Source organism: Lebetimonas natsushimae, assembly GCF_002335445.1.
Taxonomy (GTDB): Bacteria; Campylobacterota; Campylobacteria; order Campylobacterales; family Nautiliaceae; genus Lebetimonas; species Lebetimonas natsushimae.
Genome location: NZ_BDME01000002.1, coordinates 1 through 115343, shown reverse-complemented (window position 1 = coordinate 115343; position 115343 = coordinate 1). Strand labels below are relative to the sequence as shown.

110 protein-coding genes and 1 tRNA gene (1 of these 111 running past the window's edge) are annotated in these 115343 nt (G+C 29.3%); 48 read left to right on the top strand and 63 right to left on the bottom strand.

The genetic code is table 11. From position 1 onward, the window contains the following. The 4 genes from LNAT_RS05045 to LNAT_RS05030 form a co-directional block, all read right to left on the bottom strand. Window positions 1-137: the start of an NADH-quinone oxidoreductase subunit D-related protein gene (locus LNAT_RS05045; protein WP_096258981.1), read on the bottom strand. 1513 nt of this gene lie to the left of the window's left edge; only the first 137 of its 1650 coding nucleotides appear in the window; its start codon is at window positions 135-137; the stop codon falls past the left edge of the window. A gap of 9 nt (window positions 138-146) precedes the next feature. Next, window positions 147-620: an NADH-quinone oxidoreductase subunit B gene (locus LNAT_RS05040; protein ID WP_024789428.1), complete on the bottom strand. Its 474-nt coding sequence runs from the start codon at window positions 618-620 to the stop codon at window positions 147-149. Then, on the bottom strand, window positions 604-942 hold the full coding sequence (locus LNAT_RS05035; RefSeq protein ID WP_096258980.1) for an NADH-quinone oxidoreductase subunit A: 339 nt from the start codon (window positions 940-942) through the stop codon (window positions 604-606). Before LNAT_RS05035 ends, LNAT_RS05040 begins: the two co-directional genes overlap by 17 nt. A 147-nt stretch (window positions 943-1089) precedes the next feature. Then, complete coding sequence (locus LNAT_RS05030; protein WP_096258978.1) at window positions 1090-2802, bottom strand: ATP-binding protein; 1713 nt, start codon at window positions 2800-2802, stop codon at window positions 1090-1092. Window positions 2803-2850: 48 nt separating this feature from the next. Between LNAT_RS05030 and LNAT_RS05025 the strand changes: the two genes are divergently transcribed. Next, complete coding sequence (locus LNAT_RS05025) at window positions 2851-3507, top strand: 16S rRNA (uracil(1498)-N(3))-methyltransferase (protein WP_096258976.1); 657 nt, start codon at window positions 2851-2853, stop codon at window positions 3505-3507. 33 nt (window positions 3508-3540) lie between these two features. On the opposite strand, the gene rdgB is transcribed toward LNAT_RS05025, so the two are convergent. The 7 genes from rdgB to typA all read right to left on the bottom strand — a co-directional run bounded on the left by rdgB (window position 3541) and on the right by typA (window position 15080). Further along, a complete protein-coding gene (gene rdgB, locus LNAT_RS05020; protein ID WP_096258974.1) occupies window positions 3541-4125 on the bottom strand; it encodes an RdgB/HAM1 family non-canonical purine NTP pyrophosphatase in 585 nt (194 codons plus the stop codon). 8 nt (window positions 4126-4133) lie between these two features. Next, entirely contained in the window at window positions 4134-5117 is a 984-nt protein-coding gene (locus LNAT_RS05015) for a L,D-transpeptidase family protein (protein ID WP_096258973.1), read from the bottom strand. Window positions 5118-5149: 32 nt separating this feature from the next. Next, complete coding sequence (locus LNAT_RS05010) at window positions 5150-7114, bottom strand: EAL domain-containing protein (RefSeq protein ID WP_096258971.1); 1965 nt, start codon at window positions 7112-7114, stop codon at window positions 5150-5152. 76 nt (window positions 7115-7190) lie between these two features. After that, the gene (locus LNAT_RS05005; protein WP_096258970.1) at window positions 7191-10673 is read right to left on the bottom strand and encodes an efflux RND transporter permease subunit; all 3483 of its coding nucleotides are present in this window, start codon (window positions 10671-10673) and stop codon (window positions 7191-7193) included. An 8-nt stretch (window positions 10674-10681) separates the two neighbouring features. After that, window positions 10682-11722 carry an efflux RND transporter periplasmic adaptor subunit gene (locus LNAT_RS05000; RefSeq protein ID WP_096258968.1) on the bottom strand — a complete coding sequence of 347 codons (1041 nt, stop codon included), beginning with the start codon at window positions 11720-11722 and terminating at the stop codon, window positions 10682-10684. 22 nt (window positions 11723-11744) lie between these two features. Then, complete coding sequence (locus LNAT_RS04995) at window positions 11745-13133, bottom strand: TolC family protein (RefSeq protein ID WP_096258967.1); 1389 nt, start codon at window positions 13131-13133, stop codon at window positions 11745-11747. A gap of 141 nt (window positions 13134-13274) precedes the next feature. Next, window positions 13275-15080 (bottom strand): translational GTPase TypA, encoded by a 1806-nt coding sequence (gene typA / locus LNAT_RS04990; protein WP_096258965.1) that lies wholly within the window; start codon window positions 15078-15080, stop codon window positions 13275-13277. A 111-nt stretch (window positions 15081-15191) separates the two neighbouring features. Between typA and fliK the strand changes: the two genes are divergently transcribed. Genes fliK through LNAT_RS04965 form a run of 5 tightly spaced genes read left to right on the top strand, consistent with a single transcriptional unit; the run spans window position 15192 to window position 23728 of the window. Beyond that, a complete protein-coding gene (gene fliK, locus LNAT_RS04985; protein WP_096258963.1) occupies window positions 15192-16604 on the top strand; it encodes a flagellar hook-length control protein FliK in 1413 nt (470 codons plus the stop codon). 39 nt (window positions 16605-16643) lie between these two features. After that, entirely contained in the window at window positions 16644-17318 is a 675-nt protein-coding gene (locus LNAT_RS04980) for a flagellar hook capping FlgD N-terminal domain-containing protein (protein WP_096258961.1), read from the top strand. A gap of 17 nt (window positions 17319-17335) precedes the next feature. Beyond that, complete coding sequence (locus LNAT_RS04975; protein WP_096258959.1) at window positions 17336-19249, top strand: flagellar hook-basal body complex protein; 1914 nt, start codon at window positions 17336-17338, stop codon at window positions 19247-19249. Window positions 19250-19296: 47 nt separating this feature from the next. Then, a complete protein-coding gene (locus LNAT_RS04970; protein WP_096258957.1) occupies window positions 19297-21903 on the top strand; it encodes a flagellar hook-basal body complex protein in 2607 nt (868 codons plus the stop codon). A 40-nt stretch (window positions 21904-21943) separates the two neighbouring features. After that, the gene (locus LNAT_RS04965) at window positions 21944-23728 is read left to right on the top strand and encodes a motility associated factor glycosyltransferase family protein (protein ID WP_096258955.1); all 1785 of its coding nucleotides are present in this window, start codon (window positions 21944-21946) and stop codon (window positions 23726-23728) included. Here the strand turns inward: LNAT_RS04965 and LNAT_RS04960 are convergent. The 12 genes from LNAT_RS04960 to LNAT_RS04905 all read right to left on the bottom strand — a co-directional run bounded on the left by LNAT_RS04960 (window position 23708) and on the right by LNAT_RS04905 (window position 33170). Next, complete coding sequence (locus LNAT_RS04960) at window positions 23708-25327, bottom strand: helix-hairpin-helix domain-containing protein (protein ID WP_096258953.1); 1620 nt, start codon at window positions 25325-25327, stop codon at window positions 23708-23710. The two genes, LNAT_RS04965 and LNAT_RS04960, sit on opposite strands and share 21 nt — an antisense overlap. Next, window positions 25320-25610 carry a DUF167 domain-containing protein gene (locus LNAT_RS04955; protein WP_096258951.1) on the bottom strand — a complete coding sequence of 97 codons (291 nt, stop codon included), beginning with the start codon at window positions 25608-25610 and terminating at the stop codon, window positions 25320-25322. Before LNAT_RS04955 ends, LNAT_RS04960 begins: the two co-directional genes overlap by 8 nt. A 16-nt stretch (window positions 25611-25626) precedes the next feature. Then, entirely contained in the window at window positions 25627-26772 is a 1146-nt protein-coding gene (gene waaA, locus LNAT_RS04950; protein WP_096258949.1) for a lipid IV(A) 3-deoxy-D-manno-octulosonic acid transferase, read from the bottom strand. Between the two features lie 10 nt (window positions 26773-26782). Beyond that, window positions 26783-27505, bottom strand: coding sequence for a zinc ribbon domain-containing protein (locus tag LNAT_RS04945; RefSeq protein WP_096258947.1), 723 nt, complete (start codon window positions 27503-27505; stop codon window positions 26783-26785). A 26-nt stretch (window positions 27506-27531) separates the two neighbouring features. Continuing rightward, window positions 27532-28248, bottom strand: coding sequence for a Nif3-like dinuclear metal center hexameric protein (locus LNAT_RS04940; RefSeq protein ID WP_096258945.1), 717 nt, complete (start codon window positions 28246-28248; stop codon window positions 27532-27534). Further along, window positions 28245-29093: a glycine--tRNA ligase subunit alpha gene (gene glyQ / locus LNAT_RS04935; RefSeq protein WP_096258943.1), complete on the bottom strand. Its 849-nt coding sequence runs from the start codon at window positions 29091-29093 to the stop codon at window positions 28245-28247. Before glyQ ends, LNAT_RS04940 begins: the two co-directional genes overlap by 4 nt. Beyond that, entirely contained in the window at window positions 29090-29953 is an 864-nt protein-coding gene (locus LNAT_RS04930; RefSeq protein ID WP_096258941.1) for a damage-control phosphatase ARMT1 family protein, read from the bottom strand. Before LNAT_RS04930 ends, glyQ begins: the two co-directional genes overlap by 4 nt. Further along, complete coding sequence (locus tag LNAT_RS04925; RefSeq protein ID WP_096258939.1) at window positions 29950-30189, bottom strand: glutaredoxin family protein; 240 nt, start codon at window positions 30187-30189, stop codon at window positions 29950-29952. The genes LNAT_RS04930 and LNAT_RS04925 overlap by 4 nt, the downstream gene beginning before the upstream one ends. 101 nt (window positions 30190-30290) lie before the next feature. Then, a complete protein-coding gene (locus tag LNAT_RS04920) occupies window positions 30291-30743 on the bottom strand; it encodes a DUF3972 domain-containing protein (RefSeq protein ID WP_096258937.1) in 453 nt (150 codons plus the stop codon). Beyond that, on the bottom strand, window positions 30743-31240 hold the full coding sequence (gene purE / locus LNAT_RS04915; protein ID WP_096258935.1) for a 5-(carboxyamino)imidazole ribonucleotide mutase: 498 nt from the start codon (window positions 31238-31240) through the stop codon (window positions 30743-30745). The genes LNAT_RS04920 and purE overlap by 1 nt, the downstream gene beginning before the upstream one ends. Then, window positions 31237-32493: a peptidase U32 family protein gene (locus LNAT_RS04910; RefSeq protein WP_096259773.1), complete on the bottom strand. Its 1257-nt coding sequence runs from the start codon at window positions 32491-32493 to the stop codon at window positions 31237-31239. The genes purE and LNAT_RS04910 overlap by 4 nt, the downstream gene beginning before the upstream one ends. 2 nt (window positions 32494-32495) lie before the next feature. Beyond that, window positions 32496-33170 (bottom strand): hypothetical protein, encoded by a 675-nt coding sequence (locus tag LNAT_RS04905; RefSeq protein WP_096258933.1) that lies wholly within the window; start codon window positions 33168-33170, stop codon window positions 32496-32498. A gap of 54 nt (window positions 33171-33224) precedes the next feature. On the opposite strand from LNAT_RS04905, the gene LNAT_RS04900 reads away from it, so the two are divergent. From LNAT_RS04900 to flgK, 7 genes are all read left to right on the top strand, one after another. Next, window positions 33225-34004 (top strand): histidinol-phosphatase HisJ family protein, encoded by a 780-nt coding sequence (locus tag LNAT_RS04900; protein ID WP_096258931.1) that lies wholly within the window; start codon window positions 33225-33227, stop codon window positions 34002-34004. Between the two features lie 42 nt (window positions 34005-34046). Beyond that, the gene (locus LNAT_RS04895; protein ID WP_096258929.1) at window positions 34047-35288 is read left to right on the top strand and encodes an MFS transporter; all 1242 of its coding nucleotides are present in this window, start codon (window positions 34047-34049) and stop codon (window positions 35286-35288) included. 141 nt (window positions 35289-35429) lie between these two features. Beyond that, window positions 35430-36425 carry a flagellar basal body P-ring protein FlgI gene (locus tag LNAT_RS04890; protein WP_096258928.1) on the top strand — a complete coding sequence of 332 codons (996 nt, stop codon included), beginning with the start codon at window positions 35430-35432 and terminating at the stop codon, window positions 36423-36425. 11 nt (window positions 36426-36436) lie between these two features. Beyond that, window positions 36437-36709, top strand: a complete 273-nt coding sequence (locus LNAT_RS04885) for a rod-binding protein (protein ID WP_096258927.1) — start codon at window positions 36437-36439, stop codon at window positions 36707-36709. A gap of 56 nt (window positions 36710-36765) precedes the next feature. Continuing rightward, window positions 36766-36954: a flagellar biosynthesis anti-sigma factor FlgM gene (locus LNAT_RS04880; RefSeq protein WP_096258925.1), complete on the top strand. Its 189-nt coding sequence runs from the start codon at window positions 36766-36768 to the stop codon at window positions 36952-36954. A gap of 31 nt (window positions 36955-36985) precedes the next feature. Then, window positions 36986-37396, top strand: a complete 411-nt coding sequence (locus tag LNAT_RS04875) for a hypothetical protein (protein WP_096258923.1) — start codon at window positions 36986-36988, stop codon at window positions 37394-37396. Window position 37397: 1 nt separating this feature from the next. Then, on the top strand, window positions 37398-39596 hold the full coding sequence (flgK, locus tag LNAT_RS04870; RefSeq protein WP_096258922.1) for a flagellar hook-associated protein FlgK: 2199 nt from the start codon (window positions 37398-37400) through the stop codon (window positions 39594-39596). Here flgK and LNAT_RS04865 read toward each other — a convergent pair. Next, complete coding sequence (locus tag LNAT_RS04865) at window positions 39589-40236, bottom strand: hypothetical protein (RefSeq protein ID WP_096258920.1); 648 nt, start codon at window positions 40234-40236, stop codon at window positions 39589-39591. The genes flgK and LNAT_RS04865 overlap by 8 nt on opposite strands. A gap of 43 nt (window positions 40237-40279) precedes the next feature. Here LNAT_RS04865 and LNAT_RS04860 point away from each other — a divergent pair, with 43 nt between their 5' ends. The 5 genes from LNAT_RS04860 (at window position 40280) to LNAT_RS08745 (ending at window position 43332) form a co-directional block, all read left to right on the top strand. Beyond that, window positions 40280-41011, top strand: a complete 732-nt coding sequence (locus LNAT_RS04860; RefSeq protein ID WP_238594001.1) for a TIGR02757 family protein — start codon at window positions 40280-40282, stop codon at window positions 41009-41011. 66 nt (window positions 41012-41077) lie between these two features. Further along, window positions 41078-41764, top strand: coding sequence for a F0F1 ATP synthase subunit A (locus LNAT_RS04855; RefSeq protein ID WP_096258918.1), 687 nt, complete (start codon window positions 41078-41080; stop codon window positions 41762-41764). Window positions 41765-41774: 10 nt separating this feature from the next. After that, window positions 41775-42308, top strand: coding sequence for a thiamine phosphate synthase (locus tag LNAT_RS04850; RefSeq protein ID WP_096258917.1), 534 nt, complete (start codon window positions 41775-41777; stop codon window positions 42306-42308). Further along, window positions 42298-43041: a hypothetical protein gene (locus tag LNAT_RS04845; protein ID WP_096258915.1), complete on the top strand. Its 744-nt coding sequence runs from the start codon at window positions 42298-42300 to the stop codon at window positions 43039-43041. The genes LNAT_RS04850 and LNAT_RS04845 overlap by 11 nt, the downstream gene beginning before the upstream one ends. Before the next feature lie 138 nt (window positions 43042-43179). After that, the gene (locus LNAT_RS08745) at window positions 43180-43332 is read left to right on the top strand and encodes a hypothetical protein (protein WP_172413504.1); all 153 of its coding nucleotides are present in this window, start codon (window positions 43180-43182) and stop codon (window positions 43330-43332) included. Between the two features lie 9 nt (window positions 43333-43341). Here LNAT_RS08745 and LNAT_RS04840 read toward each other — a convergent pair whose 3' ends face one another. Further along, window positions 43342-44169 (bottom strand): prephenate dehydrogenase, encoded by an 828-nt coding sequence (locus LNAT_RS04840; protein ID WP_096258914.1) that lies wholly within the window; start codon window positions 44167-44169, stop codon window positions 43342-43344. Window positions 44170-44238: 69 nt separating this feature from the next. On the opposite strand from LNAT_RS04840, the gene bamA reads away from it, so the two are divergent. Beyond that, window positions 44239-46422: an outer membrane protein assembly factor BamA gene (bamA, locus tag LNAT_RS04835; RefSeq protein WP_096258912.1), complete on the top strand. Its 2184-nt coding sequence runs from the start codon at window positions 44239-44241 to the stop codon at window positions 46420-46422. On the opposite strand, the gene flhB is transcribed toward bamA, so the two are convergent. Beyond that, window positions 46414-47463, bottom strand: coding sequence for a flagellar biosynthesis protein FlhB (gene flhB / locus LNAT_RS04830; protein ID WP_096258911.1), 1050 nt, complete (start codon window positions 47461-47463; stop codon window positions 46414-46416). The genes bamA and flhB overlap by 9 nt on opposite strands. 40 nt (window positions 47464-47503) lie before the next feature. Here flhB and bioD point away from each other — a divergent pair, with 40 nt between their 5' ends. Together bioD and LNAT_RS04820 are read left to right on the top strand one after the other, a co-directional pair. Next, window positions 47504-48121 (top strand): dethiobiotin synthase, encoded by a 618-nt coding sequence (gene bioD, locus LNAT_RS04825; protein ID WP_096258909.1) that lies wholly within the window; start codon window positions 47504-47506, stop codon window positions 48119-48121. Further along, window positions 48122-48535 (top strand): PaaI family thioesterase, encoded by a 414-nt coding sequence (locus tag LNAT_RS04820; RefSeq protein WP_238594000.1) that lies wholly within the window; start codon window positions 48122-48124, stop codon window positions 48533-48535. It begins immediately after the preceding gene. Here the strand turns inward: LNAT_RS04820 and LNAT_RS04815 are convergent, their stop codons facing one another. From LNAT_RS04815 to LNAT_RS04795, 5 genes are read right to left on the bottom strand one after another with little or no spacing between them, the layout of a single operon-like run. Then, window positions 48536-49930 carry a DEAD/DEAH box helicase gene (locus LNAT_RS04815; RefSeq protein WP_096258907.1) on the bottom strand — a complete coding sequence of 465 codons (1395 nt, stop codon included), beginning with the start codon at window positions 49928-49930 and terminating at the stop codon, window positions 48536-48538. It lies immediately after the preceding gene. Between the two features lie 18 nt (window positions 49931-49948). Beyond that, window positions 49949-50500, bottom strand: a complete 552-nt coding sequence (locus tag LNAT_RS04810) for a DUF2393 family protein (protein WP_096258905.1) — start codon at window positions 50498-50500, stop codon at window positions 49949-49951. Further along, the gene (gene hisIE, locus LNAT_RS04805) at window positions 50497-51162 is read right to left on the bottom strand and encodes a bifunctional phosphoribosyl-AMP cyclohydrolase/phosphoribosyl-ATP diphosphatase HisIE (protein WP_096258903.1); all 666 of its coding nucleotides are present in this window, start codon (window positions 51160-51162) and stop codon (window positions 50497-50499) included. Before hisIE ends, LNAT_RS04810 begins: the two co-directional genes overlap by 4 nt. Beyond that, on the bottom strand, window positions 51149-52219 hold the full coding sequence (locus tag LNAT_RS04800) for a prohibitin family protein (RefSeq protein ID WP_096258901.1): 1071 nt from the start codon (window positions 52217-52219) through the stop codon (window positions 51149-51151). Before LNAT_RS04800 ends, hisIE begins: the two co-directional genes overlap by 14 nt. 2 nt (window positions 52220-52221) lie before the next feature. Continuing rightward, window positions 52222-53142, bottom strand: a complete 921-nt coding sequence (locus LNAT_RS04795) for a branched-chain amino acid transaminase (RefSeq protein ID WP_096258900.1) — start codon at window positions 53140-53142, stop codon at window positions 52222-52224. Between the two features lie 65 nt (window positions 53143-53207). Between LNAT_RS04795 and LNAT_RS04790 the strand changes: the two genes are divergently transcribed. Then, the gene (locus LNAT_RS04790) at window positions 53208-54683 is read left to right on the top strand and encodes an aldehyde dehydrogenase family protein (RefSeq protein ID WP_096258898.1); all 1476 of its coding nucleotides are present in this window, start codon (window positions 53208-53210) and stop codon (window positions 54681-54683) included. A gap of 217 nt (window positions 54684-54900) precedes the next feature. On the opposite strand, the gene LNAT_RS04785 is transcribed toward LNAT_RS04790, so the two are convergent. The 6 genes from LNAT_RS04785 to recO form a co-directional block, all read right to left on the bottom strand. Further along, the gene (locus LNAT_RS04785) at window positions 54901-55575 is read right to left on the bottom strand and encodes a hypothetical protein (protein ID WP_096258897.1); all 675 of its coding nucleotides are present in this window, start codon (window positions 55573-55575) and stop codon (window positions 54901-54903) included. A 4-nt stretch (window positions 55576-55579) separates the two neighbouring features. Further along, window positions 55580-56311: a hypothetical protein gene (locus tag LNAT_RS04780; RefSeq protein WP_096258895.1), complete on the bottom strand. Its 732-nt coding sequence runs from the start codon at window positions 56309-56311 to the stop codon at window positions 55580-55582. A 168-nt stretch (window positions 56312-56479) separates the two neighbouring features. After that, entirely contained in the window at window positions 56480-56752 is a 273-nt protein-coding gene (locus LNAT_RS04775; RefSeq protein ID WP_096258894.1) for a hypothetical protein, read from the bottom strand. Further along, complete coding sequence (locus LNAT_RS04770; RefSeq protein WP_096258893.1) at window positions 56724-57887, bottom strand: NAD(P)/FAD-dependent oxidoreductase; 1164 nt, start codon at window positions 57885-57887, stop codon at window positions 56724-56726. Before LNAT_RS04770 ends, LNAT_RS04775 begins: the two co-directional genes overlap by 29 nt. A 46-nt stretch (window positions 57888-57933) precedes the next feature. Further along, window positions 57934-60165, bottom strand: a complete 2232-nt coding sequence (locus LNAT_RS04765; protein WP_096258891.1) for an AAA family ATPase — start codon at window positions 60163-60165, stop codon at window positions 57934-57936. 58 nt (window positions 60166-60223) lie between these two features. Next, window positions 60224-60841, bottom strand: coding sequence for a recombination protein RecO (gene recO, locus LNAT_RS04760; RefSeq protein WP_096258889.1), 618 nt, complete (start codon window positions 60839-60841; stop codon window positions 60224-60226). An 84-nt stretch (window positions 60842-60925) separates the two neighbouring features. Between recO and gltB the strand changes: the two genes are divergently transcribed. Beyond that, entirely contained in the window at window positions 60926-65299 is a 4374-nt protein-coding gene (gltB, locus tag LNAT_RS04755) for a glutamate synthase large subunit (RefSeq protein WP_096258888.1), read from the top strand. A gap of 8 nt (window positions 65300-65307) precedes the next feature. Here the strand turns inward: gltB and LNAT_RS04750 are convergent, their stop codons facing one another. Together LNAT_RS04750 and LNAT_RS04745 are read right to left on the bottom strand one after the other, a co-directional pair. Continuing rightward, complete coding sequence (locus tag LNAT_RS04750) at window positions 65308-66264, bottom strand: SPL family radical SAM protein (RefSeq protein WP_096258886.1); 957 nt, start codon at window positions 66262-66264, stop codon at window positions 65308-65310. Continuing rightward, window positions 66245-66796 (bottom strand): hypothetical protein, encoded by a 552-nt coding sequence (locus LNAT_RS04745; protein ID WP_096258884.1) that lies wholly within the window; start codon window positions 66794-66796, stop codon window positions 66245-66247. Before LNAT_RS04745 ends, LNAT_RS04750 begins: the two co-directional genes overlap by 20 nt. Before the next feature lie 262 nt (window positions 66797-67058). Between LNAT_RS04745 and LNAT_RS04740 the strand changes: the two genes are divergently transcribed. Genes LNAT_RS04740 through LNAT_RS04715 form a run of 6 tightly spaced genes read left to right on the top strand, consistent with a single transcriptional unit; the run spans window position 67059 to window position 71380 of the window. After that, window positions 67059-67328, top strand: coding sequence for a NifU family protein (locus tag LNAT_RS04740; RefSeq protein ID WP_096258882.1), 270 nt, complete (start codon window positions 67059-67061; stop codon window positions 67326-67328). A 16-nt stretch (window positions 67329-67344) separates the two neighbouring features. Then, the gene (locus LNAT_RS04735) at window positions 67345-67800 is read left to right on the top strand and encodes a hypothetical protein (protein ID WP_096258880.1); all 456 of its coding nucleotides are present in this window, start codon (window positions 67345-67347) and stop codon (window positions 67798-67800) included. Then, window positions 67801-68784 (top strand): FAD-dependent monooxygenase, encoded by a 984-nt coding sequence (locus LNAT_RS04730; protein ID WP_096258879.1) that lies wholly within the window; start codon window positions 67801-67803, stop codon window positions 68782-68784. Between the two features lies 1 nt (window position 68785). Beyond that, window positions 68786-69715, top strand: coding sequence for a glycosyltransferase family 2 protein (locus tag LNAT_RS04725; RefSeq protein ID WP_096258877.1), 930 nt, complete (start codon window positions 68786-68788; stop codon window positions 69713-69715). 5 nt (window positions 69716-69720) lie between these two features. After that, entirely contained in the window at window positions 69721-70569 is an 849-nt protein-coding gene (locus LNAT_RS04720; protein ID WP_096258876.1) for a lysylphosphatidylglycerol synthase transmembrane domain-containing protein, read from the top strand. Next, a complete protein-coding gene (locus tag LNAT_RS04715) occupies window positions 70562-71380 on the top strand; it encodes a PLP-dependent cysteine synthase family protein (RefSeq protein WP_096258874.1) in 819 nt (272 codons plus the stop codon). The genes LNAT_RS04720 and LNAT_RS04715 overlap by 8 nt, the downstream gene beginning before the upstream one ends. On the opposite strand, the gene LNAT_RS09015 is transcribed toward LNAT_RS04715, so the two are convergent. From LNAT_RS09015 to LNAT_RS04695, 4 genes are all read right to left on the bottom strand, one after another. Beyond that, window positions 71370-71678 carry a phage holin family protein gene (locus tag LNAT_RS09015; RefSeq protein ID WP_096258873.1) on the bottom strand — a complete coding sequence of 103 codons (309 nt, stop codon included), beginning with the start codon at window positions 71676-71678 and terminating at the stop codon, window positions 71370-71372. The genes LNAT_RS04715 and LNAT_RS09015 overlap by 11 nt on opposite strands. Beyond that, entirely contained in the window at window positions 71675-71929 is a 255-nt protein-coding gene (locus LNAT_RS04705; protein WP_096258871.1) for a hypothetical protein, read from the bottom strand. The genes LNAT_RS09015 and LNAT_RS04705 overlap by 4 nt, the downstream gene beginning before the upstream one ends. Before the next feature lie 408 nt (window positions 71930-72337). Then, entirely contained in the window at window positions 72338-73486 is a 1149-nt protein-coding gene (locus LNAT_RS04700) for a murein transglycosylase domain-containing protein (protein ID WP_096258869.1), read from the bottom strand. A 176-nt stretch (window positions 73487-73662) separates the two neighbouring features. Further along, window positions 73663-73738, bottom strand: a tRNA-Asn gene (locus LNAT_RS04695). Window positions 73739-73859: 121 nt separating this feature from the next. On the opposite strand from LNAT_RS04695, the gene LNAT_RS04690 reads away from it, so the two are divergent. Next, window positions 73860-74516 carry a molybdate ABC transporter substrate-binding protein gene (locus LNAT_RS04690; protein WP_096258868.1) on the top strand — a complete coding sequence of 219 codons (657 nt, stop codon included), beginning with the start codon at window positions 73860-73862 and terminating at the stop codon, window positions 74514-74516. Continuing rightward, window positions 74507-75172, top strand: coding sequence for a molybdate ABC transporter permease subunit (locus LNAT_RS04685; RefSeq protein WP_096258866.1), 666 nt, complete (start codon window positions 74507-74509; stop codon window positions 75170-75172). Before LNAT_RS04690 ends, LNAT_RS04685 begins: the two co-directional genes overlap by 10 nt. Here the strand turns inward: LNAT_RS04685 and argJ are convergent. From argJ to LNAT_RS04645, 8 genes are all read right to left on the bottom strand, one after another. After that, window positions 75169-76344, bottom strand: coding sequence for a bifunctional glutamate N-acetyltransferase/amino-acid acetyltransferase ArgJ (argJ, locus tag LNAT_RS04680; RefSeq protein WP_096258865.1), 1176 nt, complete (start codon window positions 76342-76344; stop codon window positions 75169-75171). The two genes, LNAT_RS04685 and argJ, sit on opposite strands and share 4 nt — an antisense overlap. A gap of 10 nt (window positions 76345-76354) precedes the next feature. After that, window positions 76355-77482, bottom strand: coding sequence for an NAD-binding protein (locus LNAT_RS04675; protein ID WP_096258863.1), 1128 nt, complete (start codon window positions 77480-77482; stop codon window positions 76355-76357). Window positions 77483-77507: 25 nt separating this feature from the next. After that, complete coding sequence (gene rpmB, locus LNAT_RS04670; protein WP_096258861.1) at window positions 77508-77693, bottom strand: 50S ribosomal protein L28; 186 nt, start codon at window positions 77691-77693, stop codon at window positions 77508-77510. A gap of 85 nt (window positions 77694-77778) precedes the next feature. Continuing rightward, complete coding sequence (locus tag LNAT_RS04665) at window positions 77779-78942, bottom strand: tetrahydrodipicolinate N-succinyltransferase N-terminal domain-containing protein (RefSeq protein ID WP_096258860.1); 1164 nt, start codon at window positions 78940-78942, stop codon at window positions 77779-77781. A gap of 32 nt (window positions 78943-78974) precedes the next feature. Further along, window positions 78975-80579 carry a cation:proton antiporter gene (locus LNAT_RS04660; protein ID WP_096258858.1) on the bottom strand — a complete coding sequence of 535 codons (1605 nt, stop codon included), beginning with the start codon at window positions 80577-80579 and terminating at the stop codon, window positions 78975-78977. Then, a complete protein-coding gene (locus LNAT_RS04655) occupies window positions 80572-80958 on the bottom strand; it encodes a secondary thiamine-phosphate synthase enzyme YjbQ (protein ID WP_096258857.1) in 387 nt (128 codons plus the stop codon). The genes LNAT_RS04660 and LNAT_RS04655 overlap by 8 nt, the downstream gene beginning before the upstream one ends. After that, window positions 80945-81706, bottom strand: a complete 762-nt coding sequence (locus LNAT_RS04650) for a pseudouridine synthase (protein WP_096258855.1) — start codon at window positions 81704-81706, stop codon at window positions 80945-80947. The genes LNAT_RS04655 and LNAT_RS04650 overlap by 14 nt, the downstream gene beginning before the upstream one ends. A gap of 36 nt (window positions 81707-81742) precedes the next feature. Beyond that, window positions 81743-82687, bottom strand: a complete 945-nt coding sequence (locus LNAT_RS04645; protein WP_096258854.1) for a KpsF/GutQ family sugar-phosphate isomerase — start codon at window positions 82685-82687, stop codon at window positions 81743-81745. 130 nt (window positions 82688-82817) lie between these two features. Here LNAT_RS04645 and acnB point away from each other — a divergent pair, with 130 nt between their 5' ends. Both acnB and LNAT_RS04635 read left to right on the top strand, forming a co-directional pair. Continuing rightward, window positions 82818-85415 (top strand): bifunctional aconitate hydratase 2/2-methylisocitrate dehydratase, encoded by a 2598-nt coding sequence (acnB, locus tag LNAT_RS04640; RefSeq protein WP_096258852.1) that lies wholly within the window; start codon window positions 82818-82820, stop codon window positions 85413-85415. Between the two features lie 15 nt (window positions 85416-85430). After that, on the top strand, window positions 85431-86255 hold the full coding sequence (locus tag LNAT_RS04635) for a TIGR01777 family oxidoreductase (RefSeq protein WP_096258850.1): 825 nt from the start codon (window positions 85431-85433) through the stop codon (window positions 86253-86255). Here the strand turns inward: LNAT_RS04635 and LNAT_RS04630 are convergent. From LNAT_RS04630 to LNAT_RS04615, 4 genes are read right to left on the bottom strand one after another with little or no spacing between them, the layout of a single operon-like run. Continuing rightward, window positions 86252-86608: a phosphate-starvation-inducible PsiE family protein gene (locus LNAT_RS04630; protein ID WP_096258848.1), complete on the bottom strand. Its 357-nt coding sequence runs from the start codon at window positions 86606-86608 to the stop codon at window positions 86252-86254. The two genes, LNAT_RS04635 and LNAT_RS04630, sit on opposite strands and share 4 nt — an antisense overlap. 36 nt (window positions 86609-86644) lie before the next feature. Continuing rightward, the gene (locus LNAT_RS04625; protein WP_096258847.1) at window positions 86645-87361 is read right to left on the bottom strand and encodes a DUF445 domain-containing protein; all 717 of its coding nucleotides are present in this window, start codon (window positions 87359-87361) and stop codon (window positions 86645-86647) included. After that, a complete protein-coding gene (locus LNAT_RS04620) occupies window positions 87358-87699 on the bottom strand; it encodes an arsenate reductase family protein (protein ID WP_096258845.1) in 342 nt (113 codons plus the stop codon). Before LNAT_RS04620 ends, LNAT_RS04625 begins: the two co-directional genes overlap by 4 nt. Then, window positions 87696-88058 carry a rhodanese-like domain-containing protein gene (locus LNAT_RS04615; RefSeq protein WP_096258843.1) on the bottom strand — a complete coding sequence of 121 codons (363 nt, stop codon included), beginning with the start codon at window positions 88056-88058 and terminating at the stop codon, window positions 87696-87698. The genes LNAT_RS04620 and LNAT_RS04615 overlap by 4 nt, the downstream gene beginning before the upstream one ends. A 68-nt stretch (window positions 88059-88126) precedes the next feature. Here LNAT_RS04615 and LNAT_RS04610 point away from each other — a divergent pair, with 68 nt between their 5' ends. Further along, window positions 88127-90034: a motility associated factor glycosyltransferase family protein gene (locus LNAT_RS04610; protein WP_096258841.1), complete on the top strand. Its 1908-nt coding sequence runs from the start codon at window positions 88127-88129 to the stop codon at window positions 90032-90034. Window positions 90035-90104: 70 nt separating this feature from the next. Here LNAT_RS04610 and LNAT_RS04605 read toward each other — a convergent pair whose 3' ends face one another. Next, on the bottom strand, window positions 90105-91619 hold the full coding sequence (locus LNAT_RS04605) for a flagellin A (RefSeq protein WP_096258839.1): 1515 nt from the start codon (window positions 91617-91619) through the stop codon (window positions 90105-90107). A gap of 123 nt (window positions 91620-91742) precedes the next feature. After that, window positions 91743-93254, bottom strand: a complete 1512-nt coding sequence (locus tag LNAT_RS04600; RefSeq protein WP_096258837.1) for a flagellin A — start codon at window positions 93252-93254, stop codon at window positions 91743-91745. A gap of 101 nt (window positions 93255-93355) precedes the next feature. Here LNAT_RS04600 and LNAT_RS04595 point away from each other — a divergent pair, with 101 nt between their 5' ends. The 13 genes from LNAT_RS04595 to LNAT_RS04535 are packed head-to-tail and all read left to right on the top strand — an operon-like array spanning window position 93356 to window position 108398. Continuing rightward, window positions 93356-95131, top strand: a complete 1776-nt coding sequence (locus LNAT_RS04595; RefSeq protein ID WP_096258835.1) for a hypothetical protein — start codon at window positions 93356-93358, stop codon at window positions 95129-95131. Beyond that, complete coding sequence (gene rfbA, locus LNAT_RS04590) at window positions 95128-96000, top strand: glucose-1-phosphate thymidylyltransferase RfbA (RefSeq protein WP_096258833.1); 873 nt, start codon at window positions 95128-95130, stop codon at window positions 95998-96000. The genes LNAT_RS04595 and rfbA overlap by 4 nt, the downstream gene beginning before the upstream one ends. Further along, entirely contained in the window at window positions 96000-97052 is a 1053-nt protein-coding gene (rfbB, locus tag LNAT_RS04585; RefSeq protein WP_096258831.1) for a dTDP-glucose 4,6-dehydratase, read from the top strand. The genes rfbA and rfbB overlap by 1 nt, the downstream gene beginning before the upstream one ends. Beyond that, window positions 97049-98044 (top strand): TDP-N-acetylfucosamine:lipid II N-acetylfucosaminyltransferase family protein, encoded by a 996-nt coding sequence (locus tag LNAT_RS04580; RefSeq protein WP_096258829.1) that lies wholly within the window; start codon window positions 97049-97051, stop codon window positions 98042-98044. The genes rfbB and LNAT_RS04580 overlap by 4 nt, the downstream gene beginning before the upstream one ends. Window positions 98045-98057: 13 nt before the next feature. Further along, window positions 98058-99152, top strand: coding sequence for a Gfo/Idh/MocA family protein (locus LNAT_RS04575; RefSeq protein ID WP_096258827.1), 1095 nt, complete (start codon window positions 98058-98060; stop codon window positions 99150-99152). After that, window positions 99149-101452, top strand: a complete 2304-nt coding sequence (locus LNAT_RS04570) for a glycosyltransferase (protein ID WP_172413503.1) — start codon at window positions 99149-99151, stop codon at window positions 101450-101452. Before LNAT_RS04575 ends, LNAT_RS04570 begins: the two co-directional genes overlap by 4 nt. Beyond that, window positions 101449-102627: an ATP-grasp domain-containing protein gene (locus LNAT_RS04565; protein ID WP_096258823.1), complete on the top strand. Its 1179-nt coding sequence runs from the start codon at window positions 101449-101451 to the stop codon at window positions 102625-102627. The genes LNAT_RS04570 and LNAT_RS04565 overlap by 4 nt, the downstream gene beginning before the upstream one ends. After that, a complete protein-coding gene (gene rffA / locus LNAT_RS04560) occupies window positions 102628-103767 on the top strand; it encodes a dTDP-4-amino-4,6-dideoxygalactose transaminase (RefSeq protein ID WP_096258821.1) in 1140 nt (379 codons plus the stop codon). A gap of 32 nt (window positions 103768-103799) precedes the next feature. Beyond that, complete coding sequence (locus LNAT_RS04555) at window positions 103800-104813, top strand: Gfo/Idh/MocA family protein (protein WP_096258819.1); 1014 nt, start codon at window positions 103800-103802, stop codon at window positions 104811-104813. Continuing rightward, on the top strand, window positions 104810-105868 hold the full coding sequence (locus tag LNAT_RS04550) for a DUF354 domain-containing protein (RefSeq protein ID WP_096258817.1): 1059 nt from the start codon (window positions 104810-104812) through the stop codon (window positions 105866-105868). The genes LNAT_RS04555 and LNAT_RS04550 overlap by 4 nt, the downstream gene beginning before the upstream one ends. Next, a complete protein-coding gene (locus LNAT_RS04545; protein WP_096258815.1) occupies window positions 105849-106307 on the top strand; it encodes an acyltransferase in 459 nt (152 codons plus the stop codon). Before LNAT_RS04550 ends, LNAT_RS04545 begins: the two co-directional genes overlap by 20 nt. A gap of 50 nt (window positions 106308-106357) precedes the next feature. After that, on the top strand, window positions 106358-107311 hold the full coding sequence (locus LNAT_RS04540) for a Gfo/Idh/MocA family protein (protein WP_096258813.1): 954 nt from the start codon (window positions 106358-106360) through the stop codon (window positions 107309-107311). A gap of 1 nt (window position 107312) precedes the next feature. Beyond that, the gene (locus LNAT_RS04535; RefSeq protein WP_096258812.1) at window positions 107313-108398 is read left to right on the top strand and encodes a DegT/DnrJ/EryC1/StrS family aminotransferase; all 1086 of its coding nucleotides are present in this window, start codon (window positions 107313-107315) and stop codon (window positions 108396-108398) included. Here the strand turns inward: LNAT_RS04535 and pseI are convergent. Genes pseI through pseB form a run of 6 tightly spaced genes read right to left on the bottom strand, consistent with a single transcriptional unit; the run spans window position 108395 to window position 113833 of the window. Next, window positions 108395-109417 carry a pseudaminic acid synthase gene (gene pseI, locus LNAT_RS04530; protein WP_096258810.1) on the bottom strand — a complete coding sequence of 341 codons (1023 nt, stop codon included), beginning with the start codon at window positions 109415-109417 and terminating at the stop codon, window positions 108395-108397. The genes LNAT_RS04535 and pseI overlap by 4 nt on opposite strands. Next, window positions 109414-110247, bottom strand: coding sequence for a UDP-2,4-diacetamido-2,4,6-trideoxy-beta-L-altropyranose hydrolase (locus LNAT_RS04525; protein ID WP_096258809.1), 834 nt, complete (start codon window positions 110245-110247; stop codon window positions 109414-109416). Before LNAT_RS04525 ends, pseI begins: the two co-directional genes overlap by 4 nt. Beyond that, the gene (gene pseF, locus LNAT_RS04520) at window positions 110228-110914 is read right to left on the bottom strand and encodes a pseudaminic acid cytidylyltransferase (RefSeq protein WP_096258807.1); all 687 of its coding nucleotides are present in this window, start codon (window positions 110912-110914) and stop codon (window positions 110228-110230) included. Before pseF ends, LNAT_RS04525 begins: the two co-directional genes overlap by 20 nt. Then, complete coding sequence (locus tag LNAT_RS04515; protein WP_096258805.1) at window positions 110911-111660, bottom strand: WbqC family protein; 750 nt, start codon at window positions 111658-111660, stop codon at window positions 110911-110913. Before LNAT_RS04515 ends, pseF begins: the two co-directional genes overlap by 4 nt. Beyond that, window positions 111657-112844 carry a UDP-4-amino-4,6-dideoxy-N-acetyl-beta-L-altrosamine transaminase gene (gene pseC / locus LNAT_RS04510; RefSeq protein WP_096258803.1) on the bottom strand — a complete coding sequence of 396 codons (1188 nt, stop codon included), beginning with the start codon at window positions 112842-112844 and terminating at the stop codon, window positions 111657-111659. The genes LNAT_RS04515 and pseC overlap by 4 nt, the downstream gene beginning before the upstream one ends. Next, the gene (gene pseB / locus LNAT_RS04505; RefSeq protein WP_096258801.1) at window positions 112841-113833 is read right to left on the bottom strand and encodes a UDP-N-acetylglucosamine 4,6-dehydratase (inverting); all 993 of its coding nucleotides are present in this window, start codon (window positions 113831-113833) and stop codon (window positions 112841-112843) included. Before pseB ends, pseC begins: the two co-directional genes overlap by 4 nt. A gap of 69 nt (window positions 113834-113902) precedes the next feature. On the opposite strand from pseB, the gene LNAT_RS04500 reads away from it, so the two are divergent. Further along, entirely contained in the window at window positions 113903-114895 is a 993-nt protein-coding gene (locus tag LNAT_RS04500; RefSeq protein ID WP_096258800.1) for a HupE/UreJ family protein, read from the top strand. Window positions 114896-115343: the final 448 nt, after the last annotated feature.

The window sequence follows — 115343 nt, the reverse complement described above, 5'->3', positions numbered from 1 at the left end:
ACTCCCTCATGTTTTAAATCTTTTACCACATTTAATAAATCTTCTTTATTTTTAAGTTTTGCTTTTACCCATGTTTTTTTGTAATCTTCTATATATTCTGTATCAAATTTATTTAAAATTTCTTTAATTTTCTCCATCGCCATCCCTTAAAATTTCATTTGTTTCCAAAGGCCGCCCTGGCTTGATGCGCTTGGCTCGCCTCTTTTGATTTTTTCTTTAAGCTCTTCAAGACCGGCAATAATGGCTTCAGGTTTTGGAGGACAGCCTGCCACAAATACATCAGCCGGTAAAATTTCTGTCATGTTTTTTATAACTGACGGTGAATCGTTATAAGGCCCGCCGTCAAACGCACATGCACCAATTGCAACGACATATCTAGGTTCTGGCATTTGTTCATAAGTTCTAAGAAGAGCCGGCAGAATTTTTTTACTTACAAGCCCTGTAATAAAAATAATATCAGCCTGTCTTGGAGTTGGAGTCATAATATACCCATATCTTTCCCAGTCATATCTAGGTCCCATAGAAGCTAACATTTCAAGTGAACAACAGCCACTACAAAAATGAACTATCCAGGGAGATTTACTCCTTGCATAATTAAAAAAATCAAGAACTTTTAGCATTTCTGTACTCCTTCATACTTATTGTAATAGCTGCAAACAGTAAAATTCCAAAAACCATAGCCCAGTTTAGAGCATCTTTATCATCCGCAAAAACAAATAAAGAAAAGAAAAGCCCTGCCATATCAAACACAATAAAAGATATCGCAAAAATAAAATAATTAAAATTGGCTTTACTCGGGGATTCAGAACTTGGCGGGAGCCCGCATTCAAAATGGTCGTTTTTAATATCACCCGGATTAAAAGGCGCTATTATTATCCCAAGTAAATATAAAAGCAATATACCTGCCACTAAACCGGAGGCTATTGTTAAAATAAGACCCATTTTATCTCCTTTTTTGGTTAGTATAGCAAAATTAATAGCTATTCTGTTTCTAATTTAGTAATTATAAGGAAAATTTATATTTTTGTAAAACATTTATTTAAATGTTTTTAATAATGATGTTACATCATGTAATAAATAAACATTCATTTATATATTTAAAAATCCTATTTCTTTTTCACTGTCAAATGAATTGATTTTTTCTTTTTTAATTTCTTCAATAAAATCTTCTGTTTTAAAAACCGAATTTTTCCTCATAGCAACCTTAAGGGCTGTATTTTTGATTATTACTTCAATCTGGGCACCGGTCAGTTCATAAGAAGCCAGTTTTTTAATATCAAAATTTTCCTCATAATCCGCATTTTTAGGAAGTTTTAATTTCCAAAGTTTTACCCTCTCTTTAAATTCAGGCTTTTTAAATTCTATTTTTATGTCAAACCTTCTTGAAAAAGCCTTATCTAAAGTTTCTAGCAGGTTGGTAGTGGCAATTAATATCCCGTCAAATTTTTCAATCTGTTCTAAGAATATATTTTGCATTTGATTGTGCATTTTATCAGCACTGCTAAATGAGGCGGTTGTACGGGTACTTAAAAACTGGTCTGCTTCATTTAGCAATAAAACCGGTTTTGTTTTTAATTTCTCAGCAACCATGTTATATTCATCAAAAAGTTTTCTTACATTCTTTTCACTCTCCCCCACATACATAGACAAAATTTTACTGCTATCAAGACTTAAAACCGGTTTATTAAGCTCTTTTGCCAAAGCTAAAGCTGTCACGGTTTTACCCGTTCCGGGATAGCCGTAAAAAATTATTTTGGCTTCTATGTCATTTGAAGTTTTTACTCCCCATTTTTTTAGCTTGTTTAATACTTTTTTATCAATCTGTTTTAAAAGGGTATTAAGTCTTTTTTGTGTTGTTTCATCCAATATGATATCTTTTAGGGAATATTTCGGTTCAATAAAATCAAAAAGAGTCTCTTTTACAACATGTTCGATTTTGTGTTTTTTTCTCGGATGAATTAAATCTTTTAAAATATCTTCATTTATAAAATAAATTCTGTTAAATCCGCCAAAAGCTCCTATAAGTTCATCATAATCAATAATACCTTCACTTACCAGTTTTGAATTTTCATCAAGCAGGCTTCTGTTTTTAATTCTTTCAATTTCATCGGAACTTATTAAATTTAAAAGATAATTCATTTCCCTTGCATTTTCATTCGAATTGGTATATTCTTCTTTTAAAAGAGCCAAAAATATTATTTCCTCTTTTTCGTTTAATTCATTTTCTTTTATAAAATTAAGAACCGGAAGATCAATTTTTGTTTTTTTCACTTTTTCTTTTATTGTATTTTCAATTAAAATCAGTTTGCTTTGAAGTCTTTTTATACTTGAACTTGTTTTAGAAAAAGAATTTTTTATATTTGCAAGCTGTTCGTATATTTCAATTCTTAAAAACTCGTCATGTAAAAACTCCAAATGGTCATTATAAGGTTTGTTTTCAGGAACTACAAGCTCAAGGGAACCCTGTTCGATAAGTTTTAAAAATGAAATGGAAAGTGAAATATTTGAATTGAAAAGCTCCAGATTTGTCATATCGTTTACTTTAAACTGACCGATGGAACTTATTACAATCCAACCTTCCTCTATTAAATTTTTAATCACATCAATATTTTCAAGTGCTTTGAATTTATCTTTCCCATAAACGGAAAATAAAATTTCCTTTACATTTATATCTTCTTTACCGTCTACATAATATTCCAGCATTAATCTTAAAATTTCAATTTCTTCGTCTTTTAAATTTAAAATTTTATAAACCGGGCTTTTTTTAGGGTTTTTTAAAAAGGTAATTATATTTTTTACCAAACACGCTCCTTTGTATAAATTGTTATAATTATATCAAAAAGGCGGATAATGCAGTTTTTATATATTGAAAATCCCGCAAATCAACTGATTTTAACAGGAGATGAACATAAATATCTTTTTAAGGTAAGAAGAATTAAAAAAAACGAACTCATTAAAATCAGAAATTTAAAAGATGATTATCTGTATATCTATAAAATTGATGAAATAAACAAAAAAAATGCATTTTTAACCCTTGTTGAAAAAAAACATATGCCTAATAAACCTGAAAAATTTTTTCATATTGCATGGTGTATAATAGATACTAAAAACATTGAAAAAATTTTGCCTTCATTAAATGAAATCGGAGTCGGGAAAATAACTTTTGTATACTGCGATTTTTCTCAGAGAAACTTTAAATTAAAAATCGACAGAATCAAAAAAATACTTATAAATTCATGCCAACAGTGTGGAAGAAGTGATTTAATGGAAATTGAAATATTAAATTCAAGCAAAGAATTTTTTGAAAAATATAAAAATTTCAGCGTTCTTAATTTTAACGGAAAAAAAATTGACTCAGCCGATATAACCCAGCCTGTTTTAATAGGACCGGAAGGCGGTTTCAGTGAGAGTGAAGAAGAAAAATTCACTGAAATTTATAAACTTGAAGGTTTTATTTTAAGAAGTGAAAGTGCGGCATGTGCTATAAGCGCTAAAATATTGCTTTGAAATAGTTAAAAATTAAAAATGAAAAGTGAAAAATTATTGAATTACTTTTAATATCTTTTCTATTAATTTCAATGCTTTGTAACGGTGAGAAATTTTCTGTTTTATTTTCTCATCAAGCTCGCCCAATGTTTTATCAAATCCTTTTGGTATAAACATCGGGTCATAGCCAAAACCCTTATCACCTTTTGCCTCATCAATTACATCGCCGTGCATAAACCCGTGCGCTGTAAAAACTCCGTAAGGTGAAGACACGGCAATTGCCGCTGTGTAAAACGCAGGTGTTTTTTTAATATTTCTTTTTTTTAGTTCTTCTATCAATTTATTTAAATTATCCCTGTCATTTGCCCCCTCGCCCGCAAATCTGGCGGAATAAATTCCGGGAATTCCACCAAGAAACGGCACACTTATCCCGCTGTCATCAGCCATTACAATAAATCCCGGTAACTTTTCGGCCACAGCTTTAGCTTTAATAATTGCATTTTCTTTAAAATTTTTTCCGTTTTCTTCAATTTCAAAAGAAGGAATCAAATCAGTATAAGGAATAATTTCATAACTATTTAAAATTTCTTTTATTTCTCTAACTTTTCCCTTATTTGATGATGCGAGCACTATTTTCATTTTAATCCTTATTTTTCAATAATTATTTTATATCCCTCAGGGGTTTTTTTAATAAAAAGTTCTTTGGGACCGTGATATTTATAACTTTTTGATATATAATCCTCATACATATCAATCCTGAAAATTTTTTCATTTTCTGTATTCTGATAAGGTATTATATTGATTTTTTTAAAATAAATTTCAACTTTTTGATATTTTTTATTATAAAAAACCCTTTTTTTATAATCCAAAAATTTTATCAAATTATCACCGTTATATCGTTTAAAACCTTTATCATAAAAATTCTTGTATTTTTCAAAATTATTGTGTTCCCAAGCATTTCTCCATTTATAAAGAAATGCCAATATATCTGCAATTTCCTGTTTTGTAGCTTTTAGAGGGTTGGAATCATTAATCAAAAGATATGTGTTCTGGTAATTAATAAGTTTTTTTAAATAAATTAAATCCGGATTATCCAAAACTATACAGCCTTTTGATAAATCGGGTCTTTTTTCACCATCAAGAGGTTTACCGTGAATCCAGATCCCATGTCCGTCTCTGCCCAGCAATTCATCATATAAATTGGGATAACTTGTTTCAAAAGCAAAAGGTCCATAAAAAGAATCTATATTATTTAAAACAGCATTTAATTTGTATACGCCTATAGGGGTCACCAAATCCCCCTCTTTTTCTTTATCCCCCAGTTTACCTACAATTACATTAAATGTTTTTATATGTTTGAATTTACCTTTATCCACATAATAAACCGACAAAGTCCTCTGCAGTTTATTACAAAAAAGAATATTTTTTTTATATTCAAAATAACCGAAACTAACATCTATATTTTTTAACCTGTTTAACCAAAAAGCAGGAGACTGGATAGAATTTTCCAATATTTTTTTTACACTCTCGCAGCCATTATATCTATAAACATCATATAGATCTTTAGAATACAAAGATAATGTTAAAATAAATAAAAATAACAATTTTATTTTAAATTTTACTATTTGCATTAAATAATCTCTCTCCTGTTTTTTAAGCGAAATTATATCAAAGGTTTAGGAGGAGAAAAATAATATCCCTGGGAATAATCAATACCCAATTTCTTTATATATTCAAAAATTTTTTTATTTTCAACAAATTCTGCAACAGTTACTATATTTCCTTTTTTTGCAAATTCCACCATTGTTTCTACAATCATTTGAGATTTTTTATCAGTTAAAATATTTTTTATCAAACTTCCATCAATTTTTAATCCGTCTATTTCAAATTTAAATAAATAACTGAAATTGGAATAACCGCTCCCAAAATCGTCAATAAAAATTTTTACCCCTAACTTTTTAAGTTTTGTTAAATAATTTAAAATAGAGGCATCTGAAGCTATATCTTCATTTTCCAATAATTCAATTGTAATTTTTTGGGGATTTGGAAAATCTTTAATCAAATTATAAATTTTTTCTTTTATATTTTCATCCTCAAAATCCTCTAAGGAAAGATTCAAAGAAATTTCTTCTTCTCTGTTTTTAAATATATTTAATGTTTTTTGAAAAACTATTAGTGTTAAATTTTTATATATATTTACGCTTTTTGCAACATCTAAAAAAAACTCTGGGGAATAAACTTTTCCATCTTCTCCTATCATCCTGATTAATGCCTCATATTTTACAATTTTTTGCGTTTTATTATCTATAATAGGTTGAAAATAAGGAATTATCCTGTCTTCTCTCAAAGCTTTTTCTATCATATTTAAAATTTTTTGATTTCTTTCAAAACTTTGCGCCAAATCTTTTATTTCACAAAAACAAAGACATTTTCTTTTTTTTCTTTTTGCATATTCTATAGCTATATCAGCTACTTTAAAAACATCTTTTTCTTTTCTAGAGCCAATTCCCGCCCTAAAAAATAAATTTATTTCATTGTTTTTTATAATATATGGTTGTTCTAGTTTATTAATTATTTTTTTAATATACCCGCAGTTTTTTTCACATCTATTATCATTGAGTAAAATAGCAAATTCATCAATATTTACATGATATACATCACCGTCTGCTATATTTACCAATCTTTTGGCCACTTCTTTAATAATTAAATCCCCCATCTCCTGAGAAAGATAATCATTAACTTCTCTGAACTTATTAATATTCAAAATTGCCAAAGAATTTTTATCTGTTGTTTTCATATCATCAAATAATTTCATTCTGTTTGGTAGATTTGTAATGTGATTGTAATAATATCTTTTAATCATTTCATCTCTGTAATATTTTATTGCGTTTACAGCTTTATTGATTGATTCTTTCAATTTTTCAAATTCAATAAAATCCATTTTGATTTTTAAAGTTTCATATATTCCTTTTGAAACTCTGGTATCAAAAAATTCCAATAAAATATTGATATTTTTTTTAAGCAGTTTGGCAAAATCGGAAAAAGCGTATAAAGTGGCGATTAAAGCTAAAAGAAGAAAGATTATAGCAACAATAAATGAAAAATTGAAATATATAAAAGATTTTTTTACAGGTACTTTGGTTTCAACAAATCCAATAATATCTCCTTTTTTAAATCCCACCAGTTTATTTTTCATTTTAGTTATTCCGCCGCAACTCATAAAATTTCTTCTGACTTTTCCATGACATTTCAAACAGCTTTTTTTTAATTCTATTACTTTATAATATTTAAGATAATTTAAATTAATCTTATAAGTCTCTTTTTCTTTTTTTAATTTTTTAAAAAAGCTGTCCTTGCTTAAATTTTTATTTTTTAACAAAGAATATATTTTAAAATCAATGTTGGAATTTTTTTTATACATTTTAATTATTTCATTAAAAGAGATATAATGATGCATCATTTGTGAATATTTGGTTGAAAAAGCAATATTGGTTACTATTTTGGCTTTTTCTTTTTCCTGATATATAAATAAATTTAATAAAATAACATATAAAATTACAATAATAATTGTGGCTACAAATAACGACATTATAATAATTTTAAGCATTTTAGAAGTTATTGAACCCATATTCACTCTTTTTACACAAAATTTACTTTTATTAAAAATTATAACATAAATTTATAAAAGAAAAGGAAAAAAGGAATTAAATATCTTCTAATCCGTATTTAATATGTTTTTCTTTTTTCTGTTTTGAAATCAAATATCTCCAGTAAAGAATCGGAACTACTATGACTGATAATAATGTAGAAGCAAGTACACCGAAAATCAGTGCAACTGCAAGACCCTGCCAAACCGGGTCAAGAACAATTACAAATGATGCCAAGATTATTGCTAGGGCTGTTAAAATAATCGGTCTAAATCTTGTAGCGGCAGCTTCAATCACTGCTTCATTTATACTTCTGCCCTGTCTAATTAAGTCATTGGTAAAGTCTATTAAAAGGAGCGAATTTCTAACAACAATTCCGGCTAGTGCAATAAACCCGATCATACTGGTTGCCGTAAAATATGTTTTCGAATGGAAAAATGCAAGAGTTATCCAGTTCATTATGGCATGTCCCGGAAGAACCCCGATAAATGTAAGCGGTACGGCTGCGAGAACAATTCTTGGAATTCTAAAGTTTTTATAATAAGCAACCATCAATAGATAAATTAACACAACTGCAACACCAAATGCACTTCCAAGATCTCTGAATACATCAAATGTAAGCTCCCATTCACCTCCCCAGATTAAATCATAACTTTTACCGGTTTTTAAATCAAGTGCTTTTAGGTTTAATCTCGGATTTCCGTCATAAATGATTTTATAACCAGGAATTCCTTTGTCTTTAAGCTCAAAGAAAATATCCAAAAGTGCGTAAATACTACCTCTTTTATTCATTTCACCAGTAACCATAACCATAGGTCTTAAATCTTTGCTTGTAATCATTCCGTCATAACCCACAGGCACAACTTTTACCACTTCTTTAAGCGGCACTAATCTATGGGTTGTCATTGACATTAATTTTATTTTATCAAGGCTTTCTAAATTATTTCTGTATTTTTTCTCAAATCTTACAAAAATACCGACCTGATCTTTTTCGTTTGGAATATGTGCAACACTGATTACTGCTCCTTTTAAGCCCATTCCAAGAATTTTTGCAATCTGGTCCACACTGATGCCAAGTAAAGCCGCTTTTTCTTTATCCGGAATAATTTTATATTTTACAATCTGTCTGTCTCTCATAATATCAATATCTACAACCCTGTCTGTGTGTTTATAGATATCTTCTATGTAATTGGCAAGTTTAAGTCTTCCCTTAGCATCTCCTCCGAATACCTGCATTAAAAGTGTGGCAATTACAGGCGGTCCTGGAGGGTCTTCTACAAGTTTGATATTTGCACCATCAAAACTACACTGTTTTTGGATAATAGGTCTAAGCCTGCTTACCATATCAATTGAACTTTCTTTTCTACCCTCTTCTTTAGGGAACAGGTTGACCCTTATTTCTCCGTAATTTTCTCCCTGTTTCATAGAAGAGCCTCTAAGTAATCCGTTAAAATCCACAACCCCGCTGATACCTATAAACTGTTCAAAATCTTTTATTTCTTTTTCTCTGCTTAAAATACTAGCTACACAGTTGCTAACTTTTGCAGTAGAATCTATACTTGCACCTTTTGGCAAATCGATTGTTATATTAAATGTGTTTTTATTCGCTCCCGGGAGCATTTTAAACAAAACGATTTTCCAAACCGGAAGCATAAGAGATCCCACAAATAAAAGCATAATTACACTGAAAAACACCACTCTTTTAAACCCTGAATTCAGTAACGGCTCTAAAATTGAATAAAAAATTTTATATGTTTTGGTTTTTCTTATATCAAAAGGTTCATGATGACTTTTGTGTTCTGGCAGGAATTTAACAGCAGCCCACGGTGTAAACATATAAGCAATTACAAGTGAGGCAATCATAGCAATTGGCACGTTAAACGGAATCGGTCTCATATATGGGCCCATCATTCCCGTAACAAAAAGCATTGGAATAAATGCCAGAATAATCGCAAGTGTTGCAATATTAGTTGGATTTCCTATCTCATTTGTTGCATAAACCGCTGCATATTCTCTCTCTTTATCACCAATTTCAAAATGTCTGTGTATATTTTCAATAACGATAATGGCACTGTCAACCAATAATCCAAGTGAAAGAATTAATGCAAACAGTGTAATTCTGTTAATTGTCTGACCTGCAAGCATACCTATAAACAGTGTCACAGATAAAATAAGCGGCACTGTAAACGCTACAATTAATGCTTCTCTCCATCCAAGCATTAAAATCAAAAGCACAATAATAACTCCAAGTGAAATTAACAAGTGGTCAATGAGTTCATTAACTGCATGATTTGCTTTGTGCCCGTCGTTTCTTGTAACAAATATTTTTACATCTTTTGGAAGTGTTTTTTCAAGCTCTTTTGCCTTGGCGATTACATCCCTTGCCACAAAAACAGCATTTGTTCCTCTTTTTTTACCGATAAAAATGGTAACCTGATTTAATTTTTTGCCGATTACATCTTTATCTTCATTAGCAAGTCCTGCTTCATAATAAGTTTTATGTTTATTTTGAAAATCGACTCCGTCTTCAACTTTTGCGATATCTTTAATGTAAATCGGTCTTCCCATATAGTTTGCGACTACCAAATTTTCAACATCTTTAACTGAATCAATAAATCCGTCAAATTCCACAGGGATTGAGTATTTTTTATTATCCATTGAACCTAGCGGATAATCCACATTAGCGCCTTTAAGCGCCATTGCTATCTGGCCAAGTGATAAATGATAGGCTGCAAGTTTTTGAGGGTCGATTAAAATATTAAACTGTCTTTTATGACCGCCTTTTATCCCGATAATACTCACATTTTTTACTGCTGCAAGAGGAGAAAGCAGTCTTTGGGCAATTCTGTAAAGCTGAGCATCATTATACTTTTCACTTGAAAGCGCTAAAGTTACAATTGGCACTTCGTCAATATCAATTGGTTTAACAAGAGGTGTCCATACACCTTTTGGAAGTTTATCCATATTTTGCATAACTCTGTCATAAAGTTTACTGATACTTCTTACTTTATCCTGACCGATTTTAAATCTGACAGTAACAATTCCGACACTATTCATTGCCATACCGTAAACATGTTTTACACCGGTCATGGCTTTTAGGGTTCTTTCAAGAGGGTCTACTATCACATTTTGGACTTCTTTGGAGCTAGCTCCCGGATATACCACTATTACATTGGCGGCGGGAACATCTATCTGTGGATTTTCCTCTCTTGGTGTTAAAAACACAGCAATTAACCCCATTAATATAAGAGTTAGGGCAATTACAGGAGTCAGTGGATTTTTTAAAAATGTTCTTGCCAGTTTTCCTGCAATATTTAACTCAAGTTCTTCTTCAATATGAGCTAATTCTTCTTCTTTTTTTTGAACTTCTTCTTCAAGAGAATGTATTTTTTCTTCTCTTTTTTTTGCTGCTTCTTCTAATTCCTTAATTTCATCTTCAAGAGTTTTTATTTCATTTATATCGCATGAAGAAACTTTTAATTCTTCCAATCTTTTCTTTTTTTCATCAATCTGGGCTTTAATTTCTTTTAATTTATCCATCATCGCTCCTATAATCTTTGTCCGTCAGTTAAATTTGCAGGAGGATATAAAATTACTTTTTCATCACCTTTTAAACCTTCAACAGCTATAAAATCTCCCTCTTGAGCAATTTGTTTAATAGGTACAAATTTTGCAGTTCCATTCTCATTCACAAATACACCGACAAGCCCTTCCCTGCTTGTAACAGCCGCAAACGGAACCAAAACAGCCTCTTTTTTACCTACAACAACTTTAGCTTTTGCATACATTCCGGGAAGAAGTTTGTTATCGTAATTATCCAAAGCAAATTTAACAATATATGAATGAGTAGCAGGGTCTGCGCTTGGAATTATTGTATCAACTTTTGCTTTGTAAGTTTTATTTACTGCCGGTACAAAAATCTGAACACTCATACCCAGTTTGAATTTATCAATATCAGCCTCTTTTACAAAACTTCTGGCTTTCAAAGAATTCAAATCACTTAGTATTAAAACAGGATACCCTGGAAGAGCCATTTCCCCGACATTTTTCATTTTTCTTGTAACAACTGCATCAATAGGGGATTTAACCTTGGCATATTTAATCTGGTTTCTTGCCATATCAAGCCCGGCTTTTGCTCTTTTTAGCATTCCTTTAGCCATATCAACCTGTTTTTTTCTGATATCCATATTTAGTTTCATTTTTTCAAAATCTCTTTTACTGACAGCACCCTCGGCATATAAATTCTTAAATCTTTCATAATCTTTTTTTGCATCGGCATAAGCCATCTCAGCCATCAATACCCCGCTCTGGGCCTGTAAAACAGCACCTCTCGCCTGGTTAAGCATAGAATAAATATCATTTGGGTCAACCACAAATAAAAGTTCACCTTTTTTTACTCTCTCACCTTCTTCTACATTTATCTGCTTAACATATCCCATGACCCTGCTTGCAAGCATTACCTGTTTTTTAGCGTAAATATCCGCTACATATTCCTTTTTTAAAGGAATTTCTTCTTTTTTAACATTAGCATATTCAAAAGCAAAAACACTTAATGCCAATGTTGAAATAAATGCTATTTTCTTAATCATTTAAACTCCTTTGTTTCACTTTTCATTTTTGCTTTACAAAATCACCTATACTTGCTTTCAGTTCAGCCGCAGCAACCGCTTCGTCATATTTTGCTTTAATAAGCTCTGCTCTTGCTTTTCTTGCATCAGCCTCTTTCATTAAAAGCACTGTCATATTAATCATTCCCTGTTTATACATATATGTATATTTGTTTAAAATTTCTTCTGCCAAATCTTTATTTATAATTTTATTTTTTATTATTTTACTTTTTGTTTTTAAATTAAGATATTTTTGTCTTACATCAAGGGCTATCCCCTTTTTCATATATTTATAATAATAACTTGTCTGAAGGGCAGAAAGTTTACTTTTTTCAATATCGGCATCTTTGCTTTTATCAAAAATATTATATTTAAGCCCTACCGCTGCAAGCCAGTAATCTTTATCACTTCTTATATTTGCTATAGTATTGTCATTCCAGCCGTATTCCAAATGGGCGCCTATCATCGGATATTTATCGGCAGAGTCAAATTTAACTTTTTTTTGCATAGTCTCTACATTTTTTTTCATCCATTTTAAATCGTTTCTGTTTTTAAGTGCGGTTTTTATAAGTTTATTCAAATCACTATCAGGAGAAATCACAACTGCAAAATCACTTACATCTGTTATTTCATAATCATCACTTAAAAACCTTAAATACGCAAGAGCCAAGGCATATTTGTTTTTAGCTTCTTCAAGATATGCATCAACTTCGCTGTCTCTTTTTTTAGCCTGAAGCAAATCAATATCGGTGGCCATTCCTTCTTTCTTAAAATTTTCAACCATTTTTACAAAAGAACTTGTAGTCTCTTTGGCTTTTTTAAGGGCATTTATAAAATATTTAGCCGCTACCGCCCCGTTATATGCCTTTAAAACTTCTAAAGCCAAAAGATTTTTATCTCTATTGAATTTAAATTTATTTGCCAGGATTTGGAGTTTTGCCATTTTTTTTGCATAAGTTAATTTAAAACCTGTAAAAATAGGGACTTCGTAAACAAATTTTGTAGCAAAATTACTTCTTGGTGCCGGATTATTTAAATCATGAGGCTGAATAGACAATACCTGATTTCCGCTCACACTTCCACTCATCAAACCAGGCATATTGGCAAGAAAATCACTGAATCCAAAATCCCTGAACGTAGCTTCCCTCGCACCAAGTTTCATTCCAAAAACATATAAAGCATTATTGGTCCTGCTTATTTCTTCACTAAAAATAAACTTTCCCCACTCCATTCCCTTGGCTTTTTCCAAATCGCTCTTTGCTTTGTCAATATTAAGTTTTTTTGCTTTTAGCTCTAAATTATTCTTCATTGTTTCTTTTAAAATTTCATTAAAAGTAACTACTTTAGCTAAAAGCAGACTTGACAAAGCGGCAGTGAATAAAAATTTTTTCATACCGCTCCTTTAAAATTTTTTTGAATTGTAACAAAGATTTATAAAAATTAACGAAGATATAAGAAAAAGTTATATTTTTAATGAAGAATTGATAATGGAAAATGAAGAATTAATTTTACATTTTCCATTTTACATTTTATATTATTTTCTGCGGCTCATTCTTTTTCTCTCAGTTGGGTCAAGATATTTTTTTCTGACTCTGATTGATTTTGGGGTAACTTCTACAAGTTCGTCATCTTCTATCCACTCAAGCGCTTTTTCAAGTGTCATTTCAACCGGAGGTACAAGTTTTATAGCCTCATCACTTCCACTAGCCCTGACGTTTGTTAGGTTTTTACCTCTGATTGGATTAACTTCCAAATCATTGCCCCTTGAATGCTCTCCTACAATCATACCGTTATATACTTTATCCCCCGGTTTTATAAACATTCTGCCCCTCTCTTGAAGGTTAAATATTGCATACCCGGTGGCAACCCCGTTTTCCATGGAAATAAGCGCACCGTTTTTTCTTTTATAAGGTTTAGTAGTAGCAGGTCTGAATTCCAAAAAGCTGCTGTTAAGCACACCCTCACCTTTTGTATCTGTCATAAATTCACCTCTGTAACCGATAAGTCCGCGGGCAGGCATTTCAAATTCAATTCTTGTAGTACCGTCAGATAAAGGCATCATGTTTTTCATAACTCCACCACGGGTTCCAAGTTTTTCAATTACCACTCCGCTGTATTCATCAGGCACATCAACTACCACATATTCATACGGCTCAAGTTTCACACCGTTTTCCACTTTAATAATAACTTCCGGACGTGATAGTGAAAATTCGAAATCTTCACGTCTTAAATTTTCAGCCAAAATTGCAATTTGAAGTTCTCCTCTTCCGCTAACTTTAAATTTACCTTCTCCTAGCTCTTCTATTTTCATAGCAATGTTTGTTTGCATTTCTTTAAAAAGTCTGTCTCTAAGTTTTGGAGCTGTTACATTTTTACCCTCAGTCCCGGCAAGCGGAGAGTCATTTACACTTAAAATAACACTGATGGTCGGTTCTTCAATATGCAGTGCGTCAAGAGGAATCGGATTGTTTTTATCGGCAATGGTATCTCCTACATTTAATGCTTCAAATCCGGCAACCGCTACAATATCACCGGCTTTTGCCTCTTCAATCTCCATCCTCTCAAGCCCCAAAAATCCCATCAGCTTAGTAATTCTACCGTTTATTTTTTCTCCGTTGGCTTTTACAAGAGTTACTTCTTCACCTTTTTTTACTTTTCCGTTAAAAATTCTGGCAATTCCTATTCTTCCCACATAATTGTCATAATCAAGTGTAAAAACTTGCATTTGAAGAGGAGCGTTTTCATCTCCGGCAGGAGCTGGGATATATTTTGTAATAGCTTCAAAAACAGGGGTCATATCGTTATTATCATCTTCAAGTTCCCATTTGGCATACCCTTCTTTTGCAGCCGCATAAATAATAGGAAAATCTAATTGGTCTTCATTTGCCCCCATGCTTACAAACAAATCAAACACCTCATCTACAACCCTGTCAGGCTCAGCTGCGGGTTTATCAATTTTATTTACAACCAAAATAGGTTTAAGTCCGAGTGAAAGTGCTTTTTTTACAACAAATTTAGTCTGAGGCATAACACCTTCTTGTGCATCAACTAAAAGCAATACACCGTCTACCATTTTAAGCACCCTCTCAACTTCTCCGCCAAAATCGCTGTGCCCCGGGGTGTCAATAATATTAATTCTAAAGTCGCCCCATCTGATAGCCGTATTTTTGCTTAAAATAGTAATACCTCTTTCTCTTTCCAAATCGTTACTGTCCATTACCCTCTCGCCAAATTCCTTTCTGGCATCAAGAGTGTGAGATTGTTTAAGCAGCTCATCTACCAGAGTGGTTTTACCGTGGTCAACGTGAGCTATAACTGCGATATTTCTAATATTTTTCATCAATTACCTTTAAAAATTTTTGAAATTATACATCAATATATATAAAATAGAAAATTTTTATTTTTGTAAAGATGGAATAATATTTGCTTGTTTTAAATAAAAAGGTTTTTAATGTCTTCTCAATTAATAGAATTACTAACAATAAACATTAAAACAAAAAATAATTCCAAAATAAAACCTACCCAAAATTTTATTTCAGAACTGTTAAAAAACATAGAACCTAAAAAAGCTATAGAATTATTGAAAAACTTTAATTTAACGAAAGAAGAAATAAAAGAAATAATTTCAAAATTGCCCGAGAAAGATAAAAAAATATATTTAGAATTATTAAATAAAGAAATAATAAAAAACAAATTAAATTTGGATAACAAAGCACAAAACATCGAAATAAAAAACATTAACACTAAAAGTACACAAACCGATACAAAAACAGATTTGAAAAACGATATTGAATATTTTTTGAAATTAATAAATAAAAATGATAATTTAAAATTAAAAGACACCCCATTAAATATAACTGAAAAAAAAACAAAAGACATTAAAAATAATGATAATATAAACAATATAGAAAACATTTTAAGGTTATTATTAAACAACACACAAACTTTTCCACAAAAAATCAAAAAAGAAATAAAAAAAATAAAACAAGATATAACCCAATTAATAAAAAAAGAAATTGAAGCAAATACAAAAATTGAAAATAAATTATTGACCAAAAAAATAATTACTGAAATTAAAAATGTGAATTCTTTTGAAGAATTAGTATCAGTTGCAAACAAACACGGCTTAAATATTAAAAAAATTATTACAAAAATTATAAAAACAGAGCCTCAAAAGCCTAAATATTTACCACAAATAAAAATTCCTAATTTAAAAATCGTTCAAAATATTAATAAAATAAATTCTTCAATCCTGACATTAAAACACAAAGCAAATAATAATAAAAATATATTACAAACATTAATTTCAAGTAAAAACCCGCACATAAATAATGAAAACATAACACAAAATAAAAATTTAAATATTGATAATTTAACAAATTCTGACAATAAAATAGATGCAACCAAAAATAATAATGAAAATAAAACCACTGATATTACAATTAATAATTTTAATCCAAACACTGAAATAAAACATAAAATAATAAAAGCAAAAGAATCAATTAAATATTTTTCAAACAATTTAAAAGAAGCAATTAAAAATTATAAACCTCCAATTAGTAAATTATCAATAGAACTGCATCCAAAAGAACTCGGAAAAGTAGATATAACAATTATCCACAGAGGCGATAATCTACAAATTAACATAAATTCAAACAACCAGGCCATTAATTTTTTCCATTCCCATCAAATTGAATTAAAAAATGTATTGGTAAATATGGGATATAATGGAATTGATATGAATTTTAACTCTAATCAAAACAGGGAAAATCAGAATAAAAAAGCATATAAACATTATTCTTCCAACAAAAATGATGATAATTATGACGAATTAATTATAGAAATTCCATATACATATGCTTAACGGAATAATTTTTGCTGCCCTTATAAAAAAGGCTGGCAAATGTCATCAGTAGCAACAATTACAAACAATGCAACAAAAGCGGGAAACGATAAAATTTATAATCCAAATTCCGAGCTTGACAAAAACGCTTTTATGAAACTGTTTTTAAAACAACTTGAAATGCAGGATCCCACCAATCCGATGGATACAGACAAAATGCTTGAACAGACCGCTTACCTTTCTACAATGGAGATGAATACAAATATGCAAAAAACAATTGATACTTTATCAAAAACACTCACATCATCAAATCAGCTTTCCACCGTTTCAGCAATAGGAAAAATGGCGGATACAGGCAATAGATACATAAACATAACAGATGATGATACAAAAAAAGATTTTGAATTATATTTTGGAGACAACATACAAAGCGGAAAAGTTCAAATAAAAGATAAAGCGGGTAACATTGTAAAAGAATTTGAATTAAATCCACATTCTAAAGGAATTTTAAGTTTTGAATGGGATTTAAAAGACAGTAATGGTATGAGGGTAAAAAGCAACAGTTATGAAATAAGTGCAGTTTATACAACACCAGATGGAAAACAAAAAACTACCGCACTAGGAGCATATCCTATAGAATCTATAAGATTTGAAAACGGAAAAGCTTATGCAAAACTCGCAAGCCAATATGTCCCATTTGAAAAAATAAAAGAAATTTATCAGTGGCAAAATTAATATTAAAGGTTTTATAAATGACAAGATCTTTTTTTAACGGCGTAAGCGGTATGAAAAGTTTTCAAAACGGTATTGATATATGGAGCAATAATATTGCAAATATAAATACAGTAGGATATAAAGAAACACAGCCAGAGTTTGCCTCTATTTTCTCACAAACGCTCAAATCATCTCCTATAATTTCAGATGTGGGTCTGGGAGGTTATTTAAACGCAAATGCTATAAATTTATCACAGGGCAGTTTTATAGATTCTGACAATCCTTTTGATATTGCCCTTGGAGGAAAAGGATGGCTTGCAGTTAAAAAAGGTGAAGATACATATTACACAAGAAACGGGAGTTTTAAAAGAGACGCCCAAGGCTTTTTGGTAGATGATAACGGAGATTATCTGCTAGTAGCAAATGCAAACAATATAAAAAACAATAACGGAAATTATGAAATAGACCAAAACATACCGACTGATAATCTGATAAATAATCCACTATCACCAATTTCTTTGCCAAATTCAATGATTTTACCTGCAATTGCCACATCTAAAATTGAACTTTTTACTAATTTAAATGATGCAAATAAGATTAATACCACCTCTCCTGCAAATCTTGAAAGCGATTTTAGTGCCTTATATTCAAAAGATGGGGAAGATTTAAAAGTTAGAAACGGAGATTCTTTTGTTTTTGGATTCGGAAATCCCGCTACTTATTCTAATAATCTAATTTCAAGCGAAATTTGTATAACTAATGATGAAAAAGATGGAAAAGATTTAATTTATGATTTTACAATCAATGGAAAACAAATAAATTTAACCTTGCCTGATGGAGCTACAAAAGAAGAAATTCAAAATGCTTTAGTAGATAAACTAACTCAAAATGGAATAGATGCCCAAATTTCAGATAATGGAATAATAATTTCAAATCCTGCTAAAATAATTTTACATTCAAACAATAACAATCTGCCAAACATTGCAGCGGAAAAACTAATTTATAATGCTAATCCAACTCAGGATAACGAATTTGACACAATGGAAAGTTTAATAGATAAATTAAATACTCTTGCTGAAAATGAAAACAGCAATATATCAGTTTCATTAGATAATGAAGGAAGAATAGTAACAAATAATCCGACAGAAAAAACAATTAATTCTTATATATTAAAAACCGAAACCTCCAATGATTTATTTATAAACAATTTAGGAAGACTCGGAAATGAAATATACCCTCAAACCGCTGCAAAAAGCTATTCGTTTAAAGTAAATAAACAAAATTTTGGTGGAAATATTTTTGATAAAGACGGAAATAAAGATTTAATCACTTTTTCTTTTACCAAGCAAAAAATACTTAATAATCAAATTTTATGGAAAGGTGAAATAACAATAAAAGATGAAAACGGAAACATTATAAATACTACAAATCAAACTTTTACATTTGATGCAAACGGACAACTTTTATCACCAAAATCAATAACATTAAATTCTCCTCAAACTATGGAAGTAGATTTTAATCTTACATCATATGCCAAAACAGACCTTAAAAACAGCTATTCATTTTCTCAAAACGGATTAGCAAAGGGTTATCTGCAGGGATATGAGATTAATGATAACGGAACTATTTTTGCAAATTTTTCAAATTCAAAAAGCATTGCAGTTGCACAAATTCCTATTTTTCATTTTCAAAACCCTCAAGGTTTAGAAAGTATAGGAGGAAATCTGTTCAGGGAAACTGCCAATTCAAATAAAGCGTTTTTATATGAAAAAGATGGAGAGTATATACCTTATGCAAAAGTTTTACCAAGTAAATTAGAAACTTCAAATGTAAATTTTGCAGAAGCCATGACAGAACTTATTATTACTCAAAAAGCTTTTTCGGCGGCAGCCAAAACGGTTACAACAAGTGATCAGATGATTCAAAAAGCAATTAATTTGAAACGAAGTTAGGAACACTTTTTGCTTGAAATTAAAAACTTTATTTAAAGGAATAAATTATGATGAGAAGTCTTTGGAGCGGGGTTAGTGGTCTAAACGCTCATCAGGTAGCAATGGATGTTGAAGCAAACAATATCGCAAATGTAAATACTGTAGGTTTTAAATATTCAAGAACCAATTTTCAAAATCTACTAAGCCAAACTGTTAAAAGCGCCACTGCACCTCAAGGAAATTTAGGTGGAAAAAATTCACTTCAAATAGGTCTTGGATCAAGTGTAAGTGCGGTCGAGACAATGTTTAAACAGGGCAGTATCCAAAACACAGACAAAAATACCGATATGGCAATTAACGGTGACGGTTTTTTTGTGGTGAGTGCAGACGGAGGAAAAACATACAGATACACCAGAGCCGGTGATTTTACATTCGATGCAAACGGTAATTTTGTAGATCCAAACGGATATATTGTGCAGGGATGGCTTGCAGACCCGGATACACATACAATAGATACAGCAAAAGGTGTTCAGCCAATTTCCATTCCCCCTGGTCTTACAACTCCTGCAAACCCTACAAGTAAAATTCAGATAAAAGCCAATTTAAACAGCGGTGATCATATTAAAGAAATGAGCGGTACAAAACCTACAGTAGACCAAACGGCGGATATGAACGGATTATATAATGCAAACGGAGAAAAGATTTCTTTAATACCTGATACTGATAAAATCACTATAGCAATAGATAAAGATGGTAACGGTACAATTGATACAAACTCTGAGGTATTTACATTTACATACGGTAAAAGCACTTCAAAAACTGATAGAAAATTCACAACTATTAAAGATTTACTTGATGAAATAAATGAAATAATAAAAGACACAACAGGCACTACCCCTTCTTCTAAATATAAAGTTTATTTAAACGGAAACGGACAAATAGTTGACCCGGCAAATAGAATAAAAACTGAAAACACTCTTATATCTACCAATCCGGTTTTAGAAAATATTTTTAAAGCACTTGACGGGCCTTCAACAACCACAGAATCTATAAAAGCTGTACAAAACAGTTTTATCGGAGCTGACGATGTTGGAGAACTTTTTAATGCAAGCGGGGATGCTTTTCATTTAGAAGATGGGCAAGGATTAAAAGTAAATATTAATGGTCTGGGTGAGACCAGAAAATTCATTTATACAAAAACACCGATAAATGAAACAGAAGGATGTGGAAGCGCATCAGGAGCTTATCAGCCAAAAGAAAATATAGTTGCCGATTCAAATGAAGGCCTTCACTGGTTATACAATTCAACTACAAACGATGATAATAGCAGAGCATTTATGAATGTAAATCAAAAAATTTCTTTCCAAATTGATACAAACAATGACGGAAACATCGATGACACCCTAACCTATACATATGGAAAAGATTTCCAAACATTTAGCGATTTATGCTGTTTATTAAATTCTGATTTCACTAATAAAAATGTAAACGATATTGTAAGTTTTCAAAATGGACAAATGATTGAATCAGACGGGAAGATTATCAGAAAAGTAATATTAAAAGATTCTAACGATAATACCGTATCAAACACAAGTCAACCTCTTGGTAGACTCTCAGAAATATTCAGCGGCATAAATGGAACAAATGACAAAACAAATACTTTTTATAAAAACGACACATATTATTTCCATGATATTCAAGATTTGGCATACATTTGGCAATTGGCAATTGATGACAGCGGGGATCCGTTAAATTCCACATCAGGAAATCAAGGTATCGTATCTATTAATGAAGATGGGAAATTGGATATAAAAAACACATCTGCAAATTCATTTAATATTAATATCTCTGGTTATCCTGACGATGAAAAAGACAATCAACTGTTTACGGATGCTTTTTCACCTTTAAACGGTAGTTTAGCAGCCGGAGGGGAGGCTCTATCACAATCAATAAATGCTGCAACCCATACTACAAGTATAGATGTATTTGATTCACTTGGAAGTAAACACACTTTAACCCTTCATTTCAGAAAAACGCATACATCAGAAAATCCAAACGATCCAACTGTATGGAAATGGTATGCCGAGGTTCCAGCACCGTCTACATTAGATCAACCGGCATTTGGATATGTAAAATTTAACCCTGATGGAAGTATCAATTCATATAATCCTCCTAGCTTAATATTTAATCCAAATAACGGGGCCAATTCAGGACAGGCAATACAACTAGATTTAGGAAGTATGGGCAAATTTGACGGTATTACATCTTTTGAAGCTCCAAGTTCAACAAGCGGACAGACACAGGATGGATATCCTGGAGGTGATTTGGAAAACTTAGTAGTAGACCAAACAGGTACCGTAATCGGTGTATTTACAAACGGTAGAAGTTATTCTTTGGCTCAGGTGGCATTGGCAAAATTTGTAAATAATGAAGGTTTAATGAGTGAAGGAGGCACATTATTTAGTGCTTCCCCAAATTCCGGTGAGCCAATTATAGGAACAGCGGGAACAGGCGGAAGAGGAACAATTCAGCCAAGTTCCCTTGAAATGAGTAATGTGGATTTGAGTAGAAGTCTTACTCAATTAATTGTTATTCAAAGAGGTTTCCAGGCAAACTCAAAATCTATCACAACATCAGATCAAATGTTAAATACTCTGCTTCAATTAAAACAATAATGATATAATTCGCTAAAACTTTTGTTTTAGCGGAGAAATAATGCAAAAACTTTTTGAAAAAAATATCAAATTTTTTTATCAAAATATTCCCTCTTTTTACAACTTAATAACTTCAATAAAAACAAGAAGATATAAACTGACAAATAATAATATTTACGATACTAAAACAAATATTTACATTTATCCAAATTCAATAGATGAAGACTCTTTAGTGTTTGCTCACAACCCTATACAAAACATTTTATGGGAAAAGGAATTTTTTTATTTAAATCCTCCTAGATTAGATGAAAAAGAATTTTTTATAACTGCAAAAATAGTAAATAAACTAATAGATAAGGCAAAAGATTTAAATTACACAAACAGCTTTTATTTCGAAAAAAATTTTTTACCTGCAACTGTAATTTTAGGAATACTAGCTGGAAAACATATCGAATTACTTGCTCAAAAATACAATTTCCAATCCCTTTTTATTTACGAACCTGAACCGGAATTTTTTGCTATAAGTCTTTATTTTATAGATTATGAAAAACTTTATAAAAAATTAAAAGGTAAACTTTTTATTTTTATTAAAAATAAACTAAACTATTTTGCAATAGAGAAGTTTTATTTTGAAAGAGTGATAACCTCATCTTTTGCAAGATTTACTTTAACTGTTTATGAAAACAATTACATAAATGATGCAAAAAATAAATTCAGTGAAACATCACTTTTAAAAAACAGGGGATGGGGAACTTTTGAAGATGAGGTTAAAGGGATAAAAAATCATTTACAAAATATTAATCAATATCCACTGTTTTCCAAATCAAAAAAATTAAATATTCCAATTTGTATTGTGGCAAATGGTAAAAGTCTGGAAAAAAATATTGGCTTTATTAAAAAAAACAGGGATTCTATGATAATAATTTCAGTCGGGACTGCCCTAAAACCTCTGATTAAAGCCGGAATTGAAAGTGATTTTCATATCGAACAGGAAAGAATTGATATTTTAAAAGAAGCCCTAAAAGATATATTGCCAAATTATAATGGATATTTTCTTGGAGCAAGCGTTGTAAATCCGTCTGTTTTTCAAATGGCAAAAAAACCTTTGATGTATATAAGGGAAGCTTTTACTTTAGAAGACAATTATTTTACTCTTAAATATTCTTCACCTATAGTAGGAAATACAGGAATGGCCTTTGCAGGAGAATTTACCAATGCAATATATTTATGCGGTATGGATTTAGGTTTTAGACTCGGTGAGAGAAAACATTCAAATGGCAGTTTTTATGATGATAAAGAAGATATTGAAAAAAGCGGGATAAAGGTAAAAGGTAATTTCAGCAATGATATTTACAGCAATCCTTTACTTTTAAGCAGTAAAAAAAATATTGAAAAACTGATAAAAGAAAAAAATTTAACAGTTTATAATTTAAGTGACGGGGTTTATATTGAAGGAAGTATTCCATTAAAAGATAAAAACCTACCAAAAATCGACAAAACAAAATATATAGGCGAAATTTTAAAATGTTTTAATAAAACCGATTATAAAGACAAAAAACCTGAAATTAAAAATCTGCTTTTGGCAATAAGCAGAGCCATGGATATAAAAATTACTTCAAGAGAAAAATTAACCTCACTTATTGAAGGATTGGAAGATTTAATTAAAACATTCGAACAGGTTGATAAAGAGGCTTTTTTACTTCTAAGAGGTTCTCTTTTCCATATTTTAAATAATTTATACATTCTTTCCTTTAAAATAGATTTCAAAGAATATCCGAAACTGGCAAAAATAGTAAAAAAAGAAATTTTTAAATTTGAAGAATATTTAGAAAGGATTTTTAACTGAATTTTTAATATCTTTTCTTTCAGCCCAACCTCTCCTGGCCTGATTTAACCCGTATTTTATGTTATTAAGTTCATCTTCATTAGTAGCATAAGAATTTATAACCATTTTAGCGCCTACTTCTTTTGTAAGCTTTATTTTTGAATCATCCAAATCAAGTCTGTTTCTTCTTGCGTCAATTTCAAGGATTTTATTGTTTTTTTTCGCATATTCTAAAACTTTTTCAAAATCTATATCAATACCGTTAAATTCATTTATTTTCCTGCAGAACGGATGGGATAATATATTTATTTTTTCTAAAGCTTTTAAAATTCTATCTGTCTGGATATCTCTATCCAAATCAAAATTATCTTCAATACTTCCATAAACAATATCAAAATTTTTAATCTCTTCATCAGAATAATTTAACTCTCCATCTTTATCAATTACACATTCAATTGCACTGTAAATTTTTATTTTGGATTTTAAACTTTTAATTTTTTCTAAATCTTTCACATTTCTTGTACAGACTCCAATAAATTCATATCCTCTTTTTTCAGCTGCTTTAATAATTTCTTTAATATTTTCATTAAAATATACTTTTAAATCACCTTTTATATCATTTAAAGTTATAAGTTTTGGTAAAGTCCCATTTCTAGCAGCTTCTATTTCGCCCCTGTTTTCCCTGAGTTCAGGCTCAATATAAGTTAGGCCTACTGCTTTATAAACCTCTTCTTCTGTTTTCCCCGCTATTCTTTTAGTTCCTTTATAAATACCGTATTCATTAACCTTCAAACCAAGTTCTATTGCCATTTTTCTAATTGCAATATTATGGTCTTTGCTTCCTGTAAAATAATGAAGTGCACTTCCGTAGCTCTCTTTTGTAACGGCTCTCAGGTCAATCTGCAATCCGTTATCCAAAAAAACAGTGCTTCTTGTAAGCCCTTTTGAATAAACTTCTTTAACTCTTTTGTATTTTGTAAAATATTCACTAACTTTCATATAATCATCGGCAATAACCAAAATATCCAAATCTCCGACTGTTTCTTTTCTTCTTCTATAACTTCCTGCAATTTCAACAATTTCAACCCCCTCAAAATCCATTAAATATTTTCTTAAATCCTCTGCCACATCTTCCACATCAGCCCATAAAAACCTAATACCTGCTTTTTTAAGCTGTTTTACTCCTTTTAAAATTTTCTGAATCAGTGTAGGTCCAAATCCCGGAAGTTTATCAAGTTCCCCGTTTTCAGCATATTTTTTAAGTTCATCCAAACTTGTTATTCCAAACGCATCATAAATCTGCTTGATTCTTTTAGGGCCGAGCCCTTCAATGCTTAGCATATCAATCAATCCCTCAGGTACTTCTTTTTTTAGTTCTTCAAGTTTTGAAAATTTACCCGTTGTTACAATTTCTTTTATATATTCACTCAAATCATGTCCAATTCCTGGAAGACGTGTTAAATCAAAGCCTTCTCTTACCAGCTTTTCAAAATCTTTACTTGAATTTTCTATAAGTCTTGCCGCATTTCTGTAAGCCCGTACTTTAAAAGGATTTTCCCCTTTTATATCAAGTAAATCCGCTGTAAGGGAGAGCATTTTTGCTATATCAGCATTAGTCATTAAATTCCTTTAGGAAATTTTCTATTTTTTCATTTAAAGGCATTATAATCTGTTTTCTTTTACTTGTTTCACCTTTTATTATTATATCACTTTTAGACACTTTAAAAGTTTTAGATAGGAATTTAATAAGTTCTTTATTAGCAGCACCCTCAACCGCAGGTGCTTTTATATTAATTTTTAAATTATCCCCGTAAAGCCCCGCTATTTTGTTTTTTGAAGAATTTGGCTGGGCTTTTACATAAAAAATTACTTTTTCATCTTTGATTTCATAAAATTTACTCATTTTCCATTCTCCATTATTAATTTTCAATTATATTAATTATTTTATCCAAATCAATTCTGTTTTTTATTTTAGTAGGTTTTGCTTTTTTTATCACTTCATTTATTTCATCTACCTCGCAAACTTCAATATTTTCAACCTCTTTATATAAAGCCATCTGATTAAAATAATATTTTCCGCTAATTATAGGCTTATTAAAATATGCAGCTTCAATTGGATTGTGTCCCCCCACATTATCTACAAAACTGCCCCCAAGTATTACAATATCAGCTGTTTTATATAAATTGACCAATTCTCCCATTTTATCAATCAAAATTAAATCTTTATCCAAATTTATTTTTTCACTTTTAATTTTTAACTTTTCACTTAATTTTTCCACTTTTCCATATTTTTTTATAATATTATAAACTTCATCAAATCTCTCAGGATGTCTTGGTACAACCGCAACCTGAAATTTATCTAAATCAAGTTTTGGTAAAATAATCTCTTCTTCATTCTTATGGGTAGAAGCGAGTACTATCAAAGGCTTTTTTTTAATATATTCTCTTGTAATCTTCGGCTCAAAATATGTTTTTATATTTCCAACCACTTCTACATTTTTAGCCCCTAAGCTCAAAAGCCTTTTTTTATCTTCCTCACTTTGTGCCAAAACAATATCTATATTTTCAAAAATTTTTTTATAAAACCATTTAAATTTCAGATACTTTGGATAACTTTTTTCACTAATTCTGGCATTTAGCAAAATAGTCTTATTACATCTCCTTCTTGCCAGATAAAAAAGCATATACCAAAGTTCCGCTTCCATTACCACCAAATTTTTACAGGGTTTCAGCCAAAAAGGCAAAAATATTTCAAACGGCAAAAACCTTACATTTGCATTTTTATATTTCTTTGCTTCATTAAAGCCCGTATTTGTAATAACACTTAAATTAACTTCTTCAAATCTTTCAATAACAGGCTTCAGCGCTCTTGTTTCTCCAAGACTGCAGGAATGAAAATGATGAAGTTTTTTATTAAACGGAGGATTGTTTAATAAAAAAAATCTTGCAGGAATTGAATTTTTATATTTTTCTTTAAAACTAAGGATTACTAAAAAAGGAATTGAAATTAAATAAATAAAAAAAAGAAAAAGAAGATAAAAAGCAGTAAAAAATTTATTTTTCACTTTTCATTTATCACTTTTCACTTTCTTCTGTATCTTCAACAAATAAAACCCTGCCGCAATGTGGACAGGTTACAATTTCTTCCCCTTTTAATACTTCTGAATAAATTTTATCGCTTATTTTCATATTACAGCCGGTACATGCCTGTTTTCTAACAGGGGTTACTGCTGTAATTTCAGCCCATCTTTTAATTTTTTCATAAAATCTGTAAATTTGAGGATTCATTTTATTAATAAGTTCTTCTTTTTTCTTATAAATTTCCTCTTTTTGTTTCCTCACAGTATCAAGTTTTTTTTCTACATCAACACTTAAAAGTGTAATTTCTGCATCTATTTTTTCTATTTCTTTTGCCAAATTTTCTTTTTCTTCGTTTTTAAGCTCAAGCTGTTTTTCAAATTTGGCAATTTCTTCATTTGCAGCTTCTATTTGTTCACGGGCCAATTCTTCTTCAATTTGAAGGGCTTTAAATTCTTTTTCTGTTTTAGCTTTACCCTGTTTTTCTTCAATTGAATTTAATTTTTCTTTAAGCTCTTTGATTAGCAATTCGTTTTTGCTTTTTTTAAGTTTTATATTTCTAATCTCTTCTTCAAGCTTTTCAAATCTCTCTTCAAGAGCTTTTTTTTGATTTTCAAGTTTAGTAACAGGTGCTTTAATATTAGCCTCAACAGGTTCAAGCTCTTTGAGTTTTCTCTCAAGTCTGTTAAGTTCAATTAATTCTTCTAAAAATTTATTCATTGCAGGCCTTTTTTATTGGAATTATATCAAATTAAACTGAACGGATTTTCTGAATTTATTTTTATAATTTCAATCTCTAAATCTTTTATATCGTCATACAAAGCATCCACAAAATATTTTTCACTCCCGTAATGAGTAATATCAATAAGATTAATTTCCCTGGCTTTAGCATCCATTGCTTCGTGATATTTTATATCTCCTGTCAAAAAACAGTCTGCTTTTACATATGGGAGTAAACTCATACCGGCACCGGTCGTTATTGCAACTCTTTTAACAAAATCTTTTGCTTTTACAACTCTTATATGCTTTAAATTCATTTTTTCTTTTACCAAATCAACCAATTCATCAAATTCCATAAAAACATCAGAATAAAAAACAAAATCCGCGCTTTCACCATCAAACCCCAAAACTTTTCTTGCAAAATAGTTATTAAGATGAGTTTTGTCAAAATTTGTATGCATTGCTATATGTGAGCAGTTTTTTTGAATAAGTGAAATTAAATATTTTGTAGAAAAAGAATTGTAATTTACTTTTTTTATACCTTTGAAAATCAAGGGATGATGGGTAATAAGAAGAGAATTTGGCTTTAACTGTTCAATTACATTTTCATCAATATCAAGTGATAAATAAATTCTCTCAACCTCATCATTAATCCCTACATTTATGCCGCTGTTATCCCACTCTTCCTGCAAATCAAAAGGGCTTATTTCATCTAAAAATCTATAAATTTCATTGAGTCTCATTGCCCTTCCATTTCCACATATTTTTCTGCCACCATCTTGGCAAGTTCGCGGATTTTGAGGATATAATTTTGCCTTTCTGTCTGAGATATTGCTTTTCTGGCATCCAAAACATTGAACACATGACTTGCTAAAATAGTATAATCATATGCCGGAAGTGCTAAATCATTTTCTATACATTTTTTAGCTTCTGCTCTGCAGTCTTCAAACCATCTAAAAAGCATATCAACGCTAGCCACTTCAAAATTGTATTTTGAAAATTCATATTCGCTTCTTTTATGCATATCTCCATATGTTGTTGTTTCATTCCATTTTATATCAAATACGTTATCAACTCCCTGCAGATACATAGCAAGTCTTTCAGTTCCGTATGTTATTTCAACCGGCACCGGAAATGTTTTAAGTCCTCCGACCTGCTGAAAATAGGTAAATTGAGTAACTTCCATACCATCAAGCCATACTTCCCATCCAAGTCCCCACGCTCCAAGAGTCGGAGATTCCCAGTTATCTTCTACAAACCTTACATCATGCTCGGCTAAATTCAGCCCTAAATATTCAAGAGATTCAAGATACATCTCCTGAATATTATCGGGACTTGGCTTCATAATAACCTGAAACTGATAATAAGCCCCAAGCCTGTTTGGGTTTTCCCCATATCTTCCATCAGTTGGTCTTCTACTTGGCGCCACATACGCCACATTCCAAGGGCCTTTTCCAAGGCTTCTAAGTAAAGTTGCCGGATGAAACGTCCCGGCCCCGCTTGGAAAATCATAAGGCATTACAATATTACAACCTTTGTTTTTCCAAAATTCCTGAAGTTTTAAAAGTAAATCGCTAAAATATATCATTTTTCACCTTTCAATATAACGTTATCACCTTTTTTGCATCCGCATGCATTTGCAACCACATCGCATTTTACCTTAAACAGATAAAAAACTTCTCTTCCACATTCACCAAAAAGTACTTCAAAATTACCCATACCTTTACTGATTACCAAATCAGAATTATAAAAAATCTCTTTTGATTTTTCATTTGCAAATTTTAAATGAAACCCGGGAGTTGGCACTCCGCTGTCAATAACTTCCGCTAAACTGTTAATTTCAAGCCCTTCTAAATCTTTAAGAGTCACATCATTGATAATCGGTTTACCTCTTACAACATAATAAATCTTAATTTCAGGATACAGTTTTTTAATACTCTTTACCAAAATTTCATCAAAAACATTTTCTCCGCTGTTATCTGCCAAATAACATAACATTCTTGCTTCTTTTAATTTTTCTTTTAATTTATCAAAATCATTATGGCGAAACTGCATATTAAAAATATCTCTGATTTCCTCATCCAAATCATAACTCTGATTAACGCCCAAATCTATTATATTTCCTGCAATTGCGATTTTTATTGCATTAAAAAGAAAATTTTTAGAATTTTTTAATTTTTCTTCTAAAACAGGTTTTAACTCAAGGGCTTTTTTAATTGCCTCTTTTTTTTCCTTTTCAAAAGGATCTGCAATATTAAGGGTTTTTTCTATAAATTCATAAACTTCTTTTGCAATTTCAGGAGGCATAAAAGAAAGATCGTATTTAGATAATATTTTAGCCGTCCCTCTTAAAATTTCACTTGAAATATATTCATCTAAATTCAGTCTTTTTGTAATATTAAGAGCCTGAGTGTAAATACAGACATAACAATCTCTTTGTATATTCATTTTAGTCCTAATTCTTTTTTAATTGCTGGCTCATTAAATCCGCATATCCATTTACTACCAATTAAAATCACAGGCACTCCCCTGCATCCGTGTCTTTCACAGTCTTTTGCGGCTTTTGCGTCCCTGCTTATATCAATTTTATTAAATCTTATTTTATTTTTCCTGAAAAACTGCTCTGCCCTGCCGCACCATACACATCCGGGCGCCGTAAAAAGTACTACCCTTTTTTGAGCCATTCACCCTCCTTCCTATTAATGTATAATTGAAAATGTAAAATGAATAATTAAATTGAAATTATACAAACAATTCTCCATTCTCCATTAGCAATTTTTAATTTTTAATTATTTTCCTCTTCTTTTTTAAGCACTCTCCCCCACATAAGTTTATATTTTTTCCTGCAAAATTCAAGCTCATTTTGGGTAATTTCAAGCTGTTTTTGAAGTCGTTTTATAGTTTCTTGTGCATCTTCATAAACTTCCTGAATGGAATAAATTGATTCTTTTAAAAATTTATTTTCTTCTTTAAGCGCTTCAATTGTTTCATCTTTACTCATTAAAACTTTTTCATGCATTGTAAGAAAAGTTGCAAGTGTTTTTTTAGCAATATCATCGCTTTTTACTATTTCGACTTCATTTAAAGGTATCAATTTATTATTGTTTTCAACTTCTATATAAATAATTCCTTCGCTTTTTTTACATTTAAGTTTTTTTTCCCTGCACAAAGAGAGTATTTCTTGTTTATTTTTTCCGCTTATTTTTTCAAATTCTTCAATAGTTAAAAGTGTTTTCATTAATCTAATTTCACCTCAACCTCTAATGAATCCATTTCAACCTTTTTAGCCTGTGCGATTCTGTCCTCTTCAAGTTTTGCATTAAGTTCTTCATCGTTTAAGGCTAAAATTTGAAGTGCAAGGTAAGCTGCATTTTTTGCCCCGGCTTTTCCAACTGCAAGAGTGGCAACCGGCATGCCGCCTGGCATTTGAACGGTTGAAAGAAGTGCATCAAGTCCGTCCATCATTCCGCTTGGCATCGGTACACCAATTACCGGCCTTGTAGTAAGGGAGGCCACAACCCCGGCCAAATGAGCCGCCATACCGGCACCACATATAAAAACTTTAGCACCTCTGCTCTCGGCATCTTTTACATACGAATGTGTTCTTGCAGGAGTCCTGTGGGCAGATGTAATAATCAGTTCATAAGGAATCTGAAACTTTTCAATTACTTTTACAGCCTCTTTCATTATTTCATAATCACTTTTGCTTCCCATTAAAATACTTATAAATTTCATTTATCTTCCTTTCTTAAAAATGTTAAATACGGCAGCTTACAAGGCAGTTTTATCGGATTTAAATTGCCGCTGTGAACAGAGCTTAATTCTTTTCCGCTCTGAGTTACAATTTTATTTAGCTTTAAAAGCCACTTACCGTTTTCCCGATAAATTTTCCCTATTTCGTTTTCACAACTTTCAATTTTTACATTTTTTGGCAAAACTATTTCTAAAACATCCCCAGGATATGTTTTATATTTGCACATAAAATGCCCGCCGTCTTCCGTAACTATTCCGCTAACCTGCCAATCCCCTGTTGTAAGTGAAGTTTCAAGATTCTGCGTATCATCCTTTTCGTATGGTCTTTTTACAATATAGGCTTCTGTTAAACCTCTGTTTTTAGTGGTTAAAATTTCATTTAAATATTTTTTACACTCACATTTTCCTGTTTTAATATATTCATCTATCGCATCTCTGTATGCCTTTGTAACAACTCCAACATAATAAGGGGCTTTTGTTCTTCCTTCAATTTTTACAGAATCAATTACGCCGCTTTTTATAATTTCTGGAATATGCTCAATTAAACATAAATCTTTTGCATTCATTATATAAGTGCCGTCTTTATACTCTTCAAGTTTAAATAATTTTCCTGTCTCTGGATTTTCGGCATAAAGTACATACGGATACCTGCAGTCATTGGCACAGCTTCCCTTGTTTGGATTTCTTCCAAACTGCACTGCACTAAGTAAACATCTTCCGGAATATGCAAAACACATAGCCCCGTGTACAAATATTTCTATTTCAATTTCAGGGACTTTTTCTTTTATTTTAGTTAAATCTTTTAAAGTGGCTTCACGCGCTGCTATTATTCTTTTAACCCCCAAATCACGATAAGCCATATAATCCCAAGAACTCAAGGCATTTGCCTGGGTTGAAAGGTGGATGTCAATCTCAGGTGCTATTTCTTTTGCTTTATATAAAACCCCAAGGGTTGAAATAATAAAAGCATCAACACCTATTTCTTTCAGTTTTTTAATATGGGATTCGATAAGTGGCAGCTGATTTTCAAAAGGAAAAGCATTTACAGTGGCATAAACTTTAACTCCTTTATTATGGGCATATTTTACGGCTTTATTAAATGTTTCATAATCAAACTCTTTTCCGCTGTGACATCTGAGGGAAAAATGGCTGACACCTGCATATACGGCATCTGCCCCGTATTCAATGGCTATTTTTAACTTTTCAAAATCCCCTGCGGGCGAGAGTAATTCAATCACTATTTTGCTCCAAATTCTGCAAGTAATTTTTCAATATCTTCATCGCTCACAACCTCTTCTGTTTCATCTCCTTGAAGATGTTTAGCACTTTTTACTCTTTTTTCATCTTCAATTTTGCCTTCAAAAAGTCTGTTCATATATTTTATTAAAGCTCTCATTATATTAATAACCCTTTCAATCTTCTGTCTGTGAATATCCTGATACTGCATTATATCCATAACGGTGAATATTTCATTTTCCGCATTTATATTTTCTTCGCTTATTTTATTTGCAATTTGTATCATTTCATCTATTTTTTGCAGTTCTTCTTCAAATTTTTTAATATGAGGAAATGCATTATGAAGTTTTGTAAAAAGCTCTTTTTGTTCATTTAAAAATTCAATTATTTTTTGAATTTTTTCATTGGTATCCGTAATAGTGGCAGAAATTTCATCCATTTTCTCTAAAATTTCAACTGCTTTTTCCTCACTCTCTTTTGTAACCTCATCAAGCTGGGCTACAACTTTGTGTTTATCATCTGCAGGAGGAGGAGTTATAGGTTCGTCTTCTGTGTATTCGCTATCTTTATTTTCATTTTTTTTATTATTTACTTCAGTTTCATTAACTTCGTCTTCTATTTCATCAATATCATCCAAACCGCCCGCCATTAAAGCGTCTAATTCTTCCTGTGTCATAACACACCCCATTTTTTTGATTAATTATATATAATTTCAATAAAAAAGGCAAAATTGATGATAGATATTCACAATCACACCCCGCTTTGCAAGCATGCAACAGGAAATCCTGAGGAATATGTAAAAAAAGCCATTGAAAAAAATATTAAAATTTACGGATTTGCAGATCATGCCTCAATGGAGTTTGATGAACAATACAGAATGAGTTTTTCCGATATGCCAAAATATGAAAAAGAAATAAAATCACTCAAAGAAAAATACAAAGACAAAATAAAAATACTTTTGGGATATGAAGTTGATTTTACCCCTTATGTGGATAAAAGAGTGCTTGAAAGAAATGTGGATTATTTGATTGGCAGCGTTCATTTCCTAGACAACTGGGGATTCGACAATCCCGAATTTATAAAAGAGTGGCACAACAGAGATGTAGATGATATTTATGAAGAATATTTTTCAAAAATTCAGGATTTGGCAAAATCACGCCTCTTTGACATAGTAGGACATCTTGATTTGGTAAAAGTTTTCGGATTTAAGCCTAAAAAAAATATAAAAGACATTGCAAAAAATGCAATCAAAGAAATTAAAAAGGCGGGTATGGCAGTCGAAATAAACACAGCAGGGCTCAGAAAACCCGTAAAAGAGATTTATCCTTCAACTAAACTTCTTGAAATGATAAGGGATGAAGGAATAGATATTACATTCTCAAGCGATGCCCACAAACCAGAGGATGTTGGATATAAAATAAATGAAGTTATCAAGATGGCTAAAAATTTAGGATTTAGCGAAGCTGTCTATTTTGAAAACAGAAAAAAACAAAAAATCAAATTAACATAAATTTAAACAAATGGTATTAAACTAATAAAAAAAAGGATATAAATGGTCTATTTATCACTTCTAATGGCTATCAGATTTTTAGGACTTTTTATTGTAATGCCCCTTTTGTCCTTATATGCCTTGTCACTGCAGGATGCCAACAGTTTTAATGTAGGTATTGCAATGGGTGCATATGCCCTTTCCCAGGTGTTTTTACAAATTCCTTTTGGAAAATGGGCTGATAATTACGATAAGAAAAAAATTTTAATTATAGGACTTAGCTTACTTTTTTTAGGAAGTTTGGTGTGTGCATTCAGTGATAATATTTATACCCTGATTTTTGGAAGATTACTTCAGGGAGCCGGGGCAATAGGCGGAGTGATTTTAGCTTATATTGCAGATTTGACGGATGAAAAAACGCGTGCCAAAGCATTTGCAAGAATGGGTCAGTTTATTGCTTTAAGCTTTGCACTTTCTATGGTTTTAGGACCGACAATAGGAGCAAAATGGGGTGTTGATAAACTTTTTCTATTAACAGCTTTACTTGCACTTTTTTCTATCTGGCTTGTTATTGCAAAAATTCCAGCGGCTCCACATATAGTGCATCATCAGCCAAAAGCAAGTCTGAAAGAGATTTTAACCCATAAAGAACTTTTAAAACTTTTCTTTTCAGGATTTATGCAAAAAGGTTTGATGACCGTATTTTTTATGATAACACCGATAATTTTTACAAAAAATCTGGGCTGGGATAAAATGGATCTGTGGAAAGTTTATATTCCGGCATTAATTATAGGTATTTTTGCACTTCCCCTTGGAGCGATTTTGGCTGAGAAAAAAGAAAAAGGAAAATTTGTTTTTGTTTTAAGTGCAACACTCATTACATTGTCACTATTTTTATATTCAATAGAAAATGTAACAACAGACTTTTTAGCGGTAATTATATTTTTCTTTGGGTTTAATATGCTAGAACCGGTTCTTCAAAGCTTTGTAAGCAAAGTGGCAAGGGCAAACCAAAAAGCCACCGCGCTTTCAACTTCAAATACGATTCAATATCTTGGAATTTTTCTTGGCGGAGCGTTTGCTGGAATTTTTATGAAACACAACGCCTTAAATTTATTTTTAATAATAAGCGGAATTATCGGAATTTTATGGGTGGCTGCTCTAATTAAGATGAAACCTGTTAAAAAATTTAAAATTGTGGAATATAAAAATTATGATAAAGATTTTATAGAAGAACTTAAAACAGAAAAAAATGTATATGATTTTTATGAAAAAGATGGCGTTTTGATAGTCAGATACATATAATTAATATAAAATGGATAATTGATAACGGATAATTAAAACATCATCTCTTCTATATTTTTTATTTTCCATTTTACATTTTTCATTATCCATTTTTCAATTAAATTGGAATGCTTTTTGCTGCCTATTATAAAAAGGCAGTAAATGACAAAAATTGATGGTTTTGAAAGAGCTTTGACTTTAGCTTTTTTTGCAATATTTTATATTTTTATTTCAACCAATCTTTTTGCCGACAAAATAAAAAATGTATCATCAATTATAGGTGTAAGAGACAACCAGTTAATCGGTTACGGATTAGTAGTGGGGCTTAACGGCACAGGGGATTCAACATCATCAAAATTTACAAACCAGACACTCTCAAACCTTCTTAAAAACGTAAATGTAAAACTTGACCCAAAAGACATAAAATCTAAAAATGTAGCCGCTGTAATGGTAACCGCCACACTTCCACCCTTTGCAAGGGAAGGGGATAAAATTGATGTAACTATTTCATCAATCGGTGATGCGACCTCACTGGAAGGCGGAGTATTGCTTATAACTCCACTAAAAGGTGTAAACGGAAAAATTTATGCCCTTGCCCAGGGGCCTGTAAGTATGGGCGGATTTAATTTAAAAGGGGGCCTTAAACAAAAACACTTTACTACAACCGTAAAAATTCCAAACGGTGCTACAGTTGAGAGAGCTGTTGTTTGGGATTTATATCATCAAAACTATGCAACACTTTCACTTAAAAGAAGCGATTTTGATCTTGCAATAAATATTCAAAATGCTTTAAATAAAAAATTTAAAGAAAAGGTTGCGGTCGCTGTAGATCCTAGAACCATAAAATTAAAAAAACCGAAAAATTTATCTATGCCTGAATTTTTGGCAGAAGTTGAAAATACTAAAATTTCCACACAAATGCCAGATGTGATAGTGATAGATGAAAGAACAGGAACAGTTGTTGCTGGAAGTGATATAACTGTAAAACCGACAGTAATAACATACGGCGATTTTGTTATAAAAATTAAAAAAGAGACAACTATTTTAAATTTAACACAGATGTTTCAAAAATTTAATGCCTCACCTCAGGACATTATAGCTATTTTAGAAAATTTAAAAGCTAGTAATGCCATAAATGCTAAACTGATTATTAATTAAGGAGCAGGAAAATGAGCAATTATGATATTAGTATAGGAATTCATCATAAAATAAATTTAAAAGAAAAAAATCTAAAAAAATTAAAACAAAACTGTGATGCATTCGAAAGTGAAATATTAAATTTTTTCTTAAAAAAAGCTCTAAAGGAAGAATCAAAACTTTTTCCAGAAACTCCCGGAGAAAAAATTTATAAATCCATGCAGATAGAACAAATTTCAAAACAGATAAGCGGCAATTTCGGATATTCTGAACTTTTATTTAATTATCTTAAAAAAAGTATTTAGAAAATTTGAAATTTGCCGATATGGTTGGGTAGAATATCAATAAAAAAGGTTTATAAATGATATCAAGAATTGGATTAAACCAGACAAATCTAGTATCTACCCAACCGGATAAAAAAAATATTAAAAAAACACAAAACACTGAAAAATCTGGAAGGGTAGAAGAGATTAAGAAACAGATAGAATCTGGGACATATAAAATAGACTTAGATAAAACTGCAAAAGCTTTAGCCAAAACCCTTCTTTAATCTCTTCTCCCTTCCTAAAAAAGGAAGGGTTATGCTTATAGAAAAATTAAATCAAATTAACGATATTTTAGATAAATTAATATCAATAACAACTGAAGATATATATGCCATAAAAAGTGCAGACCATGAAACTGTTTTTTCCCATACGGATGAAAAAGAGATATTAGCAAAAAAATTTTCTTCTTTAAAGAGTGAAATCGATTCAATACTGGTTAGCAGAAACAAACCTGTCGAAGAAATTTTTTCTGCCGATGAAGAGATTTTATTTGACACTTTCAGGGAAAAACTAAACGAATTTTATACCCTTCATAAAAAATTTTCAAAATTAGCCCTCAGTGTTGCCAATTTTTATAATGCTTTAATAAAAGAGCTGAAAAACGAAAAACCTATAACTTACAGTAATGAAAATTTTTCCAATTCTAATTTAAGTTTAAAGGGTTAATATGGGAATATCTTCTGCTTTTAATATCGCCCAGACAGGGCTTAATGTTCATCAAAAAGCAATTGATGTAACATCAAACAATATTGCAAATGCCTCAAATAAATCTTATACCCGACAGAGGGCACAGATATCAGCTTTAGGAAGTGTCAGCACCACTCCAGGTGATATAGGACTTGGAGTGAAAATTCAAAGCATTGTAAGAATTAAAGATATATTTTTATTCAACAGATATACAGATGCTTCTTCAAATTTGCAAAATTTATCCACACAGGAGCAGTATTTACAGGAAATTTCAACATATTTTCCTGATACGACAGATAACGGAATTTATAAAAATTTAAAAGATTTTTTTGATGCATGGCAAAACTTGGCTTCAAATCCGAATGATTCAAGTGTAAAAGTCGATTTGGCTTCAAAAACAAAAATTTTAGTTGATTCTATAAAAGAAGTCAGAAATTCAGTAACAGACATTCAAAAAAGTATAAACGATGAAATAAAAACAAAAGCTGACGAAATTAATAATATTATTAAAAAGATAGCAGACTTAAATAAAAGTATAACCGCGCATGAGGCAAACAATATTAATCACGCAAATGACTTAAGGGACGAAAGGGATAAACTTGAAAAAAGATTAAAAGAATTAATAAATGTAAAAATATATAAAAATGGTCTTAAATCATTTAAATCAGGCGGGAGTTCAAATATAGATTATGAAAAAAGTTATTCTATATCCCTTGGAGGATATTCTTTGCTTGATAATTCAAACTATTATCCTATAAAATTAACGGATAATCAAGGAAACATTGATATAAACATTCAAAAAGAAGACCATACTTTAGTTAATGTTACAAAAGATATAAAAGGCGGAGAAATAGGCGGACTTTTAAGTATAAGAGGAAAAGAAATCAATAAAAACGGAGAACCGATTGATGGAATTATTGGCGAAATTTTAAACAAACTGGACACATTTGCAAGCAGCCTGATTAAAAATGTAAATTCTCTCTATTCTCAAGCAGCTCAACCTCAAGTATCAACTGACCAAATAAATGTACCTATTACAATTTCTCCTGATTTAGCAGACAAACCTTTAAGTATGTTAAACAACATTTTAACCCATCCGGTAAGAAACGGAAACATAATTTTAAATATATATGATGAGAAAGGAAATTTTGTAAAAAACATTACCGTATCTGTAGATAAAAACAATTCAATAAATGATGTAATAAAAAATATCAATAACAAAATTTATAATAACAATAACAATGCAGATTATGGAGCGGAACTGGTAAATGGCCAATTAAAATTTGTAAAAGGTTCATATGATAGTAATGGAAATTTTACAGCAAGTGTTTCAAATGAAGAATCTTCCAAAATTTTAGTAAAAGATGACGGGGCAACTCTTTTTAGCTCACTAAACGAAATAGAATATATGCCCTTAAAAAAAATAAACGAAAAGCTTCCTCTTTCTATTGAAAACGGTTCTTTTAATTTGGTCATATACAATGAAAAAGGTGAAATTATTGCAAACAGGAAAATTATTGTAAACATGAATTCAAATGACCCAAAATTTTCAACTATTGAAGGGATTATTTCTCAAATAAACACACCAAACATTGATGACAATAAAGACAACAATCAAAATAACGACGTTGATGATTATTACAATGCAACCTATTTAAATGGTAAATTTGTTTTATCTAAAAAAACTGATGAAAACACATATGTGGGAATTGATAACGACAGCGCTAAATTTGGAGGGACCGTCGGATTTAATAAATTTTTTGAAGGAAACAGTGCTAAAAACATCGATATAAAACAAGAACTATATGAAACACCGAGTAAAATTCAGGCAAATAAAACCCCTAGTTCCGGTGATAATAAAATTGCAAATTCTATTTTACAGCTTCAATTTGAAAAAATTAATTTTTATGAAAATAAGAGTACCACTAATGAAACAATTTTTGAATATTACAGAAACATTACAGGAAAACTTGCAAATAATACACAAAATATAACTTCTAAAAAAGAAGTGGCCGAAACACTATTTACAAATATTTCAAACCAATATTACAGTGTAAGCGGAGTAAATATAGATGAAGAATTAATAAATCTTGAAAAATTCCAAAGGGGATATCAAGCAAATGCTAAAGTGATAACAACTATTAATCAAATGCTTGATGCCCTGTTTAATATCACTTAGATTCGTCGTAATCTACCTGAATAATATCTTCAAACAAATCCCAGCCAAAGTGCATTACATCAAGTTCACTTACTTTATCTAAAAATTTAACCCCCTCTTCTTCTTTAACCACATAAAGTTCCGCCGTCATTTCAGATTTTGGATAAAAATTATTTGCAGTTATTTCTATTTTTTCACCATTTACTGTAACTGAATAAGGTAAAAGTAAATCACAGAAATTATTATAAAATTCGTTATCTGGCGCTTCCATGTCACAGGCGGTATATCCGATTTTCAATTCATCAACTTTTGGATTAACTTCATATTCAAAATACCCCTCACCGTTCGCCCTGAGAAGTAAAACAACATCTCCCACTTTAAAATTTTCGTTTATTATATTATTTACATTTTTATTGTCATAATCAACTTCTTCGGCTGTATATACATTATTTTCTATTTCAATTTCCGTCCCGTCCGGATTAACGCCGACTAGTTCTTCATTTAGACTCAAAGCCTCCGCTTCACCTGAATCCAAAAATGAAACAACCGCATCATTTAATCTTTCAAGATCTTTGGAATCACTCAAATCATATTCATTTAAATTTATTAAATAACTATAATCATAAACTTTAACAATATTCGTATTACCTCTGATTACCATAATTACCTCCACTTTTTATATAATTATACCAAAAAGGGGTAAATTGATTAATATTAAACGAAAACTTGATAAATTAATTAAAAACAATATATACGAAATAAATGAAGAAAAATTAGATCCCGTTATGATAGCCCAAAAATATAATGATGAATATATTGCATTGATTGCCGCCCTTTTTGCTTACGGAAATGTAAAAGCAATTTTAAAATTTTTAAATTCAATTGATTATAGTTTTTTTAAAACAGGAAAAATTCCGAAAAATTTATATTACAGATTCCAGACAAAAGAAGATGTTAAAGAATTTTTTAAAACGTTATATCTAATGAAAAAAGAGTTTTCTTTAAATGAACTGTTTTTAAAAGGATATAAAAAAGAAAACAATGTAATTGACGGATTAAGAGAAATAATAAAAACAATTTATAAAATAAATCCATATAATTCAAAAGGTTATGAATTTATAATAGGCAAAATCCCCCCTCATAAAACAAAAGGAGTGAGCCCTTATAAAAGATGGAATATGTTTTTAAGATGGATGGTAAGAGACACTGAACCGGATCTGGGAATATGGAGAGGGGTCAAAAAAAGTGATTTGATAATTCCGCTTGATACCCACACTCACAAAGTTTCTCTAAAATTAGGCCTCCTTAAAAGAAAAAGCTATGATTTGCAAAGCGCAATAGAACTTACTCAAAATTTAAAAAAATTTGATCCTACTGATCCACTTAAATATGACTTTGCACTTTACAGAATTGGACAATTTAAATTAAATTTGTAAAAATAATAAAAAAATGTTTTAATTAAATCTTAAATTTGATACAATTACACTAAAAAAGGACTATTAATGGAAGATAGAATCTGGCTCATTTTTGGATTTTTAGGCCATTCACAAGAAGTTCAATTAATTGTACACACATTACTTGCGGCATTTTTAGCCATTTTAGTTGCAAAACTTGCTACAAAAAATTTACAAATTGTTCCAAATGGATGTCAAAATGTAATGGAAGCTGTAATTAACGGAATACTATATGTGGGAAGTGATATTACAAATGAAAAAGTTGCAAGAAAATATTTACCTCTTGCAGGAAGTTTGGCAATCTTTATTTTTATGGGCAATTTAATGGAAATAGTACCGGGATTTGAGCCGCCTACAGGAAATGTAAACTTAACTTTAACTTTAGCATTAATCGTATTTTTATATTACCATTATGAAGGTATTAAAGCTCAGGGATTAGGGCATTATATCGCACATTTCGCAGGACCGGTTAAATGGCTTTCTCCTCTTATGTTTCCGGTTGAGGTTATTTCACATTTTTCAAGAATTATTTCACTTTCATTCAGGTTGTTTGGTAACATTAAAGGTGACGACTTATTCTTATTAGTATTATTAATGTTAGCTCCTTGGGTATTCCCACTTGCAGGATATGCGCTAATGAGCTTTTCAGCATTTTTACAAGCATTTATTTTTATGGTATTGACTTATGTATATATTTATGGAGCGGTAACAGGACAAGAAGAAACATTAGAATAAAACTCTTCTTGTGCTTTCCTATTTTATAACTTCTTCAGATTACCCAATACAACAAACATTTAAAGCAATAAAAACTTATAAACCCGATTTTGTATGTTACAGAAATAAAAAATATTTTAATTTAAATGAAATTATTGAATTTGCTAAATTTGCAAAAAAATATTCAAAAATTTTTATAAATTATGATGATTTAAAAGATGAAAAACTGCTCAAATATTTTGACGGAATCCATTTTCCAACATCAAAAATGGATTTAGCAAAAAAATATCATGGTAAAATAAAAATAGCCTCTACACATTCAATAAAAGAAGTAAAAAAAGCTAAAAATTTAGGATTTGATTATATTACCTTTTCTCCTGTATTCAATTCAAAAGGAAGAGATGGATTAGGAATTGAGAAACTAAATGAAATCTGTGAAATTTTTCCAAACACTATAGCCCTTGGCGGAATAATAAGTGAAAAAGAAATAAAAGAGATTGAAAAATCAAAAGCTATTGGATTTGGAAGCATTAGGTATTTTTTAAGGATAAATAATGAAAAATAAACTTGTAAAAAATTTAAAAGAATTATGCAATCAAAATCCAATTGATTATTTAGAAAAAAATTCTAATTGGTTTAAAAGAGTTGATATAAAAACTTATCCATATTACAAAAATGAATATAATAATTTCTTTTTTAATTACAATAATAGCAATTTTATAAAAGATGTAGGATTAAAATTTATAGTTAACAAAGATTTAAATGATGAAGAAAAAGATTTTTTTAAAATCGCTGAATGGATTGTAAAAAAATGGGGTGGAATTAGAAATATTAAAACAAACTCTATTTACCAAATAATACAAGCTTTAAAATTAAAAAAATATCCATTTAAAAGAATAGCTAGCTGGAGTAAAATAAATTCATTTAAAAATATAAAAACGAATATTATTTATGACTCAAGAGTTATTTATTCTTTAAATTATCTTATTTTTAAATCAGGAGGAGATAAATTTTTTCCTCAACCTCAAGGGATAAATACTAAATTAAATAATTATCCAATAAAACATATTTTAAAAAAGCATTTTTCAAAACCAAAATTTTATAAAAAAGACCAAATAGCTTATGAAGAATATAAAAAATTTATTCACAAAATACATTCACTGCTTTTTTCAAAAGAGATAATTATTTTAAAAGAACTAAATAAAAAAATTAAAGTTAAAGATTATCCATTTTTTACAGAAATGTTATTATTTAACATAGCAGATAGAGAAATTTTAGAAGAAATAAAAACTTATTAAGGAGAAAATATGAAACATAAATGGAATAAAAAAGATGAAATAGTAGCTCTTTATCTTTATAAATATTCTGATAAAAAACTTCCTTATTCATTTGAAACTATTGTAGAAAAATTAGGAATGTGAATTAATAGTATGAAAATGAAATTAAGTAACTTTCAATATCTCCTAGAGGGTAAAGGTTTATCTAATTACTCTCAAAAATCTAAAGAAATTTGTGAAAAATATAAAAACACTCCACAAATTGAATTAAAAAAAATTGTAGAAAATTATTTAAAAGAAAAAATTAAATAATTCTAAGTTTTACATTATCTTATGCAGTTCATTTCCTTTTTTCATCCATTTTTTAAGTTCATCCCATTTGTCATTTTCTATTAAATTTTTAGCTATTTTTAGCTCACTTTTAAAAGCTTCAATAGCATCTAATAAATTTTTTTTATTTTCCCTGAATATATCTTCCCACATTTTAGCATTGCTTTTTGCAAGGCGGCTCATATCTCTAAATCCCCCGGCTGCGAGAGTTACAATGTGTTCCCTATCTTCCTGGTTTAATACGGCATTTGCAAGTGAAAAGCTTACAATATGAGGCATATGGGAAATAAAAGCTGCATGTCTGTCGTGTTCGCTTGATTTCATAAATTTTATATTCATTTTTAAAAATCTAAAAATATCAATTGCAGTATTTTTCTGAACTTCTCCACTGTCTTCAATATCACAAACTACCATTACTTTGTTTTCATATAAATCTGCAATCGCCGCCTGAGGTCCAGAATATTCAGTCCCGGCCATAGGATGGGACGCAACCAAATTTTTTCTTATATTTTTCGGGCAATTTTTTACAATACTCTCTTTTGTAGAACCAAAATCAATAATAGTAACATTCTTTTTTAAATTTAATTTTGAAAGTCCTTTTAAAACACTTATAATCCCTCTAATTGGAATTGAAATAATAATCACATCCACTTTTTCTAAATCTTTAAGTTCCGCTATTTCATCAACCAGCCCTAATTTTAAAGCTTCTTTTTGATGGATCGGGTTATGATCAACGCCTAAAATTTTTTTAAAATATTTTTTTGTAGCTAAGGCAAAACTCCCTCCCATTAATCCTAAACCTATAATGCCACAAGTCATCATACCTCTTTTTTAAAAATTATATCACATATTTGGTATAATTGCTTTTAATTTGAAAAAAGGATTTTAATGAAAAAGATAATTACATTTATCCCATTCATATTATTAGCAAATATTAATCAAATAGAATACAAAGGATTAATACATATTTCCCCAATTACCGCTAATACAATTATTACAATTCATAAAGGTGATGAATTAGATTTAAAAAAAATAGATGAAAGCATTAAAAATTTATATAAAACAGGATATTTTAAAACAATAAAAGCTGATTATACGAATAATAAACTTACATTTATTTGTCAAGAAAAACCAATTATTTCTAAATTAGAATTTGAAAACCTCTCAGAAGACCTTAAAAAACTGCTTAAAGAACAAAATATTATGCCTAAAAAAGGTGAAATTTACAAAAAAGAAATTTTTGAAAAACTGAAAGATTTTATAGAACAGTATTATCTGGCTAAAAAATATTTTAATACATATATAAATATTGAAAAAAATTATATAACCCCAACAAAACTCGCTATTAAAGTTATTATTGTAAAGGGTAAAAAAATAAATATAAAAGATGTAAATTTTTACGGGGTAAAACAAATTGATAAAAGTGATTTAATTGACCTGATTGAAAACCAGCCGAAAACTTTTTGGTCTTTTTTACCATTTTTCAACGCAGGTGAACTCAATGTATTTAAATTACCCGAAGATAGAAACAACATTCAAAACTTTTATTTTAATTTGGGATATATGGATTCAAAAGTTCAAATGCCTCTTGCTAAAGTAAATATGGATAATTATTCTTCAACAATTGATTATAAAATTTATGAGGGGAAAAGATACATAATAAAAAAAATATCCATTGATTATCCAAAAAATATAAAAGTAAAACTTCCAAAACTGGAATTAAAACCGGATAAATATTTTAATATTTCAGCTATGAGAGAAGATTTAAACAATATAAAACACGCTTTTCAAAATGAAGGATATGCTTATGTAAATGTATATCCGAATATCAAAAAAGAAGGCAATTATGCCACGATTATATATAAAGTAATTCCCGGAGAAATCGTATATATCAGAAATGTGACAATTTCAGGGAACAATAAAACACTTGACAGGGTTGTCAGAAGAAATATTTTTATAGCACCTGGAGACAAATATTCTTATCAAAATATAACTGATTCAAAATACGCCCTTCAAAGAACTGGTTATTTAGAAGATGTAAAAATTGAAGAGAAAAAAGTTTCAAACAATCAAATCGATTTGAATGTAAAAGTAAAAGAAGGATTAAGCGGAACACTTAAAGCCGGAATCAGTTATGGAAGCTATTCTAAATTTGGGGTAAGCTTTTCTATTACTGAAAAAGACATTTTTGGAAGCGGACAAAAACTTTCAGCAAGTGCTGATTTATCGGCAACAAATAAAACATATTCAATATCACTGTATAACCCAAGGGTATTTGACAGCAAATATTCCATGAATACATCTATTTTTAATGATGAATTTGAAGGTCTCTCATATACCTCTAAAAAGAGAGGTTTCACATTAGGTATCGGTAAAATGTTAAGTAGGAATTTAAGCGCCAATGTTACGTACGGATATACCAAAATAAAATTAACAAATTATGATGAAACGGAACTTGACTATCTAAAACCTAGTAGTACTAAAAGTTATATAATAGGTTCGTTGGGATATAACTCTACAGATAATTATTTTTTTCCAACTCTTGGTATGAAAGCCAGTGCAAGCATAGAATTCGCAGGAATTGGGGGTGACGAAAGATTCACAAAAACAATTGGCAGTTTTAAATATTTCTATCCTTTAAAAAATTCAACATATAAAACATATGCAATATTAAAATACAGAATAAAAGCAGGAGCCATCAAAGATAACGGATATTTACCAATTGATGAAAAATTTTATTTAGGGGGAATCGGGAGTGTTAGAGGATTTAGCTCTTATTCAATTTCACCAAAAGATAACAACGGAAACTATATAGGTGGTAAATATGAATTTGTCACCGGTCCTGAAATTTCAACTCCTATCAATAGAAAAATAAAGTTATGGGCAAGTGCTTTTGTGGATTACGGTGCTGTTGGGGAAAAAAGCCTAGATATTTCAAGGGCATCAGCAGGTATTGCAATCAACTGGATAACTCCTGTAGGACCTCTGACTTTAGTTTTTGCTAAACCAATTAAAAAAGAAGACGGAGATGATACAAGAACTTTTGATTTCTCTATCGGTGCATCATTTTAATTTAGCTTTATATACATAAGCTAAAATCTCCGCTACTGCTTTATAAAGTTTCGGTGGTATAACTTCATCAATATCCACTAACTTATATAGTTCCCTTGCAAGCGGAGGATTTTCAACAATCATAACTCCTGCTTCCCTTGCCACTTCCTTAATTTTAATTGCTAAATTATCAACACCTTTTGCTATAACTCTTGGAGCTTCGTCTTTTGTTTTATCATATCTAAGAGCTACTGCATAATGAGTTGGATTGGTAATTACAACATCAGCTTTTGGAACTTCCGCTATCATCCTTTTTTTTGCCATTTCTCTTTGAAGCTGTCTTATTTTTGCCTTAATTTCCGGATTACCTTCAGTCTGTTTAAATTCGTCTTTAATTTCCTGTTTGCTCATTCTAAGGGATTTTTTATATGTATATCTTTGATAAATAAAATCAATTACCGCAAACACAAAAAATACTGCTAACATTGATAATATTATTAAAACTACTTTTTCTTCAAGCCATTTTATCTGATTAAAAAAATCCATTAATGCGAGTTTTGGCATTTGAGGAAAAAAGCTCAGAAAAATTTCAAATCCTACAAAAAAGGCTATAAATACTTTAAGAGTAGTCTTAATACCTTCAACCAATTTTTTTATAGAAAAAAGATTTTTAAAACCTTTAACAGGATTTAATTTTTCAAATTTAGGAATCAAAACTTTTGTGGTAAATAAAAATCCAAACTGACTTACATTTCCTATTATTCCGGCAATTACCACAACCAGAAATATAGGAAACATTATAATAAAAAAATAAAAAGTTCCTTTTATTAAAATATTAAAAATTGCCTCTTTTGTAATTTCAACCCCGATAAAAGAATAAAAATATTTAAAAAAATCTTCAAAATAAAAAAGTATATATTTAACATAAAAAAAGAGTACCAATAGCGCTAAAAATAAAACAATAAATCCCGCAGTCTCAACTGATTTTGGAACATTCCCCTCTTCTTTTGCTTTTTCAATTTTTCGGGAGGTGGGCTCTTCGGTTTTTTCTTCATCAGCCATAAATTGCCTTTTTTATTATAATTATACAAAAAGGAATAAAATGAATATATTTATTTCTGCAAACAATACGGATGCCGGAAAAACTTACACCACATTAAAACTGATAAAAACCCTCTCACAACAAGGATACAAAATAGGGGTTATGAAGCCTATCGAAACGGGCGTTAAAGATATTCCGGCTGACGGGACAAAATTATATAAAGAAGCTATAAAGTATAATAAAAATTTAAAGAATTTAACAATTAACGATATAGTTCCAATTCAATTTTCTCTGCCTGCAGCCCCCATTGTTGCCGGAAAAGTAGATTTTGAAAAAATAAAAAACGCTTATAAAAAAATAAAACCATTGTGTGATATATTATTAATAGAAGGAGCCGGAGGACTCTTGGTACCTGTTAGTGAAAATTTTAAAATGATAGATTTTATAAAATTTTTTGATGCTAAACTTTTTTTGGTAATTTCAAGTCGTCTTGGAATGATAAATGATTTTTTACTCAATAAATTTTATCTAGAACAAAACAATATTAATTACAATTGGGCTATTAATTTGTTTGATGATAGTTATTTTCAAATTTCGCACCCTTTTATGAAAAAATATGAACCATTGTTCGTTCAAAAAGATTTAGATAAAATAATAAAAAACTTAATAGGAGAATAAATGGATAACTTAGAAATTGAATTAAAAACCCATAAAAAATTTTTACCAAAATACGGAAGATTAGTAGAATTAAAAAAAGATTACGCAAAAGTTGTTTTAGATACAACTGAAGAAATGTCGGTGGATGAATATGGGTTAATTCACGGAGGATTTACATTTGGTGCAGCTGATTTTTGCGCAATGGCAACTGTTAATGAACCCTATGTGGTACTTGTTAGAAGCCAAAGCGAATTTTTAGCACCTGTAAAAGTAGGTGAGAGTGTAATATTTGAAAGTGAAGTTTTAATGAAAGAAAAAAGAAAATGGGAAGTAAAAGTTACAGGGAAAATTAATGATATTAAAGTGTATGAGGGAATTTTTGGATGCGTTGTTTTGGATAAACACGTATTAAAAAAGGCTAAAAAAGAAAAATAATTATCTTCTTCTGCCTCTGCTTCCTCTATTATATCTGCTGTTTCTTTGATTTCTGCCTCTGTTTCTTGAATTGGAATTATAAGAATTTTCCCTTTCAATCAATCTTTTTGCTTCTTTCAAACTTTTTCCAATTTTTTCTTTACCACTGCTTTCTTTTTCAAAAAGCAATGTAGCAAATTTAGTGGCAATTGTTAATAAATCAAATTCATTTTGAAGCTCTTCCACTATTTCAATAGATTTAGGCGTTGAATCAACTGAATTTATTTTTTCTATTATTTTTTTAATTTCTGTATTTTTTACATCTTCAAGTGTAGGTATTTCTTTAAGTGTAATTTTAGAAATTTTTTGAATTCTGCTAAGTGCTTTAAATTCATGCGGCGTTACAAGTGAAATTGCCATACCTTCTTTTCCTGCCCTTCCTGTTCTTCCGATTCTGTGCACATAACTTTCAGGATCAAGCGGCAGGTGATAGTTAAATACATGCGTTACATCATTTACATCAAGTCCCCTAGCAGCCACATCGGTAGCCACTAAAATATCGAGTCTATTGGATTTAAAATTTTTAATAATTGTTTCTCTTTTTCTCTGTTCCATATCACCGTGAAGTCCGCTTGCATTAAATCCTATTCCTTTTAAATATTCGGCAATATCATCAACGTCTTTTTTAGTTCTACAAAAAACTATTGCTTTATTTGGTGCTTTATAATCAATAAGCCTGATTAAGGCATCTTTTCTTTCATATTCATCTATTACATAACAAAATTCTTTAATATTTTCATTAGTTACATTTTGCTTTGTAATTTTTACAAATTCAGGGTTCTTAAGAAAAGTTTTTGCAAGATTTAAAATCTCTTTTGGCATTGTTGCTGAAAAAAGCAGTTTTTGGGCATCATTTGGCACGAATTTAAAAATCTCTTTTATGTCATCCAAAAATCCCATATCAAGCATTTCATCAGCTTCGTCAAGCACTACAAATTTAGGAGATATATCTATTTTCCCGCTGTTAAGCAAATCAATAAGTCTTCCGGGGGTTGCCACGATAACCTGAGATGTTTTAATTTGTGAAATTTGTCTGTTATAACTGCTTCCACCATAAACTGTGGCAGTGTGAATTCCCAAATTTTTTCCAAATCTGTATATTTCTTCACTAACCTGAATGGCAAGTTCTCTTGTCGGAGTTACTATTAATGCTTTATCACCATTTTCAAGCATATTCAAAATAGGAAGTCCAAAAGCCGCTGTTTTACCGGTACCTGTTTGAGCCTGCGCTACAATATCTTTTCCTTCCAATACTAGAGGAATTGCTTTTTCCTGAATTGGAGACGGTTTTTCAAAACCGATTTCTTCCAATCTTTTTAATATTTCTTTTTTTAAATTAAAATCGCTAAAATTCATTTATTTCCTTTTTTATTTTTAATGACAATACAACTTATAATTTATATAGGTATTAGAAAAATACGGAGGATAAGGCACTATTGCAGAAAAATTTTTAATCTCTCCAGGGAATAATCCGCCTCTGATAATTATCCTAGTCACTTTTATTGTATTTGGTTTCTGTTTTTTCTCTTCTTTTGAACCGAATATACTAAGTCCACCTGGTTTGAAAAATGTTCCTTTTTGAATTTTTCCACCCCATCCGTTATTTACAAGTTTTATTTCTAACTTACAGTAATTTATTTTAAATTTACCTATATTTTTTACTCTACCTTTTACTACTAACGTTTCATTCAGAAAAACTCTTCTTGATTTTACATCTAAAAGTACTGCTTTTTTGGTATATTTTTCTAAAACTATAATTCCAAGTACCGTCCCAAAAGATGTAACTAAAAAAGAAGCAAATATCATACTTATTAAAAGCTTAACATTATTATTTGCAGCTTTCAGAGATAAAAAAGTTAAAAATATAAATAAAATTAAAAAAAAACTGAGTGTTAACCAGTGAAGAATAGTAAAATAAGGAATCATTTTTTTCTGTTCCTTTTCTCTTCTATACCGCTAACGCCTTCTCTTCTTTTCAATTCTTCCAAAATAGCTTCAGGATGAATATTTTTGTATGCCAAAGCCACTAATGTATGAAATGCAAGATCTGCCGCTTCATAAATTATTTCTTCTTTTTTATCATCTTTGATAGCAAAACAAAATTCACCTGCTTCTTCAACTACTTTTTTTAAAATTGAATTTTCACCTTTTTTATATAAAGAGGCGACATAAGAAGTTTCAGCAGAAGCATTTTTTCTATCAAGTAAAGTATGATAAAGTTTATCTATGAAATTATACTCTATTTCTTTCTCTTTGTCCAGTATAATCTCACCACTGTCAAGTTTTGTAAAAAAACAGGACTTTCTGCCTGTATGACATGCAACCCCGTTTTGTTTAACTTTAAGCAAAATTGTATCATTATCACAGTCTACTAAAATATCTTTAACTTCCTGGGTATTTCCGCTGCTCTCACCCTTTTTCCAAATTTTATTGCGGGAACGGGAAAAATAATGTGCATAGCCTGTTTTTTTAGTCAGTTCCAGTGCTTCTTTATTCATATAAGCCAGCATTAAAACTTCATTGGTTTCAGCATCTTGAACAACAACCGGTACAAGCCCGCCGTTTTTTTCAAAATCAATTGTTACCATTGCTTATAACCTTTTTTTTATCATCAATATTCATCCAGATATTAGGCACTGCCCCTCCAGGTGTTAAAAATATTTTTGCATTAGGATTGGCTTTTAGCGCTTCATTGAATTTACCCTGAACCTCTATTTCTTTAAGTTTTAATAAATTCTGTGTCAAAGATTTTGAAATAATACTGTTCGCTTTCGCTTCTGCGCTTGCTTCAATAAGTTTTGCATCCGCTTTACCCTGAGCTTCAATTTTAGCTGCATTTGCCTTACCCTGAGCAATTGCCGCTTCTTTTTGAGCTTCTTGTTTGGCTCTTAAAACTTCATATTTTGCTCTTTCCGCTTCCTGTTTTGCAATCTGGACTCTTTCAATCTGTCTTCTTATATTTTCCGGCAAAATGATATCCCTTAATTGAAAACTCTCAAACATTACCGGTTTATGCTCTATTTTACTTAAAGTATCTCTTATTTGATTTTCTATCTGCATAGCAATCTCATTTCTTTTAACAGGTAAATCTTCAGCAGGGTATTTTCCGATTACATTTCTTACAACATCCCTGACAATTGGATTAATTATTTTATCTTCCCAGTTTAATCCGTATGTTTTAATGGTATAAGCGGCCTCATTTGGATTTAACCTGTAACTGACAGACAATTCAACCGTGATAGGAAGTCCTCTTGCATCAAGTACATTAATTGCAGGATAAACCTTAATCGTTCCGTATCTATCAGGCATGGAACCTACTTCCTGAAGTCTTTTATAACTTATCATATGAACCTTGGTATCAACAATAATAACTTTTTGAATTAAAGGTATATAAAAGTGCATTCCCGGATACAGAGGTTCTTTTGCAAATTTTCCCGTTGTAGCTAAAATACCGATTTCACCTTCGTTAATTATCACCCAAGGCTTAAATAAAAGCCCGAATACAAAAATTATTGCAATTATTACTAATAAAAATCCGTTAGAGCCTTTTATAAATTTAGGAGGTTCGAACTTTGGAGGTTCGAATTTCGGTTTATTGTCATTATTACTGTTTTTATTCATCCATTCGTTTAAGTCTGCTGGCATAATTATCCTTCAATGTACGTTAAATAGTGTTTATAGCCTTTGTCTCTTCCATAAACCACGTCAAAATAAGCTTCCTGCAATTCTTTTGTAATTTCTCCTCTTTTACCATCACCTATAATTCTTCCGTCAACTTCCCTAACAGGTGTAACCTCGGCTGCGGTACCTGTAAAAAACGCTTCATCTGCAATATAAACTTCATCTCTTGTTATTCTTCTCCTCTCAACCGGAATATCCCTCTCTTTTGCAATTTCAATAACGGTTGACTGTGTAATACTTTCAAGTGAATTATCATTTGGAGGAGTAATTAAAACCCCGTCTCTTACAATAAAAAAGCACTCCCCGCTTCCCTCAGCCACAAATCCTTCTTCATCAAGCATTAAAGCTTCTTCATATCCGCATTCAATCGCTTCATATTTTGCCATTTGAGAATTCAGATAATTTGCAACGGCTTTTGCTTTTCCAAAAGTTGATTTTACAGGATTTCTTACAATAGAAGAAATTTTTACCCTGATTCCTTTTTCCAATCCTTCTTCACCAAGATAGGCACCCCACTCCCATGCCGCAATTGCCACGTGCACAGGAGCTCCTATATGATAAAGACCCATTTTCCCATAACCCAAGAAAATTAAAGGTCTGATGTATACATTTCCTTTAAATTCGTTTTTTCTAAGTAATTCAACCTGGGCTCTTTCAAGTTCCTCCTGGTTAAAAGGTACATCAATTTTTACAATTTTTGCTGAATTTAAAAGTCTTTTTGTATGATCTTGAAGTCTAAAAATTGCAAGCCCGTCTTCAGTCTGATAAGCCCTGGTCCCTTCAAACACACCGTTTCCGTAATGAAGTGTATGAGTTAAAATATGAACTTTTGCCTCATGCCAAGGAACAAAATTTCCATCCATCCAAATATATTTAGCCTCATTCATTCTTAGCCTTTTTTAAAAGCAATTTTATCATAAATTTGATATAATTAATGAAAAAAGGAAAATTTATGGAATTTTTCAAAAAATTTATAGATATATTCAAAGAAAATCAAAAAAAAGAATTAAAAGATTTAGTGGCTAAAAAACTGATAGGCTCAAATGAAGAAGATGGAGAGCTTGGTGAAATTATAAATCCTTACACAAAAGAGACAACAACCCGTTATGTAAAATGCACTCCTGAAGATGCAAAAAGAGCACTTGAAACTGCAAAAAAAGCATTTAAGAAAACTAAAAATTCAACTCTAGCACAAAGGATTGCATGGATAGAAGATGTAGCTAAAAAACTAGAAGAGCGAAAAGAGGAATTTGCAAAATGCATAACCCTTGAGGTTGCAAAACCGATAAGCCAATCAAGAGTGGAAGTTCAAAGATGTATAGAAAACCTAAAAATAACAGCAGCCGCGGCTTATGATATTGTGGGAGAAACCATTCCAACAGATGCAACGCCAAGCGGTGCAAAAACCACATCTTTTTATAAAAGAGTTCCCCTTGGAGTAGTAGTTGCAATAACTCCTTTTAATTTCCCACTAAATCTTGTAGCACATAAAATAGGACCAGCTCTTGTTGCAGGAAATAGCGTCGTATTAAAGCCAACTCCAGAAGCCCCATACACAGCCTATGCTTTTGCAAAACTTTTTATTGAAAGCAAATACGCAATTGATGATGCTTTAAGTGTTGTTTATGGAGATGCAGAAGTCGGAAGCACTCTCGTAAAAAGTCCTATTCCTAGAAAAATCAGTTTTACAGGAAGTGTAGCTGTTGGAAAAATAATTACTCAAAATGCTGGAATTAAAAAAATAACACTTGAACTTGGCGGAAATGCGGCTACTTTTGTAGAAAACAGCGCAGACCTTGACTGGGCGGCAAAAAGATGTGCAGTTGGAGCGTTTGCAAATTCAGGGCAGGTTTGTATTTCTCTTCAGAGAATTTATGTGGACAGCAAAATTTATAATGATTTCGCAGCTAAACTTGGTGAAGAAGCAAGTAAACTTAAAGTCGGAAGTCCTTTTGATGAAGATACATTTATGGGACCGTTAATTAACGAAGAGGCGGCAATCAGGGCTGAAAACTGGATAAATTCGGCTGTAAATGAGGGTGCCAGAGTAATTGCAGGCGGAAAAAGAGAAGGAAACATCCTTTATCCTACAATTTTAGCTGATGTAACGGATGATATGAATATAGTATGCGAAGAAGTATTTGCCCCGATTGTAAGCCTTGTAAAAGTTAACGGCTATGAAGAAGCAGTTGAAAAAATGAATAATTCTCCATATGGACTCCAATATTCAATCTTTACAAACAGAATTGATTTAATGCAAAAAGCGATTGACGATTTTGAAGCCGGAGGAGTTATTGTAAATGATATTCCAACTTTAAGATTTGACATTCAGCCTTACGGAGGAGTAAAACTCTCGGGAATCGGAAGGGAAGGACCTAAATTTGCAATCGAGGATATGACTGAAATTAAAACTATTATAATTAGATAAAATAAAAATTACCTGCCAATCGGCACTTTTTTTCTTCTTATAGTGAAATAATTTATAAATTCTTAAAAAATATTTTCACGTTAACAATTTAAAATTAAATCCCAATAAAAGCTATGCATTATTTATTAAATACAATTCAAATCTTTATTTAAAATTTTGTAATAAAATCAAAGCAAAAAATATTGTACTTTTTGAAAAACCCTATTAATAATGGGATTTATCTTTTTGAAATTAATTGAATAATATTTTTTTGTAATTCTTTTATTAATTCCAAAGGTATTGTTTTTTCATAAGATTTAACTATAAAATTTGCTCCCATAGCTTGGGAGCCGCTTGAAAATACCTTTAAAAAATTTGGTTTTTCCAAAATATCTTCTAAAAAAAATTCTTTAGTATTTATAATCATAAAAATTTTTTTCTCAAGCAATTTAATTTCTCCAAATTTTAAAAGATTATTACAACATTTATTAGTCCCTATTAAATAAGCCTTTAATTTATTCTCAAAATTTAAAGTCCCTTTTGGTAAAAACAACACACTATCTTGCTTATATTTAACTCCCAATTTTGCCAAATCTTTTTTTAATGTGCCTTTATTATTGACATCTACAACAAAAATTGCTTTTATTTTTTCATCTTCTGAGTTTAAAGAAGCGGATAATAAATTATATCTAAGCCTTAAAAGTTCTATTAGCAAAGCTCTATTTCTTTTGCTGTTTTTTATTTCTTCATCTGTTAAAACTCTTGGTTTTTCTTTAACTACTTGTCCAAATTCATCAATTTCACAAGGAATGTTTTTTTCAAATCCGCAATTATTAAATCTCCTATAAGAAGTTATCAAACCGCAGTCAAATTTTTCATTCCATTCTTTTAATGTCATTTTTTTAAACTGCATTTTATCACCCTTTTAAAAGTTCAAATTCATTTTTAAATTCATCGCAAAATTCTCTAATTTTATTTTCTAAATTTTCTTTACTTAAAATAAAATAAGCCCTTGGAGATACTTTTTTAAATTTAACAGCATAGAAATTAAAATTATTACCTATTTTTTCATATAGTTTTTTAACTTTTTCGTCTACAAGTACTCTATGTGTTTTAGACCTTTCAAAATGTTGATAAATTACAACTGTTTTATGATTTTTTAAAAGTTTACTAATTTCATCAAAATAAATATATTTTCCACTTTTTACATCTCCTAAAGGACAACTTTTAACCTCTATACCATTATCAGGGTCAGCAAAAACAATATTACAATTTTTCATTTTATTTAAAGCTTTATCAAACCAACTTTTTCTATACTCTAATCGTTCATTTACATTAGAAAAAAGACATTTACAGTTACATTCTATACAATTACTAAAAAAAGTTAAATCAAATCCATTATTAATTAAAATTTTTTCTAATTCCTGAACACTTCTTTCACTTTCTTTGTGTTTAGAAAAATAGCTCATAATTTCAACTATTTCTTTATCTTGCAATTCAAATTTTTCATAATTTCTAAATTTACCATCATTATTATGTCCCTCATTTGGATATAAATACCAAATAATTCCACATTTTCCATTAAATAAATTTTTAATTAAAACAAATTTACTGTAATCTCCAATATCTCCTACATATCTGTTTTGCATTTTATCCCTTTTATTAAAATTTAATAGTCCCCCTATATTTATATAGTGTTGCAAACCTTAATTTTTTAACCCCTACTTTTATAAAAATTAAATTAATTTGAAAAAAATTTACAAAAAGTAACAAAATTACTATATTTAATTTTAATTTTCAAAACAAAAAATTTATAATCAAAAACCTTTCTTGCCACACTTCCACCCTCTTTTTTGCCATTCTTTTGGCACATTAATATCAATATTTAAATCTTTCAATTCATCAAGAGATTTTATTTTTAAAAACATAATACCTTTTTTTCTAAGCTTTTCTATCATCTCACTTGGCATAGAAAGACCGGCAATCACGTTTACATCCACTTCATCAATATTTTTATAAATCTTTTCATCTACCAAAATCTCTGCTGGATATGAAGAGAGTTTATTGTTTTTGAATAAAATACCTATCAAAATATTCCTTTATTACATATTCGGCAAATGCAAAACTTGCCGTAAATGCAGGTGATACCGCATTTAAAATATGTATTTGATTTTCATTTTTTTCAACCAAAAAGTCCATAATAAGCTCATTTGTTTTTTTATTAAGTAGCTGTGCCCTGATTCCGGGAGGATAAGGTTTAAAATCGCCCCTTAGTTTTTTAACAAGTTTTTTAGCTTCTTCGATTAAATATTTAGGATTGTAATACCTCATCTCCCACAAAGCCAAATCCCTGAAACCAAAAGCGTTTTTAATAAAAAGTTTTGCTTCAAGGCTTAAAATTTCAATAAATTCGCTTAAATTAAACCTATCAAACCCAACATAATTTTCCCTCCAAAATGCAGGAATTGCAGTAGGTCCTATTTTAATGGTATTATCAGCCATAAGCGTAAAATGTACCCCTAAAAACGGATTTTTAATATTTGGCACGGGATAGATTTGGGTTTTAATTTTATCCTCACCCAAATATTTCCTATAAAGGCCTTTAAACGGCAGCATTGTATATTCAAGCCCCATGTTAAATTTATGAGCAATTTTATCGGCATAAAGCCCTGCCGCATTTATTAAAAAATCATAGCTTTCTTCATATTTTTCAAAAGGCATATTAAAAATAAATTTAACATCTTGTCTTTCAAGCTCTTTTCTCAAAATCCTGCAAACCTCTCTGGGATTTACACTTGCTGTATTTGGAGAATAAAGAGCATATTTTACAGTTTTTGCGTTTGGGTCAATTTTTTCAGCTTCCTCCTCAGTAATTATATAAGCCCCGGCATTATTAACTTTACTTCTTCGCTCTAGCTCAAAAAGAGTTTCTACTTCTTCTTCATTTTTGGCTACTACAAGCTTACCCGTTTCATTTACTTTAATATTATTTTTATAACAAAACTCTTTCATCAGTTTATTGCCCCTGGCTGTAAGCTTAGCTTTGAGTGAATCAGCACTATAATAAAAGCCGGCGTGTAAAATTCCGCTGTTTTTTCCGCTTGCGTGAAATGCTTCGTGAGCTTCTTTATCAATAATCATTATTTCAAATTCAGGATATTTTTTTCTTATTTCATACGCTAAACTCATACCAATAATTCCGGCACCGACTACTAAAATTTTCATTTATTGCCTTTTATTATTTAAAATTAAAATATTAAATTTATTAACTTCAAATTTTCATCATCATTTTATAATGAGCTTCGTGGCCCATTTTAAAAAATATTTCTTTAAAAACTTTATTATATTTTTCTATTTCATAATCGGGACTTTGAATTTCAAAATCATCTGGAATTGTATGAGATCCCTCGTTAATCCAAGATATTAATGATTTACATATATATTTTTCTTCTGGATTTTGAAACATATTAATAATTTCATCCTCACTTACACCTCCAAAAATTTTAAAATAATTTTCTAATATTTTCCTCATAATATTTTGAATTGTTGTTTTACAAGAATTGCCATTAGTTATAGCATTTGTTAAATCTTTCCATAATAATTCATAAGAACTTTGTATTGGATTTTCTTTAAAATAATTTATAAAAGAGATATTATTATATTTTCTTAAAATATAATAACTTGTATCCTTTCTATTACTAGATTGTTCCCTTTGAGAAATAAAACTAATTTCTTTATGAAAATATACATTGTGAGTTAAAATAATTATTTGTTTTATAAAATAATTATGTTCTTTTCTAATTTTTAGAATATATTCTTTAATTAAAGTACTTACAATAAATAAAACTTGACTATCTAAACTTGAAATAGGATCATCAATCACTAAAACTTTACTATTTTTTACATTTTCTTTTTCAAAAGAGCCTTCGACTAATTGCAAAAAATACAAAAAAGTTATAAATGTTGTTTCACCTTCACTCAAAGTATCCTTGGCAATTTCTCCATTTTCTCTAACAATTATATAATAATTATTATCAACTATTTCAAGTTTAAAATTATTAAACCCAAATTTTTCTAATAAATTATTAATTTTCTCTACACTAGAAGAAATATTTGTTAAAGTAGCATTTAAAAATTTTATTTTTTTATTAATTTCTTGATATTTATTTCTTAAACTATTTAGTTGTTTATCTAAATTTTTTATTCCTTTTTTCATTCCTTTTATTTTTCTTAATCTTAAATTTATTTCATCCTTATATAAAAAAATTAAATAAGTAAAAAATTGTTCTTTTAATTGCTCTTTTAATTGTTCTCTTTTTTCCACTTTCTCATTATATTCCTCAATTTTTTTATTTAAATCTCCAATTAGATGAATAAACTTATTTAAAATTTCAGAGTTATTTTTTAAATATATACTTCTACTTGGCTCTTTAATTTTTTCCTTGATTTTTTGCATATTAATAGTAAATTTTTCTTGTAAAATTTTAAATATACTTTCTAAATCTTTTATATTTACATAACTCATATAAACTTTATTTTGTTTAATTTTATTAATAATATTATTAATTTGTATTTTTATATTTTTAACCATTAAAGAATATTTATTTTCTAAGTTTATTAGTGTTTCTAAATCATTTTCATATTCTTCATCAAAATATTCTTCAATTTGTTTTTTAAAATTTTCATCTATGGTTGGTTTTTGACAAAATGGACATTTGTCATTTGTATAATTTAAATATTCTTTGCCCTTATAAACCCAATCAGCCATATTTAAACTATTTATTAGCTTAGAAATTTCTAAATCTTCTTTCCCAATAATTTTCTTATTAAAAATTGAATTTGATTCTATTGTAATAATTTCTTTTAATAATTGTTGTAAATTTATATCTATTTTTTCTAATTTAGATAGATTCTCTGCGAATAATAATTTATATTCTTTTTTTATTTCATCTAAATTTAATATAATATTATTTTCATCATTAAATTTATCCACTAATTGCAAAATAAAATTTTTAAAAACAGGTTTACTTGAAATATTCCCATAGTATATTTGTTTTAAATCTATTTCATATTTTTTATATAAATTTTTCCAAATATATTCACTTAAATCTTTTTCTAATTCTTTGACATTTTTTTCTAACTCCTCTTTTTTAGATTTAATCCCAGCACCTTTTTGTTTTATATTTTCTAATTTATTTTTTAACTCTTCAATATTTTGAATTATATCTTTATTCTTCTCACCAAAAGTATATATCCCTTTTAGTTTTTCTGAATAAAAGTTTTTATCTTTAAATTTTTTATTATAAACTAATACTTCTAAAGGTTCACTAACCCATTTAATTTGACATTTATTACAAATAGAATTGTCAGCTAAATAATTAGATATTGTAGTTTTACCTGTTCCATTAGCACCATAAATAAAATTCACTTTTGATAAATTATCAATAACAATACCTTTTGAGTCATAAGTCGCTATATTTTTAATTATAATTTCTTTAATCACTTTTCATCCTTTCAAAATATAATAATTCCGTTTTTATTTAATTTATTTTTTTACTTTTTCATATCCCTAAATTCAATATCTTCCAAAGCTTTTCAATTTCTTCATCACTGAAAAGAATAGTCTTTTTCTCATTAAAAAGCGTATCGATTTTTTCCTCGTCAAATCCGGCTGAATAGATACATTTTTCATGGGCCGGCAGGAAACTTCTTGCAAGAGCTATTTTATTTTCTATTTTTTTTTCACACAAAAAACATATTTTATCCCTGTGAAGCCTACCCTCTTTTTCAAGCAAACTTACATAATGCTCAATTACAGCCCTTTTTACATCCCGTTCATGTAAAGTTTTAGCCAGTTTGTATAAACTTTCGTAATAAAAACTATCCACCCTGCTTACGTCAATAAAATGAGCATTTAAAAGTCTTATATATTCATTAAAATAAATCACTTTTTCCCTCTCAAACAAAAAAGAAAAAGGTATTTGAGTTACATTTCTGAGTCTTTTTATTGTGGTTTTATAACTTTCTTCAACTACAAAATCTATAAAAAAACCAACATTTATATATGAATGCCTGGCCCCATAAAACCTGTATAAAGTCAATACTTCATTTTTTGTAAGAATTCTTACAATTAAATCCTCGTCCCGGACCCTTATGGTGTTTAATATTAAGCCTTTCATGTGAAAATTATATCAAATAACTTTTTTTTGCTATAATTAGAAATTATAAAATTAGGATAAATAACCTCTTAAAAGGACAAATTTATGAGTGGATTAGAATTTAAAGATAACTGCGGTTTTGGTGTAATAGCCAATATTAAGGGAAAAGCAAGCCACAGCTTGGTAAATGACGCCCTGAAAGCACTTGAGAGAATGATGCACAGGGGTGCAATTGCGGCTGATGGAAAAAGTGGAGACGGAAGCGGTCTACTTTTTTCAATGCCTAAAAAATTTTTTAGAAAAGTGGCAAAAGAAAAGGGAATCGATTTACCTGAAAATTTCGGAATAGGTGTAATTTTCCTAAAAAATGAAAATCAAAAAGCCACAGTGGAAGAATTTTGTGAAAAAAACGATTTAAAAGTGGTTTTATGGAGGGAAGTACCTGTTAATACAGAAGCGCTGGGAGAATTTGCCCTAAATACTTTACCTAAAATTTATCATGCATTTATAGTCCCAAATTCAATTATTGCAATTAAAAGATTTGAAGAACTTTTATATTTAACAAGAAAAGAAATTGAAAATTTTATAGACGATAAAGATTTTTACATTCCGACATTCTCTTCTAAAAAAGTAGCCTATAAAGGCCTTTTAATGCCAAATCATTTAAAAGAATTCTATCCGGATTTAGCAGATAAAGATTTTGAAGTGTACTTTGCCCTGTTTCATCAGAGATTTTCAACAAACACCCTGCCTGAGTGGAGACTTGCCCAGCCATTTAGATTTATAGCACATAACGGGGAAATCAATTCAATCCAGGCAAACAGAATAAATTCTTTAATAAAAACAGAATCTATTAAATCAGAAGTATTTACAAAAGAAGAACTTGAGAGATTACTTCCTATTGTCAGATTTGATGAAAGCGATTCAAGCAGTCTTGATAGAATGATTGAATTTTTAATTATGAACGGAATGGACTTTTTTAAAGCTGTAAGATCTCTTATTCCAATGCCTTGGCAGAATGCACCGTATCTTGACAGTGAGCTTAAAGCGTTTTATGAATATTTTTCGACCAGATTTGAAGCTTGGGATGGACCTGCTGCTGTCAGTGTGAGTGATGGAAGATATATTGCGGTAGTTCTTGATAGAAACGGACTAAGGCCGGCAAAATATGCAATTACAAAAGATGACAGAATTTTGATAGCAAGCGAATACGGGGTACTTGATTTGGATGATAATGAAATCGTTGAGAGAGGAAGACTTCAATCCGGTCAGATGATAGGAGTTGATACAAAATTTGGAGTAGTTCTAAAAAATAAAGATATTGATGAATATCTAAAATCAAGTAATCCTTATACAAAATGGCTAAATGAAAATATGATTTATCTTCAGGAATATATAGAAAATCCTTACTCAATAGATGAAAATATAAAATTAAATGATTTAATTTACAAACAAAGATATGCCGGAATTACAAAAGAGACTATTAATTTAATGATTAAACCTATGATGAAAGATGCAAAAGAACCGACCGGTTCTATGGGAGATGACACTCCGCTTGCATGTTTCAGTGATTATCCGTTTAGAAGTTTTAATGATTTCTTCAGACAAAAATTTGCCCAGGTCACAAATCCTCCTATTGATTCACTCAGAGAAAAAATTGTAATGAGTTTAAATACTGGATTTGGAGAAATTCACAATATATTAGATGAAGCTCCGGAACACGCAAGAAGAATAAAAACAACTTCACCAATTCTAACTCAGACAAAACTTAAAGTTTTAAAAAGTTTTGGTGACGAGGAATCTCCGAGATTTGAAAAAGATTATAAAAATAAGACATATTCAACTGTATTTAAAGAAAATTTAAAAGAATCTCTTGAAAAACTCACAGATGAAATAGTTGAAGATGTAAGAGGTGGCATTAGAATTATTTTTCTTGATGACAGAAATTTAGATAAAGACCATAAATTAATTCCTATGTCTATGGTAATAGGAAGACTTCATAAAAAACTGATTGATAATAAATTAAGACATTTAACAAGTATTGTGGCAATTACAGGAGAAGTTACAAACCCTCATGATGCTGCGGTACTGATAGCATACGGCGCAAGTGCGATTTATCCGTATTTATTATTTAAAACAGTAGTTCAAATTGCAGAAGAAGAAAACATAAACAGAGAAACTGCCTTATTTAATGTTCATTCTGCATTAAATAAAGGTATCTTAAAAATTATGTCAAAAATGGGAATTTCTACTATTGCAAGTTATAGAAATTCAGCATTAATGGACATTATCGGTCTTAGCAAAGAAGTAACTGATGAATGTTTTATAGGAAGCAAGGCTCTTCTTCCGGGACTTACATATGAAGACATTGAAGAAAGAATCAATATCCGACATGAAAAAACATTTGAAAGCGACAAACTTGATAACGGCGGTGTTATAAAATACAGAAGAAACAGCGAAACACATGAAATTACTCCGGAAGTTGTTAAAACATTCAAAAAAATGTTAAGCGGAGACAAAAAAGATTATGAAGAATTTAAAAAATTGGTAGAAAACAGAAGGCCTACTTACATTAGAGATTTTCTTGATATCAAAAGTGACAGAAAACCTATTTCAATAGATGAAGTTGAAAGTGCTGAAAGCATTGTAAAAAGATTTGTGGGTGCTGCTATGAGTATCGGGGCTTTAAGTCCTGAAGCCCATGAAATAATTGCCCAGGCAATGAACGAACTTGGAGCCAAAAGCAATTCGGGTGAAGGAGGGGAAGACCCTGTCAGAAATAAAACAATTAAAAGAAGTAAAATCCGCCAGGTTGCATCTGGAAGATTTGGTGTAACCCCTGAATATCTAGTAAATGCGGAAGAAATTCAAATTAAAGTTGCCCAAGGTGCAAAACCGGGTGAAGGCGGACAGCTACCTGGATTTAAAGTAACAACTTATATTGCAAAATTAAGACATACAACCCCTGGAAAAACATTGATTTCACCACCTCCTCATCATGACATTTATTCAATTGAGGATTTAGCACAGCTTATTTTTGACTTAAAACAGATAAATCCGACTGCAACTATAAGCGTAAAACTGGTCTCAACCGCAGGAGTTGGAACAATCGCGGCAGGTGTTGCAAAAGCATATGCGGACCAGATTGTAATAAGCGGAAGCGAAGGAGGAACCGGTGCGGCACCGGTTACTTCAATCCGTCATGCGGGAAATCCTTGGGAACTTGGACTTATAGAAGCCCACAATGCACTTAAGGAAAATCATTTAAGAGAGTTTGTGGCACTTGAAACAGACGGGGCACTTAAAGTTGGGAGAGACGTAATTTTTGGAGCACTTTTTGGAGCTGAATATTATGCATTTGGTACATCCCTTTTAATGGCGGTTGACTGTATATTCTGCAGAAGCTGTCAGACAAATAAATGTCCTGTGGGAATTACCACACAAGATCCTGAATACAGGGAAAAATTCAGAGGAAATGTTGATAAGGTTAAAAAATATATGCTGAATGTCGCTGAAGATGTAAGAGAATATCTCGCTAAAATGGGATATAAAAGTTTAGACGAAATTATCGGTAGAAACGATTTAATTACTGTAAAAGACATTCCTCAAGCTAAAAAATTCGATTTTTCAGCACTGGTTAGACATGTTGAAGGTGTTAACACCAAACAAAAAGAAAATGTACCGTTTGATAAAAATGAATTTGAAAAAGAAATCCTAAATAAAGTAATGGAAACAATTAAAAATCCAAATCATAAATCTGTAGTAAAAGCCAATATTATTAACTTAAACAGAAGTTTTGGAGCAAGAATAAGCGGTATGATTGCCAAATATTATGGAGATGCAGGACTTGCGGACGATTCAATCATCATTGAACTTGAAGGAGTTGCTGGTCAGAGTTTCGGTGTGTTTTTAAGTAAAGGGGTAACCCTAAAACTAAAAGGAGTTGCAAACGATTATGTAGGTAAAGGAATGGCCGGAGGAAAAATTATAATCACTCCTAAAAAAGAGGGGGCCGCAGCCGGAAATACATGTTTATACGGAGCAACTGCCGGAAAACTGTTTATTGCAGGAGTTGTAGGAGAAAGATTTGCCGTTAGAAACTCAGGGGCTGTGGCAATTGTTGAAGGTACGGGAGACCATCCGTGTGAATATATGACAGGCGGTGAAGTAATTATCCTAGGCGAGACTGGTATCAACTTTGGTGCAGGTATGACAGGCGGGGTTGCGTTTGTTTATGATAAAAAACATAATTTTGTAGATAAAATAAATCCTGAATTAATTGAAATTAGAAGAATTGATATTGATGAAAATGAAAAACCAAAACTTTATCTTAAAAAAAGACTCATTGAATATTACAATGCAACAGGAAGCAAAAAAGCTAAATTCATTTTAGACAACTTCAGAAGTGAAGTGAGACACTTCTGGCTTGTAACTCCAAAAGACAACCGCCCACCTCTCGATCCAAACGATATGGATTAAGCCTTTTTTTAGGCTTTGAATTTTTTCACGTCAGGCAACAAACTTTCAATAAATTCAATTATTTCTTTTTTATCTTCATATTCAACAATTCCATTTTTTACGCTATATGGGGAGAAATATAAGTCACTAAACATTTCCTTTTTAATCAATTTAAATTGATTTGAACTCATCCTAAAAGTACCATACACAACGGCTGAAATATTTTTGTAATCAATTTCACTGAATACTTTATCCATAAACTCTTTATAAACTTTCTTAAAATCAGGCACTTTTATGATTGGATCAAATACAATTACAGGTTTGTAGCCTTTTTTAATTATTTTTTTTACTGCATTGATTCTGGCAAAAAGAGAAGGAGTAAATTTTTCGTATTTTTGAATTACAGTATCAGGAGAGAGTGAAAAGGCAAACACCAGATTCTCCTGATAAGGAAAATTTACATTTACAGATTTCGTGCGAAGTTCAAGTTTTATGTTTTTACCTTTTACAAAATCGGCCCAAATTTTAGCCACGCCAAAAAGCTTTTCAACAGCTAAAACATCTGTATCGTATGAGATGGATAAAAACATATTTCCCAGTTTTTTATAAGTTCTTTCAACCTCTTCAAAAAAATCCTCAAAATTTACAAACAAAACTACATTGGCGCTTGGATACATTCCCTGCAAAAAACAGTAATGACAGTCATAAATACAGTTAAGCATAGGAGTGGTATAAAAAAAATTAGTATCTTGCTTTTGAATCAAATCACTTGCTTCATATAAAAAAGGAGGTTCTTTTTTAGCCAAAATCAATTTTTGAGAATTTTTCTGCGCCCTGAATGACTGATAATATGGGTTAAATCTGTCTTTATAGTGATTTATTTCAATAATTTCGCCGTCTTTAAATTTTTCAAGAATTTTTTTTACATAAGGATAATTTAAAACCCTTTTTTCAACATAAATATGACTAAAATTTTTTAAGTTCATTTACAATTCTTTCAAAATCTTTTTTTCTGTTTGTTTTTTCAAAATTAAACTTGGGAAATTCTAAATTATTAAGTTTGTAATAGATAAGAAAATCTTTTAATTTTTCTTTCTGCGAAAAAGAGAGGTTATATTTTTTAACTAATTTTTCAACTTCACTAAAATCAATCTCCTCTTTTTCTTTCAAACCATCTAAAAATCTCAAAATCTTTTCTTTATGAGGCGTTATTAAATCTCTCATAAATTCATCGGTAGGTCTGAAACAGACTAAATTATCGCTTACAATTTTAATTAAAAAAATATTGTGTGCTTTTAAAAATTTAGTTGCAGCCTGAAAAAATCCGACACTCTCCATATCAACTAAATTATAATTTCCATCCGTTACTACCTCATCTACGCAGATTATTTCACTTTCCCTGAAAGGATGATTTATCAAAATATCAGGAAAAAATTTGTTATTAATTTTATTTATTAAAAATATTTCACCTATTTTGTGATTGCTGCTTCCGGCTATTCCAAAATTTATTATGTTCAAAATTCTTCGGGTTGAGAGAAGATAAGTTGTTGCAATAGCCGAATTTATTTTCCCCTGGTTTGAAACAATTAAAGAATATTTCTCATTTTCATAAATTAAAAACTTATCATTTACCCTTTTTAAATTTAACCATTCGATTAATAATTTGGCTTCTTTTAAATAACTGCAGACTATTCCTGTAATTTTAACGCCTTTTTGATAAAATTATACTAAATTTTGTTTAACGGATATTTTTTGATATATTCTATAAAAAAGGAAACAAATGAAAAAATTTGAAGAAATGAATTTAAAAGAAAAAATTGAGGCTATTGAAGAAGTAATCAAAAAAGATATTTTACCAATGCTTGCATTTGACGGTGGAATGGCGGAAGTTTTAGATGTGAGAGAAAATAACGGTGAAACCCATGTATATATAAGATACGGCGGAGCCTGTGCCGCATGCTCTTCTGCAGGCGGGGCGACTCTTTTTGCAATAGAAGAAACACTGAGAAAAAGACTTGATACTGATAAGATAAGAGTATTCCCTATATAAAAAGTGAAAATGAAAAATGAAAAGTGAAAAATTAAAAAGGTTATTTTACATACTTTTTACAATTGCATTTTTAATTCCAATGTTTATAACTTTTTTTTATTCTGATTTTTCTCCTTTTTTGAAAGCACTGTTTTTGGTTGTTTATCCAAAAATGAATATTATTTATTACGGTTTTTTGATCTTGTTTTTATTTTTAAGTTTTAATAAAAAATATTCAAGGTTTGCCGTAATTACCGGAATTTTATATATTTTATTTTTTTATCTTTATCTTGGTGTTTCTTATTATTTAATACCTTATTTTAAAGCAAAAAACATTGCAAAAGAAAAAAATGCGATTTTTACAACAGTTGATAATCTCGCAAAAATTAAAGATTATAAACTTTTATATAAAAATTCGGTATTTGTGGTAATTAAAAAAACTAAATATAACCATATAAATCCGTTTAATTATAAAAAACAGAGGAATTTTTAATTGAAAATCTTAGTTATTGGCGGAGGACCGGCTGGGGCTACTGCAGCAAGGCTTCTTGCTAAAAAATTTGATGTTACCCTCATTCAGGACAAAAACTGGGACAAACCATGCGGAGGAGGCACAAAAACAAAAATTTTTGATGAAATGGATATTCCAAAAAATTTAATAAAACATAAATTAAGCTATGTTTATATGTGTTATAAAAAAGAAAAAATAAAAATTGATTTAAAAGGAGAAAACCTTTCAATTGTTTTAAGAAAAGAATTTGACAAAACTTTAAGGGATTTAGCGGTAAAAAACGGCGCAAAACTTTATTACGGAAAATTTAAAAAATTTGAAGATAAAAAAGCCTTAATTGAAATAAACAAAGAAAAATTATTATTTGATTATGACATATTAATAGGGGCTGACGGAGTTAATTCCACTGTTAGAAAAGTACTGAACCTCCCACCTGTACCAAAAACCATAACACATTATGCAAGAATAGATAAAAAAACAGACACCTGTAAATTTTATTTTGATGAAGAACTGGGCGGAAAATATTATGCATGGGAATTTCCTCATGTAAATAAAACCCATATAGGAAGTGTGGACAAAAACAGCTTTAATAATTTCTGTAAATATTTAAATGTAAACGTAAAAGCCAAGGGATATTTTATCCCTACATGGGAAGAAGGAATAATTATAAAAAAAGATAATATTTTTTTTGTCGGTGATGCTGCGGGTCAGGTTATGCCTATGAGTTTTGAAGGAATTTATTATGCAGTTCATTCTGCTGAAATTCTTGCCAATTCCATTATATATAACTTGGATTATGAAAAAGAATGGAATAAAAGATTTTATAAACAGTTTAAATTTATGAAATTAATCGAAAGAATAAACCAGACAAAATTAAAAAACTTAATGATAAAACTGCATAAACTTAAAAAAATGAGAAATTTTAGCGTTTCTCTCTGGCTTGGAAAAAAATTTAAAAAGGATTAAAATGAAAATTTCTGTAGTAGTTCCATTAATGAATGAAGAAGACAATATAAAATATTTAATAGAAGAAGTGGAAAAAGCGCTTAAAAATTTTGATTATGAACTTATTTTAGTAGATGACGGAAGCACTGACAATACAGTTGAAGAAATAAAAAAATATATGAATGATAAAACAAAACTTATAATTTTAAATAGAAATTACGGACAAACTTCTGCCATGGCTGCCGGCATTGAAGTTGCCCAGGGAGACATTATTGTAACAATCGACGGAGATTTGCAAAACGATCCAAGCGATATTCCAATGATGATAGAAAAATTAAACGAAGGTTATGATGTGGTTGCAGGCATCAGGGCAAAAAGACAGGACGAGCCCGTAAGAAAATTTTTAAGCAAAATTGCAAATAAAATAATAAGAAAAATTACAGGTGTTCACATTACCGATTATGGATGCACTTTGAAAGTGTTTAAAAAAGACGTTGCCAAAAATCTTCAATTATACGGTGAACTTCACAGATTTATACCAATTCTTGCCAAAATATACGGAGCTAAAATAACGGAAGTCCCTGTAAAACACCATGAAAGAAAATTTGGAAAAAGTAAATACGGTTTTAACAGAATCTTTAAAGTAATAAGTGATTTGATGTATCTTGTTTTTATGCAGAGATTCGGACAAAAACCAATGCATTTTTTTGGAACGGTGGGATTTATAATGTTTAGTCTTGGAGCTTTGATTGATTTATATCTTTTTATTTTAAAACTGTTTGGAGAGAGTATCGGCAACAGACCCCTTCTTACACTTGGCACCCTTTTTATAATTGGAGGTATTCAGTTAATTACCACGGGATTTTTGGCAGAAATTATGATTAGGACTTATTATGAATCCCAAAACAAAAAACCTTACATTATAAAAGAGATAGTCACTAAAAACGGATAATTGAAATGGGAAATGTAAAATTCAAAAAAAAGATAAAACTTTTAATCAAAATTCTTTTTATTTTTTCAGCTTTTTTTATAATTATCAATAAAATCGATATTAATAAATTAAAAGAAATAAAATTAATTTATCCTTCTTTTTTATTTTTGGCATTTATCACCTTTAATATCTCTCAGATAATTTCGGCCCTAAGAGTCCATAATTATCTAAAAAACATAAAGGTGACACCCTCTTTTAAAACCCAGCTGATGCTTTATTATCTCGGAATGTTTTATAATATTCTGCTTCCTGGAGGAATCGGGGGAGATGCATATAAAGCATATAAATTTCAAAAAAAATTTGAAGTTGGTTACAAAAAAATTATAAAAGCTCTTTTAATAGACAGATTTTCCGGACTTTTCGCCATCTTTGTAATTATTTCCGTTTTAGTTTTTTTCAGCAGTTTTAAAGTTTTTTTAGTTTATGCTTCGTCTCTTTTGCTTATTTCCCCTTTTGTTTTATATTTTATTCACAAATATTTATTTTTTGAATTTAAAAAAAGTTTTTTTAAAACATTTATTTTTTCTTTAATAATTCAGTCACTTCAGTTAATTACATTTATTTTAATTTTATTTGCGTTTAATGTAAAAGAAAATCTAATCGATTACGGAATTTTATTTTTAATTTCATCAATTATCAGCGTAATACCAATATCTATCGGGGGAGTTGGACTAAGAGAGCTGACTTTTCTTTATGCGGCCAAATATTTTAATATAAATGCTGAAGCCGGAATACTCTCAGCATTTTTATTTTTTATTATAACTTTAATATCATCAAGTATAGGAATTTTATTTATTAGGAGCAAACATGTTTAATACACCAATTTTTCAGCTAAACAATATTTCAGTCAAACTCGAATACAAAAACCCGGCCGGAAGTATTAAAGATAGGCCGGCCCTATTTATGCTAAAAGATGCTTTTTCAAAAGGTTTTAGTGAAATTGTGGAAGTTACAAGCGGGAATACAGGAATCGCTTTAAGTTTTTATGCAAAAAAATTTGGTATTAAACCCACAATTTTTATGCCAAAAAGCTTTTCAATAGAAAGGCAAAAACTACTTAGAATGTATGGGGCAAATCTTATTTTAACCGATGGAAATATAACTGATGCCATAAATGAAGCCAAAGAATATATAAAAAAACATAATGCTTATTATACTAATCAATTCGAAAACCCCCTAAATTCACTTTCCCATGAATATTCAACAGCATTTGAAATTTTAAACCAGATTGAAAAAATCGAATATTTTGTAGCCGGTGTTGGAAGCGGGGGAACAATCACGGGAATCGCAAAAGTATTAAAACCTTTAGGAGTAAAAATTATTGCGGTTGAACCAAAAGAAACCCCGGTAATTTATAATAAACTAAAAAATAAAAACCTGCCTATAAACAAACACAATATCCAGGGAATAGGTGCCGGATTTATTCCAAAAATTGTGGATTTAAGTTTAATCGATGATGTAATATTAATTGACAGCATTCAAGCGGTGGAATATATGAAAAAATTACCGAATTTAGGAATAACAGGAGGTATTTCAACAGCTGCAAATATTTTAGCTGCAAAAGAACTGAACGGAAACATAGTCACAGTAGCACCGGACGGGATAGAAAAATACCTCAGCCTCTGAGGTGTTTTTTTATAATAAAAATAAAATATAAAAATATAAAAAAATAAATCCCTCCTATAATCAAAAAGGCATAATAACTCTTCATATAAAGTTTTAAGAATTCATAAACCCCAAAACTTATAAAAATTAAAAATAAAATAAAAAATATTAGCCCAACTGTCCCCAAAAACAAAATCTTTAAATATTTAGAAGTATCTTTTTTTATCTCTTCTTTAAACGAAAACAATAAATTACTTCTTATTAACAACAAAACAACTTCTAAAATCGAAATAATTATATTACCTCTTTTATCATTCATTTGCTAAGTCTGCCAAGTAAAAATCCTATAATACCTGCCACTGCTATTGCGAACAGAGGGTGTTCAAGTGCTTGTTTTTTAGTTTCTTCCAATATTTCCTCAAGTTTTGCTTTTATTTCTTTTGCTTCTTCATTATCAAGTTTTAAATTTAAACTATTTTTAAGTTCATTTAAAATATCTGAAGCTTTTTGTTCATCACTGTTTTTAACCGCATTTTCAAGATTATTTAAAGTCTGATTTATTTTTTCCATTTTTCATCCTTTTTTTTCATTATATCACAACTCATTTTCTATTTCAAAAATTTCAGCATCAATATCCTCAGCTAATTTTTTATATACAGCAATAAAAACATCTCACATCAAAAAATACTACAAAAACAAAAACTGTTACAATAAAAAGATAACACCAGAAAGTACAATAGCAAAATAACCAAAAAATATCTTCTTAAATCATCCGATTTCAGATGCAGAGCCGATAAAAAATAAAAAACGCTAAAAAACACAATAAACTAATTCTTTTGAAAGATTCGGAGAGTAAATGATTTCAAACCCCAAATATCAATCAAACATCCATTACAGCTAACTAAAATACTAGTTATAAAATATTACAAGAAATATTAAGTTGGTTATTTCAATTCCTATATAAATTCCTTTTTAATATTACAAAGACACAAACCTGTTTCTGTTTTTAAGCACTTTTGGAAGATAACGCCTTCCTTCGCTTGTAGGAAGTCTGTGAACCAATCTGTAATAAACTTCTTTTGGGCTCAAAGAATTAACGATAGCTATTGCCCTGTCCCTTCTTATGTTAAAAACTCTTAAAACATTCCCTATTCCGCTGTTGTATGCTGCTATCATCATATATTCTCGACTCACAGGATTTTTTATTTTAGAGAGATATCTATAATATAATAAATTCAAATAAGCGGAACCTATATGGATATTGTTTTTAGGTACAAACAAAAATTCCTTACTTGGAATATGTTTATATCCGTAAGCCCTTTCATAACCTTCCACTCCCGCAGTAGTAGGGACTATCTGCATAAGCCCAAAAGCCGGCACATAACTTACTGCATAAGGGTTAAAATCACTCTCGGTTTTAATAATTCCCAAAATTAAACTTTTAGAAATATAGTACTTTTTAGAATATTCTTTTACATAAGGCAAATATTTTTTAGCCCTTACTATTTCACTGTTTTTCGCAAGAGGAAAAGTGACATTATAAATCCTCTGTCCCCTGTAAATATAATTCCTTAATTTATGTTTTATAAGATAATCAGCATATCTGTTTGCCCTCCACTTATATAAAACAAGTTTTCCTTCATTATCATAAACCTGCCCGGCTAAAAAAGGTTTGCCTTTTAAAACAATCTTATCACTGAATAAATCAACACTTCTCGGGTCTTCCGGCATAAGCATAGTGTTAACAAGAGCCGTTTTCAAAACATTTTTATAATTTTTATCTATCGTTTCAACTTTTACAAATCCCCTGTCAAAATCAATAATAGCCCTGGCCCTGTAATGACTTGAATATTTAACTAATTTTTTTGTTGTAGGTTTTTTAGGATTTTGCCAAATTGAAATTGCTTTTGTAAATTTTTTAACTTCTAAATTAAAATGATAAATAAAATTTTTTATATCTTTTGCAAGTGCATTTGGATGAGTTATATAATAATTTTTTTTTCTAATTAAATAACTTTTTAATGCCGTTTTTGGATTTTTGGAAACTGCAATAGAAGCTATATTTTGATAATCACCAACACTGCATCCAGTTAAAAGGAATAATAAAATTAAAAATATTTTTTTCATAAATAAAATTATATTAAAAATTAGAAAATTTATAGAATAAAAGATAAATAGGCACTAACTAAATATAAAATAAAAATATTGTAGTAAAAATATTGCAGCTTTATAGTGACAGACACTTTATTATAAATAAAGAATTAATCTTCTCATTATCCATTTTTAATTTTACATTTACATGGTGGCTCCGGCGAGAGGACTCGAACCTCTGACCCGACGGTTAACAGCCGTCTGCTCTACCGACTGAGCTACGCCGGATTGACGTTGAAATTATAACAAAAAATTTTTAAATTTCAATATAATTTAAAAAAATTGACAAGAAAAAATAAAAATTGTACAATTCGTTATATATTTTTTTATATAACGTATAAGGAATAAAATGAAAAAAATTATTTTACTAATTATTTCAGTAAAAATTTTTGCAAACTGCATTATTGGAATTACCGGCGGATATAAAGAAATCTTTAAACCTTTATTAAAACAATACAATTCAATACATAAAGAAAAAATAAATGTAATATATGGACCATTAGGTACACTTATTGCCAACGCTAAATTTAAAAACATTGCCATGATTTTTGGAGAAAAAGAAACTTTAAAAGAAAATAATTTTAAAAATTTTATACCCATTGGAAAAGACAGATTAACAATAATCTGTAAAAAACAAATAATTATAAATAAATTAAACAATTTAAAATTAGCAGTTCCAAATCCAAAAGGGACAATTTACGGCGAAAGGGCAAAAGAATTTTTTAACAATTCAAAAATTAATCCTAAACACATATTAACTGTATCTATGATGCCTCAGGGAATCAATTATTTACAAATGAATCTTGTTGAGTGTGCAGTAGCTAACAAAGCAATGGCGATTTTTTTCAAAAACAAATATAGGTATTTAGAAATTAAAAATAATTACAACCCTATAATATTGGGCTTTGCCGAAATTAAAAACAATAAGCCCTGCAATAATTTTATTCATTTTTTAAAATCTGAGAAAATAAAAAAATATTTAAAAAGTAAGGGAATATGTTTTTAAATCAGGAAGCTGTTTTTTCAATAATTTTATCCCTTAAAGTTTTAGCAGCAGATTTGTTACTGCTTATTATTGCAGGAAATATTATATCCTTTTATTTGGCGGAATCCAATTCAATTTATGCCAAAATTATCTCTTTTATATTGGATTTACCTCTTGCCCTACCTCCTATTGTAACGGGTTTTTTACTTTTATATTTTCTTTCACAAAACAGTTCTTTGGGACAGATATTATCAAAAATGCATATTAATCTAATTTTTAATTTTTATTCCTTGGTTTTAGCCGGTTTTATTGCATCTCTCCCATGGTATTCAAAACCGCTAATTTCAGCTATAAAAAACTATCCTGTGAATGTAAAAGAAGCGGCTTATATAAGCGGAAAAAGCAAATTAAATACATTTATGTTCGTAATTCTTCCCGGAATAAAAAAAACTTTTTTAGTATCCATAATATTATCTATAACTAGAATTTTTTCAGAAATAGGAATTTCTTTAATGCTTGGAGGAAACATTCCTTTTAAAACAAACACCATTTCTCTTGAAATATTTACAAGTGTATTTAACGGAGATTTAAATACCGCTTTTAATTTAAGTATTATTATGTTTATAATTTCATTAATATTCTTTATAATTTTAAAAATTTTGGAAAAAGAACGTTAAGTTCTGTATTCCGCATTGATTTTTACATAATCATAACTCAAATCACACCCAAAAGCCCTGAATTCACCATCACCCATTCCCAAATCAACTTCTATTTTAAAAGAATCTTTTTTCATTACATTATGGGCTTTTTCTTCTGTGACTTTGTCAAAATAAATTTTACCCCTCTCATAAACCAAAACATCACCTATTTTAATAGATAAAGCATTTTCATCACATTCCACTCCGCTTGCACCAATTGTTGAAGCAATTCTTCCCCAGTTCGGGTCTTCCCCGAAAATCGCTGTTTTTACAAGAAGTGAATTGGTAAGCGCTTTTGCAGCTATTTTGGCTTCATTTCTGTTTTTAGCACCTTTTACTTCAAATGCTACGAGTTTATTTGCACCCTCCCCGTCTCTTACAATATCTGTTGCAAGTTTAAGCATTACATGATTTAGAGCCTGCTTAAAAGCCTCTTTTTCATAACCACCATCTCTTGTAGTCATTAAAAACACGCTGTCATTTGTGGAAGTGTCCCCGTCAACACTGATTGCATTAAATGTATTCTCATTAACTTCTTTTAAAATTTCTCTCATTTCATTTTCTGGAATATTGGCATCAGTTACAATAAAGCAAAGCATCGTAGCCATTGCCGGATTTATCATCCCAGCACCTTTTGCAACACCCGCAATTTTAAATTTTCCAAATTTGCCTTCCACTTCAAAAGCTATTTCTTTATGAAAAGAATCCGTAGTCATTATTGCTTTTGCAAAGTTTTCTGAATTTTTGGCATTAAAATCAAATTTATCAATAGCATTTTTTATTTTTTCTTTATCTATCCTAACTCCGATTACCCCGGTTGAACTCATTATAGGATTTACCACATTTGTTTTTTGAGATAAATAATTTAAAATCTCTTTTATGTCATTTATTCCCTCTTCTCCTGTGAGGGCATTTGCATTTTTTGAATTTGCTAGAACAAAATTTGTTTTTTTAATATTTTCCCTTAAAACATATTTAATAGGTGCCGCCTGAAATTTATTTGTGGTAAAAAGATAAACAACATCCATTTCTTTTTCACTTCTTATAAATCCGACATCAAACCCCTCTTTTTTAAATCCTCCATTTACTCCGTCCGCATAAATACCATCAATACTGCAAAGTCCGTTTTTTACAGGTGTGATTCTAAACATCATTTATCCTTTAAATAAAATCTATATTTTTTGGTTTTTTAGTACTTCTTATCACAAATCTTGCTTTTGGCATATCTTTTGAAGTACCGACTACTAATAATTTGTCTCCTGGCTTTAATATATATTCACCTTTTGGAATAGGTATAAATTTTCCACTTGCTTCCTGGACACCAATAACACTTACATTAAAAAGTTCTCTTAAATGAGTATCTTTTAACTTTTTGTACGCCACCCAAGATTTCTTACTAACAGTAATTTCTTCCAAATCAAGCGGGGTGTCTGTTGAATATACAAACTCTTCCAAAATATTCTTTACATCAGGTTTTACTGCAATTGCAGTCATTCTTTTGGCAACTAATTTGTTAGGGGATAAAACTTCATGAGCCCCAAGTTTTGTTAGTTTTTCAATATCTTCTTCTGTTTGGGCGACTGAAAGAATATAATAAGGATGACGGTTAAGTTCTTTTTCATAAAGTTTTACACTACTGATTAATGCAATATTGTCTGCTACATTTTTAGACAGAGATATTACGCCTTTTGCACTACTTAAGGAGGCTTTTTTAAGTGCGAGTGTTGTATGAGGGTCGCCCTTTACGAAAAAAGGATATTTATATTTTTTTGCAATTTCTTCCAAATTTTCATTATTGTCAATTACCACAAACGGAATATGGGCGCGTCTAAGTTCTTTTGTCAAATCCATTGTATATTCATTATGAAAACATACAACATAATGGTTTTTAAGTCTTGCAATTTTATAAAGCATTCTATTCTCCTTAAGTAGCGATAAAAGACGCCCTTTATTAATTACATCAACCAAAATTCCCACTGCATAAGAAAACACAGCAAATCCGGCGACAATCAAAAATATAGTAAAAAGTCTTCCCATAGGAGAAATCGGAGCAATTTCACCAAAACCGACAGTTGTAAAAGTAATGCCTGTTTGATAAATAGCATCCATTAAAGAAAAATGATCAATAAATATATAACCAAGCGTACCAAACAATTCGATTAAAATAGTAAGAATAAGGGGAGCTCTGAACGGTTTTAATTCAGACCAGATTTCAGAAGATAAGTCAACTTCGGGTTTTCTGGAAATTTCCCAATGAAAAAATTTAGATAATTTTCCCTTAAAAGTCATAAAAACCCCATAAATTGGGGAAAATTTATACTGATTTCTTTAAATTTCTAAGACAACTTGTACAAATTCTGATTCTTCTTGATACACCGTTGATCTTAATTCTAACGTTTTGAATATTTGGATTAAATTTATGTCTTGTTTTTCTATTTGAATGGCTCACTCTGTTTCCAAATTGAGGACCTTTTCCACAAATTTCGCATTTTCTTGCCATTTAATATCCTTTTTCTTTATTTGAGTTTGAAATTATATCAAAAATTTAATTTATTTAAATTTTATTTTTTCCTTAAAAAAAGGAATCAGTGCAATTCCTCATTAAGTTTTACTTCCCTTCTGCTTCTAAACGCCACCATTTTACCTTTAGTTGTATCAAATCTGTAATGAATTCCATTAAGCCCGGCTAACTCCAAACCTTTAAAATATTCTTTATATTCCGCATTCCAGCTTGGATTTACCTCTTTTATTTTATTAAACTCATCTTCGCTAATCCAGATTTTTGTACCCTCAAGTACTGCAATTCCCGCATCAACTATACATCCATCCCCCAGAGGTATTCCAGTTACCGAATTGGCGCCAAGCAGTGTATTTCTACCGATTGTAATAGGATTTCCGTTAGTTCCGCTAAGCACTCCCAAAATACTCGCACCTCCGCCAACATCTGCACCTTCTTTCACCACTGCGGATGAGCTGATTCTACCCTCAACCATTACAGGTCCCTCGGTTCCAGCATTAAAATTAATATAACTAGCTCCCGGCATCACAGTAGTGCCTGGTGCAATCTGAGCACCGAATCTGACTTTACTTGTATCAAGGATTCTTATATTTTCTTCTGGAATGATATGAGAGAGGTATCTTGGAAATTTATCAACATACTCAATTTCAGGAAAAGAATCTCTAAGTTTCATTTCAATTTCATGAGCTTTTAAATATTCAAGTTCAATTGGAACATTGCCTACCCACGCTACATTGTGTAACACTCCAAAAGCTCCATTTAAATTAATACTTCTAAGAGGTACTTTTCTAGTAGATAAAGCATATAATTTTAAATAAACTGATTCTACTGATTTTGGAGCGGCATCTTCAAATAAAAAGCAGATTCTATAATTATCATAAAGTTCTTCTTCAAAAATATCTTTTAATACTTTTAAAACCTGAATATTTTTATGTTTATCGCCGACTGCTTCAGCAATAAGATCTTCCCCAAAAAATTCAAGTGCCCTGTCCACAAAAGATTTATTTATAGGTGCTACAAACTCTGAATCGTTAAAATTAACATCAACCCCGCACTCAATTAAACTTCTGATAAACACGGCGGCGCTTCCAAAATTTTCATTCCAGTTGATTACAGGATATGTCGCCTGCAGAACTTTATCATGGTTTAACTGCCCGAGATCTACCCTTGCTATTCCAAAAGCAAGCGGCTTTCTGTAATCTTTTATATTTTCCACTAACTTTTCAAACATCTAAATCCTTTTTTGCAAAATTATACCAAAAGTCATTTCAATTCACATTTCAATGCTAAACTTATAAGTTTTTCCGCAAGTTCCTTACTTTTGTCTACTACATAAATATTTTTTTCTTTATAATAATTTACTTCATTTTCATCATCGCTTAAAACAATGATATTTAAATTGGGATTGATATCTAAAATATTTTCCACAATCATATGGGTATGTTCTTCGTTTTGAGTAGTAATAATTACGGCACAGGCATTTTCAATATCTAAACTCTCAAGTACCCTTTTATTAGCTGCATTTCCAAAAATTACATTATCACCTTTTTTCAACCCTTCTTTTACAAGCTCAATCTGTTTATCAATCGCTACATACGGAATTAACTGATTATTAAGTTTTCTTGCGATTCTCTGACCTATTTTATCGTAACCTATCAAAATTATATGGCCGTTTGCACCAGCTGATTTTATTTCGTATTCTTCAAAACCTTGAATATTTTTATCAAACAAATCAGCAATTTTATAAATATATTTAACAATAAAAGGCGTTAAAATCATTGAAATAACCGTCGCAACAATTAATTTCTGAAGCAAACTTTCATCAACTAAAAAGTACCTGCCTAAAAGAGCAAATATTACAAATGCAAATTCACCTATTTGTGAGAGAATAAAAGCCGATTTTATTGCTACCCTTTTATGCCTTACAAAAACAAATAACATCAAATAAATTAAAAAAGCTTTTGATAACATAAACGTAATGGTTATTAACAGTATAGAGAACAAATTGTGAATAACAAAATGAATATCAACCATCAATCCGACTGATACAAAAAATATCCCGAGTAGTAAATCCCTAAAAGGCACCAAATCAGCCTCAATTTGATACTTGTATTTCGTTTCACTTAAAATCATACCCGCTAAAAACGCACCAAGTGAATAACTGAGACCAAAAAAATGAGCTGTTTCCGCCGCTGTTAAAACAACAAGTAAAACAGTTGCCAAAAAAATCTCATCAGATTTTGTTTTGGTAGCCTGTGTAATTATAAAAGGGGCAATATACTTACCGAAAATGTAAATAAAAAGTCCTAGACCTATAAAACCTTCAACTGTTTTAAGTACAAGGGGTAAAAACGGTGTGTCTTTATTTACTATAATCGAAATTGCAATTAAAATAGGAATAACTGCAATATCCTGAAAAAGTAAAATTCCAAGAGACAACTTACCGTAGGGCTTTGATATCTCATGGGATTCATTTAAAAGCTTTAAAATAATAGCCGTAGAACTAAGTGCAATTGCACTTCCTAAAATAAATGAAACCCTTAAATCCACATCTAAAACAATCCAAAAAAAAACTCCAAAAAATATTCCAACTAAACTCATTTCCAAAAAACCGTATAAAAAAACCTCTTTTTTCATACTTTTTAATTTTTCAGGAGAAAATTCAAGCCCTATTAAAAACATTAAAAATACAATACCGATTTCTGCAACTAATTCTATTGTCTTGTGATCTATATGAAATAAATTTGTAATTATTATCCCGGTGAAAATATATCCTATAATAGGAGGCACTTTAAATTTAGCTAAAGGAATATTAAATAAAAGTGCAATAAAAAGTAATACTATAACTATTAAAATAGGACTAATCACCAATTACCTTTAAATACACCTTTCTCTCTCTTGGACCGTCAAATTCAACTAAAAAAACACTTTGCCACTCACCTAAAACAATATCCGCATTTTCAATAATGAGTGTTAGACTTGTTCTAAAAAAAGCCGCTTTTAAATGAGCTCTTGCATTTGAATGACTATAATCCTTATGCGGGACAATATCTTTAAGCATTCCTAAAAGTTCCCTTCTCAAACTAGGGTCGCTCTTTTCAAAGATAACAACATTTGCAGTTGAATGAGGACAAAAAACTGTAACAATACCATTTTTTACACCACTTTTTATAACGGCTTCTTTTATCTCTTTTGTAATATCAATCATCTGTGATTTATGGTCAGTTTCAAATCTAAGCGTTATCATTTCTCTCCTTTTTTAAAAATTCTTTTAAAATTTTATACTCTTTTTTATCAAAATACCTGGTTTTTCCAACAGGCAGGGCGTTAAGACTCACCCATCCGTAAGAGAGTCTTTTTAAATCCATTACATCTCTTCCGAAATGGGCAAAAAAACGTCTTAATTCCCTGTTTTTACCCTCACTTATGGCAACCTTTAAAGTTGAAAATTTAGGGGAGTTTTTAATTATCTGGGCACTTATAAAAGGTTTTAGTGTAATTTTTTTAAAATCTGTATTTTTATGCGCCCCTTCTATCCCGACCTCAACTCCTTCCTGCATAGCTTTTATCATCTCTTCTGTTATATCGCCTTTGATTCTCAGCTTGTAAACTCTTGGCAGATCCGATTTCATAAGTGCTTCTGCAACTCTTGGCGAATCTGTTAAAATCAAAAGTCCCTCAGTTGCAAAATCAAGCCTCCCAACCGGAATAAAATGCTTAAACCTTTTTGGAAGAGAATCATATATAGTTTTTCTACCCTGAGGGTCTTTTTTTGTAACCAGCTCCCCTTTTGGCTTGTTATATACAATACATGTATATTTTGTACTTCTTTTAACAGGCTTTCCATTTACAAAAACCCTGTCACCATCTTCTACATCATAAGCCGGATTTGTAACAATCTGCTTATTTACTTTAACCCTGCCATCAAATATAAGCCTGTCGGCTTCCCTTCTTGAATAAGTCGTATGATGGCTTATAAATTTATTTAATCTCATTTAATTCCTTTTACATTATCCATTTTCCATTATCCATTATTTAATCCCAGCTTCCACCAATTGATGAATATGTATAACCCCAACAACTTCATTATTATCATTTACCACAGGTAAAAGCTGAATTTTATTATCCTCCATAAATTTAAGCGCATCACTTGCCAGAACATTTTCACTTATGGTTTTCGGATTTTTTGTAGCAAAATCAATAGCTTTTTTATTCAAATCAAAATCATTACTCATCATAGCACGTCTTAAATCACCATCGCTTAAAACCGCTTTGACTTTTTTATTATTCAAAAACAAAATATGTCCAAGTTTACCTTCTGTCATTTTAATAATGGCTTCTTTTAAACTCTCTTTTTCATCAGCAACAGGAAAATCTTTTTTCATCAAATCTTTAACTTTTATAAAAAGCCTTTTTCCAAGAGAGCCTCCCGGATGAAAAGAAGCAAAATCCTCTTTTGTGAAGTTTCTTTTTTTCATAAGGCAAACCGCCAGGGCATCCCCCATAGCAAGTGTAAGGGTTGTAGAAGAGGTAGGCGCTACATTAAGAGGACACGCTTCTTTATTTACGTGAATATTCAAAACCACATCCGCATATCTTGCTAAGGTTGAAGTTTTATCTCCCGTCATTGCTATTAAAGGTACTTCAAATCTTTTTATATGGGGCAAAATTTTAATAAGCTCTTCACTCTCACCTGAATAACTGATGGCAATTACACTGTCGTCTTTGCCTATCATTCCAAGGTCGCCATGGAGAGCCTCTGTTGGATGAATAAAAAAACTCGGAGTTCCAGTACTTGCAAGAGTGGCTGCAATTTTTCCGCCAATAAGACCTGATTTTCCCACACCGGTAACTATAACTTTACCTTTAGTATTAAAGGCAATTTCAACAGCTTTTTCTATTCCGCTTACATCTGCATTTAAAAGTTCATTTGCTTCTGTCTGCAAAACTTCTTTTGCAATTTTTTCAAAATCCACTTATTTCCTTTTTATTAAAATTATATCAAAAATTATCTGTTACAATATTTCACATTAATATTTTTTATTATGCATAAAAATGTAACAATTTGTAAAAAAAGCATATAATTACAATAAAAAAGGAATGGTTATGAGCTTTATTGAAGAATATAAAAAACACACTGAGGAAAGAGCAAAACTTGGTATTCCACCGCTTCCATTAACAGCAAAACAAGCTGCCGAACTGGTAGAACTGCTAAAAATGGTACCTATTCCTGAAGAAGAATATTTAATGGATCTATTCTTAAACCATATAAATCCGGGTGTTGATGATGCCGCTTATGTAAAAGCTGCATTTTTAAACGATATTGTTCAGGGAAAAGCATCAAGCCCTGCAATTTCTCCAAAAAGAGCGGTTGAAATCTTAGGAACAATGCTTGGAGGATACAATGTAAAACCTTTAATTGACGCCCTTTCTCATAAAGATGAAGAAATTGCCAAAGAAGCTGCAAATCAGCTTAAAAATATTTTATTGGTTTATGATGCATTCCATGATGTGGAAGAACTTGCAAAAGCAGGAAACAAATACGCAAAAGAGGTACTTGAATCTTGGGCAAATGCCCAGTGGTTTACTTCTAAAAACCCATTACCTGAATCAATCAAAGCAGTGGTATTTAAAGTACCGGGTGAAACAAATACAGACGATTTGTCTCCTGCAAGTGAAGCATTTACAAGAAGCGATATTCCACTTCACGCTACAAGTATGCTAAAAGCCAAAATGCCGGATGCTCTTGATAAAATTGCCGAACTTAAACAAAAAGGGTTGCCTGTTGCATTTGTTGGTGATGTAGTGGGGACTGGAAGTAGTAGAAAATCTGCCGCAAACTCTCTTATCTGGCATATCGGTGAGGATATTCCATATGTTCCAAATAAAAGAAGGGGCGGTATTGTAATAGGAAGCGTTATTGCTCCTATTTTCTTTAACACACTTGAAGATTCCGGAGCAATGCCTATTGAAGGCGCAGATGTCAGCAGTCTTGAAACAGGTGATGAAATTGAAATCAGACCATATGAAGGAAAAATTCTTAAAAACGGAGAAGTTGTAAGCGAATTCAAACTAAAACCAAACACACTTCCAGATGAAGTAAGAGCAGGTGGTAGGGTTCCGTTAATTATCGGTAAAAATCTTACAAAAAAAGCAAGAGAATCTCTTGGAATGGAACCGGAAAGTGATATTTTCATAAGACCGGAACAGCCAGAAGGAAAAGAAGGAGTAGGATATACTCTTGCTCAAAAAATTATCGGAAAAGCCTGCGGAATGGAAGGTGTTAGACCTGGTATGTATGTAGAACCTACCGCCACAACTGTAGGTAGCCAGGATACAACAGGGGCAATGACAAGAGATGAGATAAAAGAACTTGCAGCCCTTGGATTTAATGCCGATTTAGTACTTCAAACTTTCTGTCATACAGCGGCTTATCCAAAACCTGCAGATGTGGAACTTCACCACACACTTCCGGCATTTATTACAAGCAGAGGCGGTGTAGCTCTAAGACCAGGTGATGGTGTTATACATTCCTGGCTAAACAGAATGATACTGCCGGATACCCTTGGAACCGGAGGGGATAGCCATACAAGATTTCCAATGGGTATAAGTTTTCCTGCAGGTAGCGGACTCGTTGCATTTGCAGCAGTAACAGGTTCAATGCCGCTTAATGTACCTGAGAGTGTACTTGTTAGATTTAAAGGAGAGCTTCAACCTGGAATTACTTTAAGAGACTTGGTAAATGCAATTCCATACTTTGCAATTAAACAAGGCTTGCTTACAGTTGAGAAGAAAAACAAAAAGAATGTATTTAACGGAAGAATTTTAGAAATTGAAGGTGATATTATTAGAAACCTAACAATTGAACAGGCATTTGAACTTGCCGACGCATCAGCTGAAAGAAGTGCTGCGGCATGTACTGTAGATGTAAGCGAAGAGCAGGTTGCAGAATATCTTAAATCAAACATCAAAATGCTTGAAGCTATGATTGAAGCCGGATATGAAGATAAAAGAACACTTCAAAGAAGAATTGACAAAATGAAAGAATGGCTTGAAAATCCTAAACTTCTTAGACGTGATGAAAATGCCGAATATGCGGCTGTAATTGAAATTGACTTAAATGAAATCACCGAGCCAATCGTGGCATGTCCAAATGACCCTGATGATGTGGCAACAATTTCTGAAGTATTGGCAGATGAAAAAAGACCGCATAAAATCGATGAGGTATTTATCGGAAGCTGTATGACAAATATAGGTCACTACAGAGCGGCTGCAGAAATACTTAGAGGTGAAGGACAGGTACCTGTTAGACTCTGGATTGCACCTCCTACCAAAATGGATAAAGAAAAACTTACAGAAGAAGGATATTACGCCGTATTCGGTCAGGCAGGTGCAAGAATAGAAATTCCTGGATGTAGTTTATGTATGGGTAACCAGGCAAGAGTAAGAGATTATGCAAATGTATTCTCAACTTCTACAAGAAACTTTGACAACAGAATGGGTAAAGGTGCTAAAGTTTATCTCGGAAGTGCAGAACTTGCCGCTGTAATTGCACTGCTTGGCAGAATCCCAACTCCGGAAGAATATAAAGAAATTTATGAAAGAAAACTTGCCGGAAAAGAAGATAAAGTTTACAATTATCTATACTTCCATAAAATGCCAGAAGAAGAAGTTAAACATATGCTAAACCTTACAATCCTTTAATCTTCTTCTTTCCTTATGAAAATAGCCCTAACTGGTGCGAACGGATTTATAGCTTCAAATATAATTAAAAAATTTCCAAATTATATTACAATTAATAGAAATGATTCAGAAAAAGATATTTTAAAAAAACTGGAAAATGTAGATGTTGTTTTTAATTTAGCTGGAGCCACTATTTTAAAAAGATGGAATGAAAATTATAAAAAAACACTTGTCTCAAGTAGAATTCAAACGACAAAAAAGCTGGTAAATGCAATAAATAAAAGTAGTATTAAGCATTTCATCTCAACTTCGGCTATTGGAATTTATCCTGATAATACTCCCTGTGATGAGAGTTGCACAAATTTAGCAGATAATTTTCTTGGAAATTTGGCAAAAAAATGGGAAGAAGAAGCGTTAAAATCAAATAAACCGACTGCCATTTTTAGGCTAGGAGTCGTTTTAGGAAACGGGGGCGCACTTAAAGAAATACTTTTACCTTTTAAATTTGGCTTTGGCGGTATTATAGGTAATGGAGAGATGAAAATGTCGTGGATTGATATTGACGATTTAATCAGAATGTATCAATTTATTATTAAAAATCATCTCACAGGCATTTTTAACGCAACAGCTCCTTATTCCGTTACAAACACAGAATTTACAAAAACTCTAGCAAAAACATTAAATCGACCTGCTATTTTTAAAATCCCGGAATTTTTACTTTATTTGAAATATAGTGAAGGGGCAAAAGTTTTAACCTCTTCAAAAGAAATTTATCCAAAAAGGATTTTAAAAGAAGGATTTGAATTTAAATATCCTACAATAAAAAAATCATTAAATCATTTACTTTGCAAAAATAATTAATTTTTTATTAGTTTAATTTTTTTTTGTGTTTTATCAGTTTTATATGTAATATTAATAGCCAAATATCTAAACAAGAAAAACACTCCTATTAAAACCACAAACAAAAAAATTTCTTTTTTATCTTTATGATTTGTAACCAAAATAAAAATTTCCCTTATAAAAAATATTATAGCCGCATCAATCATATATCTGAGTTTAATCCTTTGTCTTTTAAAAAAAACAAAAAGCATCTGCACCACTTCTATAATTACGATATATTCTAAAATCAAACTTACCAAATGATAAAAATCATAATGAAAAATTAAAAGAAATAAAAAAAGAATTGAAGCTATTATAATTTCAACATGTTGCACAATTCCCCTTTTTTGTGGAATTATGCTAAAACAAAATTACATTTGAATAACAAAATACTGTACAAACCCTATAATTCCACCAAGCACCGCTCCTGCAAAATTGATAAAACCAAAATGTTTTTTCATTAAAACAAAAAGCATATCTTCAAGACGCTTTTCATCAAACGAATTTATTTTATCTTCTACAATCTTTTCAATATTGGCTTTAACTAAAATTGTAGGAAGCTCGTTTTCCAAAAAAATATAAATTTCATTTAACAGTTTTTCTTTTATCTTATCTTTGTTTACAAATTTGTTAAGTGTAATTCCCAAATTTATTTCGCTAAGTAGTCTCTCAATTGAAGCAGTGTCTATAAATGAAGCAAACATAGGAAATTTTGTTTTAATCAGATTATCAATCCATCCCGCAAGATTTTTGGCAAGTATTTCTTTTGGAGTAAGTTCAGTAATATCCTGGGCTAAAAAATTTTCTATTTCTTTATCTAAAAATTTATCAATTTCTTTTTTAACTTCATCGTTTGTAACAATTTTTTTAATCTCTTCTTCACTTAAAATATAATTTTTTACAACTTCTCCCACTTTCCTTGCAAGAGTGGCTTTTTCCCTTGGAATTACCCCCTGAGGGAAAACAGTGACATTCTTTAATTTTAGAGATTTATAAGGCCTAAAAAGAAGTTTTATTGCAACATAATTAGTTACATATCCTATAATTGCCCCTATTCCGACACTAGCAGCTAAAATTTGAAGTTTCATTCAAATATTTCCTTATATTTTTCTTCATCAAATCCGACAATAACATCACCACTGTCTTGTTCAATCACAGGCCTTTTAATAAGTAGATTCTCTTTACACAACCATTCTAACATTGCCTCTTCGTTAAGATTATATTCTTTTAATTTCAACTGTCTGTATTTTGTACCCCTTTTATTAAAAAGAGTATTTATATCAACCTTTTTAAGCCACTTTTCTATTTTCTCACATCCTACCGGTTCTTTTTTTAAATCATGAAATTCATATTTAATATTCCTGTCATTAAAAAATTTAAGAGCTTTTTTCACACTTCCGCATGTTTTAATTCCATATATTTTCATTCATTCTCCTTAATCGGTTTAACATTCAATACTTCTGTAATATAAAAAAATCCGCCTCTAAGTCCCACCACATCGAGACCTAAATTTTTGGCAACCTCAACAGCTTTATTTAAATTTGACAAAATTCCTCTGTCATCCATAATCGCATATTTTTTACTTTTATCAAGCATTAATAGTTTACTTGCAAAATATTCATCGAAAGGAATATTTACAGAATTTGGGAGTTTTCCATAAAATTCCACATCTTCAGGATCTCTTATATCTATAATTGTTCTTGTCTTTACATCATTATAATCAGGAAAAGGGTCTTTTTTTAATTCAACTTTTACCTGCTTGTTTTTTTTTAAAAAATTAAACATTTCGCTCCTTTGTTATAATTTTATCAAAAATACCGATATACGCTTAAATATATCACAAAAGGGGAAAAATGTCTTCAATTTTTGAAAAAAACATAAAAGCTTTATTTGATAAAAATCCAAATCTTGCCACTGAACTTTTTGGCTTGCGTAATACCAAATTCGAAATTTTCCAACATGGCGACGACCCAGCCAATATAAATCTAATAGATAAAGAAAAAAAATTACCTCTTTATGAGACCAAACCATTAGATGAAATAGAATCTCAAAAAAAATTATTTGACAAAAAATATATAAGATATCCCGTTTTATTTTTCTTTGGAATTGGAAATGGAATTTTAATAAAACTTTTATTAAATAATCCAATAAGAAAAAAGATAATTGTTATAGAACCTGATACTCAAATTTTATTTATTGTTTTAAACTTAATAGATTTTGCAAAGGAAATTGAAGAAAATAAACTAATTCTTTATAAATTATCTCAATTTAACTATCCTGAAGCTATAAAAATTATGTCCAATTCTGATATAGTGCTATTTGTTAAAACATATGAGTTACAAATAAATACAAAATATTATGAAAAACTATATTCTGAAGAAATAATAAATGTTAATAGAATTTTTGCCCAAGCAATAAAACAATCAATTATAAATTTTGGGAATGATACAATTGATACTTTAATAGGAATAGAACACTCTATTAGAAATTTTCCAGAAATGCTTAAAAATCCACCAATTCAATCAATAATCGGCAAAAAAAACTCTGATATAGCAATTATAGTTTCTACCGGTCCATCTTTAACTAAACAATTACCATTATTAAAAAAAATACAAGATTATGTAACAATAATTAGTGTTGACGCTTCAATGCCAATACTTGAAAAATGGGAAATAGTGCCTGATTTTGTAACAAGTCTAGAAAGAGTAAAAGATACAGCAAAATTTTTTAAAAAAACTTCTAAAAAATTCCAAGAAAAATTTATCACTATACATGCTTCGCTTCAACATGAAGAAGTATTGAAAAATTCTTACGGACCAAGAATTTTATCAATGAGAGGTTTCCAATATAATAGATATTTCGGTCTAAAAAAATATGGCTATCTCGGGATTGGAATGAGTGCTGCAAATATGGCTTATGAACTTGCATATTTACTCGGATTTAAAAAAATAGTATTAATTGGGCAAGATTTGGCATATAGTGAAGATGGTACAAGTCATGCTAAAGGACATGTATATGGAGAAAAAGAAATAAAATTTAAAGAAACAGATGAATATGTTACAAAATATGGGGGAGAAGGTACTATAAGGACTTCTCAAACTTGGCTTATGTTTAAAAATTTTTTTGAAAAAGATATTTATGAAACATCTCTTGAAGGTATAATAACAATAAATGCCACAGAAGGTGGTGCCAGAATTGAAGGTAGTATTGAAATGCCGTTTATTGAAGTTATTAATAAATATGTAACAAAAACTCCAAAAACTAAAATTAAACTTAGAAAACCAAGAAAAGATGGATATATTAAAAATTTACAAAAAGCTTATAAAAAAATATTAAAAATGATAAAAATTGGAGAAAAAGTAAAAAATGAAACAGAAAAAGTTTTTGTTGAAGTATCTGAAACATTTGATGAATTAGTAAATTTAAATAAAAACAATCAACTTGAAAAAATAGATTTTAATAAATTAAAAAGATTATCAAAAAAAATAGATAAAATTAAAGAAAAAATAGAATCAAAAACTTTTATGCAGTGCTATGGAGAAACAATAATTTCATACTTAGTCAATAAAGAAACAGATTTAGCTAAAATACAAGTTCAAAATTCTCAAACAGATATTGAAAAAAAAGCAAAATTGATAGACTGGATAATGAATCACAAAGAATGGTTATTTAATTTAGCAGGCAGTATAAATGCACAAATTATTACAATTCAAAGAGCATTGCCTTTCATTGAAAAAGAACTACAAATAACTCAAAAATAATTTCCTCTTTATTATAAAAAGAAGCTGCAAAAACAGCTTCTAAAAAAATCATTTAAAAAACGTTTTTAAATTATTGTAATAATTTTAGGACGTTTTGTTGAATAGCATTAGCCTGAGATAAAGCATAACTACCTGATTGTGCTAGAATATTATGTTTTTGGAAATTAGCTGTTTCAGCTGCAAAATCCACATCTCTGATTTGACTTTCAGCCGCTTTTACATTTACCTGTGTTACTGAAATGTTGTTTATTGTGCTTACCAATTGATTCTGTACTGAACCAATGTCAGCTCTGATTTTATCAAGTAGTCTTTGAGCACTTTGGGCAATATCCATAACAGCCATTGCACCTTTTATGGTTGTAACACCTGCTCCAATTCCACTATTATTTTCTGTTGCTATTATAGTATTGGCATTTGCTCCGATTGCACTCGCCTGATCTGCATTAAATGACCCTTTAATTGTTCTTAAATTAATACTTGCCTGAGCCATATTGCTTGTTACACCGATTTTACTTGCATTTGTTCCGGAAATTTTTATATCTCTTCCATCAAGTCTGACAAATGTCAATCTTCCTACTATTGTGTCTGTTCCTGAAGCCTTTGTAAAGTTTCCTCCTCCAAGCACTGTTGAAGCTGAACTTGTTGATACTTGAATAGCCCTTCCATCCAAACTTCTTAAATTTAATTTTCCTTCCTCATCTATAAATGCTTCCACACCTGTTTGGTCTTTTACTGCATTTATCGCCGCTACTAATGTACCGTCTCTGTCTGCGTGTTGTACTGTTAAATCCCCTATTTCCACTCCATTGATTTTTAATCCGTGAATTGTCCCTGATTGCACAGCTTTTGATGCCGTACCTTGTACCTGCCATGAAGCCCTAACCCCTGTTAAATCAGAGTTTTTGTTTATAACTTCTGCTAATACTCCTAATCCTGTTCCCGCACTTGTTGATATTACAACTTCTTCTAATTGAACATCTTTTTTTCCGTCAACTGATTTGAATTTTAAATCAACTGTTGTTAATGCATCAGTTGTTGAAACTTTTAAATTTGCTGTTGTTTCAAATCTTGTATTTCCTATTTTATCTGAAGAAGTAGCACCGATACTTGCTTGTACTGTTTCATTAGAATATGCGCCTATTTGGAATTTTTGATTTGTAAAACTACCGCTAAGTAATTTTTTACCGTTATATGATGTTGTTTGAGCAATATTGTCAAGCTCTTCCATAAGTCTTACTATATCTTCTTGAAGCGCTTTTCTTGTATCTGTTGTCTGTCCGTCCTGTGCAGCCTGAGTAGCCTTTACTTTAATCGTATCAAGAATTTTAACCTGTTCATCCATTGCTTTATCCGCAATTTGAAACACACCGATAGCATCGTTTGCATTTCTGATTGCCTGGCCCAAACTGTCTGCCTGGTCTCTTAAACTATCTGCAATTTGAAGTCCTGAAGCATCATCCGCTGCTTTATTGATTCTTAAACCTGTACTTAATTTTTCTAATGAACTGCTAAGTTCCCTATTATTTGCAACTGCTGCCGTATGTGCAGTAAGGGCAGCTATATTAGTATTTATCCTAAACCCCATTGTTTATCTCCTTATTATTTTAAAAAGGAGAAGCAAAAGGTGTTCCAAAACAATAAAAAAAACGAATAACATAAATTTGAAGGTAATAAATTAAAAAAGAAGAAAAAGGCAAAAAGCCTTTTATTATTGAAGTAATCTCATAACATTTTGTTGAACAGTATTAGCCTGAGATAAAGCATAACTACCTGATTGTGCTAATAGATTCCATTTTTGGAAATTAGCTGTTTCAGCTGCAAAATCCACATCTCTGATTTGACTTTCAGCCGCTTTTACATTTACCTGTGTTACTGAAATGTTGTTTATTGTACTTACTAATTGATTCTGTACTGAACCAATGTCAGCTCTGATTTTATCAAGTAATTTCATAGCACTATCAGCAATATCCATAACAGCCATTGCGCCTTTTAGGGTTGTAACACCTGCTCCAACACTTTCTGTATAATGTGCTACATTTGAATTAGCATGCACACCAATCGCACTTGCCTCATCTGCCCCAAATGAATCTTTAATTGATCTTAAATTGATAGTAGCCTGAGCCATATTGCTTGTTACACCGATTTTACTTACATTTGTTCCGGAAATTTTTATATCTCTGGCATCAAGTCTGACAAATGTCAATCTTCCTACTATTGTGTCTGTTCCTGAAGCCTTTGTAAAGTTTCCTCCTCCAAGCACTGTTGAAGCTGAACTTGTTGATACTTGAATAGCCCTTCCATCCAAACTTCTTAAATTTAATTTTCCTTCCTCATCTATAAATGCTTCCACACCTGTTTGGTCTTTTACTGCATTTATCGCCGCTACTAATGTACCGTCTCTGTCTGCGTGTTGTACTGTTAAATCCCCTATTTCCACTCCATTGATTTTTAATCCGTGAATTGTCCCTGATTGCACAGCTTTTGATGCCGTACCTTGTACCTGCCATGAAGCCCTAACCCCTGTTAAATCAGAGTTTTTGTTTATAACTTCTGCTAATACTCCTAATCCTGTTCCCGCACTTGTTGATATTACAACTTCTTCTAATTGAACATCTTTTTTTCCGTCTACTTTTGTAAATTTTAAATCAACTGTTGTTAATGCATCAGTTGTTGAAACTTTTAAATTTGCTGTTGTTTCAAATCTTGTATTTCCTATTTTATCTGAAGAAGTAGCACCGATACTTGCTGTAATAGTCTCATTAGAATATGCGCCTATTTGGAATTTTTGATTTGTAAAACTACCGCTAAGTAATTTTTTACCGTTATATGATGTTGTTTGAGCAATATTGTCAAGCTCTTCCATAAGTCTTACTATATCTTCTTGAAGCGCTTTTCTTGTATCTGTTGTCTGTCCGTCCTGTGCAGCCTGAGTAGCCTTTACTTTAATTGTATTAAGTATTTTAACCTGTTCATCCATTGCTTTATCCGCAATTTGCATAACTCCGATAGCATCGTTTGCATTTCTGATTGCCTGGCCCAAACTGTCTGCCTGGTCTCTTAAAGCATCTGCAATTTGAAGTCCTGAAGCATCATCCGCTGCTTTATTGATTCTTAAACCTGTACTTAATTTTTCTAATGAATTGTTTAAATTTCTATTTGTAACCATTACTGAAGCATGAGCATTTAATGCAGCTACATTTGTCCTAATTCTAAATCCCATTTTTAACTCCTTTTAAATTTTCTGATGGCTTCCTTGCCATCTTAAAGGTATATCGACATTAAAAAAATTTTTTTGATATAATTTTTAAAAAAAAGTAAGAAATGGTAAAAATTAGGGAAAACATAATAAATATATTAAAAAAAGGTGACATTCCATCATATGATTATATAAATTATTTTGATAAAGTAAGAAATATTAAATTTCAAAAAGATTCTTTTTTACAAAAAAATATTAACGCTCTTAAAAATTATTACAATGATGCAACAGAAGAAGAAAAGGCAATTATAAACAATGTAATTTTCATTTTAGAAATATTTAATTCGAAAAAAGATGCTCTAAAAGATTTTTTATTTAGAACGCTGCTTTTTAATCATAAAAAACTAAATACAAAAGATATATATTATGCGTTGGATTTTTTTAAAAACAGTCCTTCCGCCTTATCTCCGGATTTATTAATCGAAGTTTTAAAAGAAATACTCGAACCTCAATATTTTTTTTCTTTAGAAGCCAACAGAAGAAGAAGCGTTTTTATAAACATATTATATATTTGGCACAATCCAAATATCTTTGTAAAACTTTTTTGGCTGGAACAGCTTCCTATTTTTAAAAAATTATTAGATTTTGCAATGAAACAGAATTATATTGAAGATATAATGTATATTGAATTTTATATTTATCATTTTTATGGAAATTCATCCCAAACTATAAAAGAATGGGAAAAATTTAATGAAATGATTGAAAAACCTCTTAGTCAATATTTTAAAAACTGGGGATCAGAACATAAATTACCAAAACCATATAATTACAATAACAACAAAAAAAGAATTGCTTTTTTAATCGATAGATTAGTAACTACTTCTCCTTTAATAGTTGAATATTCATTATGGAAAACTTTAATGAAAAATAATGAATTTAGAGAAAATTATGAAATTTTTGTTTATTCAATGAATTATGTTGAAAAACAACCAGATGATAAATTATGGATTGAAGAATTAAAAAAATTAGGAATTACTGTTTATACCCCTCAATATAAATTTTATCAAGACGGTTATTTTTATAATCATTTAGAAAAAGCCCTTGATTTAAGAGAACAGATTTTAAAAGATAAAATTGATATATTAATATCTTTTTTCGGATATGCAATTCCCAATTTTTTATTTTCTACACGAACAGCCCCTAAACAAATATTTTGGTCTCACGGAAATTGCACAAGTGAAATTGAAAATATAGATTTAAGAATTAGTCATTTCCCCCAAGAATGTAAAAATTATGATTGGAAAATTTTTGATATTCAGATAGATGAAGAATTTTTAATAGGATCACAACAGAATCAAATTGAAGCAAAAAAAATTAAAGAAAAACTGTTGAAAAAATTTGGAAAAGATACTGTCATACTTGGAACTATTGGAAGATTTGTAAAAATAGACAGTAACGAATATATTAAATTAATTGCTGAAATTATGAAACAAAATCCAAATACAATTTATCTAGCGTGTGGACACGGAAATGAAAACAGCATAAAAGAAAAATTGAAAAAATATAATATTGATAAAAAAAGATTTATTTTCAACGGTATGGTAAATCCTCATGTATATGGTTGGGTAATTGATATTTGGCCTGACAGTTTTCCACTGGGTCAAGGAAAAAGTAAAGATGAATTTATTGCAAAAAAACGACCCGTGATTTTTCATATAAAAAGAAAAATAAAAAGTAATAAAAAAAATAAAGTTTTTATAGCAAATGACGATAAAGAATATATAGAAATGGTTACCGCTTTAATTAAAAATGCCAAAAAAAGAGAGGAAATAGGAAATTTAGAATATAAACAATGGTATGAAAATAAAAAAAATATTTTTTTAAAAATTATTAACAAATGAAAGGGATAATTCTAGCTGGAGGAAAAGGAACAAGACTATATCCTATAACAAAAGGAATATCCAAACATTTACTTCCTCTTTATAATAAACCAATGATATATTATCCACTTTCCATATTAATGTTAAGTAAGATCAAAGAAATATTAATTATTTCAAATTATGAATATATAAAAAATTACAAAAGAATCTTTAAAGATGGCAGTCAATTGGGATTAAAAATTAAATATGCAGTTCAGGAAGAAGCAAAAGGTATAGCAGAAGCATTTATTTTAGGTGAGCAATTTATAGAAAATAAAAATGTATGTTTAGTATTAGGTGATAATATTATTTACGGTCACGGTTTAATAGATTTATTAAATAATGCAAAAAAAAATGTTAAAAAAAACAATTCAGTAATTTTTGGATACAATGTAAACAACCCACAGGAATATGGAATAGTAGAATTTGATAAAAACGGAAAAGTAATAAGCATAGAAGAAAAGCCAAAAAATCCAAAAAGTAATTATGCGGTAGTAGGGCTTTATTTTTATCCAAATGATGTTATTAAAAAAGCTTACAATGTCAAACCAAGTGCCAGAGGTGAATTAGAAATTACTTCAATAAATGAAATGTATTTAAAAGAAAACAGATTAAAAGTAGAACTTCTGGGCAGAGGATATGCATGGTTTGATACAGGAACACATGACAGTTTACTTGATGCATCTAATTTTATAAGAACCATTGAAAAAAGAACAGGTTTAAAAGTTGCTTGTATAGAAGAAATTGCTTACAATAATAAATGGATAGATAGAAATCAACTTCAAAAATTAGCTAAAAAATTTGAAAAAACTGAATATGGAAAATATTTAATGGAAATCGCAGGAGATTAATGTTGAAAAACATTCTTATAACAGGTGGGGCTGGGTTTATAGGAAGCAATTTTATTCCGTATTTTTTGGAAAAATATCCTGAATATAAAATAATCAATTTAGATAAACTAACATATGCGGGAAATTTAGAAAATTTAAAAGAAGTGAAAAATAATCCAAGATATAAATTTATAAAAGGTGATATTTGCAACAGGGAATTAGTAGAATTCATTTTTGATGAATTTGATATAAAAAGTGTAATTCATTTTGCGGCAGAATCTCATGTAGATAATTCTATTAAAAATCCTGGTGTTTTTGTAGAGACAAATGTAAATGGTACTTATACATTAATAGATGTGGCTTATAAATATTGGATGGATGGACCTTTTAAATATAAAGAAGGATATGAAGATTGCAGGTTTCACCATATTTCCACTGATGAAGTATATGGAACTTTGCCGGAAGATCCTAATATACTCTTTACTGAAAAAACACCTTATGCTCCAAATTCACCATACAGTGCTAGTAAAGCAAGTTCTGATATGATTATCAGAAGTTATCATCACACATACGGAATGAATACAATTATTACAAATTGTTCAAACAATTATGGACCAAAACAACATGATGAAAAACTGATACCTACAATTATAAGAAATGCCCTGCAAGGCAACCCTATACCTATATACGGAGATGGTAAAAATATAAGAGATTGGCTTTATGTGTTAGATCACTGTAAAGGAATAGATTTAGCTTATCATAAAGGTAAAAATGGAGACACATATAATATTGGTGGAAGAAATGAGAGAACTAATATTTATATAGCAAATAAAATATGTGAGATATTAGATGAATTATATCCTATAAAAAAAAATTCAAAACTTAACACTCAACATTCAAAACTAAAAAGTTATAAGGAACTTATAACTTTTGTATCTGACAGACCTGGACATGATAGAAGATATGCAATAGATGCAAGTAAAATAGAAAATGAACTTGGCTGGAGAGCAGATGAAAATTTTGAAAGTGGTATTGTTAAGACTGTTAGGTGGTATTTGGAAAAATATAAATGATACTTCATATAATGGCTGATAGTTCAAAACATATAAATTATCCTTTTATCGAATTTGTTAATAATCATTTTGATAAAAATGAGCATTTTTTTATTCTTTGTAGTGCTGAAAAAAATATTTCAAAATTTGAAAATGCAATTACAAAAGATATTTTTACACAAGAAGAATTTTTTATTAAAAATATGAAAAAAGCAAAACAAATTATACTCCATGGTCTTTGGTATGATAAACTTTGCGAAATACTTTTAAATAATGAAAAATTTTTTGAAAAAACTTATTGGGTAATGTGGGGAGGAGATTTTTATTTTCCTGAAAAGCAAAGTGAAATAAAAAAAGAAACCATTAAACATATAAAATTTTTTGTTACAGAAAACAAATGGGATTATAAATATTTAATTAATAAATATTCTATTAAAGGAAAAAGAATAAATTGTTTTGCTTATCCTTCTAATATTTACAAAGAAATAAATACCAGATTAAAAAAAAAATCTATTATAAATATTCAAATTGGAAATTCTGCAGATCCTACTAATAATCATAAAGATATATTAAATAAACTTTATAAATATAAAAATAAAAATATTAGAGTATATGCTCCTTTATCTTATGGAGATACAATATATGCTGAAAAAATTATAAAATACGGTAAAAATCTTATGAAAAATAAATTTATACCCATTAAAAAAATTATACCTTTAAAAAATTATTTAAACTTTTTAAGCAACATTGATATAGCTATATTTGCTCATGAAAGGCAACAAGCATTTGGCAATATTATTACTTTATTAGGAATGGGTAAAAAAATCTATTTAAAACCTAATAACAGTTTATGGAAATACTTTCAAGAAAAAGAGATAATTGTGTATGATTACAATAATTTAGAAAATACATTATTTGAAAAAAAAGATTTATCTAAAAATGTAGAAATAATTAAATTTTATTTTTCCATTGAAAATTTAAAAGCGCAATGGGAAAATATTTTTATAATTTAAAAAAAGGCAATGTATGAAAAAATTAAAAATAGCATTTTTAGGAGGAGGCATAAATTCAGCAGTAGGTCAAGTTCACAGAATTGCAGTTGAAATGGATAAAAAATTTGAATTGGTAGCAGGATGCTTTAGTAAAAATGAAAAAATAAATTTACAAACAGCAAAAATTTATGATATTGATATTAAGAGATGTTATAACAGTTTAGAAGAGTTAATTAAATATGAAAAAAATAATATTGATGCAATATCAATATTAACTCCAATACCAAACCACAAAAATGAAATAATAAAATGTTTAGATAATAACATAAAAGTAATTTGTGAAAAAGCTATTGCTTTATCAGTGGAAGAAGCATCAGAAATAAAAAAAGCTTTAAAAAGAAATAATGGTTTTTTAGCTGTAATATATAATTATACTGGTTATCCAATGTTACGAGAATTAAAACATATGATAAAAAATAATAAATTAGGCAAAATTAATCAAATACATATCGAAATGCCTCAAGAAAGTTTTATTAAATTAAATAAAAACCCTCAAGATTGGCGCCTTAAAGATTATATTTTACCTACAATATATTTAGATTTAGCAAGTCATATACACAATATTATATATTTTTTAATAGAAGAAAAACCTTTAGAAATTATTGCAATTAATAATAACTTCGGCAATTTTAATGTTATAGATAATACTATAGCTATAATTAATTATACTGGTAATGTCGTTTCAAATATTTGGTTTAGTAAATCAGCTATTGGTCATAGAAATGGTCTAAAAGTAAGGGTATATGGAGAAAAAGGTTCTGCAACATGGTATCAAATGAAACCTGAAAATTTATATTTTTGCGATAATACAGGAAATAAATTTATTATTGATAGAGAAAGTCCAAATGCAATAATTTCTAAAAAAAAGAGATACAACAGATTCAAAGCAGGTCATCCTATTGGATTTATAGAAGCTTTTGCAAATTATTATTGCGATATTTATGATTCAATATTACATAATCAATTGAACGAATATGTTTTTGGAATAGAGGAAGCTATTGAAGGGCTTAAATTATTAACTGCTATGAATAAATCAAGTAAAAATAAAAAATGGGAAAATATACAATGAAATTTTCTATAATTATTCCAACATATAATTCTGAAAAAACTATTGCTAGAAGTATAATTAGTGTTTTAAATCAAACATATAATAACTTAGAAATAATAATAGTTGATGATTGTTCAATCGATAATACTTTAAATATAGTAAAAAATATAAAAGATTATAGAATAAAAATTTATAAAACCAACATAAATTCAGGTCCTGGTATTGCAAGAAATATTGGAATAGAAAAATCTGAAGGAGATTGGATATTATTTTTAGACAGTGACGATGAATTAGAAAATTTTGCTATTTCTGAATTACATAATTTTATAAAAGAAAATAATCTAAAAAATAACGATATTATTGCTTATAATTGGAAATTTATTAATAAAAATATTCAAAAATTTGAAGGACGATATGATTTTAATAGTTTAAAAAAAGAAAAAATTGAATTAATTAAAGATTTTATCTCATTGGGTATGGATGGATCAGTTATTTATACATTATTTCCAACCTATTTATTAAAGTACAATAACATTAAATTTGAAAATGGATATCATGAAGATATTTATTTTATATTTCAAGCATATGTAAAAGCGCAAAAAATACATATTTTAGATAAAAAAATATACAAAAAGTTCAATAGAAGCAACTCTATTATTAATACAATTTCAAAAAAACATATTGATGACTATTTTAAATCATTTATAAAAATATATGAATTTCTAAAAAAAGAAAAAATTTTTTCACAAAATATAAAAAAACATTATATTATAGGCATAATTAATATAATAGCAGTAGAAATTTTAAATATATACAGAAATTGTGTTAAAGAAACAGAACAAATAAAACTTTATAAATATTTATATGAAAAAATACTGCAAGTTGAATCTTTATTATCTATAAATTTGAAAAAGAAAATACAAACAATACACAAAAATACAAAATATTTTATGATTGTAAATTATTTTTTAAATAACATTGATAAGCAAATAACAAAAATAAATAAATTTCTAAAAGATATTTCTAAAAAAAGTTGGAGTTGTTATGACCTGCATAATTCATTATTTTTATCTTACAATGAAATAAGAACATGCTGTAAAAGATTTTTTGATAATGGAAAAATGAAAGGGGATATTGTCTTATTAAATGCAAACAAAGAAAATATTACTCCTGAGAATATTTTAAAAGCTAAACAAAATTTATATTATAAAATAAATCGAGATGAAGCTGAAGAATGTAAAAATTGCCCATTTTTAGAATTTAAAGAGTGGGGATATATTGATAAATTAAATGTTGAACATTTATCATTAGAATATCATTCAATTTGTAATATGAAATGTATATATTGCAGTGAAATTTATTACGGTGGAGAAAAACCAAAATATAATGTTAAACAATTAATACAAGGACTATATGAAAATAATTCTTTAAAAAAGATAAAATCAATAGTTTGGGGCGGTGGAGAGCCTACATTAGATAAAAATTTTTTAGAAATTTTAAATTTTATTATAAAAAAATTTCCTAAAATTAAACCAATAATTATCACAAATGCAACTAAATATGTACCAGAAATTTGTAATTTTCTAAAAGAAAATAAAATACGAATTACTACAAGCATTGATGCTGGAATAGAAAAAACATTTTTTTATATTAGAAATAGTAAATCTTTTTATAAAATTTTTAATAATTTACAAAAATATAGTAAATGCGATAACGATGGAAATATAACTATAAAATATATCATCCTAGATGAAAACAAAGATTTAAATAATATAAAAAATTTTGTAAACTTAATAAATAAATATAATTTAATAAAAAATAACTTTCAAATTAGTTTTAATTTTAAAAAAGAAATTGTTGATATTGATTCGATTGTAGCTATAATTATTTTATATACTCTATTAAAACAACATGGAGCTAATATAGTATTTTTAGATGATCTTTTAAGACAACGATTAAAAATTGATGATAATAAATATAATGAATTAATTAAAAAATTAAAAAACTATGGTTATGATGAGTTTTTATTCAACCCTAATTTATATAAAAAAGTAATTATATGGGGAGCAGGAGTACAAACAAAACAATTATTAACAAATTCATATTTGATAAAAAAAACAGAAATAGCATATATTGTTGATGACACTTCATCAAAAATTGGTAAAAATTTTTTCGGATATCCCGTTTATAGTTCAAATAAGTTAGTAGACGACAATTATCCAATAATTATTTCAGCTTCTCAAAATACGCCTTTAATTATAAAAAAATTTAATAAATTGGGAATAAATAAAAATAGATTAATTGAAAAAGTTATCATATGAAAAAAATGTTAATTTTGGGTGGAAGTCATGCTGAAATTCCTATAATTCAAGTAGCAAAAGAATTAGGTTATTTTGTTATTACAACCGGTAACAAAGAAACCGATATCGGACATAAATTTTCTGATAAATATATAAAAGAAGATTACTCCAATAAAGAAGCTATGTTAAATTTAGTTAAAAATTTAAAAATAGATGAGATATGTCCTGGAAGTAATGATTTTGCAGCTTTATCGGCTTCATATATTTCAGATAAATTAAATATAGGCAATTTTGATAATTATAAAGTTTCTCAAATTATTCATAATAAAGATCTTTTTAAAAAATTTGCAAATGAAAACAATATACCTATTCCAAAAGCAAAAGGTTTTTCTAATTTTAATTCAGCAATAAATGAAATAAAAAATTTCAAATTCCCTATAATAATAAAACCTGTAGATCTAAGTGGTGGAAAAGGTGTTACAAAAATTGATAAATTTAATATAAAAGAAATTAAAAAATCTTTAGAAGAAGCTTTTAACAAATCAAAAGCAAAAAGAATTATTATTGAAGAATTTATTGAAGGTACAAATCATGGTTTTACAGCTATTATAAAAAACAAAAAAATAATTTTTTATTTTTGTGATGATGAATATTATTATAAAAATAAATATTTAGTAGCAGGGGCTTCTACTTCTTTAACAATAAACCGCAAAATAACAAGACAATTAATTACCAATATTGAAAAAATTGCAAAATTATTAAACTTAAAAGATGGAATTATTCATACTCAGTTTATTTTAAAAAATGACGAAATCTATATAATAGAAGTTTGTAGGAGAATTCCTGGCGATTTATATCTTGAATTAGTTGAATATGCAACAGATATAAATTACGCTGAATTAATTTTAAAAAGTTTTATAGGCAAAAAAATTAATAATCCAGTAAATAAAAATAATAATTTAATTACTCGCCATTGTTTAATGACTAATAAAAATGGAATATTAGCAGATATTATATTTGATAAAACCATAAAAAAAAATATAATAAAAAAATTCATATGGGGTAAAAAAGGGGATATTATTAACGATTATTTAACATATAAAGCTGGAATAGTGTTTTTAAAATATAAAACAAAAGAAGAAATGAAAGAAAAAATTAATATAATTTATGACTTAATAAAATTAAAAGTAAAATAAATGAGCTATCAAATACCATTTAATAAACCTTGCTATACAGGAAACGAAGATAAATATATTTTAGAAGCTATAAAAAGTAATAAAATTTCTGGAGATGGGAAATTTTCTAAAAAGTGTCAAAAATGGTTTGAGGAAAAGCTTAAATGTAAAAAAGCTTTATTAACTCCATCATGCACTCATGCACTTGAAATGGCCGCAATTCTCATAGATATAAAACCCGGCGATGAAGTTATTATACCATCATATACTTTTGTTTCTACTGCCAATGCTTTTGTATTAAGAGGCGCAAAAATAGTCTTTGTTGATATTAGACCTGATACTATGAATATAGATGAAACTAAAATAGAGGCATCAATTACAGAAAAAACGAAAGCTATAGTACCTGTTCATTATGCTGGAGTTGGTTGTGAAATGGATATTATAATGAAAATTGCTGATAAATATAATTTGTTTGTAATAGAAGATGCAGCTCAGGGAATGATGAGTAATTATAAAAATAAACCTCTGGGAACAATTGGGCACTTAGGGTGTTATAGTTTTCATGAAACAAAAAATTATACAAGTGGAGGAGAAGGTGGACTTTTAATTATCAATGACGAAAAATTTATAAAAAGAGCTGAAATTATTAGAGAAAAAGGAACAAATAGAAATGCATTTTTTAGAGGTGAAGTTGATAAATATACCTGGATCGATATTGGAAGTAGTTATTTAATGAATGAAATTAGTGCTGCATATTTATATGCCCAGCTTGAAAAAGCTAATGAAATAAATAATTATAGATTAAAAATTTGGCAAAAATATTATGACGGATTAAAAGAATTGGAAAAAAAAGGTTATATTCAGTTACCTATTGTCCCAAAAGAATGTAATCATAATGCCCATATGTTTTATATTAAGACTAAAGATTTAAAAATCAGAACAAAACTTTTAAAATTTTTTAAAGAAAGAGGGATTTTTGCTACTTTTCATTACATACCTCTACATTCTTCTCCTGCAGGTAAAAAATACGGTAAATTTGGAGGAAAAGATATATATACTACAAAAGAAAGTGAAAAAATTATTAGATTACCCTTATTTTATGGATTAAAAGAAAAAGAAATATCATATATAATCAATACTATTAAAAAATTTTTTATATAATTTTAATATTTAAATAAATAAGGCATTAACTAATGAATATTGCATTAATAGGCTGTGGTCGTATTAGTAAAAAACATATAGAAGCTATTAAAAAAAATAATTTGAATTTAGTTGCAGTTTGTGATATTGACTTAAACAAAGCAAAAAAAATAGGAGTTCCTTATTATAAAGATTATAATGAAATGCTCAAAAAAGAAAAAATAGATATTGTTTCAATTTTAACTCCAAGTGGAATGCATTATAAACATGCTCTTGATGTAATAGAACATAAAAAACACTTAATAATAGAAAAACCAATGACCTTAAGATATTTTGAAGCTGAAAATTTAGTAAAACTAGCTAAAAAAGTGGGTACAAAACTTTTTACTGTAAAACAAAACCGTTTTAACTTACCCATAAAAAAAATCAAAGAAAGTAAAAATAAATTAGGTAAAATTTTTTTAGCCACGACAAGAGTTAGATGGTCAAGAACACAAGAATATTACAATATGGACAACTGGAGAGGAACTTGGGAATATGATGGAGGTGTAATTTCAAATCAAGCGATACATCATTTGGATTTATTAATTTATCTTGTGGGAGATATAGAAAGTGTGTATGCTAAAAGTATTAATGCTTTTGCAAAAATTGAAACAGAAGATACTGCGGTCGCTACATTAAAATTTAAAAATGGAGCTGTTGGTACATTTGAAGCTACAACCGCTACAAGACCAAAAGATATTGAAGGCAGTATTTCATTGCTTGGAAATAAAGGAATGGTGGAAATCGGTGGATTTGCGGCTAATAAAATTGTAAAATGGGAACTAGATGAACAAATAGATATAAAAAAATATTCTCAAAATCCTGAAAATGTTTATGGATTTGGACACATGGAATTTTATAAAGATGTTATTGAATCAATTGAAGATAATAAAAAAGGTATATGTGAAATGGAAGAGGGAATAAAATCCATTAAAGTTATGAATGCAATGTATGAAAGCATTGCAACCAATAAAGAAATTTTTATTGATAATTTAAAATTGGAAAAAGCAAAGATTGGTAAATGATTTGGATTGATATTGCAACTCCAAAATATGCTCATTTTTTTGCAAGATTAATCCCATATTTAAATGATGTATTAATTACTGCAAGATATTCTGCAAATTATATAGAAGTAAAAGAAATTTTAGATAATTATAATTTAGAATACTATTTAACAGGAAATTATGGTGGAAGTAGTAAAAAAGAAAAATTTTTAGCAAGAACAAAAAGACAAAAAGCATTTTTAGATTTATTTGAAAAAATAGGTTATCCTAAATTACTAATTAGTGGAAGTGTAGTTGACAGTACTCAATTGGCTTATGGCTTAGGTATAAAAATTATAAATTTTAATGATACTCCAATTTCCCTACAACCGAATTATAAAACAATACATAATGATTTAACACCTGTTTCGAGACTTACAATTCCATTTAGCGATATAGTATATTATCCTTTTGTATTACCAAAAGAGTTATTTATTTGTGCCAAAAATGCAATAAGTTATAATTTTATTGATATATGTTTATGGATGAAAGAGATAAAAAAAGAAGAAAAAAATGATTTTAGAGATAAATTCAATATTCCTAAAAATAAACCTACAATATTAATAAGAGAAGAAGAATATAAAGCCCATTATGTAAAAGAAAAAAAAGATTTTATTTATAATTTAATTAAACAACTACAGAATGAAAATTTTAATATTGTAATTATTCCACGATACGAAAGTGATTATTTAAAAAAAGAATTTCCTTTTGCTTATACGATTGAAGAAAAATTAAAACCTGAAGAATTTTATCCTTTTATAGATTTTTTTATTGGTGGCGGTGGGACTATGACACTTGAAGCGGTTTATTATGGAATTCCTACTATTTCAATGAGATCCATTTGGCTTATTCATGATAAATATTTAATAGATAATAATTTAATGTTTTGGACAAATGATATAAATGAGGCTTATAAATATATTAAAAAAAATATCAATAAAAAATTTAATAATAAAAAATATTTTTGTAAAGAAAAATGCAGTTTAGAAAAAATTGCGAATCAAATAAAGGAATTTTATGAAAATAAATGTATATAATTCTCAAATAAGAGACATTATTATCGGAGAAAATGTTACAATAATAGAGCCTTCAAATCTTTATGAATGTATTTTAGAAGATAATGTGTTTGTTGGCCCTTTTTGTGAAATTCAAAAAGGTGTAAAAATAGGTAAAAATACGAGAATTCAATCTCACAGCTTTATCTGCGAATTAGTGACTATTGGAAAAAATTGTTTTGTTGGTCATGGAGTAATGTTTGTAAACGATTTATTTAAAGAAGGAAAACCTGCAGGAGATCCTAAATTATGGAAAAAAACCATTATTGAAGATAATGTATCAATTGGAAGTAATGCAACAATTTTACCTGTTAAAATCTGTTCAAATGTAGTAATAGGCGCAGGAAGTGTAGTTACAAAAGATATAACAGAAAGTGGCATATATGCAGGAAATCCTGCAAAAAAAATAAGGAATTTATAAAGAATCTTTTAAAGATTCTGAAATAAGTAGTTGTTATTTTAGGAGAAAACATGAAAATATCTCTCATAGGTTACGGTTATTGGGGAAGAAACATTGCGAGGACTTTAAAAGAATTAGATATTAAAATAGAAACAATTTTTGATTTGGACAAAAATCAAATAAATGAAGCTAAAAAACTTTATAAATTCAAAGAATATTCTTCTTTAGAAGAAATTTTAAAAAATTCTAATATTGTTTTTATAGCAACCCCTCCATCAACTCATTATATAATAGCAAAAAAAGCACTTGAATTTAATACCCATATTTTTGTAGAAAAACCTTTTACATTAAATCTAAAAGAAGCTTACGAATTAATTGAAATTGCTGAAAAGAAAAATCTAAAATATATGGTAGATCATGTTTTCATTTATTCTGAGCCTGTAAAATTTTTAAAAAACAATCTAGCTTCTTTTGGAGACATTTTTTATATAAATTCAAGAAGAATAAATCTTGGACTCTTTCAATATGCAACTGATGTTATTTGGGATTTGGCAGTACATGATTTAAGCATAATTGATTATTTAGTAGGATTAGATATAAAAAAAGTTAATGTATTTAAGAAAAAATATAAAAATTTTCCAAATGAAGCAATTGCAAACATAAATTTAGAATTAAAAAACGATATTTTAATAGGAATAAATGTTTCTTGGCTAAGTCCTGTTAAAGTTAGAGAAATGATAATTGGGGGGACAAAAAAAACGGCTTTATACGATGATACAGCAGAGAAAAAAATAAAACTCTTTAATGCTGGAGTAATGCTTGAAACAAGTAAATACGAAGCAATGAAATATTTAGTAAAATATAATTATGGCGATATAGAAATACCAAATTTACCAAATAAAATGAGTTTATCAAATGCAATAAGCCATTTTATAGATTGTGTAAAAAATAATAAAACTCCAATAACAGATAAAAAATCTATTTTACCTGTTATTGAAGCATTAGAAATTATAAGCAAGGTGTAAAATGATTAAATTTTTGGATCTAAAAAAACAATATAATACAATAAAAAATGAAATTGATAATGCCATTTTTAAAGTAATTGAAGATTCCGCGTTTGTAGGTGGAAAATATACGCAAGAATTTGAACAAAATTTTGCTAAATATATTGGAATTAAGCATGCACTCGGTGTAGGAAACGGAACAGATGCACTTGAAATTGCTTTATGGGCTCTTAATTTACCAAAAAATTCGGAGGTTTTGATCCCAGCTAATACTTTTATAGCAACGGCCGAGTCTGTTACCAGAAATAACTTAAGAGTTAAATTTGTAGATTGCAATAAATATTATCAAATTAATACTAAATCAGTTGAAGAAAATATTACCAAAAACACCTCAGCAATAATTGCTGTTCATTTATACGGACATCCTGCAAATATGAAAAAAATTCAAGAAATTGCTAAAAAACATAATTTAAAAGTCATTGAAGACTGTGCCCAAGCTCACGGAGCTGAATTAGACGGCATTAAAGTTGGAAATTTTAGCGATGTAGCTACATTTAGTTTTTATCCTGGAAAAAATCTTGGAGCCTATGGAGATGGCGGCTGTATTGTTACAAATAATGAAGATTTAGCAAAAAAAATAAGAATGTATTCAAACCATGGAAGAAGTGAAAAATATTTACATGAATTTGAGGGTAGAAATTCTCGTCTTGATGGAATTCAGGCTGCAGTTTTAAATGTAAAACTAAAATATTTAGATAACTGGATTGAAAAAAGAAATCAAATTGCCAAAAGATATTTAAATGAAATCAAAAATCCTAAAATAAAACTTCCCAAAGTAATAAATAATATAAAACACGCTTGGCATCTTTTTGTAATACAAGTTGAAAATCGAAAAGAATTTATTAATTATATGAAAAAGAACAATATTCAAACTGGTATTCATTATCCTATAGCATTACCTAAACTAAAAGCCTACAAATATTTAAATTTTGACTGTACAAATTATAAAGCATGCAAAGAAAATAAATATTTAGTTTCAATTCCAATAGGAGAACATTTAGAAAAAGAAGAAGTCGATTTTATAATTGAAACTATCAATAAATATTAATCTCCTATCATTTCCCAAGTAAGTCTTTCCCCTCTTTCCAAATCTTTGCAGGCTTTTTTTCCAAGAATTTGAGGCAGATATTTTGGATGAAGCCCGTATCCTGGCCTAATTGCACGAATATTATCTTTTGTAAACCTTTCACCTTTTTTTATATCCTTTACAACATATAAACTTCTTGCAAATTCTTTTCCTTTTTTAGGCTTAAAATCGACAACTCCTATCATCTCTTCAACTTCCCTTATGGCTTTTACCATTTCTCTAAATTCTTTTGGAGTCAGACTAAATTCTTTATCAGGCGAATCAATAGATTTATCCAAAATAAAATGCTTCTCAACTATCCTGGCCCCAAGCGTAACCGCAGCAACCGGTGCTGAAATACCAAGGGTATGGTCTGAAAATCCGACAATAACATCAAAAATTTCTTTTAAAGCAGGAATAGTTTTTAAATTTACTTCGCTTCTTGGTGCAGGATATGCAGAAGTACATTTAAGCAAAGCTATATCAATATTATATTTTTGAGCCATATCAACTGCATTTTGAATATCTTCAAATTCAGCGATTCCGGTTGAAACAATTATAGGCTTACCTTTACTCGCAGCATATTCCACTAATTCATAATCAGTTATTTCAAATGATGCTATTTTATAAGCAGATGGATTAAACTGTTCCAAAAAATCAACCGCCTCTTTACTAAAAGGAGAGCTGAATATTTCCAAATTCAAACTTCTTGCATAATTAAAAAGTTCTTCATGCCATTCGAGAGGAGTCATTGCCTCTTTATATAATTCATATAAATTTTTACCATCCCATAAAGTCCCACCTTTAATTAAAAAATCGTTTTTTTTAGAGTTTATTGTCATCCAATCAGGTGTATATGTCTGAAGTTTAATGGCATCAGCCCCTGATTCTTTTGCTGCATAAACTGTATCTTTTGCTGTTTGTAAGGAATGATCATGATTTGCTGAAAGTTCTGCTATTATAAAAACTTTTTTTTGGGTATCAATTTTTCCTATTTTCATATTTTTCCTTTAATTAAATATAAAATTTTTCTTATTTCATTCGGTTTTAAAATTTTAATATGTTTTCTTTTTAAATATTTTACAAGTTCTTTTTGATTATCGGCAACTTCAATTGCAACAAAAGGTAAATTCATAAAAAGCGCCTCATAACTAATTCCACTTGGCGTAATTATTCCAAATTTACTTTTCGACATGCCCATTGCAACGTCCTCATTTATATGAAGTTTGACCCATTTGTTTACTTTACAAAATTTTTTTATTTTTTCTATATTTTTATTTGCAGAAGTGATATACAAATTTACAGTAAGTTTTTTAATTTTTAAAATTTTTAAAATTTTTAACGTTAATTCTTTAGCATCACTTCCCCCTAGTGAAATAAAAATACCCTCTTTTTTTAATCTCTTTTTTTTAGCAACAAAAAATTCTTTTCTGATTAATGGTTTTATAATTTTTACAATTTCTGGTTTTTCATATTTTTCTATTTTTACTCCTAAATTATGATTTAAAACTTCGTCACAAAAATGTTTTGCATAAAAATCATCAAACACAGAAAGTTTTATTTGGGGAAATAATTTTTTAAATTCTTTTTCATTTTCATAAGTAAAATTATAGTTATCAATAATAACCCATTCGGGATTAATTTTTTTTACCTGTTTAAAAAACTCTTCTTCCGAAGATACTTTCAGAGTTGATAATTTTGTTAGATTTTCATCACACTTTTTACAAACAATCAAAGGATTTTCTATATTATATCTTTGGACAAATACTTCTATCCTTTTTAAATGACCAAGCCCTATCTCACTTGAAAAATCAACTCTTAAAATTGTCACAGTAAACCTTATACATAAGCTCAGCCCTTATAAAATCCTCTATAGTATCAATATCCTGGACTAAATATCTTGGTATTATTATGGGAATAGAATCTTTTCCAAAAAATATTTCATTACTTTTACATCTTAATTTTTTCCAATAAAACTGTCCTGCATCATGATATGCTTCTTCTAAATCCTGACTTCTTTTAGAATAATTTTCAGGCCAAAACATTTCACATCTATTATTTGTAATTCTAAAACTCCTCCATATTGGATAATCAAAAGTTGTAGCACTAAATGCATAACAGGCATCACTGTTTTTTAATTTTTCATAAGCTTCTTTTAAATATTTTATTTCGAGCATTGGGGCTGTTGGATATATCATACAGGCATATTTATATTTTCCGTTTTTGTTAAGTTCATTTATTGCATGTTCAAAAACTTCATCGCTCCCTGCATAATCATCTGCAAGTTCTTTTGGACGCCATAAAATTTCAGCTCCATATATTTTAGAAATTTCAGCAATTTCTTTATTATCGGTAGAAACAACAATTTTTTCAAATAAATTACTATCTTTGGCTTTCTTTATAGAATAACTGATTAAAGGCTCTCCACAAAAAATCTTTATATTTTTCTTAGGAATCCTTTTACTCCCTCCCCTTGCCGGTATTATGCATAAATTCATTCTATACCTTTAATTTTTCTAAATTCTTTATAATCAAAATCTTTTTTCCTACCACTTCTTATTATTTCAAGAGCATTTTCAAATCCTTCATTAAAAAGCAAATCAATTATTCCCATATATGGTAAAAATTCACCATATAATTGATTATAAATAGGATGCTCATAATTGTGATAAAAAAGTTTTATTCCATTTTTTATAAATTCACCTCCGGGAGTCTTAGCTTCAATATACTCTGCAGAACCTTGTGGTGAAAGATAAATATTTGCATTTAACTTTTTACATATTTTTACTAACCTTTCATCTTTTTGTCCTAAAACATTTAGTTCAGAACTTTTTATAGTTTTAGTTGTTATTCCTATAATTTCTTTTATATTTTCAATAAAATTAATATTAAAATTTCCTAAAACATTAAAATCATTTAAAATTAATTTCTTTACAAAAGGAAACACAATATCATAAAATTTAGATTTTCTATAATTTTGTTCAATAGATTTTATATGCTTTTTTCTCCAATTAGTCTCTTTTATTTCAGCATTATTTATTAAAGTCTTTTTGCTACTTGTTTTTATATTGATAGGTATAGTAAGAAACATTTCACTATTTGAAGCCTTAATTCTATTTCTTACATGCCAGCTACCTTTTACTAATTTCACATCATCTAAATAAACAAATATATCTACTTTATCCATCAAATCAAAATACCCTAGCCAAGGATTATATGTTGGTTGCATAATTGCTATTTTCACTTTAAAACCTCAAAAAGTTTTTTAATTACATAATTTTGCTCTTTTTCACTTAAAGAATAATAAAGAGGAATTGAAAAAGCCTCTTCATAATATTTATACATTTGAGGCAGATTCTCACTACCATATCCCAGCTTTTTATAATAAGGCTGTTTGTTTATTGGTATGTAATGAAGCTGTAGATAAATTCCATCTTCTCTTAATTTATAAAAAAATTCAGCTTTTGTAATATTAAGTCTACTAAAATCAACTCTTACCACATATAAATGATAAGCTGAAAATTCATTAAATTTATAAAGCGGTTTTATTATTGTATTTTCAAAAGCTTCATCATATCTTTTCGCTAAAAAATGCTTTTTTTCTATAAATTTATCCAGTTTTTTAAGCTGACTGATACCAAGTGCACACTGAATATCTGAAATTCGGTAATTAAATCCTAGTTCTTGCATTTCATAGTACCATGGATTTAAATTTCCTTTTTTATCATACGCCAAATCTTCATTTTCAAAATCACTTCTTATTATTCCGTGATTTCTAAGAATAAGAGCCTTTTTATAAATCTCTTCATTATTTGTAAGAACAGCCCCGCCTTCTCCAGTTGTTATATTTTTTACTGGATGAAATGAAAAAGTGGTAATATCACTAAATTTACAATCTCCAATTTTACTAATTTTCCCCTTTTCATTATCGATTTTCCATTTATATTTCGCTCCGATTGCATGAGAGGCGTCTTCTAAAATTTTAATTTCAGGATATTTTCTTCTGATAAAAGCCAATTTTTCCATATCAACGGGATTTCCTGAAAAATGGACTAAGAAAATCGCTTTTATCTTGCTTCCAAACTGATTAATGATATCTATACATTTATCTAAATCTATATTTCCATCTTCTTTAATATCAACAAATAAAGGATTTGCCCCCGCATATAAAATAGAATTGCTTGTAGCGACAAAAGAATTAGGAGTGGTTAAAACCAAATCTCCTTTATTAAGTAAAATAAGACTTGATATATGAAGTGCAGCTGTCCCGTTACTTACTGCTATCGCATATTTAGCATCTGTATAATCGCATATAGCATTTTCGAATTCTTTAACTTTTGGACCGGTTGTTAAAAAATCACTATTTAAAACTTCCAAAACAGCCTTTTTATCATCTTCATCTATAAACTGTCTTGAATAAGGTATCATTTTATAAATTCCTTTGAAAGTTCTAAAAACTCGTCTTTTTTTAACCACCAGTCATTAATATTAGAAGCGTATTCAAATCCAATCTCTTTTTCTATTCCTTTTTCTCCCAATTTATTAACAGTGTAATCAACAGGAGTATTAAACTGAATTGTTGGCTTTATTACAAAATAATCCTCAAATTCAATGCATCTGTCATCTTTTGTAATCATTACCTCATGAAGTTTTTCACCGGGTCTGATTCCAATCTCCTCCAATTCACATTCAGGACACAAAGATTTGGCAAGATCAACCATCTTCATTGAGGGAATTTTTGGTACAAATATTTCTCCACCCTGCATTCTTTCAAAATTTTTCAAAACAAAATTCACCCCCTGTTCAAGGGTAATTAAAAATCTTGTCATATCTTTATGGGTAATAGGAAGTTTTTTTCTACCTTCTTTTATCAACTTTACAAAAAAAGGCACCACACTGCCGCGTGAGCCTATTACATTACCGTATCTTACAACTGAAAACCTTGTTTTTCTTTTCCCGACCAAGTTATTAGCAGCTATAAAAAGTTTATCGCTTGCAAGCTTTGTAGCACCATATAAATTTATTGGAGCCGCCGCTTTATCAGTTGAGAGAGCTATTACTTTTTCCACTTCATTTTCTATTGCACACTCTATTACATTCTGTGCACCATTTATATTTGTTTTTATACATTCCATCGGATTATATTCAGCCACCGGTACATGTTTAAGTGCTGCAGAGTGTATTACATAATCCACACCTTCCATTGCTTTTTTAAGCCTGCTTTTATCCCTGACATCACCTATAAAATATCTCATACATTTATCGTTAAAAACTTGTGCCATTTCATACTGTTTTAGCTCATCTCTACTATAGATGATTATTTTATTAGGAGAATAGTTTTTTAAAATAATTTCGGTATATTTTTTACCAAAACTTCCAGTCCCACCCGTGATTAATATGTTTTTATTGTTAAACAAAGTAAACCTTTTTTTATCAAAAAAGCAATTTCTATTCCTCAATATGTTAAAATTATGTAAAAAAAGATAATGAAAAAAATTATTCTATTATTATTTTTTATTTTTTTAAATGCCCATCCTCTTAATATTACAAAAATGACACTAGATCTAAATAAAACTATACCTACTTTATATATGAGATTTGCTATTTTTAATATTCAAAAAGCTTTACATAAAGATAATATTTCTAAAAAAGAAATTCAATCTTATATTTTAAAACATATAAAAATAAATAATTGTAAAATTATGCCAGTTTCTACAAAAATAAAAAATGAAGTTATAATAGATAATTATTTTAAATTAAAATGTAAAAATATCAATAAAATATTTTTTAATATGTTTTTTGATATAGACAAAACACAGCAGGGAATAATGAAAATTATAGAAAAAAATTCAACAAAACTTATAGTATTCAATCCCAACAAAACTTCTTATATTTTAAAAAAACAACAAAATGAGTTTTTATCTTTTTTTAAAGAAGGAATTTTTCATATTTTGGAAGGGATAGATCATATATTTTTCTTACTAATGCTTATTATTTCTGTTTTATTGAAAAATTATAACTTAAAAAAGAGTTTAATAGAAATAATAGAAATTGCAACAGCATTTACAATTTCACATTCCATTACACTAAGCCTTAGTATGTTCAACATTGTAAATCCTCCTGAAAATTTAATAGAAGTTTTAATTGCCTGCACCATTCTTTTTGTAGCATTAAATAATTTATACTTTTGGATTAAAAGAGAATGGTTACTTGCTTTTTTATTTGGATTTATACACGGATTTGGATTTGCAAATGCGTTAAAAGAAATGAATGTCCAAAGTATAAACTTTGCAAAAGTTGTATTTGGTTTTAATTTGGGAGTGGAAATAGGTCAGATATGTATAATAAGTTTAATATTTCTTCCGTTATTCTATTTAAGAAAAACTAAAATTGTTAAATTTATTATCTATATAACAATTGTTCTTTCAATATTATGGATAATAGATAGAACTTTTAATTTACATTTTATGCCTTTTTAATAAATACTTATATAATAAAAATATAAATTAATAATAATTTAAAATAAAAAGGATTTTATAATTTACTATTTTTAATTCATTCTATTCTTCATTAAATATTTTACTTGTTATAAAATAAAATTTAATATGCAATCCTTTAAAAAGATTAATATAAAAAGAATTGTAAATTTTAATACATAAAACAATTGTTAATTAAAAAAGAAAATGAGTGAAGAAAATATCTGAAAAAGACACATATTTATTATGAATATAAAATTAAATAGAAAAAAACCAGCATAAGAGCAACGAAGAAATAATAAAAAGATAAAAGAAAAAAGACAAATGAAACAAATAGCGCCAGACACCTTTAATTAATAATAAAGTTAACATATAAAAGCTTAGCGGGGACCTACTTTCCCACACCCGAAAGGTGCAGTATCATCAGCGCTGGAGGGCTTAACTTCCTGGT

What these genes read in the sequence shown, in the direction of transcription:
- LNAT_RS05040 (WP_024789428.1), bottom strand. Translation starts at nt 620, where the DNA reads ATGCTAAAAGTTCTTGATTTTTTTAATTATGCAAGGAGTAAATCTCCC.
- LNAT_RS05035 (WP_096258980.1), bottom strand. Translation starts at nt 942, where the DNA reads ATGGGTCTTATTTTAACAATAGCCTCCGGTTTAGTGGCAGGTATATTG.
- LNAT_RS05025 (WP_096258976.1), top strand. Translation starts at nt 2,851, where the DNA reads ATGCAGTTTTTATATATTGAAAATCCCGCAAATCAACTGATTTTAACA.
- rdgB (WP_096258974.1), bottom strand. Translation starts at nt 4,125, where the DNA reads ATGAAAATAGTGCTCGCATCATCAAATAAGGGAAAAGTTAGAGAAATA.
- LNAT_RS05015 (WP_096258973.1), bottom strand. Translation starts at nt 5,117, where the DNA reads ATGCAAATAGTAAAATTTAAAATAAAATTGTTATTTTTATTTATTTTA.
- LNAT_RS05010 (WP_096258971.1), bottom strand. Translation starts at nt 7,114, where the DNA reads ATGGGTTCAATAACTTCTAAAATGCTTAAAATTATTATAATGTCGTTA.
- LNAT_RS05005 (WP_096258970.1), bottom strand. Translation starts at nt 10,673, where the DNA reads ATGGATAAATTAAAAGAAATTAAAGCCCAGATTGATGAAAAAAAGAAA.
- LNAT_RS05000 (WP_096258968.1), bottom strand. Translation starts at nt 11,722, where the DNA reads ATGATTAAGAAAATAGCATTTATTTCAACATTGGCATTAAGTGTTTTT.
- LNAT_RS04995 (WP_096258967.1), bottom strand. Translation starts at nt 13,133, where the DNA reads ATGAAAAAATTTTTATTCACTGCCGCTTTGTCAAGTCTGCTTTTAGCT.
- typA (WP_096258965.1), bottom strand. Translation starts at nt 15,080, where the DNA reads ATGAAAAATATTAGAAATATCGCAGTTATAGCTCACGTTGACCACGGT.
- fliK (WP_096258963.1), top strand. Translation starts at nt 15,192, where the DNA reads ATGTCTTCTCAATTAATAGAATTACTAACAATAAACATTAAAACAAAA.
- LNAT_RS04980 (WP_096258961.1), top strand. Translation starts at nt 16,644, where the DNA reads ATGTCATCAGTAGCAACAATTACAAACAATGCAACAAAAGCGGGAAAC.
- LNAT_RS04975 (WP_096258959.1), top strand. Translation starts at nt 17,336, where the DNA reads ATGACAAGATCTTTTTTTAACGGCGTAAGCGGTATGAAAAGTTTTCAA.
- LNAT_RS04970 (WP_096258957.1), top strand. Translation starts at nt 19,297, where the DNA reads ATGATGAGAAGTCTTTGGAGCGGGGTTAGTGGTCTAAACGCTCATCAG.
- LNAT_RS04965 (WP_096258955.1), top strand. Translation starts at nt 21,944, where the DNA reads ATGCAAAAACTTTTTGAAAAAAATATCAAATTTTTTTATCAAAATATT.
- LNAT_RS04960 (WP_096258953.1), bottom strand. Translation starts at nt 25,327, where the DNA reads ATGACTAATGCTGATATAGCAAAAATGCTCTCCCTTACAGCGGATTTA.
- LNAT_RS04955 (WP_096258951.1), bottom strand. Translation starts at nt 25,610, where the DNA reads ATGAGTAAATTTTATGAAATCAAAGATGAAAAAGTAATTTTTTATGTA.
- LNAT_RS04945 (WP_096258947.1), bottom strand. Translation starts at nt 27,505, where the DNA reads ATGAATAAATTTTTAGAAGAATTAATTGAACTTAACAGACTTGAGAGA.
- LNAT_RS04940 (WP_096258945.1), bottom strand. Translation starts at nt 28,248, where the DNA reads ATGAGACTCAATGAAATTTATAGATTTTTAGATGAAATAAGCCCTTTT.
- glyQ (WP_096258943.1), bottom strand. Translation starts at nt 29,093, where the DNA reads ATGATATATTTTAGCGATTTACTTTTAAAACTTCAGGAATTTTGGAAA.
- LNAT_RS04930 (WP_096258941.1), bottom strand. Translation starts at nt 29,953, where the DNA reads ATGAATATACAAAGAGATTGTTATGTCTGTATTTACACTCAGGCTCTT.
- LNAT_RS04925 (WP_096258939.1), bottom strand. Translation starts at nt 30,189, where the DNA reads ATGGCTCAAAAAAGGGTAGTACTTTTTACGGCGCCCGGATGTGTATGG.
- LNAT_RS04920 (WP_096258937.1), bottom strand. Translation starts at nt 30,743, where the DNA reads ATGAAAACACTTTTAACTATTGAAGAATTTGAAAAAATAAGCGGAAAA.
- purE (WP_096258935.1), bottom strand. Translation starts at nt 31,240, where the DNA reads ATGAAATTTATAAGTATTTTAATGGGAAGCAAAAGTGATTATGAAATA.
- LNAT_RS04905 (WP_096258933.1), bottom strand. Translation starts at nt 33,170, where the DNA reads ATGACACAGGAAGAATTAGACGCTTTAATGGCGGGCGGTTTGGATGAT.
- LNAT_RS04895 (WP_096258929.1), top strand. Translation starts at nt 34,047, where the DNA reads ATGGTCTATTTATCACTTCTAATGGCTATCAGATTTTTAGGACTTTTT.
- LNAT_RS04890 (WP_096258928.1), top strand. Translation starts at nt 35,430, where the DNA reads ATGACAAAAATTGATGGTTTTGAAAGAGCTTTGACTTTAGCTTTTTTT.
- LNAT_RS04885 (WP_096258927.1), top strand. Translation starts at nt 36,437, where the DNA reads ATGAGCAATTATGATATTAGTATAGGAATTCATCATAAAATAAATTTA.
- LNAT_RS04880 (WP_096258925.1), top strand. Translation starts at nt 36,766, where the DNA reads ATGATATCAAGAATTGGATTAAACCAGACAAATCTAGTATCTACCCAA.
- LNAT_RS04875 (WP_096258923.1), top strand. Translation starts at nt 36,986, where the DNA reads ATGCTTATAGAAAAATTAAATCAAATTAACGATATTTTAGATAAATTA.
- flgK (WP_096258922.1), top strand. Translation starts at nt 37,398, where the DNA reads ATGGGAATATCTTCTGCTTTTAATATCGCCCAGACAGGGCTTAATGTT.
- LNAT_RS04865 (WP_096258920.1), bottom strand. Translation starts at nt 40,236, where the DNA reads ATGGTAATCAGAGGTAATACGAATATTGTTAAAGTTTATGATTATAGT.
- LNAT_RS04855 (WP_096258918.1), top strand. Translation starts at nt 41,078, where the DNA reads ATGGAAGATAGAATCTGGCTCATTTTTGGATTTTTAGGCCATTCACAA.
- LNAT_RS04845 (WP_096258915.1), top strand. Translation starts at nt 42,298, where the DNA reads ATGAAAAATAAACTTGTAAAAAATTTAAAAGAATTATGCAATCAAAAT.
- LNAT_RS08745 (WP_172413504.1), top strand. Translation starts at nt 43,180, where the DNA reads ATGAAATTAAGTAACTTTCAATATCTCCTAGAGGGTAAAGGTTTATCT.
- LNAT_RS04840 (WP_096258914.1), bottom strand. Translation starts at nt 44,169, where the DNA reads ATGACTTGTGGCATTATAGGTTTAGGATTAATGGGAGGGAGTTTTGCC.
- bamA (WP_096258912.1), top strand. Translation starts at nt 44,239, where the DNA reads ATGAAAAAGATAATTACATTTATCCCATTCATATTATTAGCAAATATT.
- flhB (WP_096258911.1), bottom strand. Translation starts at nt 47,463, where the DNA reads ATGGCTGATGAAGAAAAAACCGAAGAGCCCACCTCCCGAAAAATTGAA.
- bioD (WP_096258909.1), top strand. Translation starts at nt 47,504, where the DNA reads ATGAATATATTTATTTCTGCAAACAATACGGATGCCGGAAAAACTTAC.
- LNAT_RS04820 (WP_238594000.1), top strand. Translation starts at nt 48,122, where the DNA reads ATGGATAACTTAGAAATTGAATTAAAAACCCATAAAAAATTTTTACCA.
- LNAT_RS04815 (WP_096258907.1), bottom strand. Translation starts at nt 49,930, where the DNA reads ATGAATTTTAGCGATTTTAATTTAAAAAAAGAAATATTAAAAAGATTG.
- LNAT_RS04810 (WP_096258905.1), bottom strand. Translation starts at nt 50,500, where the DNA reads ATGATTCCTTATTTTACTATTCTTCACTGGTTAACACTCAGTTTTTTT.
- hisIE (WP_096258903.1), bottom strand. Translation starts at nt 51,162, where the DNA reads ATGGTAACAATTGATTTTGAAAAAAACGGCGGGCTTGTACCGGTTGTT.
- LNAT_RS04800 (WP_096258901.1), bottom strand. Translation starts at nt 52,219, where the DNA reads ATGCCAGCAGACTTAAACGAATGGATGAATAAAAACAGTAATAATGAC.
- LNAT_RS04795 (WP_096258900.1), bottom strand. Translation starts at nt 53,142, where the DNA reads ATGAATGAGGCTAAATATATTTGGATGGATGGAAATTTTGTTCCTTGG.
- LNAT_RS04790 (WP_096258898.1), top strand. Translation starts at nt 53,208, where the DNA reads ATGGAATTTTTCAAAAAATTTATAGATATATTCAAAGAAAATCAAAAA.
- LNAT_RS04785 (WP_096258897.1), bottom strand. Translation starts at nt 55,575, where the DNA reads ATGCAGTTTAAAAAAATGACATTAAAAGAATGGAATGAAAAATTTGAC.
- LNAT_RS04780 (WP_096258895.1), bottom strand. Translation starts at nt 56,311, where the DNA reads ATGCAAAACAGATATGTAGGAGATATTGGAGATTACAGTAAATTTGTT.
- LNAT_RS04770 (WP_096258893.1), bottom strand. Translation starts at nt 57,887, where the DNA reads ATGAAAATTTTAGTAGTCGGTGCCGGAATTATTGGTATGAGTTTAGCG.
- recO (WP_096258889.1), bottom strand. Translation starts at nt 60,841, where the DNA reads ATGAAAGGCTTAATATTAAACACCATAAGGGTCCGGGACGAGGATTTA.
- gltB (WP_096258888.1), top strand. Translation starts at nt 60,926, where the DNA reads ATGAGTGGATTAGAATTTAAAGATAACTGCGGTTTTGGTGTAATAGCC.
- LNAT_RS04750 (WP_096258886.1), bottom strand. Translation starts at nt 66,264, where the DNA reads ATGAACTTAAAAAATTTTAGTCATATTTATGTTGAAAAAAGGGTTTTA.
- LNAT_RS04740 (WP_096258882.1), top strand. Translation starts at nt 67,059, where the DNA reads ATGAAAAAATTTGAAGAAATGAATTTAAAAGAAAAAATTGAGGCTATT.
- LNAT_RS04735 (WP_096258880.1), top strand. Translation starts at nt 67,345, where the DNA reads ATGAAAAGTGAAAAATTAAAAAGGTTATTTTACATACTTTTTACAATT.
- LNAT_RS04725 (WP_096258877.1), top strand. Translation starts at nt 68,786, where the DNA reads ATGAAAATTTCTGTAGTAGTTCCATTAATGAATGAAGAAGACAATATA.
- LNAT_RS04720 (WP_096258876.1), top strand. Translation starts at nt 69,721, where the DNA reads ATGGGAAATGTAAAATTCAAAAAAAAGATAAAACTTTTAATCAAAATT.
- LNAT_RS04715 (WP_096258874.1), top strand. Translation starts at nt 70,562, where the DNA reads ATGTTTAATACACCAATTTTTCAGCTAAACAATATTTCAGTCAAACTC.
- LNAT_RS09015 (WP_096258873.1), bottom strand. Translation starts at nt 71,678, where the DNA reads ATGAATGATAAAAGAGGTAATATAATTATTTCGATTTTAGAAGTTGTT.
- LNAT_RS04705 (WP_096258871.1), bottom strand. Translation starts at nt 71,929, where the DNA reads ATGGAAAAAATAAATCAGACTTTAAATAATCTTGAAAATGCGGTTAAA.
- LNAT_RS04700 (WP_096258869.1), bottom strand. Translation starts at nt 73,486, where the DNA reads ATGAAAAAAATATTTTTAATTTTATTATTCCTTTTAACTGGATGCAGT.
- LNAT_RS04690 (WP_096258868.1), top strand. Translation starts at nt 73,860, where the DNA reads ATGAAAAAAATTATTTTACTAATTATTTCAGTAAAAATTTTTGCAAAC.
- LNAT_RS04685 (WP_096258866.1), top strand. Translation starts at nt 74,507, where the DNA reads ATGTTTTTAAATCAGGAAGCTGTTTTTTCAATAATTTTATCCCTTAAA.
- argJ (WP_096258865.1), bottom strand. Translation starts at nt 76,344, where the DNA reads ATGTTTAGAATCACACCTGTAAAAAACGGACTTTGCAGTATTGATGGT.
- LNAT_RS04675 (WP_096258863.1), bottom strand. Translation starts at nt 77,482, where the DNA reads ATGACTTTTAAGGGAAAATTATCTAAATTTTTTCATTGGGAAATTTCC.
- rpmB (WP_096258861.1), bottom strand. Translation starts at nt 77,693, where the DNA reads ATGGCAAGAAAATGCGAAATTTGTGGAAAAGGTCCTCAATTTGGAAAC.
- LNAT_RS04665 (WP_096258860.1), bottom strand. Translation starts at nt 78,942, where the DNA reads ATGTTTGAAAAGTTAGTGGAAAATATAAAAGATTACAGAAAGCCGCTT.
- LNAT_RS04655 (WP_096258857.1), bottom strand. Translation starts at nt 80,958, where the DNA reads ATGATAACGCTTAGATTTGAAACTGACCATAAATCACAGATGATTGAT.
- LNAT_RS04650 (WP_096258855.1), bottom strand. Translation starts at nt 81,706, where the DNA reads ATGAGATTAAATAAATTTATAAGCCATCATACGACTTATTCAAGAAGG.
- acnB (WP_096258852.1), top strand. Translation starts at nt 82,818, where the DNA reads ATGAGCTTTATTGAAGAATATAAAAAACACACTGAGGAAAGAGCAAAA.
- LNAT_RS04635 (WP_096258850.1), top strand. Translation starts at nt 85,431, where the DNA reads ATGAAAATAGCCCTAACTGGTGCGAACGGATTTATAGCTTCAAATATA.
- LNAT_RS04625 (WP_096258847.1), bottom strand. Translation starts at nt 87,361, where the DNA reads ATGAAACTTCAAATTTTAGCTGCTAGTGTCGGAATAGGGGCAATTATA.
- LNAT_RS04620 (WP_096258845.1), bottom strand. Translation starts at nt 87,699, where the DNA reads ATGAAAATATATGGAATTAAAACATGCGGAAGTGTGAAAAAAGCTCTT.
- LNAT_RS04615 (WP_096258843.1), bottom strand. Translation starts at nt 88,058, where the DNA reads ATGTTTAATTTTTTAAAAAAAAACAAGCAGGTAAAAGTTGAATTAAAA.
- LNAT_RS04610 (WP_096258841.1), top strand. Translation starts at nt 88,127, where the DNA reads ATGTCTTCAATTTTTGAAAAAAACATAAAAGCTTTATTTGATAAAAAT.
- LNAT_RS04605 (WP_096258839.1), bottom strand. Translation starts at nt 91,619, where the DNA reads ATGGGGTTTAGGATAAATACTAATATAGCTGCCCTTACTGCACATACG.
- LNAT_RS04600 (WP_096258837.1), bottom strand. Translation starts at nt 93,254, where the DNA reads ATGGGATTTAGAATTAGGACAAATGTAGCTGCATTAAATGCTCATGCT.
- LNAT_RS04595 (WP_096258835.1), top strand. Translation starts at nt 93,356, where the DNA reads ATGGTAAAAATTAGGGAAAACATAATAAATATATTAAAAAAAGGTGAC.
- rfbA (WP_096258833.1), top strand. Translation starts at nt 95,128, where the DNA reads ATGAAAGGGATAATTCTAGCTGGAGGAAAAGGAACAAGACTATATCCT.
- rfbB (WP_096258831.1), top strand. Translation starts at nt 96,000, where the DNA reads ATGTTGAAAAACATTCTTATAACAGGTGGGGCTGGGTTTATAGGAAGC.
- LNAT_RS04580 (WP_096258829.1), top strand. Translation starts at nt 97,049, where the DNA reads ATGATACTTCATATAATGGCTGATAGTTCAAAACATATAAATTATCCT.
- LNAT_RS04575 (WP_096258827.1), top strand. Translation starts at nt 98,058, where the DNA reads ATGAAAAAATTAAAAATAGCATTTTTAGGAGGAGGCATAAATTCAGCA.
- LNAT_RS04570 (WP_172413503.1), top strand. Translation starts at nt 99,149, where the DNA reads ATGAAATTTTCTATAATTATTCCAACATATAATTCTGAAAAAACTATT.
- LNAT_RS04565 (WP_096258823.1), top strand. Translation starts at nt 101,449, where the DNA reads ATGAAAAAAATGTTAATTTTGGGTGGAAGTCATGCTGAAATTCCTATA.
- rffA (WP_096258821.1), top strand. Translation starts at nt 102,628, where the DNA reads ATGAGCTATCAAATACCATTTAATAAACCTTGCTATACAGGAAACGAA.
- LNAT_RS04555 (WP_096258819.1), top strand. Translation starts at nt 103,800, where the DNA reads ATGAATATTGCATTAATAGGCTGTGGTCGTATTAGTAAAAAACATATA.
- LNAT_RS04550 (WP_096258817.1), top strand. Translation starts at nt 104,810, where the DNA reads ATGATTTGGATTGATATTGCAACTCCAAAATATGCTCATTTTTTTGCA.
- LNAT_RS04545 (WP_096258815.1), top strand. Translation starts at nt 105,849, where the DNA reads ATGAAAATAAATGTATATAATTCTCAAATAAGAGACATTATTATCGGA.
- LNAT_RS04540 (WP_096258813.1), top strand. Translation starts at nt 106,358, where the DNA reads ATGAAAATATCTCTCATAGGTTACGGTTATTGGGGAAGAAACATTGCG.
- LNAT_RS04535 (WP_096258812.1), top strand. Translation starts at nt 107,313, where the DNA reads ATGATTAAATTTTTGGATCTAAAAAAACAATATAATACAATAAAAAAT.
- pseI (WP_096258810.1), bottom strand. Translation starts at nt 109,417, where the DNA reads ATGAAAATAGGAAAAATTGATACCCAAAAAAAAGTTTTTATAATAGCA.
- pseF (WP_096258807.1), bottom strand. Translation starts at nt 110,914, where the DNA reads ATGAATTTATGCATAATACCGGCAAGGGGAGGGAGTAAAAGGATTCCT.
- pseC (WP_096258803.1), bottom strand. Translation starts at nt 112,844, where the DNA reads ATGATACCTTATTCAAGACAGTTTATAGATGAAGATGATAAAAAGGCT.
- LNAT_RS04500 (WP_096258800.1), top strand. Translation starts at nt 113,903, where the DNA reads ATGAAAAAAATTATTCTATTATTATTTTTTATTTTTTTAAATGCCCAT.